At 64.7% G+C, this 111749-nt stretch carries 113 protein-coding genes, 3 tRNA genes, 1 pseudogene and 2 riboswitches (1 of these 119 running past the window's edge); of the genes and pseudogenes, 59 read left to right on the forward strand and 58 right to left on the reverse strand.

Annotated elements, in window-relative coordinates; translation table 11 throughout:
• Window positions 1–224: 224 nt before the first annotated feature.
• Window positions 225–710: a phasin gene (locus IVB46_RS02980; protein ID WP_247309542.1), complete on the reverse strand. Its 486-nt coding sequence runs from the start codon at window positions 708–710 to the stop codon at window positions 225–227.
• 536 nt (window positions 711–1246) lie between these two features.
• Window positions 1247–1633 carry a hypothetical protein gene (locus IVB46_RS02985; RefSeq protein WP_247309540.1) on the reverse strand — a complete coding sequence of 129 codons (387 nt, stop codon included), beginning with the start codon at window positions 1631–1633 and terminating at the stop codon, window positions 1247–1249.
• A gap of 147 nt (window positions 1634–1780) precedes the next feature.
• Between IVB46_RS02985 and IVB46_RS02990 the strand changes: the two genes are divergently transcribed.
• Complete coding sequence (locus tag IVB46_RS02990; protein ID WP_247309620.1) at window positions 1781–2287, forward strand: GNAT family N-acetyltransferase; 507 nt, start codon at window positions 1781–1783, stop codon at window positions 2285–2287.
• Window positions 2288–2404: 117 nt separating this feature from the next.
• Window positions 2405–2701 carry a hypothetical protein gene (locus IVB46_RS02995; protein WP_247341948.1) on the forward strand — a complete coding sequence of 99 codons (297 nt, stop codon included), beginning with the start codon at window positions 2405–2407 and terminating at the stop codon, window positions 2699–2701.
• 77 nt (window positions 2702–2778) lie between these two features.
• Here IVB46_RS02995 and IVB46_RS03000 read toward each other — a convergent pair whose 3' ends face one another.
• A complete protein-coding gene (locus IVB46_RS03000; RefSeq protein ID WP_247309538.1) occupies window positions 2779–4752 on the reverse strand; it encodes a DEAD/DEAH box helicase in 1974 nt (657 codons plus the stop codon).
• Between the two features lie 244 nt (window positions 4753–4996).
• Between IVB46_RS03000 and IVB46_RS03005 the strand changes: the two genes are divergently transcribed.
• From IVB46_RS03005 to IVB46_RS03015, 3 genes are all read left to right on the forward strand, one after another.
• A complete protein-coding gene (locus IVB46_RS03005) occupies window positions 4997–5326 on the forward strand; it encodes a hypothetical protein (RefSeq protein ID WP_247309537.1) in 330 nt (109 codons plus the stop codon).
• Window positions 5327–5380: 54 nt separating this feature from the next.
• Window positions 5381–6121: a metallophosphoesterase family protein gene (locus tag IVB46_RS03010; RefSeq protein WP_063982494.1), complete on the forward strand. Its 741-nt coding sequence runs from the start codon at window positions 5381–5383 to the stop codon at window positions 6119–6121.
• Window positions 6122–6186: 65 nt separating this feature from the next.
• Window positions 6187–6540, forward strand: coding sequence for a cupin domain-containing protein (locus IVB46_RS03015; protein ID WP_247309536.1), 354 nt, complete (start codon window positions 6187–6189; stop codon window positions 6538–6540).
• A 23-nt stretch (window positions 6541–6563) separates the two neighbouring features.
• Here the strand turns inward: IVB46_RS03015 and IVB46_RS03020 are convergent, their stop codons facing one another.
• From IVB46_RS03020 to IVB46_RS03035, 4 genes are all read right to left on the reverse strand, one after another.
• Window positions 6564–7076, reverse strand: coding sequence for a hypothetical protein (locus tag IVB46_RS03020; RefSeq protein WP_085398442.1), 513 nt, complete (start codon window positions 7074–7076; stop codon window positions 6564–6566).
• 95 nt (window positions 7077–7171) lie between these two features.
• Entirely contained in the window at window positions 7172–7594 is a 423-nt protein-coding gene (locus IVB46_RS03025) for a VOC family protein (RefSeq protein WP_247309535.1), read from the reverse strand.
• Between the two features lie 112 nt (window positions 7595–7706).
• On the reverse strand, window positions 7707–8099 hold the full coding sequence (locus IVB46_RS03030) for a DUF5680 domain-containing protein (protein ID WP_247309534.1): 393 nt from the start codon (window positions 8097–8099) through the stop codon (window positions 7707–7709).
• Window positions 8100–8186: 87 nt separating this feature from the next.
• The gene (locus IVB46_RS03035) at window positions 8187–9338 is read right to left on the reverse strand and encodes a zinc-binding dehydrogenase (protein WP_247309533.1); all 1152 of its coding nucleotides are present in this window, start codon (window positions 9336–9338) and stop codon (window positions 8187–8189) included.
• 177 nt (window positions 9339–9515) lie between these two features.
• Here IVB46_RS03035 and IVB46_RS03040 point away from each other — a divergent pair, with 177 nt between their 5' ends.
• From IVB46_RS03040 to IVB46_RS03065, 6 genes are all read left to right on the forward strand, one after another.
• A complete protein-coding gene (locus IVB46_RS03040) occupies window positions 9516–9995 on the forward strand; it encodes a GNAT family N-acetyltransferase (RefSeq protein ID WP_247309532.1) in 480 nt (159 codons plus the stop codon).
• Between the two features lie 37 nt (window positions 9996–10032).
• Window positions 10033–10830: an alpha/beta hydrolase gene (locus tag IVB46_RS03045; RefSeq protein ID WP_247341951.1), complete on the forward strand. Its 798-nt coding sequence runs from the start codon at window positions 10033–10035 to the stop codon at window positions 10828–10830.
• A 142-nt stretch (window positions 10831–10972) separates the two neighbouring features.
• The gene (locus IVB46_RS03050) at window positions 10973–12220 is read left to right on the forward strand and encodes an MFS transporter (protein WP_256468541.1); all 1248 of its coding nucleotides are present in this window, start codon (window positions 10973–10975) and stop codon (window positions 12218–12220) included.
• A gap of 52 nt (window positions 12221–12272) precedes the next feature.
• Window positions 12273–13439, forward strand: a complete 1167-nt coding sequence (locus IVB46_RS03055) for an MFS transporter (protein WP_071912618.1) — start codon at window positions 12273–12275, stop codon at window positions 13437–13439.
• Window positions 13440–13507: 68 nt separating this feature from the next.
• Window positions 13508–14119 carry a PilZ domain-containing protein gene (locus IVB46_RS03060; RefSeq protein WP_063982484.1) on the forward strand — a complete coding sequence of 204 codons (612 nt, stop codon included), beginning with the start codon at window positions 13508–13510 and terminating at the stop codon, window positions 14117–14119.
• 330 nt (window positions 14120–14449) lie between these two features.
• Window positions 14450–15073: a transglutaminase-like cysteine peptidase gene (locus IVB46_RS03065; protein WP_028154093.1), complete on the forward strand. Its 624-nt coding sequence runs from the start codon at window positions 14450–14452 to the stop codon at window positions 15071–15073.
• Window positions 15074–15190: 117 nt separating this feature from the next.
• On the opposite strand, the gene IVB46_RS03070 is transcribed toward IVB46_RS03065, so the two are convergent.
• Both IVB46_RS03070 and IVB46_RS03075 read right to left on the reverse strand, forming a co-directional pair.
• A complete protein-coding gene (locus tag IVB46_RS03070) occupies window positions 15191–16918 on the reverse strand; it encodes a CYTH and CHAD domain-containing protein (RefSeq protein ID WP_247341955.1) in 1728 nt (575 codons plus the stop codon).
• A gap of 487 nt (window positions 16919–17405) precedes the next feature.
• The gene (locus tag IVB46_RS03075; protein WP_247309525.1) at window positions 17406–18758 is read right to left on the reverse strand and encodes an amidohydrolase family protein; all 1353 of its coding nucleotides are present in this window, start codon (window positions 18756–18758) and stop codon (window positions 17406–17408) included.
• A 356-nt stretch (window positions 18759–19114) separates the two neighbouring features.
• Here IVB46_RS03075 and IVB46_RS03080 point away from each other — a divergent pair, with 356 nt between their 5' ends.
• Complete coding sequence (locus IVB46_RS03080) at window positions 19115–19321, forward strand: hypothetical protein (RefSeq protein WP_063982481.1); 207 nt, start codon at window positions 19115–19117, stop codon at window positions 19319–19321.
• A 14-nt stretch (window positions 19322–19335) separates the two neighbouring features.
• Here IVB46_RS03080 and IVB46_RS03085 read toward each other — a convergent pair whose 3' ends face one another.
• The gene (locus IVB46_RS03085; protein WP_208070827.1) at window positions 19336–20043 is read right to left on the reverse strand and encodes a GntR family transcriptional regulator; all 708 of its coding nucleotides are present in this window, start codon (window positions 20041–20043) and stop codon (window positions 19336–19338) included.
• A gap of 268 nt (window positions 20044–20311) precedes the next feature.
• Between IVB46_RS03085 and IVB46_RS03090 the strand changes: the two genes are divergently transcribed.
• The 6 genes from IVB46_RS03090 to IVB46_RS03115 all read left to right on the forward strand — a co-directional run bounded on the left by IVB46_RS03090 (window position 20312) and on the right by IVB46_RS03115 (window position 25897).
• Window positions 20312–21298: an ABC transporter ATP-binding protein gene (locus tag IVB46_RS03090; RefSeq protein WP_071912608.1), complete on the forward strand. Its 987-nt coding sequence runs from the start codon at window positions 20312–20314 to the stop codon at window positions 21296–21298.
• A 42-nt stretch (window positions 21299–21340) separates the two neighbouring features.
• Window positions 21341–22630: an extracellular solute-binding protein gene (locus IVB46_RS03095; protein WP_028150047.1), complete on the forward strand. Its 1290-nt coding sequence runs from the start codon at window positions 21341–21343 to the stop codon at window positions 22628–22630.
• Between the two features lie 4 nt (window positions 22631–22634).
• On the forward strand, window positions 22635–23594 hold the full coding sequence (locus IVB46_RS03100) for an ABC transporter permease (RefSeq protein WP_247309524.1): 960 nt from the start codon (window positions 22635–22637) through the stop codon (window positions 23592–23594).
• A gap of 3 nt (window positions 23595–23597) precedes the next feature.
• Window positions 23598–24476: an ABC transporter permease gene (locus IVB46_RS03105; RefSeq protein ID WP_014494293.1), complete on the forward strand. Its 879-nt coding sequence runs from the start codon at window positions 23598–23600 to the stop codon at window positions 24474–24476.
• Window positions 24477–24496: 20 nt separating this feature from the next.
• Entirely contained in the window at window positions 24497–25228 is a 732-nt protein-coding gene (locus tag IVB46_RS03110) for an aspartate/glutamate racemase family protein (RefSeq protein ID WP_247309616.1), read from the forward strand.
• A 177-nt stretch (window positions 25229–25405) separates the two neighbouring features.
• The gene (locus IVB46_RS03115; RefSeq protein ID WP_166091991.1) at window positions 25406–25897 is read left to right on the forward strand and encodes a hypothetical protein; all 492 of its coding nucleotides are present in this window, start codon (window positions 25406–25408) and stop codon (window positions 25895–25897) included.
• Window positions 25898–26131: 234 nt separating this feature from the next.
• Here IVB46_RS03115 and IVB46_RS03120 read toward each other — a convergent pair whose 3' ends face one another.
• The 3 genes from IVB46_RS03120 to IVB46_RS03130 form a co-directional block, all read right to left on the reverse strand.
• Window positions 26132–26512 (reverse strand): hypothetical protein, encoded by a 381-nt coding sequence (locus IVB46_RS03120; RefSeq protein WP_247309520.1) that lies wholly within the window; start codon window positions 26510–26512, stop codon window positions 26132–26134.
• Between the two features lie 206 nt (window positions 26513–26718).
• Window positions 26719–27249, reverse strand: coding sequence for a gamma carbonic anhydrase family protein (locus tag IVB46_RS03125; RefSeq protein ID WP_247309518.1), 531 nt, complete (start codon window positions 27247–27249; stop codon window positions 26719–26721).
• 126 nt (window positions 27250–27375) lie between these two features.
• Window positions 27376–27705, reverse strand: coding sequence for a hypothetical protein (locus tag IVB46_RS03130; protein ID WP_014494286.1), 330 nt, complete (start codon window positions 27703–27705; stop codon window positions 27376–27378).
• 223 nt (window positions 27706–27928) lie between these two features.
• Between IVB46_RS03130 and IVB46_RS03135 the strand changes: the two genes are divergently transcribed.
• Both IVB46_RS03135 and IVB46_RS03140 read left to right on the forward strand, forming a co-directional pair.
• Complete coding sequence (locus tag IVB46_RS03135) at window positions 27929–28636, forward strand: hypothetical protein (RefSeq protein ID WP_208087530.1); 708 nt, start codon at window positions 27929–27931, stop codon at window positions 28634–28636.
• A gap of 72 nt (window positions 28637–28708) precedes the next feature.
• Window positions 28709–29104, forward strand: a complete 396-nt coding sequence (locus tag IVB46_RS03140) for a PaaI family thioesterase (protein ID WP_247309516.1) — start codon at window positions 28709–28711, stop codon at window positions 29102–29104.
• 116 nt (window positions 29105–29220) lie between these two features.
• Here IVB46_RS03140 and IVB46_RS03145 read toward each other — a convergent pair whose 3' ends face one another.
• Both IVB46_RS03145 and cysE read right to left on the reverse strand, forming a co-directional pair.
• Window positions 29221–29439, reverse strand: coding sequence for a DUF3126 family protein (locus tag IVB46_RS03145; RefSeq protein WP_007602550.1), 219 nt, complete (start codon window positions 29437–29439; stop codon window positions 29221–29223).
• 124 nt (window positions 29440–29563) lie between these two features.
• A complete protein-coding gene (cysE, locus tag IVB46_RS03150; protein WP_014494283.1) occupies window positions 29564–30388 on the reverse strand; it encodes a serine O-acetyltransferase in 825 nt (274 codons plus the stop codon).
• A gap of 277 nt (window positions 30389–30665) precedes the next feature.
• Between cysE and IVB46_RS03155 the strand changes: the two genes are divergently transcribed.
• A complete protein-coding gene (locus IVB46_RS03155) occupies window positions 30666–32042 on the forward strand; it encodes a hypothetical protein (protein WP_247309515.1) in 1377 nt (458 codons plus the stop codon).
• Here the strand turns inward: IVB46_RS03155 and IVB46_RS03160 are convergent.
• Both IVB46_RS03160 and IVB46_RS03165 read right to left on the reverse strand, forming a co-directional pair.
• The gene (locus tag IVB46_RS03160; protein WP_071912591.1) at window positions 32028–32783 is read right to left on the reverse strand and encodes an alpha/beta hydrolase; all 756 of its coding nucleotides are present in this window, start codon (window positions 32781–32783) and stop codon (window positions 32028–32030) included. The two genes, IVB46_RS03155 and IVB46_RS03160, sit on opposite strands and share 15 nt — an antisense overlap.
• A 38-nt stretch (window positions 32784–32821) precedes the next feature.
• Window positions 32822–33952 (reverse strand): hypothetical protein, encoded by a 1131-nt coding sequence (locus IVB46_RS03165; protein WP_247309513.1) that lies wholly within the window; start codon window positions 33950–33952, stop codon window positions 32822–32824.
• A 330-nt stretch (window positions 33953–34282) separates the two neighbouring features.
• Here IVB46_RS03165 and IVB46_RS03170 point away from each other — a divergent pair, with 330 nt between their 5' ends.
• Both IVB46_RS03170 and IVB46_RS03175 read left to right on the forward strand, forming a co-directional pair.
• A complete protein-coding gene (locus IVB46_RS03170) occupies window positions 34283–34528 on the forward strand; it encodes a zinc-finger domain-containing protein (protein WP_008562814.1) in 246 nt (81 codons plus the stop codon).
• 19 nt (window positions 34529–34547) lie between these two features.
• Entirely contained in the window at window positions 34548–35750 is a 1203-nt protein-coding gene (locus tag IVB46_RS03175; protein ID WP_247309510.1) for an FAD-dependent monooxygenase, read from the forward strand.
• 21 nt (window positions 35751–35771) lie between these two features.
• Here IVB46_RS03175 and IVB46_RS03180 read toward each other — a convergent pair whose 3' ends face one another.
• The gene (locus tag IVB46_RS03180; RefSeq protein WP_166342429.1) at window positions 35772–36197 is read right to left on the reverse strand and encodes a twin-arginine translocation pathway signal; all 426 of its coding nucleotides are present in this window, start codon (window positions 36195–36197) and stop codon (window positions 35772–35774) included.
• A gap of 175 nt (window positions 36198–36372) precedes the next feature.
• Here IVB46_RS03180 and IVB46_RS03185 point away from each other — a divergent pair.
• A tRNA-Leu gene (locus IVB46_RS03185) sits at window positions 36373–36461 on the forward strand.
• Between the two features lie 120 nt (window positions 36462–36581).
• Here IVB46_RS03185 and IVB46_RS03190 read toward each other — a convergent pair.
• Together IVB46_RS03190 and IVB46_RS03195 are read right to left on the reverse strand one after the other, a co-directional pair.
• Entirely contained in the window at window positions 36582–37865 is a 1284-nt protein-coding gene (locus IVB46_RS03190) for a hypothetical protein (RefSeq protein ID WP_247341958.1), read from the reverse strand.
• A 249-nt stretch (window positions 37866–38114) separates the two neighbouring features.
• A complete protein-coding gene (locus tag IVB46_RS03195) occupies window positions 38115–38894 on the reverse strand; it encodes a crotonase/enoyl-CoA hydratase family protein (protein ID WP_247309507.1) in 780 nt (259 codons plus the stop codon).
• A 98-nt stretch (window positions 38895–38992) separates the two neighbouring features.
• On the opposite strand from IVB46_RS03195, the gene IVB46_RS03200 reads away from it, so the two are divergent.
• Window positions 38993–39574, forward strand: a complete 582-nt coding sequence (locus tag IVB46_RS03200) for a TetR/AcrR family transcriptional regulator (protein ID WP_247309505.1) — start codon at window positions 38993–38995, stop codon at window positions 39572–39574.
• A gap of 132 nt (window positions 39575–39706) precedes the next feature.
• Window positions 39707–40957, forward strand: coding sequence for a multidrug effflux MFS transporter (locus IVB46_RS03205; RefSeq protein ID WP_247341961.1), 1251 nt, complete (start codon window positions 39707–39709; stop codon window positions 40955–40957).
• A 203-nt stretch (window positions 40958–41160) separates the two neighbouring features.
• Here the strand turns inward: IVB46_RS03205 and IVB46_RS03210 are convergent, their stop codons facing one another.
• Together IVB46_RS03210 and IVB46_RS03215 are read right to left on the reverse strand one after the other, a co-directional pair.
• Entirely contained in the window at window positions 41161–42756 is a 1596-nt protein-coding gene (locus IVB46_RS03210) for a glycosyltransferase family 39 protein (protein WP_247341964.1), read from the reverse strand.
• Window positions 42757–42969: 213 nt separating this feature from the next.
• On the reverse strand, window positions 42970–44580 hold the full coding sequence (locus tag IVB46_RS03215) for an ABC transporter substrate-binding protein (RefSeq protein ID WP_063982465.1): 1611 nt from the start codon (window positions 44578–44580) through the stop codon (window positions 42970–42972).
• Window positions 44581–44847: 267 nt separating this feature from the next.
• On the opposite strand from IVB46_RS03215, the gene IVB46_RS03220 reads away from it, so the two are divergent.
• The 9 genes from IVB46_RS03220 (at window position 44848) to IVB46_RS03260 (ending at window position 56706) form a co-directional block, all read left to right on the forward strand.
• Window positions 44848–45978: a M20/M25/M40 family metallo-hydrolase gene (locus IVB46_RS03220; RefSeq protein ID WP_247341968.1), complete on the forward strand. Its 1131-nt coding sequence runs from the start codon at window positions 44848–44850 to the stop codon at window positions 45976–45978.
• A 94-nt stretch (window positions 45979–46072) separates the two neighbouring features.
• Window positions 46073–46176: riboswitch (glycine riboswitch) on the forward strand.
• A gap of 3 nt (window positions 46177–46179) precedes the next feature.
• Window positions 46180–46293, forward strand: a riboswitch (glycine riboswitch).
• A 67-nt stretch (window positions 46294–46360) separates the two neighbouring features.
• Window positions 46361–47662, forward strand: coding sequence for a D-amino acid dehydrogenase (locus IVB46_RS03225; protein WP_247309500.1), 1302 nt, complete (start codon window positions 46361–46363; stop codon window positions 47660–47662).
• 181 nt (window positions 47663–47843) lie between these two features.
• Window positions 47844–48785 carry an ABC transporter permease gene (locus tag IVB46_RS03230; protein ID WP_014494267.1) on the forward strand — a complete coding sequence of 314 codons (942 nt, stop codon included), beginning with the start codon at window positions 47844–47846 and terminating at the stop codon, window positions 48783–48785.
• Window positions 48786–48805: 20 nt separating this feature from the next.
• Window positions 48806–49693 carry an ABC transporter permease gene (locus IVB46_RS03235; protein ID WP_028150021.1) on the forward strand — a complete coding sequence of 296 codons (888 nt, stop codon included), beginning with the start codon at window positions 48806–48808 and terminating at the stop codon, window positions 49691–49693.
• Window positions 49694–49707: 14 nt separating this feature from the next.
• Window positions 49708–51357 carry an ABC transporter ATP-binding protein gene (locus IVB46_RS03240; RefSeq protein WP_063986265.1) on the forward strand — a complete coding sequence of 550 codons (1650 nt, stop codon included), beginning with the start codon at window positions 49708–49710 and terminating at the stop codon, window positions 51355–51357.
• Between the two features lie 213 nt (window positions 51358–51570).
• Window positions 51571–53076, forward strand: coding sequence for a M81 family metallopeptidase (locus IVB46_RS03245; RefSeq protein ID WP_247309498.1), 1506 nt, complete (start codon window positions 51571–51573; stop codon window positions 53074–53076).
• 13 nt (window positions 53077–53089) lie between these two features.
• Complete coding sequence (locus IVB46_RS03250) at window positions 53090–54253, forward strand: M20 aminoacylase family protein (RefSeq protein ID WP_247309496.1); 1164 nt, start codon at window positions 53090–53092, stop codon at window positions 54251–54253.
• A gap of 2 nt (window positions 54254–54255) precedes the next feature.
• Entirely contained in the window at window positions 54256–55677 is a 1422-nt protein-coding gene (locus IVB46_RS03255; RefSeq protein ID WP_247341972.1) for an amidase, read from the forward strand.
• A gap of 138 nt (window positions 55678–55815) precedes the next feature.
• Window positions 55816–56706: a crotonase/enoyl-CoA hydratase family protein gene (locus tag IVB46_RS03260; protein ID WP_028150016.1), complete on the forward strand. Its 891-nt coding sequence runs from the start codon at window positions 55816–55818 to the stop codon at window positions 56704–56706.
• Window positions 56707–56812: 106 nt separating this feature from the next.
• On the opposite strand, the gene IVB46_RS03265 is transcribed toward IVB46_RS03260, so the two are convergent.
• The 3 genes from IVB46_RS03265 to IVB46_RS03275 form a co-directional block, all read right to left on the reverse strand.
• Window positions 56813–57790, reverse strand: a complete 978-nt coding sequence (locus tag IVB46_RS03265; protein ID WP_247341975.1) for an NADPH:quinone oxidoreductase family protein — start codon at window positions 57788–57790, stop codon at window positions 56813–56815.
• On the reverse strand, window positions 57790–58398 hold the full coding sequence (locus IVB46_RS03270; protein WP_247309489.1) for a 2-hydroxychromene-2-carboxylate isomerase: 609 nt from the start codon (window positions 58396–58398) through the stop codon (window positions 57790–57792). The genes IVB46_RS03265 and IVB46_RS03270 overlap by 1 nt, the downstream gene beginning before the upstream one ends.
• 141 nt (window positions 58399–58539) lie before the next feature.
• Window positions 58540–59241 carry a glutathione S-transferase N-terminal domain-containing protein gene (locus IVB46_RS03275; protein WP_247309487.1) on the reverse strand — a complete coding sequence of 234 codons (702 nt, stop codon included), beginning with the start codon at window positions 59239–59241 and terminating at the stop codon, window positions 58540–58542.
• 110 nt (window positions 59242–59351) lie between these two features.
• On the opposite strand from IVB46_RS03275, the gene IVB46_RS03280 reads away from it, so the two are divergent.
• On the forward strand, window positions 59352–60374 hold the full coding sequence (locus IVB46_RS03280) for a methionine synthase (protein WP_028154698.1): 1023 nt from the start codon (window positions 59352–59354) through the stop codon (window positions 60372–60374).
• The gene (locus IVB46_RS03285) at window positions 60374–60604 is read left to right on the forward strand and encodes a hypothetical protein (protein ID WP_247309485.1); all 231 of its coding nucleotides are present in this window, start codon (window positions 60374–60376) and stop codon (window positions 60602–60604) included. Before IVB46_RS03280 ends, IVB46_RS03285 begins: the two co-directional genes overlap by 1 nt.
• Window positions 60605–60643: 39 nt before the next feature.
• Here the strand turns inward: IVB46_RS03285 and IVB46_RS03290 are convergent.
• The 3 genes and pseudogenes from IVB46_RS03290 to IVB46_RS03300 all read right to left on the reverse strand — a co-directional run bounded on the left by IVB46_RS03290 (window position 60644) and on the right by IVB46_RS03300 (window position 62653).
• Window positions 60644–61263, reverse strand: a pseudogene (locus tag IVB46_RS03290) (hypothetical protein).
• Window positions 61264–61349: 86 nt separating this feature from the next.
• Window positions 61350–61877, reverse strand: a complete 528-nt coding sequence (gene gpt, locus IVB46_RS03295) for a xanthine phosphoribosyltransferase (RefSeq protein ID WP_028150009.1) — start codon at window positions 61875–61877, stop codon at window positions 61350–61352.
• Window positions 61878–61915: 38 nt separating this feature from the next.
• The gene (locus IVB46_RS03300) at window positions 61916–62653 is read right to left on the reverse strand and encodes a molybdopterin-binding protein (RefSeq protein ID WP_166091725.1); all 738 of its coding nucleotides are present in this window, start codon (window positions 62651–62653) and stop codon (window positions 61916–61918) included.
• A gap of 277 nt (window positions 62654–62930) precedes the next feature.
• Between IVB46_RS03300 and IVB46_RS03305 the strand changes: the two genes are divergently transcribed.
• The 8 genes from IVB46_RS03305 (at window position 62931) to IVB46_RS03340 (ending at window position 70687) form a co-directional block, all read left to right on the forward strand.
• Window positions 62931–64349: a circularly permuted type 2 ATP-grasp protein gene (locus tag IVB46_RS03305; protein WP_247309481.1), complete on the forward strand. Its 1419-nt coding sequence runs from the start codon at window positions 62931–62933 to the stop codon at window positions 64347–64349.
• Window positions 64350–64353: 4 nt separating this feature from the next.
• Window positions 64354–65298: an alpha-E domain-containing protein gene (locus tag IVB46_RS03310; protein ID WP_028150006.1), complete on the forward strand. Its 945-nt coding sequence runs from the start codon at window positions 64354–64356 to the stop codon at window positions 65296–65298.
• A gap of 165 nt (window positions 65299–65463) precedes the next feature.
• Complete coding sequence (locus IVB46_RS03315; protein ID WP_247309480.1) at window positions 65464–66312, forward strand: transglutaminase family protein; 849 nt, start codon at window positions 65464–65466, stop codon at window positions 66310–66312.
• Between the two features lie 183 nt (window positions 66313–66495).
• Window positions 66496–67662 (forward strand): flavin-dependent monooxygenase, encoded by a 1167-nt coding sequence (locus IVB46_RS03320; protein WP_247341978.1) that lies wholly within the window; start codon window positions 66496–66498, stop codon window positions 67660–67662.
• Window positions 67663–67716: 54 nt separating this feature from the next.
• A complete protein-coding gene (locus IVB46_RS03325; protein ID WP_028154692.1) occupies window positions 67717–68124 on the forward strand; it encodes a carboxymuconolactone decarboxylase family protein in 408 nt (135 codons plus the stop codon).
• 114 nt (window positions 68125–68238) lie between these two features.
• Window positions 68239–68997: a proteasome-type protease gene (locus IVB46_RS03330; protein ID WP_247309476.1), complete on the forward strand. Its 759-nt coding sequence runs from the start codon at window positions 68239–68241 to the stop codon at window positions 68995–68997.
• Window positions 68998–69030: 33 nt separating this feature from the next.
• A complete protein-coding gene (locus IVB46_RS03335; RefSeq protein WP_028150002.1) occupies window positions 69031–69789 on the forward strand; it encodes an SDR family oxidoreductase in 759 nt (252 codons plus the stop codon).
• Window positions 69790–70075: 286 nt separating this feature from the next.
• On the forward strand, window positions 70076–70687 hold the full coding sequence (locus IVB46_RS03340) for a hypothetical protein (RefSeq protein ID WP_247309474.1): 612 nt from the start codon (window positions 70076–70078) through the stop codon (window positions 70685–70687).
• 71 nt (window positions 70688–70758) lie between these two features.
• Here the strand turns inward: IVB46_RS03340 and IVB46_RS03345 are convergent, their stop codons facing one another.
• A complete protein-coding gene (locus IVB46_RS03345; protein ID WP_247309472.1) occupies window positions 70759–71997 on the reverse strand; it encodes an MFS transporter in 1239 nt (412 codons plus the stop codon).
• A 159-nt stretch (window positions 71998–72156) separates the two neighbouring features.
• Here IVB46_RS03345 and IVB46_RS03350 point away from each other — a divergent pair, with 159 nt between their 5' ends.
• Window positions 72157–73407 (forward strand): nucleoside transporter C-terminal domain-containing protein, encoded by a 1251-nt coding sequence (locus tag IVB46_RS03350; protein WP_247309470.1) that lies wholly within the window; start codon window positions 72157–72159, stop codon window positions 73405–73407.
• A 116-nt stretch (window positions 73408–73523) separates the two neighbouring features.
• On the opposite strand, the gene IVB46_RS03355 is transcribed toward IVB46_RS03350, so the two are convergent.
• Window positions 73524–74063, reverse strand: coding sequence for a cupin domain-containing protein (locus IVB46_RS03355; protein ID WP_166091685.1), 540 nt, complete (start codon window positions 74061–74063; stop codon window positions 73524–73526).
• Window positions 74064–74223: 160 nt separating this feature from the next.
• Window positions 74224–74511, reverse strand: a complete 288-nt coding sequence (locus tag IVB46_RS03360; RefSeq protein ID WP_014494242.1) for an usg protein — start codon at window positions 74509–74511, stop codon at window positions 74224–74226.
• A gap of 378 nt (window positions 74512–74889) precedes the next feature.
• On the opposite strand from IVB46_RS03360, the gene IVB46_RS03365 reads away from it, so the two are divergent.
• Entirely contained in the window at window positions 74890–75204 is a 315-nt protein-coding gene (locus IVB46_RS03365) for a co-chaperone GroES (protein ID WP_008139213.1), read from the forward strand.
• A 44-nt stretch (window positions 75205–75248) separates the two neighbouring features.
• Window positions 75249–76889, forward strand: coding sequence for a chaperonin GroEL (groL, locus tag IVB46_RS03370; protein WP_071912538.1), 1641 nt, complete (start codon window positions 75249–75251; stop codon window positions 76887–76889).
• Between the two features lie 122 nt (window positions 76890–77011).
• On the opposite strand, the gene lepB is transcribed toward groL, so the two are convergent.
• From lepB to IVB46_RS03395, 5 genes are all read right to left on the reverse strand, one after another.
• Entirely contained in the window at window positions 77012–77758 is a 747-nt protein-coding gene (gene lepB, locus IVB46_RS03375; RefSeq protein ID WP_247309468.1) for a signal peptidase I, read from the reverse strand.
• Between the two features lie 163 nt (window positions 77759–77921).
• On the reverse strand, window positions 77922–79085 hold the full coding sequence (locus IVB46_RS03380) for a slipin family protein (RefSeq protein ID WP_247309466.1): 1164 nt from the start codon (window positions 79083–79085) through the stop codon (window positions 77922–77924).
• A gap of 335 nt (window positions 79086–79420) precedes the next feature.
• Window positions 79421–79486, reverse strand: a tRNA-Asn gene (locus IVB46_RS03385).
• A 4-nt stretch (window positions 79487–79490) separates the two neighbouring features.
• Window positions 79491–79560: transfer RNA gene (locus IVB46_RS03390), tRNA-Phe, on the reverse strand.
• Window positions 79561–79753: 193 nt separating this feature from the next.
• Window positions 79754–80587, reverse strand: coding sequence for a LysR family transcriptional regulator (locus IVB46_RS03395; protein ID WP_071912531.1), 834 nt, complete (start codon window positions 80585–80587; stop codon window positions 79754–79756).
• A gap of 127 nt (window positions 80588–80714) precedes the next feature.
• On the opposite strand from IVB46_RS03395, the gene IVB46_RS03400 reads away from it, so the two are divergent.
• The 3 genes from IVB46_RS03400 (at window position 80715) to IVB46_RS03410 (ending at window position 83422) form a co-directional block, all read left to right on the forward strand.
• Window positions 80715–81308: a cysteine hydrolase family protein gene (locus tag IVB46_RS03400; RefSeq protein WP_028158500.1), complete on the forward strand. Its 594-nt coding sequence runs from the start codon at window positions 80715–80717 to the stop codon at window positions 81306–81308.
• Window positions 81309–81320: 12 nt separating this feature from the next.
• Window positions 81321–81959 carry a glutathione binding-like protein gene (locus IVB46_RS03405; protein ID WP_247309464.1) on the forward strand — a complete coding sequence of 213 codons (639 nt, stop codon included), beginning with the start codon at window positions 81321–81323 and terminating at the stop codon, window positions 81957–81959.
• Between the two features lie 110 nt (window positions 81960–82069).
• A complete protein-coding gene (locus IVB46_RS03410; protein ID WP_247309462.1) occupies window positions 82070–83422 on the forward strand; it encodes a caspase family protein in 1353 nt (450 codons plus the stop codon).
• Between the two features lie 39 nt (window positions 83423–83461).
• Here IVB46_RS03410 and IVB46_RS03415 read toward each other — a convergent pair whose 3' ends face one another.
• The 7 genes from IVB46_RS03415 to IVB46_RS03445 all read right to left on the reverse strand — a co-directional run bounded on the left by IVB46_RS03415 (window position 83462) and on the right by IVB46_RS03445 (window position 90360).
• A complete protein-coding gene (locus IVB46_RS03415) occupies window positions 83462–84898 on the reverse strand; it encodes an NAD-dependent succinate-semialdehyde dehydrogenase (RefSeq protein ID WP_247309460.1) in 1437 nt (478 codons plus the stop codon).
• A gap of 12 nt (window positions 84899–84910) precedes the next feature.
• Window positions 84911–85558, reverse strand: coding sequence for an ATP-binding cassette domain-containing protein (locus IVB46_RS03420; RefSeq protein WP_247309458.1), 648 nt, complete (start codon window positions 85556–85558; stop codon window positions 84911–84913).
• Entirely contained in the window at window positions 85559–86260 is a 702-nt protein-coding gene (locus IVB46_RS03425) for an ABC transporter ATP-binding protein (protein ID WP_247309456.1), read from the reverse strand. It abuts the gene before it with no gap.
• Window positions 86257–87000 carry an ABC transporter ATP-binding protein gene (locus tag IVB46_RS03430; RefSeq protein WP_071912517.1) on the reverse strand — a complete coding sequence of 248 codons (744 nt, stop codon included), beginning with the start codon at window positions 86998–87000 and terminating at the stop codon, window positions 86257–86259. Before IVB46_RS03430 ends, IVB46_RS03425 begins: the two co-directional genes overlap by 4 nt.
• On the reverse strand, window positions 86997–88040 hold the full coding sequence (locus IVB46_RS03435) for a branched-chain amino acid ABC transporter permease (protein WP_247309454.1): 1044 nt from the start codon (window positions 88038–88040) through the stop codon (window positions 86997–86999). Before IVB46_RS03435 ends, IVB46_RS03430 begins: the two co-directional genes overlap by 4 nt.
• 3 nt (window positions 88041–88043) lie before the next feature.
• Window positions 88044–88964 (reverse strand): branched-chain amino acid ABC transporter permease, encoded by a 921-nt coding sequence (locus IVB46_RS03440; RefSeq protein WP_166091617.1) that lies wholly within the window; start codon window positions 88962–88964, stop codon window positions 88044–88046.
• A 103-nt stretch (window positions 88965–89067) separates the two neighbouring features.
• Entirely contained in the window at window positions 89068–90360 is a 1293-nt protein-coding gene (locus IVB46_RS03445) for an ABC transporter substrate-binding protein (RefSeq protein ID WP_247309452.1), read from the reverse strand.
• A gap of 136 nt (window positions 90361–90496) precedes the next feature.
• Here IVB46_RS03445 and IVB46_RS03450 point away from each other — a divergent pair, with 136 nt between their 5' ends.
• On the forward strand, window positions 90497–91330 hold the full coding sequence (locus IVB46_RS03450) for a MurR/RpiR family transcriptional regulator (protein ID WP_071912511.1): 834 nt from the start codon (window positions 90497–90499) through the stop codon (window positions 91328–91330).
• A 22-nt stretch (window positions 91331–91352) separates the two neighbouring features.
• Entirely contained in the window at window positions 91353–92174 is an 822-nt protein-coding gene (locus tag IVB46_RS03455; RefSeq protein ID WP_071912509.1) for an SDR family NAD(P)-dependent oxidoreductase, read from the forward strand.
• Between the two features lie 60 nt (window positions 92175–92234).
• Here the strand turns inward: IVB46_RS03455 and IVB46_RS03460 are convergent, their stop codons facing one another.
• Complete coding sequence (locus IVB46_RS03460; protein ID WP_247309450.1) at window positions 92235–93326, reverse strand: DUF2778 domain-containing protein; 1092 nt, start codon at window positions 93324–93326, stop codon at window positions 92235–92237.
• A gap of 656 nt (window positions 93327–93982) precedes the next feature.
• On the opposite strand from IVB46_RS03460, the gene IVB46_RS03465 reads away from it, so the two are divergent.
• Both IVB46_RS03465 and IVB46_RS03470 read left to right on the forward strand, forming a co-directional pair.
• A complete protein-coding gene (locus IVB46_RS03465) occupies window positions 93983–94507 on the forward strand; it encodes a FecR domain-containing protein (protein ID WP_247309448.1) in 525 nt (174 codons plus the stop codon).
• A 61-nt stretch (window positions 94508–94568) separates the two neighbouring features.
• A complete protein-coding gene (locus IVB46_RS03470) occupies window positions 94569–96455 on the forward strand; it encodes an adenylate/guanylate cyclase domain-containing protein (RefSeq protein WP_247309446.1) in 1887 nt (628 codons plus the stop codon).
• A gap of 13 nt (window positions 96456–96468) precedes the next feature.
• On the opposite strand, the gene IVB46_RS03475 is transcribed toward IVB46_RS03470, so the two are convergent.
• From IVB46_RS03475 to IVB46_RS03490, 4 genes are all read right to left on the reverse strand, one after another.
• A complete protein-coding gene (locus tag IVB46_RS03475; protein WP_247341984.1) occupies window positions 96469–97971 on the reverse strand; it encodes a glycosyltransferase family 39 protein in 1503 nt (500 codons plus the stop codon).
• 6 nt (window positions 97972–97977) lie between these two features.
• Entirely contained in the window at window positions 97978–99111 is a 1134-nt protein-coding gene (locus IVB46_RS03480) for a glycosyltransferase family 2 protein (protein WP_247341988.1), read from the reverse strand.
• Between the two features lie 271 nt (window positions 99112–99382).
• Complete coding sequence (locus IVB46_RS03485) at window positions 99383–99583, reverse strand: hypothetical protein (protein ID WP_071912499.1); 201 nt, start codon at window positions 99581–99583, stop codon at window positions 99383–99385.
• A gap of 154 nt (window positions 99584–99737) precedes the next feature.
• Window positions 99738–100121 carry a hypothetical protein gene (locus tag IVB46_RS03490; protein ID WP_247309439.1) on the reverse strand — a complete coding sequence of 128 codons (384 nt, stop codon included), beginning with the start codon at window positions 100119–100121 and terminating at the stop codon, window positions 99738–99740.
• A gap of 100 nt (window positions 100122–100221) precedes the next feature.
• Between IVB46_RS03490 and IVB46_RS03495 the strand changes: the two genes are divergently transcribed.
• Together IVB46_RS03495 and IVB46_RS03500 are read left to right on the forward strand one after the other, a co-directional pair.
• A complete protein-coding gene (locus IVB46_RS03495) occupies window positions 100222–101058 on the forward strand; it encodes a DUF72 domain-containing protein (RefSeq protein WP_247309438.1) in 837 nt (278 codons plus the stop codon).
• A gap of 9 nt (window positions 101059–101067) precedes the next feature.
• Window positions 101068–101529: a DUF488 domain-containing protein gene (locus IVB46_RS03500; RefSeq protein ID WP_247309434.1), complete on the forward strand. Its 462-nt coding sequence runs from the start codon at window positions 101068–101070 to the stop codon at window positions 101527–101529.
• A 190-nt stretch (window positions 101530–101719) separates the two neighbouring features.
• Here the strand turns inward: IVB46_RS03500 and IVB46_RS03505 are convergent, their stop codons facing one another.
• The 10 genes from IVB46_RS03505 to IVB46_RS03550 all read right to left on the reverse strand — a co-directional run bounded on the left by IVB46_RS03505 (window position 101720) and on the right by IVB46_RS03550 (window position 111188).
• Entirely contained in the window at window positions 101720–102634 is a 915-nt protein-coding gene (locus tag IVB46_RS03505; protein WP_247309432.1) for a PhzF family phenazine biosynthesis protein, read from the reverse strand.
• A 132-nt stretch (window positions 102635–102766) separates the two neighbouring features.
• The gene (locus tag IVB46_RS03510) at window positions 102767–103666 is read right to left on the reverse strand and encodes an amidohydrolase family protein (RefSeq protein WP_247309430.1); all 900 of its coding nucleotides are present in this window, start codon (window positions 103664–103666) and stop codon (window positions 102767–102769) included.
• Between the two features lie 22 nt (window positions 103667–103688).
• Window positions 103689–104930: an MFS transporter gene (locus IVB46_RS03515; RefSeq protein WP_247341991.1), complete on the reverse strand. Its 1242-nt coding sequence runs from the start codon at window positions 104928–104930 to the stop codon at window positions 103689–103691.
• A 54-nt stretch (window positions 104931–104984) separates the two neighbouring features.
• A complete protein-coding gene (locus IVB46_RS03520) occupies window positions 104985–105716 on the reverse strand; it encodes a GntR family transcriptional regulator (RefSeq protein ID WP_247309426.1) in 732 nt (243 codons plus the stop codon).
• 132 nt (window positions 105717–105848) lie between these two features.
• Window positions 105849–106046 (reverse strand): hypothetical protein, encoded by a 198-nt coding sequence (locus tag IVB46_RS03525; RefSeq protein ID WP_247309424.1) that lies wholly within the window; start codon window positions 106044–106046, stop codon window positions 105849–105851.
• A gap of 112 nt (window positions 106047–106158) precedes the next feature.
• Complete coding sequence (locus IVB46_RS03530) at window positions 106159–107466, reverse strand: adenylate/guanylate cyclase domain-containing protein (RefSeq protein WP_247309422.1); 1308 nt, start codon at window positions 107464–107466, stop codon at window positions 106159–106161.
• Window positions 107467–107495: 29 nt separating this feature from the next.
• A complete protein-coding gene (locus IVB46_RS03535) occupies window positions 107496–108659 on the reverse strand; it encodes an ABC transporter permease (protein WP_247309420.1) in 1164 nt (387 codons plus the stop codon).
• Entirely contained in the window at window positions 108656–109588 is a 933-nt protein-coding gene (locus tag IVB46_RS03540) for an ABC transporter ATP-binding protein (protein ID WP_247309417.1), read from the reverse strand. Before IVB46_RS03540 ends, IVB46_RS03535 begins: the two co-directional genes overlap by 4 nt.
• A complete protein-coding gene (locus IVB46_RS03545; protein WP_247309415.1) occupies window positions 109585–110502 on the reverse strand; it encodes an efflux RND transporter periplasmic adaptor subunit in 918 nt (305 codons plus the stop codon). The genes IVB46_RS03540 and IVB46_RS03545 overlap by 4 nt, the downstream gene beginning before the upstream one ends.
• A complete protein-coding gene (locus IVB46_RS03550; RefSeq protein WP_247309413.1) occupies window positions 110499–111188 on the reverse strand; it encodes a TetR/AcrR family transcriptional regulator in 690 nt (229 codons plus the stop codon). Before IVB46_RS03550 ends, IVB46_RS03545 begins: the two co-directional genes overlap by 4 nt.
• 109 nt (window positions 111189–111297) lie before the next feature.
• Between IVB46_RS03550 and IVB46_RS03555 the strand changes: the two genes are divergently transcribed.
• A complete protein-coding gene (locus IVB46_RS03555) occupies window positions 111298–111633 on the forward strand; it encodes a metalloregulator ArsR/SmtB family transcription factor (protein ID WP_247309410.1) in 336 nt (111 codons plus the stop codon).
• Window positions 111630–111749, forward strand: partial view of an SRPBCC domain-containing protein gene (locus IVB46_RS03560; protein WP_247309408.1) — the start only. It continues 354 nt past the right edge of the window; only the first 120 of its 474 coding nucleotides appear in the window; the start codon lies at window positions 111630–111632; the stop codon falls past the right edge of the window. The genes IVB46_RS03555 and IVB46_RS03560 overlap by 4 nt, the downstream gene beginning before the upstream one ends.

Raw genomic sequence — 111749 nt, forward strand, 5'->3', positions numbered from 1 at the left:
CACCGTACTGCACCGAAATCTTTCGCGATCTATCTCGATGCCCGTCGGAATGGCGTGGCCCGTTTCCGGGCATTTGATCATCACCATACCCATCCTGACTTCCTCCAGCTTGGCATCACCTCACGGCAAGGCTTCTCACGGCAAGGCTTCACCGCCTCGGCTGGACCGCGCCCCTTCTGGCGAAGACGCTCGTCCAGCCGATCCACGCGGCCAGTAGCCTCGATTCAAGCAGCCCTATGCAGAACTAGGTTGAAACTCTTCTTGATCGGCTCGGCCGTCTCGGTTGCGACCTTCTGGGCGAGGTCCCAAAGCTCCCGGTTTTGGCGAGAAGCCGCTTCAAAGGTCTTGCGGCTGTGGGTGGTGGAGAGGTTCACGACATCCGCAAACGACCTCGCATCCGCAAGCTGGGACATGAACTCCAGCGCGGAGCCGGTATTGATGTTTGATATTTCGATGACCTTGGTGCCGTAATCGGCGGCACGCGTGGCATTGGTCGAACAGGCTTCGCGGAGCGCTTCGGTGATCTCCTCGGAAGCCGCCCTCATCCGCTCTAAATTTGCCTTGGCCCGGGCGGCGCCCTGCTCGGCGAGATCGCCGAAGATCGCCTGGAAGTTGAAAAATGGCAGGTCGAACCTGGGCATTGCACCGCCATTCGCCGTCCCGTTCAGCGCAGTGGCGTTCGTCTCGGCTTTCAGATTGGCATCATTCATGGTCATTCATCCCCTCACGCGAAACCAGATAATGGATTGAAGACTCCCAGAAGCTCCCAGGTGCGGACCGCACCGGGAAACCAGTGCCCCTACTCTCAAATGGAGGGATGCTGCTGCCGATATGCCGCTCGCGCCCCCTGCCGGAACCAACTATGACCAACCAAAATCGGGCCTTCGGTTCGCTTTCGGACTCTCGACTTGAATAAATTCGATTCAAGCGACGACGCGCCACGGGCGGCTTTTTTACTTCTTCGAAGTTGTCGCGATTACTCCCGCCAACTTGAGATCAGTCCAGCGAGCGGTTCGGAGACGCCGGTGCCGGTGGCCTTCCGCTGAGGGCGCGGCGAGGATTCGGCCGCTTCCAGATGGCGCCCTGTCACTGATTGACAGCGAGTTGCTGGAGCCGCTCCGCAGCGCACCGCATTGAACGATACGTCGCATCGCCAATGCGGCGTTGCGCTGCGTCCGAGGCACGAGACCGGTGGCATCTCGTCAATGTCAGACACCACCTCGCATTGCCGCGGCGGATTGTCCGCTCACGGCATCGCCAGGTGCCAGGCGCCGTTCAGAAAGCCGTCGCCGGTGATGTCGCCGGGCTTCTGGTCCTTGGCGAAGGTGTAGAGCGGCTTGCCCTTGTAAGCCCACTGCCTGGAACCGTCGTCGCGCGTAATGACGGTGTAGCCGTCGGCCGCGGCATCGCTCGCCTCGGCCTTCAGCACCGGCCAGTTTGTCGCACACGGTCCGTTGCAGGCTGACTTGCCGTCCGCATCCTTGTCGAAGGTGTAGAGCGTCATGCCCTTGGCGTCGGTGAGCACGTTGCCCTTGTCGGTCTTGCCGGTCTTGGTCGGCGGCGCGGCGAAGGCAGCGGGGATGATGGCGAGCGATATGGCGAGCGTGAGCGCGAGGCGGATCGAGGACGTCATGGGTTCTCCTGTCATGCAATTGGCTTGCATGGGGTAGGACGCCGCGCAACGCTTCGTATTCCTGGGACTGCGGCAAAGATATTTTTCGCTGCGCGCGTCGTCGCGACGGAATAAACTGGAATGGATGAGACCGACCAACGGACCGACATGAGCAAGCCGCACTGGCGTCCCGCGCGCGCCTCCGACCTGGTCGCGATCAGCGCGATCGCAGCGCGGATCCATCCCGATCTCCCTGAGAGTCCCGACGTGTTCGCGGAGAAGATGCGACTCTATCCCGATGGCTGCCGACTGCTCATCGCCGACGAAGAGATCGCCGGCTACGGACTCGCGCATCCGTGGAAGCAGCACCGGATTCCGCCGCTCAACGGCTTCCTGCAACAATTGCCCGATGATGCGGATTGTCTCTACGTGCACGACGTCGCCGTGCTGCCCGATTTCCGCGGTGGCGTCGCGCGCGATTATATTGCCGATATCGAGAAGCTGGCGCGCGCATCACACATCACAACGCTCGCGCTGGTCTCGGTCTACGCCACACGGCCGTTGTGGGAGCATCTCGGCTTTCGAGCCGTCGCGGCGGATGCGGAGGCGCGCGCAAAGCTCGCCTCCTACGGCGAAGGCGCGACCTACATGCTTCGCGACCTCGCTGCGACATAACGTCCCCGCCCGGCTCACGCGGGCGTGAAGCCGTCCCTCGAACCGCCTTCGATCAGCCCCCGTCGAAGGTGTGCGCGGGCCGTTCCGGTCTCGCCGAATCGAGACTGGAGAATTTCCATGAAACTCACATTGTCGAAAGTTACTTTGATTGCATTCGCTGCGGCGGCCGCGTTCAGCGCGACCAGTGCCAACGCGGCGCAGGTCCGGACCTATGGCTGCGATTCCGCCTTCTTCGAGGGCTGCGGTATCCTGGTCGAGACGCCGACCCCTGGCGGCAGAAGCCGCGTCAACCTCACTCACGACACCTCGCCCATCTACATGAAGCAGACCGACCCCCGCTACAGCTCGTCGATGCGCGATGCCGGTGGTGGCGGCGGCGGAGGTGGTGGTGGTGGCGGCGGCGGTGGCCGCTGAGTTCGCAGCTGACTTTTCAGATGATGTCGCCGGCGCAATCCGGCGGCATCACTGCTGTCTGCACGGTCAGGCGCAGTTCAACCCCGATGTTTTTTCTTCGCCTTCTTTTTTCCAGGCGCGCCCTTCAACGGCCACGGCGTGACCGCCGGCTCGGCATGGCCGGGCTTGTTCTTGTGTTTCTTTTTCGTTCCGAACGAAGGAGCATCGTCGAATTTCGGCCTGCGCTCGCCGTGAGCCTTGTCGCGTGGCTTGAATCCAGCTGCATCGCGCGGGCGATCGTCACGACGTTCGCGATGATCGCTGTCACCGCTCTCGCGCCGCGGCGGCTTTGACCGCTCTTCCGAAGGCGCCTGCCGCTGCGGCGCATCCGTCATCGGTTCGAGGCGGATATTGTCTTCCTTGTCCGGACGCTTGATCTTGGCAGCGAAGGATTCCGCGACCCGCTCGGAAATTTCGAACTCGGTCGTCGTGTCCATGATCTTGATGGCGCCGATGTCGCCCTTGTCGATGCCGCCGCGGCGGCAGATCATCGGCAAGAGCCAGCGTGCTTCCGCATTCTTTCTTCGTCCGATGTTGGCCCGGAACCAGACGCTGCCGTCCGCCATGCCGTGTTTCGCCGACGATTTTCCTGATTTGGGTCGGGCTCTTTCGGGGCGATCATCGCCGCGCGAAGTGCGGGCATCGTCGCGCGGTGCGCGGACATTGTCGCGCCCGCGATCGTCGCGCGGCCGGCCGGCTCGCTCGCCGGGATCGATGATGTCTTCGGGCGACGGCAGCCGTGCGCGATAGAGCCGCGCGAGTGCGGCTGCGATATCCTCGGCCGACCGCTCGGCCAGCAGCGCCTGTGCCAGCACCAGATCGTCCGCGGTCGTCTCCTCGGTGAACAACACGTCCTTCATGCGGTCGTGATCGAGCTTGCGGATTTCCTCAGCTTGAGGCGCCGTTCCCCAGACCGCGTCGATCCCCGAGACATTCAGCAGCATTTCCGCACGTCGCCGCCGTACAGGCGGCACCAGCAGGACGCTCGTCCCCTTGCGGCCCGCCCGCCCGGTGCGGCCGGAGCGATGCTGCATCACCTCGGCGTCGTTAGGCAGATCGGCATGGATGACGAGATCGAGGCTCGGCAGGTCGATGCCGCGGGCGGCGACGTCGGTCGCCACGCAGACGCGGGCGCGTCCGTCCCGGAGCGACTGCAGCGCCGTGGTCCGCTCGTTCTGCGTCAATTCGCCTGACAGCGCGACCACGGAGAAGCCGCGCTCCAGCAGCGCCGCCTGCAGATGCCTGACGTGATCGCGCGTGCTGCAGAACACCAGCGCGCTCGGCGCCTCGTAGAAGCGCAGCACGTTGACGACGGCATGTTCGACATCACCGGGGGCGACCCGGATGGCACGGTACTCGATGTCGGCGTGACCGCCTTCATCGCCGGCGACCTCGATTCGAAACGCCTGCTGCTGATATTGCTTGGCCAGCGCCACGATGCCGCGCGGAAACGTCGCCGAGAACAGCAAAGTGCGGCGTGTCTCCGGCGTGGTCTTGAGGATGAATTCCATGTCCTCGCGAAAGCCGAGATTGAGCATCTCGTCGGCCTCATCGAGGACGACCACTTTCAATTCCGTGATGTCGAGACGGCCGCGACGCAAATGGTCGCACAACCGGCCGGGCGTGCCGACGACGATGTGAGCGCCCGCCGCAAGCTCGCGTTGCTCGCGCCGCGGATCCATGCCGCCGACGCAGGAGACGACCCGCCCGCCGGCATGCCCATACAGCCATGCCAGTTCGCGCTGCACCTGCAAGGCGAGCTCGCGGGTCGGCGCCACGATCAGGGCGAGCGGCGCACCCGCCTGCTCGAACCGCTCGGCATCGCCAAACAGATCCTTGGCCATGGCGAGGCCATAAGCGAGGGTCTTGCCGGAGCCGGTCTGGGCCGAAACCAGGAGGTCGCGGTCGGCGGCTTCGTCTGCGAGCACGGCGAGCTGGACGGGGGTGGGTGAATCATAGTTCCGCTCGGCCAAAGCGTGGGCGAGCGGCGGGGTCAGGGCCGGAAAAGACACGGGATGGAGAACCTTGGTTAATGTCAGGCGCGGAACGGTGAACCGGCGGACCTGAGTTGCGTGCGCGGCAAACAGCCCGGCCGCACGCTGGATGTGATCAGGGCGCTCTTTACGCCAAGTGCTCTGGAATCACCATGCCTATGATGCATGGCTTGACGGAAAGAACCGCGCCTGAAGGTTGCAGCGGACGTTCGCGGCCACCTCCGTTAACCTGAAGCCAACCGGCTTAGAGGGGGACGACCGCGTGACGCCTTCCGCCAAACGCGCCTGCGGCGATTGCACGCTTTGCTGCAAGGTCATGGCCATCCAGGCGCTGGCCAAACCGGCTGGAAGCTGGTGCCGGCACTGCAAACCCGGCCAGGGCTGCGCGATCTATGCCGAACGCCCGGCCATCATGGGCCAGCGCATGATCCTCGTCACGCCGGACCGCGAGTTCGATCGCGGCATCGTCGGGCCGGACGAGCGGATCGTGCGGGAGTTGGAGGGGACCAAGGTCGTCGGCGCGACGGTGGTGAAGGAACATCAGATCAGCCATGGCTGGTTGGTGAACGTCCCATCAGCCGATGCTAGATAGGTCCGGTGACCTGGCAGAGTTAAGTTCAGGCAAAGCAGCACGGGGAGCACGACGATGCGATTGGCAGTCATTTCCGATATCCACGGCAATCTCGCTGCGTTGGAAGCGGTGCTGGCCGACATCAAGGCGCGCGGCGTCGATCGTACGGTCAACCTCGGCGATTGCGTCACCAGCCCGCTGTGGCCAAAGGAAACTTTCGAGGCTCTCCAGTCGCTGTCGTTGCCGACGGTGCGCGGAAATCATGATCGCTGGATTGAGGAGTTTCCAGACGACAAGCTCTCGCCGGCAGGTCTGTTTGCGCGTAGCGCATTGACCGCGGAGCAGCGCCGCGCACTTCACAGCCTGCCCTCCCAAATACGGCTGGACGACGGGATCCTGGCCTGCCACGGCACACCCGACGACGATACGACGTGCCTGCTCGAAGAAGCGCTCGAGGACGGCCGCTTCGTGCCGGCGCGTCGCGACGTGCTGACCGCGCGCCTTTCGAGCGCGCCAACGGCGCGTGTCGTGCTGTGTGGTCACAGCCACCGCCAGGCGGCCGTTCAGGGCCCGGGCGACCGCCTGGTCCTCAATCCCGGCAGCGTTGGTTGCCCGGTGTTCGCGGACATTCCTTTTGCCGCAAACCTGGAGCATCGCTCGCCTCACGCCCGCTACGCGATCCTCACGAAACGAACAAGAGGCTGGCAAGTCGAACTGCTGGCCCTGGAATACGACTGGGAAGCCGCGTCCGCGCAGGCGCTCGCCAACGGCCGCCCGGAATGGGCGGAGGCCATGTTATCAGGACATGTCAAATAGCTGGCCTTGCCACGTCGGTCATTCGATCCCAAATCGTGCCTCACGAGAGAGCAACGGGGTGAAACATGGCCGACAAGATATCGCTTGCCGACAAACTCGCGACCTTTGGGGATTATTGGTCGCCGCGCACGGTCACGACCTTCAACGATTGCGACGTGATGGTGGTGAAGGTGAAGGGCGAGTTCACCTGGCACAAGCACGATGACACCGACGATTTCTTTCTCGTCCTGAAAGGCAGTCTGGACATTGAATTGCGGGATCGCACGGTGACGCTCGGCCCGGGCGAACTCTATGTCGTGCCCAAAGGTGTCGAGCATCGCCCGGTGGCACGCGAGGAGGCTCACCTCCTGCTCATCGAGCCCACCGGCACCCCGAACACGGGCGACAAGGCCACAGCCGCAGCACGCAAGCTCGCATAGAGGACAACGCGCTTGGCGCGCGTCTAATCTCTGGAGGTCGCCAGCTTGCTGAAGCGGCCGACCAGCCTCGCCCTTACCCGTGCAACTGTGTCCCTCGCCGCGCGGCTCAGGGCGCGGATGGCGCGCCAGGCGTCGGTTGCCTGCAGCCACGCCTTCACCTCGGAGAACTTGCCGTACGCCCAGGCGAACGCCGGAATTCGCATCAGCTTGTCGCGCGTAAGATGGAACAGGCGCTCGACCAGCACGAGCTTGAGCAATTCGCCGACGATGAAAGTCACGGCGGCGCTCACGATCTGACCTGTTGCAGCGAGGTAGGCCGCCACCGGCTTGATCGGCTCCAGAATGATCACGGGCACGGAAAACAGGGCGAGCGAGGGATAAGGGGACAGCGACCTGATCCAGGTGCGCAACCACTTGAATTCGAAATGCCGCCCAATCCAGCGCGCCATTGGCCGCGCGACGGCCATGAAGACGGCATCCACCAGGAAGTAGATGGCCGCCAGGATGTAAGTTACGGGTTTCAGGATTCGCTTCACGATACCTCTCCCGTGAAGTGAAAGTCGGAACCTGGGCCTAAGTTTCACCTTAACATGGATAGATCGGGGATTCCCGATGGAACTTTTTGGGCGCCTCAGATCTCGGCATAGACCTCCAGCAAATTGCCGTCGGGATCGCGAAAAAACAGCGTCCGATGTCCGAACGACTGGTTCGTCGGCGGTGACAGCAGCGCCACGCCCCGCCGCACCAGTTCATCGGCACATTGATCGACCTCGCTCGCGGACACCTTGAAGGCCAGTTGCAGCGAGGCGCTGCCCGCCGGCGTCGGCGCGTCGGCCGCGGTCCGGCTTGGTCTCGCCAGCGCCAGCGTATTGCTGCCCAGGCCGTACTCGATCCAGTTCGGCGAGAGCTCGCGCAGCAGCGGAAAGGCGAGAACGTCCTCGTAGAACCGGCGCATCGCCGCCATGTCGCGCACGAATATGACGGTGTAGTCGATCGCGCGAATGGCGCTGAAGGGGGAGCGCCGGTTTGGTTCAGGTGTCTGTTTGTCTGTCATATCGTCGTTCATTCCAAACTCTGACTTGTAGCCCGTATGAAGCGCAGCGGAATACGGGGAGCCACGGGCTCGAACCCGGATTGCGCTTCGCTCCATCCGGGCTACGGATCATCTATCGCAGCAGGCCACCGCTATAGTGCAGCTCATGAAGCGGCGCGCCATCATGCCGCGCGATCGTCTCGACGCCATGGAAACGATCGAGCGAACCCTCGACCTCGTTGCGGTAAGTCATGCCTGCCTGCTCGAACAGGCGCGGTCCCCGATAAGGCTCCTCGACGCTTACGCCCAACAGCGCCTGGCGCAGGAATTTGTAGAGCAGCGTGGACCGATCCGTGATGTCCGCGCGGACGCCGCCGCTGTAGCTCATCGACCAGATGACACGGTCATCCCGTGACACGGTCTCTTGGCCAACGAAAAATCCCATCCCGAAATAGATATCGCGATAGGCATAAGGTGGCGCGCGATGTTCGAGCTGCTTGGAGCCGGCGAGCAGCGGCGCGGCCACGGTCGCGTCGTCGTCCAGCCCCGCATAGGTGCGCCGCTTGGCTTCGACCAGAAACGCTGCGAGATCGGGTGGAATGGACGGCTTTGTCTAGTCCACCAATTCCGGCCACGGCACGATGGTCGACTTCACTGTCTTCATTGCCATCGCATCCCTCACCGCCTGTGCGACGCCCGCTTCCGTGAACGGATAGATCGTCTGCATCTTCAGCCAGGGATACTTGTCACGCGTCCGGTAGAGCATGTCGACGCCGAGCGGCAGATCGTTGCCGGTAAAACCCCAGGATCCCAGCACGTTGAGGTCCTTGGTGCAGATGCGGTGCCAGGAGGTCTCGATCGAGCCGGCATCGGTGAACTGACCCATCTCGACATAGGTGCCGCCGTCGCGGAGCATCTCGATGCCTTCGGGGCCGGCGGTCGGATGTCCCGAGCAATCCATCACGAGATCGGCGCCGAAGTGGCCTACGATCTCGCGCACACGGGCGATGCGCTCCTGCGGCGATTTGATCTCCTCGATGTTCACCGTCGCCTCCGCGCCGAACTCGCGCGCGAGCTTGAGCCGCGGCACTTCCGGCGCGCCGACGCAGATCACGCGCCCTGCTCCCATCTCCCTGGCGGCCGCGACCGCGAGAATGCCGATCGGACCCGAGCCCTGGATCACCACCGTGTCGCCCCAGGAAAACCCGCCGGCGCGACTGGCGCGGTTGAAGGCGCGGATGCAGGAGGTCAGCGGCTCCGACAGCGCGCCCAGCCGCAGCGACATGTCGTCGGGCAGCTTGTAGATCTTGGTGCCCGGCAGCATCTCGAGATCGACATAGACATATTCGGCCCAGCCGCCCCACATGTGCGGCGCCTTGTCGAAGCCGAGATAGCGGCCGTAATAGACCGGCGTCAGGCATTTGTTGGCGGTCTGCGGATAGTGGATGCAGTAATAGCAATGGCCGCAGGGCATCAGCGGCGGAATCATCACTTTTGATCCGACCTTGAGCGGCTTGCTCATGAAGTCCTCGGTGAATTCGTCGCCGCATTCGACGATGATTCCGCCGAGCTCGTGGCCGAGCGTGAACGGCCAGGGCAGCGGCTTCGGCCAATGCCCTTTGAGAATGTGCAGATCGGTGCCGCAGACGCCGCAGGCGCCGACCTTGATCAGCGCAGCCTTTTTGCCGACCTTCGGCCATGGCACGGTCTTGATGACGGGCTCCGAGCCCGGTCCTGCGTGAGTGCAGACGCGGATCTGGTCCATGGGTGTGTCCTCGCGGCCTGCTTGTTATGATTGATGGTGCGGGCGTGAGGCAAAGCGTATGTGAGATGCGCGGTCGTGCCAAGCGTGAGTCTCGTAGCCTGCATGGAGCGCCACGAAATGCGGGACCGGCGGCCCCGGATTACGCTTCGCTCCATCCGGGCTACAAGGACGACGTCGATGCTACGTGACTATCAGCCAGCGGATGCGGAAGCGATCGTGCGCGTCGCTCTCGCGGCATTCGCGCAATTCGAGCAGGATTATTCCGACTGGCCGTTGTTTACGACCCATGTCGCGAAAATGCCGGAGCTTGCCAAAACCGGCGAGATCATCGTCGCCGAGGATGGCGGCCAGATCGTCGGCGCCGTCGCCTATATCGGACCGCAAGCCCCGAAGCCGGCCTTCTTCGATCCGGCCTGGCCGATCATCCGCATGCTGGTGGTTGATCCGGCCGCGCGCAGCAAGGGCATCGGCCGACAATTGACCGAAGAATGCCTGCGCCGCGCCGAGCGCGACCGGTCGCCGGTCATCGCCCTGCACACGACGCCGATCATGACGGTCGCGCTGCCGATGTATCAGCGGATGGGATTTGCCAGGGTTCGCGAGGCGCCGGATATTTTGGGCGTGCCTTATGCGGTTTACGTCAAGGCGCTGGGGTAGGATGGCGTCGGCGTTGATTCTTTGACAGTCGTTGCGAATGACAAACTGGACGAGCCGAACCTGCGCGGCAAATGGCATCGACATCCATTATTTACGGACCGGGGACGACAAGCCTGCGCTGATTGCGCTGCATGGTCTGACCGGAAGCGGCGCCTGCTGGACACCGTTGGCGCGCGCTCTCGAGGACGGCTACGACGTCATCATGCCCTCTGCGAGAGGACATGGCGCGTCGAGCGCACCGTCCGGCGGGTATCTGTACCGCGATCTCGCAGGCGACGTCATCGGCCTCATCGACGCGCTCGGGCTGACTGCCCCGATCCTGCTCGGCCATTCCATGGGCGGCATGACCGCCGCCGTGGTTGCGAGCGAGATGGGTACGACCATTCGCAGCGTTATCCTCGCCGATCCGACTTTCTTGGCACCGGAGCGCCAGCGCCAGGTTTACCGGAGCGACGTCGCCGAGCAGCATCGCCGGCTTCTCGCTCGGGACAAGGACGAGGCGCTGGCCGAGGCCCGGCGGCGGCATCCGCACCGCTCATCCGAACTGCTTGACCTGATCGTTGATGCGCGGCTGCGGACCGAGATCAGCGCCTTCGAGATTCTCACGCCGCCGAACCCGGATTATCGCGAGCTTGTCAAAGCCATTGCCGTCCCGAGCCTGCTTGTCATCGGAGACAATGGCGTTGTCTCCGTCGAAACGGCGCGGGAGCTGCAGGGGCTCAATCGACACCTCCGCCATGAGGTGATCGCGAATGCGGGCCATGGGTTGCCATATGACAAGCCGGATGAGTTTGCTGCGGTGGTCAGGTCGTTTCTGGCGACGGAGATCGCGTGACGCGCTGCTTCGTAGCCCGCATTGAGCTTTGCGGAATGCGGGGCCGGCGGTCCCGGATTGCGGGCTACGGACACACACCCAAGTGTCTTGAGCGGCCGGCGGTGAACGTGTAAGGCCCGAACAGTCCCACCCAGGTGATCGCTTGAACCCCCTTCTCCAAAATCCTGTTGTCGCGTCCGGATCGTTCGCGGCGATGAAGTCGGTGCCGTACCGGCTCCAGTTCATCGCATACGTGCTGGCGATGATGGCGGACAATATCGAGCATGTGATCAGCTATTGGGTGGTGTTCCAGAGATTCCATTCGCCGACGCTGGGGGGCTTTGCCGTGCTGTCGCACTGGCTGCCGTTCCTGCTGTTCTCGGTCGCGGTCGGCGGGCTCGCCGACCGGTTCGATCCGCGGCGCATCATCCAATGCGGCATGCTGCTGTTCATCGTGGCCTCGGCCGGATGGGGCTTCTTCTTCATCACCGACACCATCCAGATGTGGCACGCGATGCTGCTGCTGGTGATTCATGGCTGCGCCGGCGTGCTGTGGCAGACGCCGAACCAGCTTCTGCTCTACGACCTCGTCGGTCCCGCGGATCTTCCGAGCGCGGTGCGCCTGAATGCGATGGCGCGCTATCTCGGCATCCTGGTCGGGCCCGCCGTCGGCGGCGTCATCATGCTCACGCTGGGCACCTCGCACGGCATCATCTTCAACACGCTGTTCTACCTGCCGATGCTGCTCTGGCTGTTCTGGGCGCCAGTGCGCGACAAGAGCGTCGCGGTGCGGCGCTTCGCCATGCGCGGCCTTGCCGACATCGTGCTGACGATGCGCGCCATCGGCACGCAGCCGGTGCTGACCGCAATGACGTGGCTCGCCGGCCTCACCTCGTTCATGATCGGCAACGCCTATCACGCCCAGATGCCGGGGTTTGCCGGCGATCTCGGCCACGGCGATCCCGGCGTCTCCTATAGCGTGCTGCTCGCGGCCGATGCGGCAGGTGCGCTGCTCGCCGGCATCGCGCTGGAATCCTGGGGACGGTTGAAGGGCACGCCGCGCACCGCGATCATGCTGGCCATGCTGTGGAGCGTGGCGCTGCTCGGCTTCGCCGCGGTGCGGATCTATCCGGTCGCGATCGTGCTGCTGTTCTTTGCGGGTTTCTTCGAGCTGTCCTTCAACACCATGGCGCAGGCGCTGGTGCAGTTGAACGCGCCGCACGACATCCGCGGCCGCGTCGTCGGGCTCTACAACATGGCCGGGCTCGGGATGCGGGCCTTCAGCGGCATCACCGTCGGCCTGTTCGGCGCGGCGATCGGCATTCACTGGTCGCTCGGGCTCTCGGCCTTGGTGCTGCTGGCGCTGCTGTGTCTTCTCTATGGGCGCGCGACGAGGAAGACAGCCGGTTGACTCCGGCGTCTCTCCACCGCACCTTCGATACAGGGCTTGGGGAGGTCGGGTGTTGCGCAATCGCTGGGGCATTCTTGCGATCCTGTTCGTCGTGCGCCTCACCATCGCGTTCCAGTTCCAGAGCGTGGCCGCGGTCGCGCCGTTGCTGCAACAGACCTTTGGCGTCGGGCTCGCCGATATCGGCATCCTGATCGGACTCTATTTCACCCCCGGCATCGTGCTGGCGCTGCCGGGCGGCGCGATCGGCCGGACTCTTGGCGACAAGCCGACGACGATCGCAGCGCTGCTGCTGATGACCGCGGGCAGCCTGGTCATGGCCACCACCGACATCTGGGGCTGGCAGATGGCGGGCCGGCTCGTCTCCGGCGCCGGCGGCGTGCTGCTGACGGTGCAGCTCACCAAGATGGGCACCGACTGGTTCGCCGGGAAGGAGATCGCCACCGCGATGGCGATCTTCGTCAACTCCTGGCCGGCCGGCGTCGCGATCTCGCTGCTGGTGCTGCCGGCGATCGGCACGGCCTATGGCGCGAGCGCGGTGTTCCTCGCGGCGGGCGCACTCACGGCCATCGGTATTGTGCTGATCACGCTCTATCAGTCACCGCCGGGAGCCACAGTCAGCGCGGCCGGCCCAGGCCGGCTCGATCCCCTCGCGCTGCTGGCGGTGATCGTCGCGGGCCTGATCTGGGGACTCTTTAATGTCGGCTTCGCCATGATCTTCTCGTTCGGCCCCTCCCTGCTCGCCGAGCGCGGCTGGAGCATTGCTGCGGCAGGCTCCGCGATCAGCCTCGTGATGTGGCTGTCGGTGATCTCGGTGCCAGCAGGCGGCTATCTCGCCGACCGCTTCAAGCGTCCGCTCACGCTCGCGACCGCAGCCAGCCTCATCGTGGCCGGGCTGCTGGCCTGGTTGCCGCGATCGGATGCGGTGATCACGGTCCTCGTCCTGATCGGCCTGATCGGCGGCCATCCGGCCGGCCCGATCATGAGCCTGGCCGCCCGCGTGCTCGCGCCGGAAACAAGGGCGATCGGCATGGGCGTGTTCTACACTCTCTTCTATGCCGCGATGATGCTGGGACCGGCGGTCGCCGGCCGGCTGGCCAAATCGGCCGGGACGGCCGCGGTGGCACTCGACCTCGGCGCGCTGACGGTGCTGGCCTGCCCGCCGCTGATGTGGCTTTTCGAGCGCATTGTGTCTGTCCGTAATCGACGCGCCCAATCCTAACGCGGCGTTAACCCTGTGCACCTTAGGGTCGTCCCGGACTCCGCCAGGCGGGGGGTCGGGTTGTGAAAATGGCGTTGGCGAACAAAAAATTTCTTCCGGCCGCCGAGGAACGACGGCGTTTCCAGCGGGTGAAGGTTCACCTGCTCGGCCGCTACATGCTGCCGGACCGCCGGGAATTCCCCTGCCAGGTGATCAACATGTCGCCGGGCGGACTGGCGCTTCTGGCCCCCGGCATCGGCAATGTCGGCGACCGCGTGGTCGCCTATCTCGACCATATTGGGCGGGTCGAGGGCAAGATCACCCGCATCATCGACAACGGTTTCGCCATGACGGTCGGGGCGACGCCCCGCAAGCGCGACAAGCTGGCGGCCCAGCTCACCTGGCTTGCCAACCGCGACATCCTCAATCTGCCGGAGGATCGCCGCCACGACCGTATCGTGCCGCGCAACCCGATCGCGGTGCTGACGCTCGAGGACGGCACCAAGATGACCTGCCGCATCATCGACCTCTCGCTGTCCGGTGCCGCCATTGCCGCGGAGAACCGCCCGCCGGTGAAATCGATCGTGCTGCTCGGCCGGGTCCAGGGCCGCGTGGTCCGAAACCTCGAGGACGGCTTCGCGCTGGAGTTCATGCACGAGCAGCCGATAGAGACTCTCGAAGAGAGCGTTACCGCGCGGTAAAGCGCAAGGACGCTAAAACGCCTGTATTTCCAGCCCTGAAGGCGGCCTCCGCGATGCGGACGCCGCCTTCGTCGTGTCCGGCGACCGCCTCGCGCGGGTTAACGCGAGGGCTGCGAGCGCGTGCAAACAACAGTTCCGCCAGCGTTTCCGCGTTAATAGATAAAATTTGAATCAATTGAAGTCATTTCAAATCTTAGTCGAATTCGATTCAAGTATAGATCGAATTAATCGCGCCTTTTACTTGTATTCGTCTCGACTTGACTTGGCCGACTTAGCGGCAACTCAAAAGCTCCATGCGAAATGTGGTCCCAACAAGAAACGGGGGCCGCAATGTTGGACTTCAGGGGACAGGGGAAAGGGCTGGCACTGGCTGCCATGCTCTTCGGGATCAGCGCGGCAGCGCAGGCCGGCGAAGGCCGTCTGCTCTACGCGAGCCTCGGCGACACCACGCGTGCGCCGATCGGCTGGGTCGAGTTCTGTGCGGATAATGCCGCTCAGTGCCAGGGCGCGCCGACGCAACCGCGCGACATCGTGATGTCGCAGGCCGCATGGCGCGACCTCGTCAAGGTCAATCGCTGGGTCAACGAGACCGTCAAGCCTTTGACCGACCAGGAGCACTGGGGCGTGATCGAGAAGTGGTCGCTGCCGACCGACGGTTACGGCGATTGTGAAGACTACGTGCTGCTGAAGCGCAAGATGCTGATCGATGCCGGATGGCCGCGCGAGGCCCTGCTCATCACCGTCGTGCGGGACAAGAAGGGCGAAGGACACGCGGTGCTGACGGTGAAGACCGACAAGGGCGAGTTCGTTCTCGACAATCAGAACGAGAACGTCGTTGCCTGGACGGAGACCGGCTACCGCTTCGTCAAGCGCCAGTCACAGAGCGACCCCAATGTCTGGGTCTCGCTCGGCGACACCAAGCCGGCGGTCTCCACCGCCAGCGCCAAGAACTAGCAGTCAGGAAAACGAGTTACGCGGCCCGGTCACATCCCCACCCCTCCCCGTCCCAGACCGGTTCGCGCGCGGCCAGCCATCCCCCAATGGCTGGCCGCAACTTTTTTGGGGAGAGCATCAGCCCTGTGACGACCACGGCACGCGCGCCGCAGTGAAATCGCGCCACGTGCGTTGCAAAGCGGGCTGCACGCCGATCGATGCACGTGCCTGCCAGCCGGCGATCGCCGCGGCCGCGATGGCGCTGTCGGGTTCAGTACCGAGCCCATCGAGCAGCGATGCCGTGACCGCCATATCGTTGAATGCGCCAAGCTCCTCCTGCAAGGCTGCGAGCCTACGCGAGAAACGTCGCGCCGACTTGCGATCCTCGTACAGCGGCAGCAGGAACTCGCTGAGATAGCGCAGCCGCTTGGTCGCGAGCCGCACCCGGTGCAGCTCTTCTGCAGGAAGCGACTTGAAGCGGCGGCCGCGCTTGAGCACCTTGGCGTATTGCTCCGACAAGATGCGTCGCGCGAAGTCGACGGCGGGTTCGGCGAGCTGGCCGAGATCTTCGGCGGCAACGTCGTTGCGCCAGCCTCGCGTCTCGATCCAGTTTCCGAGGCCGATCAGGAACACAGCGCAGCGGCGATCGTCGAGCGCATCATGCGCCTTGCGATAGGCGTCCGACTGGCGCTCGGCCGCAGCCCGGCCCAGCGCATCGAAGCCGGCGACCAACGGACAGGCCTGTGCGATCGTCGGCAAGGTATCGAGCTGGAACACGTCCCAATCACGGGCGGCGGACAGGTCTTGCGCCAGCCATTTGACCTCCGACCGCAGCGCGTCGAGATTGCTGAGCGCGCCGACCGATCGCATCAGGTCGAGCGCCGATCGCAGCCGGCGCAGCGAGACGCGGAGTTGATGCACGCCTTCCGGGTTGCGCCCGTCCTCGGCCGCCGGCAGCGACTGAAGCAGATGGAGGAAGCAGGAGCGCAGGATCGTCGCGAAGGCCTCGTCGAGCGTGACCGACGCATCGAGGCGAAGTTTTCGCGGGCGACGTGCCGGGGGCGGCTCATCGGCGGCAAGATCAAAGCCGCGCGCCGACTTGGTACGGATAGACGGCTTCACCGCACCCTGCTCCGCGAGCCGCAGCGCGACCTCGTAGATCGTGCTGGCGCTGCCGCTCTTCAGCTCAAGCTCGATCTCGCTCACCTGTAGCGTGCGATCGCCAGCCGTCAGCTCGCCTTGATCGAAGGCGATTTCGACCGCGCCGGACGGCAAGTCGATCATCCTCGCATGACGACGGATGTCGGCGGTGAAGACGGCTTCGAGCGGCTGCGTCACGAGGTTGCTACGAAGCTTCTCCGGAATGAAGGGCATCGCCAGAGCGAGATCGGGCGCAAGCGATGACACGCTCGCCTCCCACTCGCCACGGCGCAACGGATCGTCCGCGGCGTCCGTCTTCACGGTCTGCACGAAGCGCGCGCCGCTCTGGCGGACGCGCAGGCTCAGGCCATTGCGCCGAAGCAGGCGCTCGGCTGTGTCGTAATAGACCGACTTGAGATGCTTGCGCGTGCCCTTGTTGCGCGCATTGGCCGTGATGACCGGCGCGGCGTTGAAATGCGCCATGCGATCGGCATCGACGAGCAGCTTGAGCTCGATCTCACCGGCGGGACGCGCAGCAGTGCCGGACTGGGCTGGCTCCGGTGCAGGCGTCGTGTCTTGCGATGGCGTCTGATCAATCACAGCGCCCTCGACGATCGCATGTTCCGGGTCGGGCTCGGCTGCGTCACGTTGCCTGAGGAAGCCGGCGACGACTTGCGTTCTCTTGTTCCTGTCCTTGAGGACAGGATTCCCATCCGGCGCGCTCATGGTTTTGCGAGCCAGCGTAGCGTCTGATTTCAATATTTCCGGTGACATGACAGTTTGATGACAGAGCGCAGCATATAGCTCGTCAGGCCCGCAAGGAATAGCAACGTTACGTCGCAACGCATCATCGTCCACATGCGACATGCTCGACGCTAAAGATCGGGCAGGACTGTCATAATTCGTCTAGCGTGACGAATTAAATTGCCGCCGCGTACAGTAAGTGATCGAATTGATGGCGAATCTCGTCGTTCTCGAAACCGAGATGAACGCGTCAGCGAGCTTGACTCATGCTAGCAGAAAAATTCTTTCTGGTTTTGGAGACGCTCAGAAGTCACGCCTCCGATGGTGACAGGCCGGAGATTGTGACAAGCCCCGCGCGGCCTCCTGCGCTCCCGGAGATCGCAAAAGGCTCTCGACCAGGAAAGCCGGTTCCCGACGAGCGCGACTAGAAGCGATTGAATTTCGCGGGCTCACACCTGCCCAGCGCGCATCAATGCGCGAGCCTGTTCTTGTAGATCCTGCCGTCCTTCATGATCACCACAAAATTCTTCGCGGGATCTTCGACCAGCTTGATGTCGTCGAGCGGATTGCCGTCGACCAGCAGGAGATCGGCGAGCGCGCCCTCCTCGACCACGCCGAGCTTGCCGGGATAGGGATTACGCAGGCCCGACAGGCTCAAGAGTTCAGCGTTGGTCGACGTCGCCATCGTCAGCGCTTCGGCCGGCGTGTACCAGCGCGTCAGTGCGGCCAGCATCGAGCCCTGCTTGTCCGCCAATGCCTTCGAGAACAGGACGTCAGTGCCGAACGCGGTCTTGATCTTGTACTTCTTCGCCAGCGCATAGACGCGGTCGGTGCCGGCAACGACCTGCCGCATCTTGTCCTGCTCCGACGGTCCCAGCGCCGCGGCGCCGGAGATATCAAGGAACGGTTGCGTGCTCAGCCAGACGCCCTTCTCCGCGATCAGCTTCGCACTCGCCTCATCCATGAGATGTCCGTGCTCGATGCATCTCACGCCGGCTGCGATCGAGCGCTGGATCGCGACCGGCGTATAGGCGTGCGTGGCGACATAGGTGCCCCAATTGTCCGCGGCCTCGACAGCGGCGCGCAGCTCGGGCTCGGTGAAGGTGGAGACATCGAGCGGACTGAAGGGCGATGCGACGCCGCCGCCCGCCGTGAGCTTGACCTGCGACGCGCCTTGCATCAGTTGCTCGCGCGCGCGCACGCGCACCTCGTCCGGGCTGTCGGCGACCAGGCTGCCGCCGATCAGCTCCATGCGGCTGAGCATGCCGCCGATGGTTCGCGGCAGATCGGTGAGCTGGCGGAAATCGCCATGACCGCCGGTGATGGTGATGATGGCGCCGGACGGATAGATGCGCGGACCGGCGACGAGACCCTCGTCGATGGCCCGCTTGAGGCCGAAACTCGGCCCGCCCATGTCGCGTATGGTGGTGAAGCCGCGCATCAGCGTCGCTGTCGCCTCGCTGGCGGCGAGCAGATTGTTGTAGCCGACATCGCCGAGGGCCGCGGCCGGCGTCGGACGCACCAGCATCGCGTGCCAGTGTGCGTCGATCAGTCCCGGCATCAGCACGCGGCCGCCGCCGTCGATCACCTGACCGGTGGCCGCGATATCGGCGGTCGAAATCTTCTCGATCTTCCTGTTCCTGATCAGGACGTTGGACGCGACCGAGAGCGTGGCATTCTTTCCGTCGAAGATCCGAACGTTGCGGAACAGGACGGCGGAGTCCTGCTGGGCTTGTAAGGGCAACGGGCTGCCGAGGCTTCCAATCGACACAAGCAATGCGGCGGCTCTGAAGAGTCCGGCCGGCGCGGTCCAACCCCACATGTCCAATCTCCACGCAGATCCGGGCGAACGCCAGCCAGCTGACGCCGCGCGATGCAGCTATGGATTGATGCCTGCAAACCGCATCGAGTCAATTTGCAACCACAGGGAGGTTTTGCAAATCAGCCATACGGACGCGAAGAGAAGCGTCCCCATCAAGTTGGAGAGGCGAATGGGTAAGTGCACCTGTCGCACTCGCGTCGAACTCAAATTAAAACGCACTATCGATTTCGACCCGCCAGCAACGGTAGATTGCAACTTTCTCGCTCGGGAGTACGATCCTGCGCGGTCTACGCGACTTGAGCCGCTGGGCAGGAGGGCTTGCGGTCGTCTGTAGAATTCAAATGACGAGGCGTAACATGGTGGCGCAAACGAGTGACGGACGCATCCTGCTGGCCAAGAAGCTCGGCGGGCTCATCGCAATCATCTTGGGATGCCTGCTGACGGCCGTAGGCGTGACGTTCGAATACAGCGGCATGACTTTCGTCGGCGTGTTGTTGCTGGTCCTCGGAGCCGTCCTGCTGGTGCTCAAGATCATGAGGCGAAATCAGGAACGTCCGTTCTGACAGACGGCAGGCGGTCACACGCCCAGCACGTCGGCGAGCCGCAGCTCGTCGGCGGCGGGATCCTTCAAGAACAGCTCGGCCTCGATCTCGTCCAGATGCGACAACATCTGCACGCGCGCAGCCTGCTTGTCGCGCTTGCGGATCGCGGCGACGATGCCGGCGTGATGATCGGTGCCACAGGCCGGCGTGTCGTGGCGGCGGTAGAGCAGGATGATGAGCGAGGAGCGCGCGATCAGCTCTTTCAGGAAGCCGAGATAGATGCTGTGCCCGCTCATCTCGGCGACGAGACGGTGAAACTCGCCGGAGAGCCGGACCGAGGCGCGCGCGTCACCGCGCAGCTCCGCCTCGCGCTCCTCGGCGAGATGCTGCTGGAGGCGATCGATCCAGGCCGGTGACACCGCATCAATCGCGTGATCGACGATGGTCGGCTCGATCAGGCGGCGCGCCTCGAACACTTCACGGGCATCGCCGGGCGTCGGTCGCGCGACGAAGGCGCCGCGGTTCTTCTCGATGTTGACGATGCCTTCATGTGCAAGCTGCTGGAGCGCCGTGCGGACCAGCGTACGGCTCGCGCCGTAGATCTCGCCGATCTCGTCCTCGCCGAGCTTCGTACCGGGCAGCAGGCGATGCTCGAGGATCGCGGCGGTCACCCCTTCCCTGATACGGCTGACGCGATCGCTCGCATCTGGCGCGTCGGATTTCGTGCGAGTCTTGGCGGCCATCAGTTCGAAGGGTTGGGTGTGAGGGCTCGATCGGCGACGTTCGGCCTTGAATGTTAGTCGACGAGCTGTATCCAATCACAGGCGAAAGATTATACAATCCGCGCCCGTTTTGTGTGCAGCGAGACAGACGGGTGCTGGGACGGCCGAGGGCGGCGGATTCGATCTAACGACCTGACTCTGCTGCACAGTTCTGGAATTCAGCCGGCCAAGGGCGGTTGGCACGGACCTTGCGGAGAGACGGGAGCATCGCCCCTCCCTTGGACACGCCATGGCCACTCCCGCCGCTCTCGAACTGGTCGCCGTCACCAAGCGCTACGACACAACGCTGGCGGTCGACACCGTCAATTTGAAGATCCCGGCCGGGACCTATTGCTGCCTGCTCGGCCCCTCCGGCTGCGGCAAGACCTCGACCTTGCGGATGATCGCGGGCCATGAGGCGGTCAGCAAAGGCGACATCATTCTCGGTGCGCAGAACGTGACCGACCTTGAGCCCGCCAAGCGCGGCACGGCGATGATGTTCCAGTCCTACGCGCTGTTTCCGCATCTGACGGTGCTCGACAACGTCGCGTTTGCCCTCAAAATGCGCGGCGTCGACCGCGCGACCAGGCACAAGCGCGCCGGCGAATTGCTGGAGCTGGTGGCGATGACACCCTATGCGGGCCGGCTCCCGGCCCAACTCTCCGGCGGCCAGCAGCAGCGCGTGGCGCTGGCTCGCGCTCTGATCACCGAGCCGCAGATCCTGCTGCTCGACGAGCCGCTCTCCGCGCTCGATCCGTTCCTGCGGGTGAGGATGCGCGGCGAGTTGAAGCGCCTTCAGCGCGAGCTCGGCATCAGCTTCATCCAGGTCACCCACGGCCAGGAAGAGGCGATGGCGCTCGCCGACCACATCGTGGTGATGAACCAGGGCAGGATCGAACAGCAAGGCACCGCGCGCGAGATCTTCCACCGTCCCCGCACCGAATTCGTGGCCCGCTTCATCGGCGGCCACAACGTCCTCAGCGACGCCGGAAACCTCATCGCCGTGCGCGCCGATCAGCTCGGCATCGCGCCGTTCGCCGAGGGCGCGTTCGGCGCGCCGGCGCTGCTGACCCAGACCGAGTACCAGGGCTCCTACATCGCCGTCTCGCTCACGCTCGACGACGGCACCGCCCTATTCTCCCACCTCCCCGAGGCCGCCTTCGACGTCCACCCGTTCCGTCCGGGCGATCGCGTGCTGGCCACCTGGGATCCTGCCAAGGCGCAACGCCTGCAATAGCGCCGATCGATCACTGGAATGCGCAACAGAGGAGTGACTGATATGACCGAGACCACCAGGACGAAGGGCGTCAGCCGCCGCACGCTGCTCAAGGGCACCGCAGGTCTCGCGGGCCTCGCCGCCGGCTCCGGCGCCATCACCGGCTTCCCCTATGTGAAATCGGCCGATGCGAAGGTGCTGCGCTATCTCGGCACCGCCGTGAACGAGGGCGACGACATCTCCAAGCAGTGCCTCAAGGACACCGGCATCAAGATCGAATACATCACCGCGACCACCGACGACGTCACCAAGCGCGTGATGACCCAGCCCAACTCCTTCGACGTACTCGACACCGAATATTTCTCGCTGAAGAAGATCGTGCCGTCGGGCAACATCCTTGCCCTCGATGCCAAGAAGATCAAGGAATTCGACAACATCACGCCGGTGTTCACCAAGGGCGAGACGCCCGGCGGCAAGAAGATCGGCGGCCAGGGCACGGCGCCCTGGAAGGTGCTCTATCTCGAAGGCAAGGACTCCAAGAAGTTCGCGACGTCGGCGACCGAGTTCGTCACGCTGATCCCGACCGTCTACAACGCCGACACGCTCGGCATTCGTCCCGACCTGATCAAGCGCCCGATCAGCTCGTGGTCCGAGCTGCTCAATCCCGAATTCAAGGGCAAGGCCTCGATCCTCAACATCCCCTCGATCGGCATCATGGATGCCGCGATGGTCGTGGAAGCCACCGGCAAGTACAAATATGCCGACAAGGGCAACATGACCAAGGAAGAGATCGATCTCACTATGAAGGTGATGACCGAAGCCAAGAAGGCGGGACAATTCCGCGCCTTCTGGAAGGACTTCAACGAGAGCGTCAACCTGATGGCCTCCGGCGAGACCGTGATCCAGTCGATGTGGTCACCGGCCGTGACGAAGGTGCGCTCGATGGGCATCCCCTGCACCTTCCAGCCGCTGAAGGAAGGCTATCGCTCCTGGGCCTCGGGCTTCTGCGTCTCCAAGGGCGTCTCGGGTGCGAAGCTCGAATGGGCCTATGAGTTCGTGAACTGGTTCCTGTCCGGCTATGCCGGTGCCTATCTCAACCGCCAGGGCTACTACTCCGCCGTGCTCTCGACCGCGAAGGCGCACATGGAGCCGTACGAGTGGGCGTACTGGATGGAAGGCAAGCCGGCCGAGAAGGACATCAAGGCGCCCGACGGCTCGCTGCTCGAGAAGGCCGGCGCGGTGCGCGACGGCGGCTCCTACGAGGACCGCATGGGCGGCGTCGCCTGCTGGAACGCCGTGATGGACGAGAACGACTACATGGTCCGCAAGTGGAACGAGTTCATCGCGGCCTAACGTGATGGACACGTCAGAGGACATCCTGCAACAGGCGTCCCCGGGATTGATCCCGGGGTCAGGCACGGCGCGCGCCGCGAAAGCGACGCGCCTGTCGCCGTCCTTCATCTCCTGGCTCCAGGCCGGGCCGATGATGCTGGTGTTTCTCGCCTTCTTCCTGATCCCGCTGGTCTTCGTCGTCATCGTCTCGTTCTGGGACTACAACGAATACCAGCTGCTGCCGGCCTTCTCCGGCCGCGGCTACACCGACACGTTCGAGGGCTGCATCGCGCAGCTCCCCGATCTCTGCACCATCGCCAAGACCTATCTGAAGACGCTGAAGCTGTGCTTCCTGGTCTGGGTCATCACGCTCTTCATCGGCTTCTGGGTCGCCTACTTCCTCGCCTTCCACGTCAAGTCCAAGACCTGGCAGATGGGATTGTCGCTGCTCTGCACGATCCCGTTCTGGACCTCCAACGTCATTCGCATGATCGCCTGGATCCCGCTGCTCGGACGCAACGGCCTCGTGAACTCCGGCCTGATCAAGACGGGGCTGATCAATCACCCCGTGGAATGGCTGCTGTTCTCCGAATTCTCCGTGGTGCTGGCGCTGGTCCACCTCTTCACCTTCTTCATGGTGGTGCCGATCTTCAATTCGATGGTGCGCATCGACAAGTCGCTGATCGAGGCGGCCTATGATGCCGGCGCCACCGGCTTCCAGACGCTGGTCAACGTCATCATCCCGCTCTCCAAGCCCGGCATCGTGATCGGCTCGATCTTCGTCATCACCATCGTGATGGGCGACTTCATCACCATCGGCGTGATGGGCGGCCAGCAGATCGCCGCCGCCGGCAAGATCATCGAGACGCGGGTGAACGCGCTGCAATTCCCGGCTGCCGCCGCGAACGCCGTGATCCTGCTCATCATCACCTTCCTGATTATCACCATGATGTCGCGCATCGTCGACATCAAGAAGGAGCTCTAGAGCATGAAGGAGGGACGCCCGCGCTCGTTCTACGTGCTCGCGATCTTCTTCGCGGCCTATGTGCTGTTTCTCTACGGCCCGATGATCGCGATCTACGTCCTCTCGTTCCAGGGCCCGCAGGGCGGCCTCACCTTCCCGATGAATGGCGTGTCGACCTTCTGGATCGCAAAACTGTTCCAGGGCACCGGCATCGTCGATCTCGGCGCGGCCTTCCGCCGCTCGCTGCTGCTTGGCCTGATCGTGATGGTCGTGACCGTCGTGCTGTCGGTCGCCGCCGGCATGGCCTTCCGCCGCAAGTTCAAGGCGCAGGGCATTCTATTTTACTCGGCGATCGCGAGCCTGATCGTGCCCTCGATCATCACCTCGCTCGGCATCTCGCTCGAATTCCGCATCATCGACGACCTGATCAAGGCGCATTGGAACGAGAATTTCGAGACCTCGATGGGCCTGCTGACCTCGGGCTTAGGTGCGCACCTGACCTGGACGCTGCCGTTCGGCCTGCTTATCATGTTCGCGATCTTCAACCGCTTCGATCCCAGGCTCGAGGAAGCCGCGCGCGATCTCGGCGCGACGCCGTGGCAGGCCTTCCGTCATGTCGTGCTGCCGATCATCCTGCCCTCCGTGATCGGCATCGGCCTGTTCGGCTTCACGCTGTCCTGGGACGAGCTCGCCCGCTCCAGCCAGGCGATCGGGGCGGTGAACACGCTGCCGCTCGATCTCCAGGGCCTCACCACCACCGTGACGAACCCCGATATCTATGCGCTCGGCACCGTGATCTCGGCGGTGTCGTTCACCGTGATCGCCCTTGCACTCGGCACCATCCACATGCTCAACAAACGGCAGGCGGCCAAGGGCTCGGATGCCGGCCAAGGGCTTGTCTGACAAGGGGCTTGTCTGAACTGATGCGGCTGCACGTCGTCAATCCCAACACCACCGCGTCGATGACGGCGAAGATCGCCGCTGCAGCACGCAGCGTCGCCCTGCCCGACACATTGATCGATGCGCGCCAGCCCGCGATGGGCCCGGTCTCGATCGAGGGCTTTTACGACGAAGCCTTCGCCGTGCCCGGCATGCTCGGCTGCATCCGCGACGCAGACCGCGACGGCGCCGACGCCCACATCATCGCCTGCTTCGACGACACCGGCCTCGACGCCGCGCGTGCCGCCGCGAAAGCGCCGGTGATCGGCATCGGAGAAGCCGGCTTCCACATGGCGAGCCTGATCGCGGCGCGTTTTGCCGTGGTGACGACGCTCGGTGTCTCGATCGTGCCGATCGAGCATAATTTGCGGAAATACGGCCTCGCCGAGCGCTGCGCGCGTGTCCGCGCCGCCGAGGTCCCGGTGCTCGCGCTCGAGGAGCGCAATACCGATGCCCTCGGCAAGATCTCCGCCGAGATCACCGCCGCGGTCCGCGACGATCGGGCGGAAGCCGTCGTGCTCGGCTGCGCCGGCATGGCCGACCTCGCCACCGAGCTCGCCGCCACACATGGCCTGCCCGTGGTCGACGGCGTCGCCGCGGCGGTCACGCTGGCAGAATCACTGGTGCGGCTGGGACTGAAAACCTCCCGGCTCGGGCCCTATGCGGCGCCGCGCTCGAAGACCTATTCCGGACCGTTTTCGCCGTTCCAGCCTTGATCCCGGCTCTTTTCGAGGACCTTCAGGGGTCCCAAGACCAGCTGATTGCTGGTTTTTTGCCGTTAGCCTCTTTTTGGTCCCATTTGTTGCCGAATGGTAACACTTTCGGGACGTCCCGGCGACCTCTGGTTGCCGCACTTCGCCACTCACCAAGTTTCAATTTGGGTTTTGTCAGCGATGATCGATCTCGCCCAGGACAGGCCGTCCAACCCCCTCCTTCGCCTTGGCGCCCAGCCGATTGCGCTGACCGCCGCAGCCCTCCTGCTCCTCATCGCCGGCGTGACCTCGATCGCGATCTGGCGCGCTTCTACCGGTGCAACTCCTGAGACCGACCGCGTGGTGGCGTCGCGGCAGCTCCAGGCCCGCACGGCCCAGGCATCCGAGCAACTCGTCGAGAAGACCAAGGGTCTCGAGGCGACCCAGCAGGAATCGATCGACCAGCTCCAGGTCGTGCAGGACCAACTCCAGACCATGAAGCGCCTGATGGCGGCGCAGCAGGCCGACACCAAGCGCCTGTCCGAACAGGTCACGACGCTGAACGAGTCCATCGACGGCCTTCGGCAGTCCTTTGCCAGCGTCCGGGCCACGGAAGCGGAGACACCCTCGGTTACCCGCAGGAAACCGTCGCGCCGTGTCCACGCCAGCGCCCGCAAGCGTTCGCGCGGCTAGCCGGGTCAGGGCCTGCGACTTAAATTTTTCCACATGTGAACTGGATCACATTCCCCCGTATGATTCCGCGCCATGCTCCCGGTTACCGGATGGCGTGAGCCGATTTCAATGTCCGGGGCTGGCAAGGTCGTTGACGGTATACTGCGTCAACGGCCTTGTTCTTTAATGGGCTAGCTGGAGCCCCGCTCCGATGGAATCGGAGCGGGGCTCCAGCTTTTTGCAGCTGTCAGAACGCTATTCGCAGACATCCACGCGGCGGACACGCCAGCCTGCCGGCGTCATGACCCGCTTCCGCACCACGTAACAGCCGCCGTAACCGCCGTCGTCATAGCCGGTACCATAGTAATAGGGATCGCCGTAACCGTGGCCGTAGCCGTAATAGCCGCCGTAGTAGCCGGCGCCGGCGATACCTGCCCCGATCGCCACTCCGGGCCAGAAGCCGCCGCCACGCCAGTGGCCGCCATGGCCCCAGCCGCCACCATGGCCCCAGCCGCCGCCGCCGTGGCCCCAGCCACCGCCACCATGACCGAAACCGCCCCGCGCCTCAGCCGCCTGCGGCGCCGACAAGCCGACTGCCGCGACGGCCAGCGCCGCCATCATCATCTTGCGTAACATCACTCGATCCTCCGCGTGGAGACGTTCCACGCTCAAAGCGGGACCAAGCTAACGTCACCCGCGCCTTCCTGACAGCCTTACTGCCTCACTTCCGCGCGAGCATCAGCAGCCGCGATCGAAGCATGTGAATCCGAAGGAAGCTGACGCGCGGCGCGCGCGGACCGCTATGCGGCGGCCGCCATCTTCTCGGCGGCCCACGGCTATTCTCAGCCGATCCGCTTCAGGCCTTTCTGGAAGCGCGGGCCGTTGGCCACGTAGAACCTCGCCGCACTCCCCATCTTCTGCACCTGGGCATCGTCGAGCGTGCGGATCACACGCGCGGGCGAGCCGATGATCAGGGAGCGTTCGGGAAATTCCTTGCCCTCGGTGATGACCGAGCCCGCGCCGACGATGCTGTTGCGGCCGATCTTCGCGCCGTTCATCACGATCGAGCCCATCCCGACGAGCGCGCCCTCCTCGATCGTGCAGCCGTGCAGGATGACGTTGTGGCCGACGGTGCAGTTCTTGCCGATGACCAGGGGAAAGCCGAGGTCGGTGTGGCAGGTCGAGCCATCCTGCACATTGGCGCCCTCGCCGATCTCGATCCATTCATTGTCGCCGCGCAGCACGGCGCCGAACCAGACGCTCGCACCCGGCTTCAGGCGCACGCGGCCGATCACGGTCGCGGTCTCGGCGATGAAGTAATTCCCGTCGACGGGAAGATCGGGTGCCTGTCCGTCGAGCTCGTAGATCGCCATGGGGTTCTCCTGTCGCGTCAACCCCAGCCATAGCGAAACGGCGACGCTGAGGCAAAGGGCCGCCGCGCCACGCAGGGGACGCCGAGCGTCCCTGGGGAACGCAGAGCGTCCCGGGCAACGGAAGCGTCAGACCAGAACGCCGGCGGCGCGTAGCGTCATCAGGAAGAAGGTGCCGCTCATCATGCTCCAGAAGCCGGCGATGACGGTCGCCATCATCACGAATTCGACGCGGCGGCTTTCCACCCGCATGCCGCGCAACGTGTTGCGCATGATGATGAAGGGCGCCGCGAAGACCAGGAACGGAACCGCGGCAAACGTCTTCGGCGCCACGCCGTCCTGCAACAGGCCGAAACCGGCGGGCCGCTGGGCAAACGCCTGGTATCCGTTCACGAGCGCTCCCGCGAGCGCGAAACCGATGCAGATCGAGAACAGAGAATTGAAGGCTTCAGGTGTCATCGGAACGGTCCGCCCTTACGCAACGCCGGAGCCTTCCTGTGACAAAGAGTGCCGGTTAACGCTACATTATCCTTAAGGGAAGGTTAACGTCGGCGGCCGATCCACGCAGGGCCCTCCCCCGTCCCGGCGGCCGGGAACGCTCCGCGAATTCGCCGCCGCATGGCATATTCGCCGCTGATTCGTCGGCCACCGGCCGACTTCCCGGTTCGACTTGCGCAAGCTCATGACGATGTTTTCGGCAGCTCCCCTTAGGTCCTCCAGGACGCACCCTCGGGCGCATGTCGTCCCGATCGTGCTCGGCGGCACTGCGGCGCTGGGCGCGGTGGCGCTCGTCGCCTACTTGCTATGGCCGACCTGGGGCTCGGGCGGCGCGAATGCTCCGGACCGGCTGCCGGTGAGTGTCGGCGGCACGCTGTTCAACGTTCCCACGACCGCGATCAGGATGAAGATTCAGCGGCACTCCGGGCCGCAGGAGCGCATCGATCTCGACTTCCTCTACCCTTCGCTTGAGCCGCCGGGCGCGCCGAAACATGTCACGGCCGACACCGTGGAAGAGGCGATGCAACCGATCGACCGTGTCTTCCTGTCGATATCGGCGCATCACGATGCGCTGGCGCCGGAGCAGCGAACAGCCACGATCTATCCGCGCTATCTCGACCAGGCCGCGACCAGTGCGGCGGACGGCCTGACGATGCGGATGTTCCGCGCCGACACGCCCTATGGCAGCGAGGACTTCTATTCCGCCGCAAGCCCCGCGCTGACCGCACGCTGCACGCGCGATGCCGCCACGCCCGGCATGTGCCTTTCCGAACGCCGTGTCGGCGGCGCCGATCTCACCTTCCGTTTTCCGCGGAGCTGGCTGTCGCAATGGCGCGATGTCGCGGAAGCGCTGGACCGGCTGTCAGCGCAATTGCGCGGACCGAAGGGCTGACCCCCGATCGCTTTGCGCCGCATTGACCGGCTGATAGGCTCGTCGCCAACAACATCAAGCGCGGTGATCGACGTGACCGATGCAGCAGCAAACCTGCCTCCGGGCGCCCAATTGTTGGGGCGCGAATGGCTCGGCTTTGACGAGGGCGGGCGGGCCTTGATCCGCTTCCAGGCTCAGCCCGCGTTCACCAACAGGCATGGCACGATCCAGGGCGGCTTCCTCGCGGCGATGCTGGACTCTGCCACCGGGATTGGCGCGCTGGCAGCGCTGTCTCCCGACCTGACAGTGGTCACCAGAAGTCTGGATACGCGCTTCCTGAAGCCTGCCGCGGTCGGAGCCATCACGGCACGCGCGCGCGTTGTCGAACGGACGGATCGCGATATGGTCATGCAGGCCGAGCTTGTCGATGCGAACGGCATCACTGTCGCTGATGCCACGGCGCGGCTGCGCATTATCGCGAAGAAATAGAACTACGGAACCGCGGAGTTAACGTTCGTCATTGCGAGCAGAGCGAAGCAATCCAGAATCCCTCCGCGGAAAGATCCTGGATTGCTTCGCTTCGCTCGCAATGACGGAGAGAGAAACTATTCCTGATCGACGAGATCGTCCTCGAGGATCGCCATCTGGAATTGGAACGAGCGATCATCATCCTCGTCATCGACGAAGAGCACGCCGATGAACTCCTCGCCGATATAAACCTCGGCGGAATCATCCTTCTTCGGCCGCGGCACGACGCGGATCTTGGGATTGCCGAATACGCGCTTCAGATACGCGTCGAGCTTCCTTACTTCCTTGACGTCCACGGCAAGTCTCCAATCGAAATCTGGGTTGGCGGGGTTTTAGGACGAGACGCGACGAACCGCCAGCATGAATTGCCAAAGAATTTGGGGACGAGCAGGGCCGGAGAATCCGGCCCTTTTCTCTCGCTCAAAGTCCCATCGCGTTGATCATCTGATCCATGGTGCGCGACGGCTCGGCGCAGCCGGCCTCACCGACGATCTTGGCGGGCACACCGGCAACCGTGACGTTGTGCGGCACCGGCTTGACCACGACCGAGCCGGCGGCAATGCGCGCGCAATGACCGATCTCGATGTTGCCGAGGATCTTCGCGCCGGCGCCGATCAGGACGCCGTGACGGATCTTCGGATGGCGGTCCTCGTTCTCCTTGCCGGTGCCGCCGAGCGTGACGCCATGCAGGATCGAGACGTCATCCTCGATCACCGCGGTCTCACCGCAGACGAAGCCGGTGGCGTGGTCAAGGAAGATGCCGCGGCCGATGCGCGCGGCGGGATTGATGTCGGTCTGGAACACCGCAGACGCGCGGCTCTGGAGATAATACGCAAAGTCCTTGCGGCCCTTCAGATAGAGCCAGTGCGCGAGGCGATGGGTCTGAATGGCGTGAAAGCCCTTGAAGTAGAGCAAGGGGTCGATGAAGCGCGACGTCGCGGGATCGCGGTCGTAGACGGCGACGAGATCGGCGCGGAAGGCGTTGCCGAGATCGGGAGCCTCGCGCAGCGCCTCGTCATAGGTCTGGCGAACGAGATCACCCGACAGCGCGGAATGATCGAGCCGGTCGGCGAGACGATGGATCACCGAATCTTCCAGGCGACTGTGATGCAGCACCGTCGAGTAGATGAAGGTCGCAAGCTCCGGCTCGCGATGGACGATGTCCTCCGCCTCGCCGCGGATCCGATCCCAGATCGGATCGAGCGTTGCGAGCTTTCCTCCCGGACTGACCTGATGCACTGCCATAGGATCTGCTCTTTCGAATTGGCTCATTTTGCTGGCTCTATACCACAGTCTAGCCGACGAAGTCCCGACGGGCTTGCCTGAGAGTGAACAGTGAGTTGCTCCGCGAAAGCACGCCAACGCCTTGAAACACAACAGTTTCTTCTGACGCCCCCAGGCGGCGAGGTCGGCTCAAAATGGTCAGGGTTTTGCCAAATTCAAGCCGGGCAGCGTCAAACTATTGGTGAATTCCGCCTCGACGGCTGTTGCGGGCATGGTCGGGGAACACGACGGAGCGGATTTGAGCATCACCACCGATCAATTGCGCGCGGGCGCCGCTGATACGTTTTGGCTGCGGCTGGCGGCGGTGGGACTGCCCCTCCTCTTGATCGCGCCGGCGTTCTGGAACGGCTATCCGCTGTTGCAATGGGATACCGGCGGCTATCTGGCGCGCTGGTACGAAGGCTATCTGGTCCCGAGCCGCTCCACCGTGTTCGGCCTCTATCTGCACTACGGCGAGAATTTCGGCTTCTGGATCAATCTCGCGGTCCAGTCGCTGGCGACGCTGTGGCTGTTGCAACTGACGCTGCGCGTACTCGGGTTGATGCAGACGTCTCGCTTCGTCGCGATCAGCCTCTGCCTGATCCTGTCGACCGCGCTGCCCTGGCTCGCGAGCATGCTGCTCACGGACATCTTTGCAGGGCTGTCGATCCTGTCCCTGTTCTTGCTGGTCGTCGGCGCGAGCCGGACGTCGGGCCTCGAAAAGATCTCGCTGTTCGTCTTCACCGCCTTTGCCGCCGCAACCCACAGCGCCACACTCGGCGTGCTGCTCGGGCTCTGCGCCGCCGGCTGGATGGTGCGGCCGTTCCTCGGCGCGCGCCTGCCGCTCGCCGGATTGGCGCAGGCGAGCCTCACCATCGTCGCGGGCGGCCTGATGCTGGTGTCGGCAAACCACGCGCTGTCGGGCAAATGGGCCTGGACGCCCGGCGGCTATGGCGTCGCTTTCGGACGCATGATGCAGGACGGTATCGTCGCGCGCTTCCTGAGCGATCATTGCCCGTGCGAGCGCTACAAGCTCTGTCCCTATCGCGACCAATTGCCGGCGACCGCCGACGAGTTCCTGTGGGGCAAGAGCATGTTCAACACGCTCGGCCGCTTCGAAGGCATGAACGACGAGATGGGCTATATCGTCGTGCATTCGCTCGCCGACTATCCGGCGTGGCAGGCCGGCGCGGCGTTGCGGGCGATGGGCCAGCAATTGCTGCATGTGGCCACCGGCGAAGGCACCAGTGTCTGGATCGGGCACACCTACGGCATCATCGAGCGCTACATCCCGGCGCAAGTCGCGCCGATGCGCGCGGCGCGGCAGCAGAATCACGGCCTCGATTTCGATCACGTCAACTGGCTGCACGTTCCCGTCGCGCTGGCCTCGATGCTGGCGCTGGTCGGGTTGCTCGCGCATGCGCTGGCAAGCCGCCGGCTCGACGATCTGACGCTGCTGGCGGCAACCGTCACGCTGGCGCTGCTCGGCAACGCCTTCATCTGCGGCGTGATCTCGGGTCCGCACGACCGCTACGGCGCACGGATGGTGTGGGTCGCGACCTTCGTGGTGCTGATGGCGCTGGCGCGTCGTTTCGGTGACGACCAACCTGACGACGAGACCTCAGCCGCGGCGTGACAGGAAATCGAGCACGCCGGTCTTGTAGACCTTGTCGCCGACCGCGCGCATGTGGTCGCGGTTGGGGATATCGAGCACTTCCGATCCCGGGATGATGGCGCCGAGCGCGCTGGCTGATCCTGCGACGTCGTCGGCGCTGCCGACCGCGATCAGCACGGGCACGTCGATGCGCGCGGCCTCTTCCTTCGTCATGAGGTCGCGGGTGCCGCGCAGGCAGGCGGCGAGCGCACGACGGTCGGAACGGGTCTGATCGGCGAAGGCGCGAAACGTGCGGCCGACCGGATCGGTGACGTCGTCGAGCGAGGGCGCCTCCAGCGCCTTTGCGACATTCTCGCCGGGCCCGGTGCCCTCGATCAGGCCGCCAATTCCGATGCCGCCCAGGATCGCCGAGCGCAGGCGCTGCGACTCGTTGAGGGAGAGCCACGCCGTCATCCGTCCGCCCATCGAATAGCCCATCATGTCGGCCTGCGGAATCGCGAGGTGATCCATCAGCGCGAGCACGTCGCCGGCCATGGTCGGGATCGAGTACTGTGCGGGCTCGTAGAGCTTTGCGCTTTCGCCATGGCCGCGATTGTCCAGAGCGATGACACGGCGGCCGTTCTTGCGCAGTTCCGAGACCCAGGTCGGATAGACCCAGTTCACGTTCTTGCTCGAGGCAAAGCCGTGCACAAGGATGATCGGATCGCCCTCGCCTTCGTCGAGATAGGCAATTTCAACGGCGCCGTTGTGAAAGCTCGGCATCAGCAGTTCCGCAGATCGTTGTGGGGGAGAGATTGATCTTAGGCGGTAAGCGCCGCGTCCGCCAGAGCGGATTCGGCTGCCGCCCGGCGGAGCCGGCGCGCCCGTCTGCGATCGCACCAGGCCTGGGTCAGGCGCTCCGTCGCCGCCTTGATCGAGGACAGCAGGCCGAACAGCGTCAGTGCCGCGCCGAACAGCCAGAGCGCCAGATCGAACATGCCGCCGACGAGCAGCAGCGCGCCGCGGCCGAGCAGCTTCATGATCGCGCGGGTCTTGCCGCCCTGCGCCTCCGCAAGCCGGGCCGCGCGCGCGACGTCCTTCGGGCCTTCGGCGATGCGCAGCGTATCCATGGCGCCGCGCGTGCCGGTCTTTTTGGCAACGCGGGTGACGTCCTTGCCGAGCCGGACCAGCGCACCGGCCTTCTCGACACGGAACGCGGCCTTGATCGCGCTCGCGGTCTCGCCGGGGCGGAACACCGAACCCTTGACGACGGCGTTCTGGAGCATCGGCGTATCGACCACCTCACGCGCCGACCGGCCGGCCCATGCGGCAAGTCCCTCGCCGAGCCGTCCGACCTTGCGGGCATCCTTCACCAGCGTCAGTCCAGCGCGCACGGGCGCGGCGCCGCCGACCGACACGTAGGTCACCGCCGTCACCGCAAGGCCGGCGGTCGCAAGGCCGAGCACCAGATGGTCGGTGTCCTCGCCCATGGCGAGACGCTTGCCCTCGCGCACGACGTCCCTGATGTCGCCGATCACGAAGAGATCGCCGGCGACGGTTCCGGACAGGCTCGCGACATCGTCGGCGTTGCCGGTGACGAGACCGGTCGCGAACTGTTTGGCGAAATGCCGCGTGGAATTTTCTTCCTTGACCGCATCGCTCACGCGGTTGAGGAGGTCGTCGGGCAGCGCGATGTTACGGTCACGCGCCAGCGCGACAAAACTGTCGGCGAGATCAGCGTCGCCGACGGCGAGCGCGGCCTCGATATTGTCCTGAACCAGGCGGTCGTTCTGCCGCAGCAGCGCATCGAGCTTGAGCTCGGAGAGCGCCGCCGGATCGTCCTGGGCGGAGAGGAGCGCGCCGGCCTCGCGGGCATGCGGCGCTACCTGCGCGAGCATGAAGCTGCATGCTGCAATACCGGTCAACGCCGTGCTGATTCGCAGCCACTTCATGCCAAGAGTCATACCAAGAGTTGTGCCAAGAGCCTGGACGATCCCGAGATCATTGCGCCTGATGGTTCGTCTTTCGTCGCAATTCCGCTTGTCCAAAGACATAGTATGCCAAAATTGCGACACAACGTCCCCGACGAAAGAAGGGCTTCTCTCAGGCCGCAAGATTGTGTCGAATTTGCATGAGCAAATGAGCATGGGGCAATTGCGAACCTTTCGGTTCCGCTGGACTAGCAATCATCTGCACCCAACAGTATGGTCCGCGGCGCCTCAAAGATGCCGCGTCAGTGTTTGATTGTGTCTGCCGCCATTGCCACTCCAGGATGAACTACGATGTCCGACCATGTCGTCCCGCACTTCCATAACGATGCCGGTGTCCCCGTCATCGAGATCGGCTCGCAAGAGTTCATGTGCGTCGGCGCCAATCCTCCGTTCGATCATCCGCACGTCTTCCTGGACCTCGGCAACGACAACGAGATCATCTGCCCCTATTGCTCGACGCTGTACCGTTTCGCCGCCGACCTGAAGCCGGGCGAAGCCCGTCCGCCGGAATGCGTGCTGAAGGACAAGGTGGCCTGACCGCCTCTCACGGTCAGGGGTGGCGCTCTCCCGAACGATTGTCATCGCCGGTGCCGGCATAGGTGGACTGACGGCCGCGCTTGCGCTCGCAGCCCGTGGCTTCCGCATCGTCGTGCTGGAAAAGGCCGAGCGGCTCGAGGAAGTCGGTGCCGGCCTGCAACTCTCCCCCAACGCCAGCCGCGTGCTGGTCGAGCTCGGCCTCACCGAACGGCTCAAGCGAAGCGCCGTCACGCCTGAGGCGCTCTGCGTCATGAGCGCGCGGGCCGGCGGCGAACTGCTGCGCATGCCGCTCGGCGAAGCCGCTTCCGCGCGGGCCGGCGCGCCCTATTGGGTGGTGCACCGCGCCGACCTGCAATCCGCGTTGGCCGGTGCGGTCTCCGACCATCCCGATATCGATCTGAAGTTAGGTGCGACCTTCGAGGACGTGGCGCCCCACGCCAAGGGGCTGACGGTCGTCCATCGTAGCGGCACGATCCGCCGCAGCGATCTCGCCAGCGCACTGATCGGCGCCGACGGTATCTGGTCGACGGTACGCCAGCATCTGTTTCCCGAGGTGCAGCCGCGCTTCTCCGGCCTGATCGCCTGGCGCGGCACGCTCGATGCCACGCAACTGCCGAAGGATTTTACCGCGCGGCGGGTGCAGCTCTGGATGGGTCCGAACGCCCATCTCGTCGCTTATCCGATCGCCGGCGGACGCCAGATCAACGTGGTCGCGGTGCTGCCGGGGACCTGGAACAGGCCCGGCTGGAGCACGCCGGGCGACCCGTTCGAGGTGATGGACGCCTTCGCGGCACCGCGCTGGCCATCGGCGGCCAGGATGATGCTCACTGCCGTCGACAATTGGCGCAAATGGGCGCTGTTCGGCGTGCCCGACGGCTGCCCCTGGAGCCAAGGACCGGTCGGCCTGCTCGGTGACGCCGTGCATGCGATGCTGCCATTCGCCGCCCAGGGCGCCGGCATGGCGATCGAGGATGCCGCCGTGCTCGCCCGGCATCTGAGCCTCGAGGCTGCCGAGAGCGCGGCCGGCATCACGGCGGCGCTGAAGGAATATGGCCGCGCGCGGCAGGCGCGGGTGCGGCGGGTGCAGCAGACGGCGCGGCAGCAGGGCCGCATCTATCATCTCGGTGGGCCGCTCGCGATCGCGCGCGATGTTGCGATCCGCGCGCTCGGCCCGGAGCGCATGCTGGCGCGGCAGGACTGGATCTACGGCTGGCGCCCCTGAGGCGGGCGCAATCGTGTCAACTCAGCGAACGGCGCTGCCGGATTTCGGGGCGGGCTTGATGTCCGGCCGCTGCGGAGCAGAGGCCGCCGGCGTCGCACCGGGCGGCGTTTCCCGGCACTTGTTGCGGCGCCATGCCTCCTCGGCAAGTTGCGACTGCCCGCGCACCGCGATGTAGTCGTTGCGATAGGCGAGCTCGGACACGACCGCGCCTCCCGCCCCGGTCTCAGCCTTCTCCATCAGCTTCTGCAACTGCTCGGTGCGGCTGGCGAGCGCCTTACGCTCAGCCTCGAGTTGCTTGCAGTCGTACAATTCGTACTTGCCGGGATCGGCAAAGGCCGGTGCGACCGTCTCGGTCATGCTGGCGCAACCGGACAGCGCCGCGCCCGCCGCGAGTAGCGCCAGAAATGCGCCCGAGTCGCGCAGGCGAGAGGAAAACGAAGCAGCCATGCCGGATGAATAGTCCCCGTGGATTGAGAATGCCTAAAGCAACAACAGATGTCCGGATTGAGGCTTTGCCTTGCGCAGCCGGCTCGCTTAAGGAAGAACCGCCCATCCGGCCCGCGAAACGCGCCAATTCCAGACGGCCGGAGGTGGACTTAACTAGTTGATCTCGTTGGATCAAGCGGGCATGGCGGAATTGGTAGACGCAAGGGACTTAAAATCCCTCGGCGCGCAAGCGCTGTGCCGGTTCGACCCCGGCTGCCCGCACCATCGGAGCTGACGGGGCGAGCCTCCGCCCAAAGGCGGACGAAAGACCGATGCAGTCACGAACCGGCTGGAGTCCGCGCGGGGCAAGGCGCCGTCCTTTTCCGGCGGACACCGCGGTATGCGTTATGACTGCGCGCCTTCCGTCTCCAGTCGCTTCGGCTCGGCGCGAAAGTCGAGCAGCAGGATCCAGAAACTTGTCAGCGCAATGATGAGGAGGATGAAGCTGCCCTCGAATGCCGTCCCCAGAATCGAGATCAGTGCCGGAAAGGCGAGACCGACGGCGAGGAACGCTGCAAGTGACAGGGCCGGAAGATCGACGACGAGGATCGCGGCATAAAGCGCGAGCTCGAAGTAGGCATATTCCTTGAGGCGCGGCGAGCTGAGATAGAGCGCAAACATCGCGAATACCGTGATGCGCATGGCGACGCGCGGATGATCGATCAGCCAGCGATCCAGTCGCGCAAGAAGTGATCCGCCTTCCCGCACTGGCTCGCTCGCGACCACGCGCAGGATGGACAAGGCGGACGGCACCAGCACGAGCGCGAGTGCTGCGAATGCATAGGTCGCGAACGTCGCCGCCTTGCTGTCACCGAGGCCGGCATGATCCATGAGGTCGCGCGCCGCCAGCAGCAGCGACGGATTGATCTCGAAGAGATCGACGAGATGCTGGTCGGGGATCTTTCCGCCCATCGCTAGCTGCCAGCTCGCGAACAGCTCGGGGTACATCAGCCGCGATATCTGGATCGGCAATGCGAAGCTGAACGCCGCAACCGCGATCAGCATGAGCTTGCGGCCGCGTGGCAGCGGCAGGAAATAGAGCGCGGCCAGCACGGGAAAGAACACCAGCTTGAACGATGTCACGAGGCCGAGCAGCGCGGCGCCGGCGAGCCGCAACGGAAAGCTGCGGCCCTCAGGCGCGTCGGACGCCGACCGAGAAAGCAGAAACCTCAGCGCAATCGCGGTCAGCACGCCGCTCAGGATCGCGAAATTGCCGGACGCCTGCACCCATTCGAAACCGACGAACGCGCCGAGCGTGCAGAGCACCCTCAGCGCAACATCGCGCGCGCCCGGGCGCGTTCGGCCAAGACCGGGCAAGAGGAGCCCGCAAAGCACGGCGAGAACAGGAAAGATGCCTTTGTAGTGATCGACCAGAAATCCACCCGCGCACAAGGGGCGGAAGACATCCAGAGTCACCGGCAGATAGGGATAAGAGAGCTTGGTGCCCTTCAGGTTCTTGACGAAATAGGGATCGAGCCCGCCGGCATACGCATCGACCGCCGCGCAATTGACGCGGGTGTCCCAGCCATATTTCATATCGAGCACGGCGTCGTTGGCGAGATTGCCGAGCACCAGCAGTGCGGTCAGTGCGATCAGGCAGGCAAGCCAGAAGTTCCGCCGCGAAGCCATGTCGGCCGAGGGTTCCAACCATCGTGCTGCACCGGTGACATCGGACACAATCGGATACCTTGTTTGGCTAGGCTTCTCCCGGCGCCAACGCGGCGCCAGCCCGTGCCACCATGGACAGGATGGGTTGCGGATTCATCTCCCCTGTGCGTTGCGCTCGCGCTTATGGTGAATCCTTGGTTGCCAGCCGTCCGCCTGGACAGCAGGGGAACCGGTTCCGCGGCCGCGACCGCCAGATCCGTCGTCCCGCCCCTACGGCGACGAACGGGCGGCAAGCCAGGCATCGACTGCTTCGCGCGTGTCCCGGGTCGCCGCCATGCGTGCGAACTGCTCGCTCTCGATGGCGAGGCCTTCCGAGATCGAGACGTTGAGGCCCCGCGTGGTGGCGGTGATGACGCGGGCGACCGCCAGGCGCGAATGCCGCGTGATGCGATCTGCCAGCGCGAAGGCTGCGTCCAGGAGCTGCTCGTGCGGCACGACGTGGTTGACCAAACCGATCTCATGAGCCCGCTGTGGTGAAAAGGAATCTCCTGTCAGGAGATATTCGAGCGCCCGCTTCCGGCCTGCGAGCCGTGGCAGGCGCTGCGTGCCGCCGAAGGTCGGCGTGATGCCGATCGCGATCTCGGGCTTGGCGAAGCTCGCCCGCTCGCTCGCGACGGCGAGATGCACGGCTTCCGTGATCTCGCAGCCGCCGCCGAAGGCGATGCCGTTCACGGCGGCGATGATCGGCTTCGGAAACGCCTCCATGCGCGCCGTCATCGCCTGCCCGCGCCGCACGAAGGCCTTCACCGCCGCATCCGGCCCGGATTTCACGCTCTCCGAGAACTCGGCGATGTCGGCGCCGGCCGAGAAGGCGCGGTCGCCCGCCCCGGTCAGGATCACGGCGCGGATATCGGCATCGTCCTCGATACGATCGAGGATCGCCATCAGGCGGTCGACGAGGGCGTAGCTCAGCGCATTGAGCTTGTTCGGGCGGTTGAACGTCAGCAGCGCGACAGCGCCTCGCGTTTCGGAGAGTACGAGATCGGACAAGTGCAGGCTCCTTCCAGGTCGAATTCCAGGTCGAACAGGCGCGGAAGTCAGCCACAGCGATCTTGTCGTGTATACTCACTAGGCAGTATATATTGGCGATGTCAGGCAAAGGCGACACCACGCGCGAGCAGATCGTCATCGCGGCGACGCGCCTGTTCTATGGCGAAGGCATCAGGGCGGTGAGCATGGACGCAGTCGCCGAGAAGGCCGGCGTCACCAAGAAGACGCTCTATTATCACTTCACCAGCAAGGACGAGCTCGTCGCCGAGACCATCGCGGCCAGGGACCAGCCGACGCTGGAGCTCTATATGCGCTGGTTCGCCGAGACCGAGGGCACGGTGGCCGACAAGGTCCGCGGTCTCTTCACAAGGCTCGGACGCTCCGTGGATACGCCGCGATGGCGCGGCTGCGGATTCCTGCGCACCATCGCCGAGCTCGCAAACACGCCGGCACATCCCGCGGTCAAGGCCGGCGCGGCGCACAAGAAGCGTTTTGAAGCGTGGCTCGACACCGAATTGCGCGAGCACGGCGTTGCCGGTGCAGCGGCGCTCGCGCGCCAGCTCGTGATCCTGCTCGACGGCGCCACGACCGTGATGCTGATCCATCGCGATCTCGACTATGTCGACACCGCGGGACGATTGGCACTCGGCCTGGTCGAGCAGGCCCTTAGCGCACGATGATGGACGAGGCAGCCCTTCCCGAGCCCGGCGACATCACCAATTCTTGTGCACCCGCCTGTCAGCCATCCCGAAACATGGGTTGTGCGACGCAGCATAACCGATCAAAAAGCCTCTGATTTTCAGAGGTGAGCTTTGTCCGACGTCAATGCCGACGATTGGGTGTCCTCGGGACACCGGCCCATGGGTTTTCCAGAATTCGTCATCGTGATCGCGTCCATCATGGCGCTGAATCCGCTTGCGATGGACATGATGCTGCCGGCGCTGCCCAACATCGGGGCAGCCTTCGCCATTCCCAACGCCAACCATCTTCAGCTGGTGCTCTCGACCTTCCTGATCGGCTTCGGCGCCGGTCAGTTCGTCATGGGCCCGTTGTCGGACCGCTTCGGCCGCCGCCCGGTGCTGCTCGGCGGCATGGCCGTCTATGCGGTGGCGAGCGTGCTGGCGGTCGCCGCGCCCTCGTTCGAGACGCTGCTGCTGGCGCGCGCGCTGCAAGGGCTCGGCACGTCGGCAACGCGCGTGATCGCCACCTCAATCGTGCGCGACTGTTATGTCGGCCGCCGGATGGCGAGCGTGATGTCGCTCGCCATGATGGTGTTCATCGCGGTGCCGGTGATTGCGCCCTCGTTCGGGCAGGCGGTGCTGCTGGTCACGCAATGGCGCGGCATCTTCGTCGTCCTGATGCTCTACGGGCTGCTCGCGCTCGCATGGAGCGTGCTGCGGCTGCCTGAAACCCTTCCCGAGTCCGAACGCAGGTCGCTGGCGCCCGCAGACGTACTCTCGGCGTTCCGGCAGACCGTGACCAACCGCCAGACCATCGGCTATGCGACGGCCGCCGGCAGCGTGATAGGCGCGCTCTTTGCCTATGTCTTCTCGGCGCAGCAGGTCTTTACCGGCGTCTATCATCTCGGCCACTATTTCCCGATTGCCTTCGCCGCGATCGCGGCCGGCACCGCGATCGCCGGTTTCCTCAATGCGAAGCTGGTCGGACGGCTCGGCATGCGCGTGATCTCGCACGGCGCGCTGACGCTCTACACCGCGGTTGCGGGCGTGATGCTGCTGACGGAAAGCCTCGGCATGCTGCCGCTCTCCTTGTTCATGGTGCTGTCCGCCCTGATGATGTTCTCGTTCGGCATGATGGTCGCGAACTTCACCGCACTGGCCATGGAGCCGCAGGGCCATATCGCCGGCACCGCCTCCTCGCTCTACGGCTCGATCACGACGCTGATCGGCATCGTCGTCGGCATGGCGATCGGGCAGAGTTTCGACGGCACGCTGCTGCCGTTCTCGGTCGGCTTCTTCCTGTCGACGCTGGCGGCGCTTGCGATCGTGCTGGTGGTGGAAAAGGGACGGCTGTTCAAGCCGCATCATCGTCCCTTCGCATGAGGAACTTCCCGGCCGCGTCGATGTTGTACTGCAGCAATTCGAAAGGCCGCCTCATGGAACCGGAACATCGCGAAGACAACACCACCCCGGATCGGGCGGAAACGGAGCGCCCGACGCCGGGCGCCGACCGAACTGCGTTCACTCCCCCCTTCGCGAGCGAAGGCCTCGAGCGAATCCGCGACAGCCACTGCTGAGCGCAAAGCCTAGTTCGTCGGGCGCCTGCTGGCGCTGAAGTCCTGCGCGGCGCTCTCGGGCGTCGCGCTGCTCGTTCGCGGCGGCACGATCAGCACGACCACGTCCCGCGTCAGGCCGGGCTTGCCCCATAGCGTCGCCTGCACGGTGAACTGGCGCCTGACGAAATGCTCGGCGCGCGCGGACACCGACTCCATCCACCTGCCGCAATAGTCCTGGCCGCTGAAACAGAGCGCGGCCCAACCGCGATCCAATGTCGTCTTTCGCGGCATGCCCCACGTGTACTGAAATTCGAACGGCCGCGCGTAATACGGATGGTCCGGACTGTAGAACGCGGTCGCAAAGGCCAGCGAATCGTCGCCACTGACGGCGCTGAGCGGCTCCCCGGTCAGCTCGTGCCATTCCCGGGTGAGCTCGTTGGCTACCTGCGCGTAGAAATACCGGCCCTCTTCGTAGCCGTGATTGTTGCGATAGACGGCGTGAATCGGGGCGGCGACGAAGACAGCGGCGAGCCCAACGATTGCGGTGATGACCGTGACATTGACGGTGTAGAATCTTTCGATCGGGTAGCGCGTGCCGCAAACGATCAGCACGACGAACAGGAACAGCCCTTGCAGCGCCCATAGCGACGGCAGATCGGTGCCCATCGCCAGCGACGTCAGGACCGGCAGTACGATCGTGCCGATCGCAACGTAAAAAAGAAGCCGCAGGCCGGAACTCATCGCGGCGAAGTCGGCCGCAAATTGTTTCAGCCGTGTGCCGGCGATGATCACCCAGAAGACGGCCGATACGCTGATGGCCGCCACGAGTCCGAGCAGGAAGTTCCGCACCTCGCCGAGCGAGCTCACGAAGTTGCCGTTGGCGTGCGCCATCGCGTAGGTGAAGGCCGACGCGCCCGTCGTCGCGAGCCAGTAGATATGCGGCGACAACACCGCGACCCCGACCACGACCGATATCCACGGCGAAGCGGACGCGAAATAGGCGCGGCGCGCGGGATGCGCCAGCGCGGCAAATGCAAAGCTCGCCACGAGGAAGACCGAATAATATTTGCCGACCATCGCCAGCGCCGTGGTGCATCCTACGGCGACCGCCCAGGCCGCGCTGCGGGTCTCGAACGCGCGCAGAAAACACCAGGTCGCGAGCGGCCAGAGCGCAAGCAGCACCGTATTGGCATTGAAGCGCTGGGCGTGGAATTGATAGGCCGGCGTCAGCATCAGGAGCAGCAGCACCAGGATGCGCTTGTGCCCGGTCACGAACTGCCGTGCGATCCGGTCGACGAAAAACAGGGCGAGCCCGGCATTGGCCATCGCCATCAATTGCAGCGACCAGTCACTGAGCGGGAAGACGGCGGTCCACACCGCCGTAACCCAGCCCATCAGCGGCGGATGCTTGTGGTAGCTCCACGCGAAACGGCGCCCGAGCGTCCAGGCCTCGAGGGTATCAGGGTGCAGGCCGCTGCCGGCATAGGCGACGGCCAGATAGATCGTCCAGAGCGCGACAAAGCACACAATGAGAAGCGGAACGGCCCAACCCGTCTCGACGCCGTCGAGCCAGCGCAGGAAAGGCCGCCGCCATCGCGCCGGCGCGCGATCGGACCGCTCGGCCATCGCCCGAAATGAAAAATCAATCGACACGGGACTCAAATGCAGGAAGGAAGTGATGTGCGAACTGCGCACATCTATTTCAAGTCAGAAACAAATAGCAATGATTGGACACTGGAAGAGTTAAAAGCTGACGCGAGGCTGACAAACGAAAACGGCGCCGCTGATGACAGCGACGCCGCGTAACGCTCGGGGAAGGCGCGCTGGCGCGCCCTCGCTTTACTCGGTCTTGTCGATGTTCCAGAACACCGGCGTCGCCGGGCCGTCGAGCACGCCGGTGAGCGACTTCCGCCACGCGCTCGGCGCCAGATACTGGCCGAGCGGCACGTAGATCACCTGGTCATAGGCTTCCTTCTGGATCTCGGTCGCGATCTTCTTCTGATCGTCGAGCGAGGCGGCGCGGACGAAATCGTCCTTGAGCTTCTCGATCTTGGCGTTTTCCGCCCAGCCGAACCAGCCCTTCTTGCCCTGGCCCCCGATCGACAGATTGGCGATCGGGTTGGACACGTCGGCGCTGACCCAGTTGGTGAAGAACATGTTCCAGCCGCCCTCCTTCGGAGGCTTCTGGCTGGCGCGCCGGCTGACCACCGTCTGCCAGTCGGTCGCTTGCGCGTCGACCTTGAAGCCGGCCTCGCGGAGCAACTGCACCGCGACCGTCGGCTGCGCCTTCAGCGTCACGACGTCGCCGGGCACCATGACCACGACGGGCGTACCGTCATAGCCGGACTCGGCGAGCGCCTTCTTGGCTTCCGCCATGCCGTTGCCCTTGACCAGCGATTCCGAGCCGACGTCGGTCGCGAACGGCGTATCGCAGATGAAGAACGCACCGCAGATCTTGTAGTATTTGGGATTGCCGACGAGCGCGTCGAGCACGTCCTTCTGGTTCATCGCCAGAAGTGCGGCACGGCGGATCTTCGGATTGTCGAAGGGCGGATAGAGGAAGTTCATGCGCCCAAGGGTCTGGTAGCCGAACTTGTTCAGCGTCTCGGTCTTGAGGTCGGCATTGCCTTCAAGCACGGGCAGCAGATCCCACGGCGGCACTTCCATGAAGTCGATGTCGCCCGATTGCAGCGCGTTCACTGCGGTCTGCGCATCCGGCATGGTGATCCATTCGACGCGATCAACCTTGACCACCTTGCCTCCGGCAGTCCAGCTCGACGCCTCCTTGCGCGGCACATAGTCGGTGTTCTTGACGTACACCGCCTTCACGCCGGGCTGGAATTCACCCTGCACGAACTTGAACGGACCCGAGCCGATCTGCTCGGGGATCTGCTTGTCCGGCGGCGTTTCGGCGAGACGCTTCGGCATCATGAAGGCGACGCGCGAGGACGGCTTGCCGATGGATTCGAGCACGAGGCCGTAGGGCTCCTTCAGCTTCAGCGTGATCGTCTTGGGGTCGGTCGCCTCGATGCTCGCAGTAAACTGCATCATCTGCTGGCCCATGCCGTCGACCGCGGCCCAGCGCTTCAGCGAAGCGGCGCAGTCTTCCGCCGTCACCGGCGTACCGTCGTGCCACTTCAGGCCGTCGCGCAGCGTGAAGGTGTAGGTGAGCTTGTCGTCGGAGATCTTCCAGTCCGCCATCTGCGGCTGGATCTTGAAATTCGAGTCCGTCGCGATCAGCGTGTCGTAGACCATGTAGCCATGGTCACGCGTGATGTAGGCGGTGGTGAAAATCGGATCGATGATGCGCAGATCCGAATGCATCACCGCGGTGATGGTCTTGCTGGCGGCGGCAAGTACCGGCGAGGCCATCGCCGTCGAAAGCGCAACGACCGATAGCGCAAGTGTGGAGGCGAACGCGCGACGCCCCCGGCGCATCAAGCTCAACATAAAAGTTTCTCCTGACGTGAAACTGTTCAAAGGCACGTTATTGGTTGAGCATTCGGTTCGTTCTTTAGGCGAACTAACCTCATGCGATGCCTTTGTCTTTCGAGACTTGCAGACAGTGTTGAGCGCGTCAATCCGGTTTCGCTGCAGCCCCAAGCGGCGCGCCCACGGGCTCCACAAAGATCGGTTTGGCTCTACAACGCTTTCCGCCAGTCCCGTCCGCGCCAATGCAATGCGCGTTCCATCTTTCGAATCTTGAGAGACATTAAGATGAATCCAGCCAATCTTCCCTTCGATTCCGAGGCGATGCTCGAGGGCCTGCGCACCTGGGTGGAATGCGAGAGCCCGACCTGGGACGCAGGTGCCGTCAACCGCATGCTCGATATCGCAGCGCGGGATATGGCGATCATGGGTGCGACGATCAAACGCATCGGCGGTCGACAGGGCTTCGGCGGCGTGATCCGCGCGCGCTTCCCGCATCCGAAACAGGGCGAGCCGGGCATCCTGATCGCCGGCCACATGGATACCGTCCACCCGCTCGGCACCATCGAGAAGCTGAAATGGCGGCGCGAGGGCAACAAGTGCTACGGCCCCGGCATCTACGACATGAAGGGCGGCAACTATCTCTCGCTGGAAGCGATCCGGCAGCTGGCACGCGCTTCCTTCACCACGCCGCTGCCGATCACCGTGCTGTTGACGCCCGACGAGGAAGTCGGCACGCCCTCGACGCGAGACATCATCGAGGCGGAGGCTGCGCGCAACAAATATGTGCTGGTGCCCGAACCGGGCCGCGCCGACAACGGTGTCACCACCGGACGTTACGCCATCGCGCGTTTCAATCTGGAGGCGACGGGCCGGCCGAGCCATGCCGGCGCGACATTGGCGGCCGGACGCTCGGCGATCCGCGAGATGGCGCGGCAGATCCTCGCCATCGACGCGATGACGACAGAGGACTGCACCTTCTCTGTCGGCGTCGTGCACGGCGGACAATGGGTCAATTGCGTTGCCACGACCGCCACCGGCGAGGCGCTGTCGATGGCCAAGCGCCAGGCCGATCTCGACCGCGGCGTCGAGCGGATGCTGGCGCTGTCGGGCACGTCCAATGATGTCACGTTCAAGGTGACGCGCGGCGTCACGCGCCCCGTATGGGAGCCCGATGCCGGCACCATGGCGCTTTACGAGAAGGCGCGCGGCATCGCCAAATCGCTCGGCACTGAGCTGCCGCATGCGAGCTCCGGCGGCGGCTCCGACGGCAACTTTACCGGCGCGATGGGCATCCCGACGCTCGACGGCCTCGGCGTGCGCGGCGGCAACGGCCACACGCTGGAAGAATTCATCGAGGTCGAGAGCCTAGTTGAACGCGGGCGCCTGATGGCCGGCTTGCTGGCGACGCTCGACTGACGACGCAGCCTTCGCACTGCACAATGCGTTGGCAGTCGCGGTTTAAATTTAGCCTTGTCTAAAAATGAGGCGCATCGTACTGCTCGATTGTCCACGCGACGATGCGGGAGAGATCGCAACGAGAGTTCAGGCTTTCGTTGCGGCGCCGACGGAGCAACCGCCCCGGAAACTCTCAGGCAAAAGGACCGTATCGTCAGGACGATCTGGAGAGAGGCGGCGCGATCTTAGGATCGTGACGTCCACCGAAGGGGATAGTCCGGAGCTGACCTCGCCGAGGTCCGCAACGGATCAAGCTCTCAGGTAACCGTGACAGATGGGGCGCCGCCAACGGCCTTTGGCCGGCGGTTAGCCGACTCTAACTCACGGGAGCCCCGAACCTGCCATGACCCATATCGCCATCATCGGCGCCGGCATCACCGGCGTAACGACCGCCTATGCCCTGCTCGAACGCGGATACAAGGTGACGGTGCTCGACAAGCACCGCTACGCCGCGATGGAGACCTCCTTCGCCAATGGCGGACAGCTCTCCGCCAGCAATGCCGAGGTGTGGAACAGCACCGCAACGATCCTGAAAGGCCTGCGCTGGATGTTCCGGCGCGATGCGCCGCTGCTGATGAACCCGCGGCCGAACTGGCACAAATATTCGTGGATGAGCGAGTTCGTCGCCAATATCGGCAACTATCGCGCCAACACGGTTCAGACCACGCGGCTCGCGATCGAAGCTCGCAAGCATCTGTTCGAGATCGCAGAGCGCGAAGGCATCGACTTCGATCTCGAACGTCGCGGCATCCTGCACATCTATCACGACAAGAAGGGTTTTGAATCCGGCCTGCAGGTCAATGCGCTATTGAAGGAAGGCGGGCTCGATCGCCGCCCGGTGACGCCGGAGGAGATCCGCGCCATCGAGCCGACGCTGCGCAAGGACTATTTTGGCGGTTTCTACACGCCGTCGGATGCGACCGGCGATATCCACAAGTTCACGCGCGGACTTGCGGAAGCCTGCAAGCGGCGCGGCGCGACCTTTATCCACGAAGCCAACATCGATTCCATTGCCCAAGCAGGTGGCGGCTTTGTCATCGGCTGGGCTGATCTTTCGGCCAGTGATGCTGTCGCATCCGCGCGCGGCATGCTGAAGGCTGATGGCGTCGTGGTCTGCGCCGGTGTGGCCAGCCGCCACTTCGCCGCCCTCCTCGACGAGCGCGTCAACGTCTATCCGGTGAAGGGCTATTCGATCACCGTTCAGCTCGACACTGCCGCAAGCCGCAATGCGACGCCGACCGTGAGCCTGCTCGACGAAGCCGCCAAGATCGTCACCAGCCGGCTCGGCGCCGATCGTTTCCGCGTCGCAGGCACCGCCGAATTCAACGACTTCAACCGCGACATCCGCGCCGACCGCGTGCAGCCGCTGGTCGACTGGGTGCGCAGCAACTTCCCCGGCGTCGAAACGTCCAAGGTCGTGCCCTGGGCCGGGCTGCGGCCGATGATGCCGAACATGATGCCCGTGGTGCGCGCAGGACGGATGCCGGGCGTGTTCTTCAACACCGGCCACGGCCATCTCGGCTGGACCTTGTCGGCGGCGACCGCGCAGATGATTGCCGGGACCATCGACGGCTGGCGCGGGCTCAACGCACCGCCGACCGCACCCTCACTCAGGGTTGAGCGCGAGTTCCGCCATGCATCCTGAGTGGCCGATATCGGAGGCTCGGCGGCCTCTTGCGACCGCCCTGCCCTTGGCACACAATTTGCTCCGAAAGGTCGGCTTCTCCGGCCGGCTTTCCAGCCCGAGTGACAGGCGTGCATGATAGACAGAACCGATTCCACGGGGGCCTCCCGGCCCCACAAGTTCCGCAGCCGGAGATAGGTGCATGCTAGGTTATCTCATTCGCCGCGTTCTGGCCGCGGTGCCCGTGATGGGCGTCGTCGCGCTGTTCGTCTTCCTGCTGCTGCGGCTGACGCCGGGCGATCCCGCCGCAATTCTCGCCGGCGACAACGCGACGCCGGAGCGGCTGGAACGCATCCGCGACTCGCTCGGCCTCAACGAGCCGCTGATCGTGCAATTCATCACCTGGGTGAACAAGCTGCTGCACGGCGATCTCGGGACGTCGCTGATCTCCAACCTGCCAGTCATGAAGATGATCAGCCAGCGCGTTGAGCCGTCGATCTCGATCGCGCTCTCGACAATCATTCTCGCCGTGATCGTCGCCGTGCCCCTGGGCGTCATCGCGGCGTGGAAGCACGGCACCTGGATCGACCGTTTCGTGATGGGCCTCTCCGTGCTCGGCTTCTCCGTGCCGGTGTTCGTGGTCGGCTATCTCCTGATCGAGGTCTTCGCGATCGACCTTCGCTGGGTGCCGGTGCAGGGCTTCCGCAGCATCTTCAACGGCTTTGGACCGTTCTTCGAGCGCATCATCCTGCCGACCTGCGCGCTCTCCTTCATCTACATCGCGCTGATCGCGCGCATGACGCGCGCGGCGATGCTCGACGTGCTCGGTGAGGACTACGTCCGCACCGCCCGCGCCAAGGGCATCAACGAGGTCGCCGTGATGATGCGCCATGCGCTGCGCAACGCCGCGGTGCCCGTCATCACCGTGATCGGCACCGGCTTTGCGCTGCTGATCTCCGGCGTCGTCGTCACCGAGAGCGTGTTCAACATCCCCGGCATCGGCCGCCTCACGGTGGACGCGGTGTTGGCGCGCGACTACCCAGTCATCCAGGCGATGATCCTGCTGACGTCGCTGATCTATGTCGTCGTCAATCTCCTGATCGACGTCGCCTACACGCTGCTCGATCCCCGGATCCGGTACTAGGGCTAAGGATAGCAACAAAAATGTCCGTCGATAGCCTTCCCCAGTCGTCCATTCCGATCACGTCGCCATTGCGGCCGCGTTTCGGGTTCCTCACCTCGACGCCGATCATCGCGGCGGCCACGATCTTGCTCGCGCTGATCGTGCTGGTCTCGATCCTGGCGCCGCTGATCGCGCCGCACGATCCGGTCCAGCTTGCACCCTCGCAGCGGCTGAAGCCGGCCTCGGCGCAGTTCCTGCTCGGCACCGACGCCTATGGCCGTGACCTCTTGTCGCGCGTCATCTATGGCGGCCGCATCTCGCTCCTGATCGGCATCGGCTCGGCGATCCTGTCGATCGTCATCGGCCTTGCGATCGGCCTGGTCTCCGGCTTCTTCAAGCTGGTCGATGCCGTCCTGATGCGCGTCATGGACGGCCTCATGGCGATGCCGAGCATCCTGCTCGCGATCGCCGTGGTGTCGCTGTCCGGCGCCAGCATCTGGACCGTGCTGGTCGCAATCACCATCCCCGAAATACCGCGCGTGGCACGCCTGGTGCGCTCGGTCGTGCTGTCCGCGCGCGAGGAGCCTTACGTCGAGGCTGCGATCTCGGTCGGCTCCAGCCTGCCGAAGATCATGTGGCGCCATCTGATGCCGAACACGATCGCACCGCTGATCGTCCAGGGCACCTATGTCTGCGCCTCCGCGATCCTGACCGAGGCCATCCTCTCCTTCCTCGGCGCCGGCATCTCGCCGGAGACGCCGACCTGGGGCAACATCATGGCCGAGGGCCGCCAGTATTTTCAGCTCAAGCCGACGCTGATCTTCTGGCCGGGCCTGCTGCTCTCGATCGCCATCCTCAGCATCAATCTGATCGGCGACGCCGCCCGCGACGCCCTCGATCCCCGCATGAAGCAGCGGGAGGGCAAGTGATGACGGATCAAGTGATGACCAACCCAGTTCTCGACATCAACAACCTCGTCGTCTCCATCGGCAAGAAGCCGAAGGGCGCCAACATCATCGACGGCATCTCGATCCAGGTGCACAAGGGCGAGACACTGTGTCTCGTCGGCGAAAGCGGCTCGGGCAAGTCGGTGACCTCGCTCACCACGATGGGCCTGCTGCCGAAGGGCACGCTGGTTCCGACCGGCGGCAGCGTCAAGCTGGTCGGCGAAGAGATTCTCACCGCGACCGATCGCCGACTGCGCCAGCTCCGCGCGACGCAGATGGCGATGATCTTCCAGGAGCCGATGACCGCGCTCAATCCGGTGGTGCCGGTCGGCCGCCAGATCGACGAGGTCCTGCGCGCCCACACCGATCTTGACGCCAAGGCGCGGAAGAAGCGCATTCTCGACATGATGGAGCAGGTCCGCCTGCCCCAGGTCGAGCGCATCTTCGCCTCCTATCCGCATCGCCTGTCCGGCGGCCAGCGCCAGCGCATCATGATCGCGATGGCGCTGGTGCTGGAACCGAAGCTCCTGATCGCCGACGAGCCGACCACCGCGCTCGACGTCACCACGCAGAAGCAGATCCTGACGCTGATCCGCGACCTCCAGCGCGATCACGGCACGGCCGTCCTGTTCATCACCCACGACATGGGCGTGGTTGCCGAGATCGCCGACCGCGTCGCTGTGATGCGGCAGGGCCGGCTGGTCGAGACCGGTCCGCTCGAGACCGTGCTGCGCAACCCGACCATGGAGTACACCCGCAATCTGCTTTCCGCGGTGCCGAGCCTGGTGCCGCGCGCGGCACGGCCCGAGACCAAGGAGCCGGTGGTGCTGGAGGCCAACGAGCTCGGCAAGGTCTATAAGGAACGCGCCTTCTTCGGCAAAGGCCGCGAAGTCGTCGCCGCCGACAAGGTCACGCTGACGCTGCGCAAGGGCCGCACGCTCGGCATCGTCGGCGAGAGCGGCTCGGGCAAGTCGACGGTGGCACGGTGCATCGTGCGCCTGATCGATCCGACCTCCGGCGGCGTGCGCCTTGCCGGCCGCGAGATCGCCGACATCTCGCGCCGCCTGCTCCAGCCGCACCGGCAGAAGATCCAGATCGTGTTCCAGGATCCCTATCGCTCGCTCAACCCGCGCATTACCGTCGGCGAGAGCATCGCGGAAGGCCCGATCAATTACGGCACCTCGCATGCCGATGCGATGAAGCGAGCGCGCGAACTGCTCGAGCTCGTCGGCCTGCCCGCGGACGCAGTGACGCGCTATCCGCACCAGTTCTCCGGCGGCCAGCGCCAGCGCATCGCCATTGCGCGTGCGCTCGCGCTCGACCCCGACGTGCTGGTCGCGGACGAAGCGGTCTCGGCGCTCGACGTCTCGGTGCAGGCGCAGGTGCTGGAACTGCTCGACGAGATCCAGAACCGGCTCGGCATCGCCATCCTGTTCATCACCCACGATCTGCGCGTCGCAGCCCAGATCTGCGACGAGGTCGTGGTGATGCAGCACGGCCGTGTCGTGGAACAGGGCCTGGCCGCCGAGGTGCTGACGCATCCGAAGGAAGCCTACACCAGGGCGCTGCTGGAGGCCGCACCGGGCCGCGGCTGGGATTTTGCGAACTTCAGGCCGGTGTCGGAAGGCGTCGCGGCGACGGCTTAGGTTTGTCCACTCGTCATTGCGAGCGGAGCGAAGCAATCCAGAGTCCCTCTGCGGAGACGGTCTGGATTGCTTCGCTTCACTCGCAATGACGGGTAGCGACCATCATCATTCGAAAATGACTTAAAGCCATGCGCGGCGGCATGGGCTCCTCGCTTGCCCCCGCCTCGAAGCCAAGGCTAACGTCGCGCACTTTCAAACGCTGGACCAGAATTAATGACACGTATCGCCGTCGGCGGCTTCCTGCACGAGACCAACACGTTCGCCCCGACGAAGGCGACTTTCGCGGACTTCCAGCATGGCGGCGGCTGGCCGGCCATGACGGAAGGCGCCGACGTATTGAAGGTGATGCGCCGCATCAATGTCGGCCTCGCCGGCTTCGTCGACAGCGCCGAAGCGAATGGCTGGAAACTCATTCCGACGATCGCCTGCGGCGCAAGTCCATCGGCACATGTCACCAGGGACGCCTTCGAACGTATCGTGAAGGTGATGGTCGACGGTATCGCCGCCGCCGGCCCGCTCGATGCGGTCTATCTCGATCTGCATGGCGCGATGGTGACCGAGCATCTCGACGACGGCGAAGGCGAGATTTTGGCGCGCGTGCGCCGCGTCATCGGCAAGGACGTTCCGCTGGTTGCCAGCCTCGACCTGCACGCCAACGTCACGCCCGAGATGATGGAACACGCGGATGCGCTGATCGCCTACCGCACCTATCCGCATGTCGACATGGCCGAGACCGGCCGCGCCTCCGCAAGGCACCTCGCCCTGCTGCTGCAGACCAGGCAGCGCTTTGCAAAGTCGTTTCGCCAATTGCCGTTCCTGATCGCGATCAGCTGGCAATGCACCAATGACTTCCCCACCAAGGGCATCTACGAGAAACTTGCCGCGCTGGAGAGCGACGCCGTTCCGACGCTGTCCTTCGCGCCCGGCTTCCCCGCCGCCGACTTCCGCGACTGCGGCCCGAGCGTGTTCGCCTATGGCAAGACGCAGGCCGATGCGGACCGCGCGGCCGATGCGATCGTCAAACTGATCGAAAGCCACGAGAACGATTTCGACGGCAAGATCTGGTCGCCCGACGACGGCGTGCGCCATGCGATGGAACTCGCCAAGAGCGCGAGCAAGCCGATCATCATCGCCGACACCCAGGACAATCCGGGCGCCGGCGGCGATTCCGACACCACCGGCATGCTGCGCGCACTGGTGCGCAACAAGGCGAGCGCCGCGACCGGCGCGATCTACGATCCGGTCTCGGCCAAGGCCGCGCATGCGGCCGGCGTCGGCGCCACAGTGACGCTGTCGCTCGGCGGCAAATCCGGCATTCCCGGCGACGAGCCCTATCGCGAGACCTTCATCGTCGAAAAGCTCTCCGACGGCCGCTTCGTCGCGCCCGGCCCCTACTACGGTGGCCGCGAGATGGAGATGGGTCCCTCCGCGTGCCTGCGCATCGGGGACGTCCGCGTCGTCGTCTCCTCGCACAAGGCGCAGCTCGCCGATCAGGCGATGTACCGCTATGTCGGCATCGAGCCGACTGCGCAGAAGATTCTGGTCAACAAGAGCTCGGTGCACTTCCGCGCCGATTTCGAGCCGATCGCGGAAAAGCTGATGATCTGCGCCGCGCCCGGCGCGATGCCGGCCGACACTGCCACCCTGCCCTGGACGCGCCTGCGGCCGGGCATCCGCATCAAGCCGAACGGCCCCGTTTTCACGCCCCCATCACGCTAACCGGACAGGACACATGCCCACGATCGACCGCATCGACGGCTATGCCGACGAACTCACTGCTATCAGGCGCGACCTCCACGCCCATCCCGAGATCGGCTTCGAGGAAGTGCGCACCTCCGGCATCGTCGCCGACAAGCTGAAGAGCTGGGGCATCGAGGTGCACCGCGGTCTCGGCGGCACCGGCGTGATCGGCGTGATCAAGGGCAAGGGTTCGGGCAGTAAGCGCATCGGGCTTCGTGCCGACATGGACGCCCTGCCGATGGAAGAGAACACCAATCTGAAATGGAGTTCGAAAATCCCCGGCCGCTTCCACGGCTGTGGCCACGACGGCCACACCACAATGCTGCTCGGCACCGCGCGCTACCTCGCCGAGACCAAAAATTTCGACGGCACCGTGCACCTGATCTTCCAGCCGGCCGAGGAAGGCCTTGGTGGCGCTCGCGCGATGATCAAGGACGGCCTGTTCGAGAAGTTTCCCTGCGACGAGCTTTACGGCCTGCACAACGCGCCCGACCTCAACCTCGGCGAGATCGCGATCCTGCCCGGCCCCGCGATGGCCAGCGCCGACTTCTTCGACCTGCGCATCACCGGCTACGGCGCGCATGGCGCGATGCCAGAGCGCTCCAAGGACGCGGTGATCATCGCGACCACGCTGGCGCAGGCGATCCAGACCATCGTCAGCCGCAACGTCGAGCCGCTGCAGGCCGCCGTCATCTCGATCACGCAGATTCACGCCGGTTCCGCCTACAACGTCATCCCTGGCGAGGCCCATCTCTGTGGCACCATCCGCACCTTCTCGGATGAAGTCCGCGCCCTGATCGCCGAACGCATCCGTACGATCTGCGCCGGCATCGCGAGCGCCTATCAGTGCGTGATCGAAGCCGACATCCGCGACACCTTCGGCGTGCTGGTTAACCAGGTCGAGCAGTCCAAGGTGGTCGAGGAGGTCGCGCGCACCGTCGTCAACCCCGCCAACGTGATCACCCGCGCCCAGCCGAAGATGGGCAGCGAGGATTTCGCCGACATGCTGCAAACCATTCCCGGCGCCTATTTCTGGATCGGCCACGACGGCTCGGTGCCCGTGCACAATCCCGGCTTCGTGCTCGACGACAAGATCCTGCCGATCGGCGCCAGCATGTTCGCCCGGATCATCGAAACGCGCATGCCGGTAGGTTAGCAATGCACAAGGAGAGCGTCGAAGAGGCCGTCACCTCGCTGCACGATCTCTCCGCGGTCGATCTGATCGCGGGCTATCGCGCCAAGCAGTTCTCGCCGAGCGAGGTGCTGGAGGACGTGCTTGCGCACGTCGCTGCGTGGGAACCGCATCTCAAGGCGCTCTACGCGTTCGACCCCGACAGCGCGCGCGAGGCCGCGAAGGCCTCGACCGCGCGCTGGAGCGGGGGCGAACCTTCCGGCGCGCTCGACGGCGTGCCTGTGACGGTGAAGGACAACATCGCGACCAAGGGCGTGCCCGTGCCGCTCGGCGCTGCGAGCGTGAAGCTCGTGCCGGCCGAGAAGGACGCCCCGCCCGCTGCGCGACTGCGCGAGGCCGGTGCGATCATCTTCGCGAAGACCACCATGCCCGATTACGGCATGCTGTCCTCGGGACTTTCCAGCTTCCATGCGCTGGCGCGCAATCCCTGGGACCTCTCCAAGAATCCCGGCGGCTCCAGCGCGGGCGCAGGCGCCGCGGCTGCGGCCGGCTATGGCCCCTTGCATCTCGGCACCGATATCGGCGGCTCGGTCCGCCTGCCTGCGGGCTGGTGCGGTCTGGTCGGCCTGAAACCCAGCTTCGGCCGCGTGCCGATCGACCCGACCTATGTCGGCCGTGTCGCCGGTCCAATGACCCGCACGGTCGACGATTGCGCGCTGATGATGAGCGTGATTGCAAAGCCCGACCGGCGCGACGGCATGAGCCTGCCCGCCGAGCCTCTCAACTGGAAGGGACTGGAGAAATCCCCGCGCAAACTGCGCATCGGCCTGATGCTCGATGCCGGCGTCGGCCTGCCGGCAGAAAGGCCGGTCCGCGATGTCGCGGTGAAAGCCGCAAAGGCGTTCGAATCCGCAGGTAGCGTCGTCACCGAGGTCGACGGCATTTTGACCCGCGAGATGCTCGACGGCCTCGACAACTTTTGGCGCGCACGGATGTGGGACGATCTGGCCAAGCTGACGCCGTCCGAACAGGCAAAGGTGCTGCCCTACATCTTCAAATGGGGCGCATCCGGCGCAAAGCTCTCGGGTGTGGATGTCATCCGCGGATTCAACCAGACCATGGCGATCCGCGCGGCCGCTTCAAAACTGTTCTGCGAGCTCGACTATGTGATCTCGCCGACCGCGCCGAACGTGAATTATGCGGCGGAATGGGCCTCGCCCACCAACGATCCGATGCGGCCGTTCGAGCACATCTGCTATACCGTGCCGTGGAATATGTCGGAGAACCCCGCGGTTTCCATCAACGGCGGCTTCGACGCCAACGGCTTTCCGATCGGCGTGCAGATCGTCGGCCGTCGCTTCGACGATATCGGCGTGCTCGGCATGGCCAAGGCGTTTGAAGGCCTGCGCGGCGCGCAGAAGCCCTGGCCAAGCCCGCCGGCAAAGTAAGCATTCCGCCATGGCCGGGCTTGTCCCGGCCATCCACGTTCTTGTACTGCTCGCATGCCCAGTCCGCGCAAGACGGACAACGGCGACCATGCGTCTCGTCTCATTGAGATCGCACTTAAGATGAGGAAGGAAACCACCATGGCGTATGAGACCATCAAGTACGAGGTCGCCGAGCAGATCCTCACCATCACGCTGAACCGGCCCGACAAGCTCAACGCCTTCAACGCGCAGATGCAGGCCGAGCTGATCGACGCGTTCGACGCCGCCGACAAGGACGACGACGTCCGCGCCATCATCGTCACCGGCGCCGGCCGCGGCTTTTGTGCGGGCGCCGATCTTTCCTCGGGTGCGGATACCTTCGATCGCGATGCGCGGCGCGGGCCGGTCAAGCGCTTCGCGGACGGCAAGGTCGATTACAGCGATCCGCAGGTCCGGGACGGCGGCGGCCAGGTGACGCTGCGCATCTTCAAGTGCCTGAAGCCCGTCATCGCCGCCGTGAACGGCCCTGCCGTCGGCATCGGCGTCACCATGCAACTGGCGATGGACATCCGCATCGCCTCGGATGCCGCGCGCTTCGGTTTCGTGTTCTCCCAGCGTGGCATCGTGCCGGAGGCCGCCTCGAGTTGGTTCCTGCCGCGCATCGTCGGCATCTCGCAGGCGCTGGAATGGTGCTATTCCGGCCGCGTCTTCCCGGCCCAGGAAGCGCTCGCCGGCCGCCTCGTCAGCAAGGTCGTAGCTCCCGATGATCTCTTGCCGACCGCCCGCGCGCTGGCCAAGGAATTCGCCGCCAAAACCGCGCCGGTGTCGGTCGCGCTGATCCGCCAGATGATGTGGCGCATGATGGGTGCCGACGATCCCATGGAAGCCCACAAGGTCGACAGCCGTGGCATCTATACGCGCGGCCGCTCGGACGACGTTAGGGAAGGCGTGGTGTCATTCCTGGAGAAGCGTCCGGCGCAGTTCAAGAACAAGGTGTCGAGCGATATGCCGGATTATTTTCCGTGGTGGAGCGAGCGGGAGTACAAGTAGAGGGATCGTAGGGTGGGCAAAGGCGCTCTTGCGCCGTGCCCACCATCTATCAGCAATCGAAACCAGAATGGTGGGCACGCTTCGCTTTGCCCACCCTACGGCACCGTCAATCCATCACGAGCGCCACCCGCCCGATCGCCTTGCGGTCGATCAACAGCCGCATCGCCTTCGCGTAGTCGTTCAGCGGCAAACGGTGCGAGACGTTGGGGCGCAGCTTCCCCTCTTCCGCCCATTGCAGCAGCGCCTTCAGGCGCACCTCGCCGAGCGCGGGGTTTTTCCGCACCGCCTCACCCGCACGCACGCCGAGCACGCTGGCGCCCTTGATCAGCAGCAGGTTGGTCTTCGCCGAGCCGATACCACCGGTAAAGCCGATCACCAGCAGCCGCGCGCCCCAGGCGATGCAGCGCATCGAGTTCTCGAACACCTCGCCGCCGACGGGATCGAACACGACGTCGGCGCCACGACCGTCTGTGATGCGCTTGACGGCATCGCGAAACGGCTCGCGATCGTAGCGCACGAGATGATCGGCGCCGCGCGATTTCGCAATCGCGAGCTTCTCGTCGCTGGAGGCGGTCGCGATCACGGTCGCGCCCAGCATCTTGCCGATCTCGACCGCGGCAAGGCCCACGCCGCCGCCGGCGCCATGCACCAGCAACACCTCGCCCGGCATGACACGGCCGCGATCGATCAGCGCGTGATAGGCGGTGCCGTGGCCGGCCAGATAGGTCGCGGCTTCCGCATAGTCGAACGTCGACGGCATCGGCGTTAGCTGCGTCGGCGTCACCACCGCTTCGTCGGTGAAGGCGCCATGGCGCATCTTGATGATGACCTTGTCGCCGACGGACACGCCGCTTGCCTCTGCGCCCACCTCGGTGACGTCGCCGGCGGCCTCCATGCCGGGCGTGAACGGCAGCTCCGGCTTGAGCTGATATTCGCCGGCCGCCATCAGCACGTCCGGAAAGTTCAATCCGGCGGCGCGGATCGCAACGCGCACCTCACCCGGTTTGACGGCGCGCGACGGAAATTCCTCGAGCCGCAACGTCTCGGGCGCGCCGAGTTCGCGGCAGACGACAGCCCGCACCATCAGGCCGCACTCGCCTTGCTGCGTTCGAGCGCCTCGCGGATCAGCGGCAGGCGGTCGTTGCCGAAGTACATGTCGGTCTTGCCCACGAAGATCGTCGGTGAGCCGAAGCCGCCGCGTGCGACGACCTCTTCCGTGTTGGCCTTGAGCTGGTCCTTGATTGCCTGCTCGGAGATGCCGGCAAAGAACTTCTGCTCGTCGACACCGACCTTCCTGCAGATCTCGGCGAGCACCGCGTCCTGCGAGATGTCCTTGTCGCCGCCCCAATAGGTCTCGAACACGGCAGTGGCGAACGGCACCATGTCTTTCCCCACCCAGATGCAGCCGCGCATGGCCTTCACGCTGTTTACCGGAAACACCGTCGGCGGCATCTTGATCGCGAGCCCGGCCGAGCGCGACCAGTCGGCGAGGTCTTTTTTCATGTAGCGCGCCTTCAGCGGCACCGGCGTCTCGCGCTGCGCGTAGACGCTCGGATTGACCGTGTTGAAGATGCCGCCGACCAGGATCGGCCGCCAGATGATCTCGGCCCCCAGCTCCTTTGCCAGCGGCTGGATGTTGTGGAAGGCGAGGTAGGTCCAGGGGCTGGAACAGTCGAAGAAGAATTCGATCATGGCGTTTCCTTTGCGTCTTGTTTGTCGTGCTCTATCCCCGTCATTGCGAGCGACTTGTCCGCCATAGCTCGAAGAGCGACGGCGGAAGCGAAGCAATCCAGAATCTTTCCGCGGAACCAGTCTGACGATGGGGCGAGCAGCCTACTTCTTTCCCAGCACTTCCCTGGCACGCTGGCCGAACATGATCTTGCGTGATTCCTCGTCGAACGGCTCCTTCACGAACTTGCCGATCGCAAGCCCCGCCTGCACCTGCGGCCGTGCGCGCACCTCGGCGTACCAGCGTTTCACGCTCGGATAGTCGTCGAGCGTAAAGCCCTGCGCCTTGTGGGTCATGGCCCAGGGGAAGCAGGCGATGTCCGCGATGGAATAGTCGCCGGCGACGTAGGCGCCGGTCTTGGCCAACTGCCGGTCGAGCACGCCATAGAGCCGCGCGGCCTCGTCGCGGTAACGCTCAATCGCATAAGGGACCTTTTCCGCAGCATAGAGCGCGAAATGGCCGTGCTGGCCGAGCATCGGCCCGAGGCCCGCCATCTGCCACATCACCCACTGGATGGTCGTCGAGCGACCGCGCAGATCGCTGGCCAGGAAGCGGCCGGTCTTCTCGGCGAGGTAAATCAGGATCGCACCGGTCTCGAACGCCGAGAACGGCGCACCGCCGTCGGCGGGTGCGTGGTCGACGATCGCGGGAATGCGATTGTTGGGGGAGACCGCCAGAAATTCGGGGCTGAACTGCTCGCCGGCGCGGATATTGACGGGCTTCACGTTATAGGGGAGCCCGAGTTCCTCCAGCATGATCGAGATTTTCCAGCCGTTCGGCGTCGGCGCATAGTAGAGGTCGATCATCGCCCTTCCCTGTCGTCGCCAATGGAATAGAGAGCGACTTTTGTTGTTCTGTACCTTGACGTTAAGACATGGCAGGAAGGGGCGCAACACAACCTGCCGGGAGAGCCGCCATGCTGTTTCCAACCACGATCGCCGGCTCCTTGCCGAAGCCGGAATGGCTCGCCGAGCCGAACATGCTCTGGGCACCCTGGAAGTCGCAAGGCGACGAGCTACTCCGCGCCAAGCGCGATGCGACGATGCTCGCCGTCAAGGTCCAGGAGGATGCCGGCATCGACATCGTCACCGAGGGCGAGCAGGCCCGCCAGCATTTCGTGCACGGCTTCCTCGAGAAGATCGACGGCATCGACTTCGCCCACAAGGTCGAGATGGGCATCCGCAAGGACCGCTACAAGGCGATGGTGCCGCAGGTGGTCGCGCCGCTTCAGCTCAAGGGCCGTGTTCATGCCGACGAGGCGCGCGTGGCGCGTACGCACACGAAGAAGAAGCTGAAGTTCACCCTGCCCGGCCCGATGACCATCATCGACACGATTGCGGACCGCTACTACGGTGATCGCGTCAAGATGGCCTTTGCCTTCGCCGATCTCCTCAACGAGGAAGCCAAGGCATTGCAGGCCGACGGCGTCGATCTCGTACAGTTCGACGAGCCCGCCTTCAACGTCTACATGGACGAGGTCAACGACTGGGGCATCAAGGCGCTGGAGCGTGCCGCGCAGGGGCTGACCTGCGCCACCGCCGTGCACATCTGCTACGGCTACGGCATCAAGGCCAACACCGACTGGAAGGAGACGCTCGGCAGCCAGTGGCGGCAGTACGAGCAGATCTTTCCGGCGATCGACGCGAGCCCGATCCAGCAGGTCGCGATCGAGTGCCGCAATTCGAAGGTGCCGCTCGACCTGCTCGCGCTGCTCAAGACCAAGATCGTGCAGGCCGGCGTGATCGACGTCGCCAGCGACACGGTGGAGACGGCCGAGGACGTCGTGCAGGTGATCGACGCGGTGTCGAAGTTCGTGCCCAAGAGCAATATCATCGCCACCACCAATTGCGGCATGGCGCCGATGCGGCGGGAGATCGCCGAGGCCAAGCTGATGGCGCTCGGCGCCGGTGCCGCGCTGGCGCGCGAGAAGCTGGGGTGATGGTGCTCCGAACGGCACTCGTCGTCGCGGCTCTTGCGGGGATCACATTCGCTGCGCGCGCGGAGGATCGCTCCGTGCTGCTGAATTGCAAGGCCATGGTCGAGCGTGCGTCGAAGGATACGGGTACGGCAACCGAGGCCGAGCTCACCCGCTGCCGCCAGATCATGCGCGAATGGGCGCTGCGCGATGCGCGGACGACGGTGGATGAGCAAGGGCGGCCGCTGAAATAGCCACACGCTCGCTGCGTTCCCTCCCCCTTGCGGGGACCGTCAGGCGCGGTGCGCGCTGGGGTGCAATGTGACCTCATAGCCGGCGCTCATCGCGCGCAGCGTCGATGGCGGGGTCAGCAACTGCGCATCGTCAAGCTCTCGCGCGCCTTCAACATAACCCGCCGTCGACCACAGCAGCGTCCCGCCCCGCATCAGCAGAAAGCTTTCCTCGCCCTGCTGCAGCATCGCGCCGTCTGGAAGCTGCTCGAGCGGCACCAGCAGCGCGTGAAGCCGCTTCTTACCGTGATCGAGCCGCTCGTGGTGCAGCACCGTGTCGATATCGTGCATGCGAACGTCACGGACGCGGTTGCCCTTCTCCCACGCGGCCCGGAAGCGATTGGCGTCGTCACGGCGGCAGTAGAAGCAGGGCGATGGCCGGCGGCGAGCGCGGTGGCCTCGTCGAGGAAGAACAGCTCGGTCCAGCTATGCGTCGTCATCACCTCGCGACGGCGGCCGCGGAATTCGCAAACACAGGTGAGCCAGGCCGGCGACGACCACCGCTTCTTGAGCAGCGTCCTGGTCGCGGGATCATGGATGATGCCGCGATTGCCGGTGAACAGGCCACGGTGCGGCGTGGCGATGATGTCGCCGGTCGGCGTGACACGGTTTTGCAGGGGCATGGCCACCTCCACCTGTCATTGCGAGCGAAGCGAGGCAATCCAGAAATGCGTCTGCGGAAATCGTCTGGCTTGCTTCGTCGCTTCCCTCACGCCGCGCCGTCGCGCAGCGGCGGGTGGTAGGACAGCGCGGTGTCCCAGGGGAAGAAGATCCAGGTGTCCTGCGAGACCTCCGTAATGAAGGTGTCGACCAGCGGGCGTCCCTTCGGCTTGGCGTAGACGGTGGCGAAATGCGCATCGGGCAGCATGTCGCGCACCAGCCTGCCGGTCTTGCCGGTGTCGACGAGGTCGTCGACGATCAGAAGCCCCTTGCCGGTGCCGCCGCCGAGCTTCATCGCCGCCTCGGACATGCCCTTGAGGACCTGGAGCTCGCCCTGCTTGTCGTGGTCGTAGCTGGCGATGCAGACCGTATCGATGATGCGGACACCGAGCTCGCGCGCCACGATCGCGGCCGGCACCAGCCCGCCGCGGGTGATCGCGATGACGGCGTGGAACGGGCCGACCTCGTTGAGCCGCCAGGTCAGCGCCCGGCAGTCGCGGTGGAACTGGTCCCACGAAACGGGAAAGGCCTTGCCGGCCCGCTCCTGCGCGCTCAGTTCCGGTGCTTCGCCAGCCATTGTTGTCTCCTGCCAATCTTCATCCGGCAGCCATTCTGCTACCGGGTGATGTTCAATCCCGCCAGCATTTCCTTCACCGCTGCCATCGCCGCTGCCAGCTTGTCCGCGTCGCGCGAGCGCACCACCAGATTGGTGTTCGGCTTCTGATCTTCGTCCATGAACGGATAGCTGCCGATGATGGTGTCGGGATGGGCGGCGGCGATCGCGCGCAGCGGGCTGCCGATGTCACCTTCGCGCGCATTGGCGCGGACCGATTCGGAGAGCATGCGCACGCCCGACTTCAGCTTGGGCGAGACGATGTCCATCATCGCCTGCATGATCGAGGGCACGCCGGCCATCACGATGACGTTGCCGATCTTGAAGCCGGGGGCGAGGATGGTCGCGCTCTGGATCAGCTCGGCGCCATCGGGGATGCGGGCCATGCGCAGGCGGGCCTCGTTGAGGTCCTGCTCGCTCCAGCGCTCGCGGAAGCGGGCGACGACCTCCGGATGGTGGTCGATGCCGACGCCGAACGCCTTGGCGACGCTGTCGGCGGTGATGTCGTCATGGGTTGGCCCGATGCCGCCGGTGGTGAAGACATAGGCGTAGCGATGCCGCAGTGCATCCAACGCCGCGATGATGTCGTCCTCGTCGTCGGAGACGACCCGGACTTCCTTCAGGTCGATGCCGATATTGGTCAGGTATTCGGCGATGAAGCCGATATTCTTGTCCTTGGTGCGGCCGGACAGGATTTCATCCCCAATGACCAGAATGCCCGCCGTGACGATGTCGCTCATACCTTAAGTCCCTCACCTGTCGGCCCGACTTTGCCGAGGTAACGCGTTGAAGTCACGCGGTTTTGCTGCCGAAATAAGCAGTCCTCAGCCATTTTTTGAGGCACCCTCCCGGCTGTCCCCGGCAAATGCCACAACTCCATGCTTATCGCGCTGGCCCAGCCCTTGCTACCTCCTCAGAGTCATGCACTCTTGCCGCATGGCCAGGACGTTGCGGTCTTCACCAAGGCCTGACGACCTGTCGAATGGCGCAATGCCTTGCGGAGACAAGTCGGGATCTATGGCAGTCGCGTTTGATGAAATGAACATTCCCGGCGGGGACCTTCGCCCCGCCTATCAGGAGCTGGCGCGCTGGCTCAAGGAGACGCCTCCCGAGGCGCTCGAATATCGCCGCCAGGAGGCCGAGCTTCTGTTCCGCCGCATCGGCATCACCTTTGCCGTCTATGGCGATTCCGAATCCACCGAGCGACTGATCCCCTTCGACGTGATCCCGCGAATCATGTCCGGCAAGGAATGGGCGCTGCTGGAGAAGGGCCTGAAGCAGCGCGTGCGCGCACTCAACATGTTCCTGCGCGACATCTATCATGGCCGCGACATCCTGCGCGCCGAGGTGGTGCCCGACGACCTGATCTTCCAGAACCCGGTGTTCCGCCCCGAGATGAACGGCCAGCAGGTGCCGCACGACGTCTACGTGCACATCGCCGGCATCGACATCGTCCGGGTCGATGCCGAGGACTTCATCGTGCTGGAAGACAATGCCCGTACCCCGTCGGGTGTGTCCTACATGCTGGAAAACCGCGAGATCATGATGCGGTTGTTTCCGGACCTGTTCGCCCGCCACAGGGTGGCGCCGGTCGAACGCTATCCGGACGAGCTGCTCTTCGCCCTGCGATCGGTGGCGCCGCAAGGCGCCTCCGGCGAGCCGACCGTCGCCCTGCTCACGCCCGGCGTCTACAACTCTGCCTACTACGAGCACTCCTTCCTTGCCGACAAGCTCGGCATCGAACTGGTCGAAGGCCGTGACCTCATCGTCAAGAACAACGAAGTGTTCATGCGGACGACCGAGGGGGTGAAGCGGATCGACGTGATCTACCGCCGCGTCGACGACGATTTCATCGACCCCCTCACCTTCCGTCCCGACTCCGTGCTCGGCGTGCCCGGGCTGATGTCGGCCTATGCGGCCGGCAACATCACGCTCGCCAACGCGGTCGGCACCGGCATCGCGGACGACAAGGCGATCTACTCCTACATGCCGGACATCGTGAAATTCTATCTCGGCGAGGAGCCGATCCTGAAGAACGTGCCGACGTGGCGTTGCCGCGAGCCGAAGGACCTTGCCTATGTGCTCGACAATCTCGGCGAACTCGTCGTCAAGGAAGTCCACGGCTCCGGCGGCTACGGCATGCTGATCGGCCCCGCCGCGACGAAAGCGACGATCGAAGCCTTCCGCGAAAAGCTCAAGCGCGAGCCGGAAGGTTTTATCGCGCAGCCGACGCTGGCGCTCTCGACCTGCCCGACCTGTACGGCAAGCGGCCTCGCGCCACGCCACGTTGACCTGCGGCCCTTCGTGCTCACCGGCAGCAAGAGCACCACGATCGTGCCCGGCGGGCTGACACGGGTCGCGCTCAAGGAAGGCTCCCTGGTGGTGAATTCGAGCCAGGGCGGCGGCACCAAAGACACCTGGATCCTGGACGAGTAGTCAGATGCTGTCGCGTACCGCCGAAAACCTCTACTGGCTCGCCCGCTATGTCGAACGGGCCGAGTATCTCGCGCGCACCATCGATGCGACGCTGCGCGTCACCGCGCTTCCCGCCGCCTATATCGGCAAGACCAATGAATGGGACTCGGCGCTTCTCACCGCCGGCGTCGCCGCGAGCTTCTATCAGCAATACGAAGTCGCCAACGAGCACAACGTCGTCGACTACCTCTCGTTCTCGGCAAGCAATCCATCATCGATCAGGAACTGCATCGAGGCGGCGCGGCTGAACTCGCGCTCGGTGCGCACCGCGCTCACCAGCGAGATGTGGGACACCATCAACTCGGCCTGGATCGAACTCCAGGAGGTCTGGAGCAAGGGCACCTCCACGCGCGAGGATCTCGCCAAATTCCTGCGCTTCGTGCAGGAGACTTCGCTGCGCTTCGACGGCTCGGCCTACCGGACCATGCTGCGCAACGACGCCTACTGGTTCTCGCGGATGGGCGTGCATCTGGAGCGCGCCGACAACACCGCGCGCATCCTCGACGTGAAGTACCACGTGCTGCTGCCCGAGGAGGAGCATGTCGGCGGCCCGCTCGACTTCTATCAGTGGAGCTCGATCCTGCGCTCGGTCTCGGCGCTGACAGCCTATCACTGGGTCTATCGCGAGACGCTGAAGCCGTGGCTGATTGCGGACCTGCTCATCCTCAACGACACGCTGCCGCGCTCACTGGCAAGCTGCTACGGCAATCTCGTGCGCAACCTCGACCAGATCGGCGTCGCCTACGGCCGCCAGGGCCCCGCCCAGCGCCATGCCCGCGGCATCCGCAACCGGCTGGAACACAGCAATATGAACGACATTTTCCAGCACGGCGTGCATGAATTCATTCAGGAATTCATCACGGACAATTCCAGGCTGGGCGAAATCATCACGAAGCAGTATTTGATCTGATGTCCCCCGGCTGACGAAAACGGGATATCGTCATGGCCGGGCTTGTCCCGGCCATCCACGTTCTTGCTTTTGCGAGGGAAGATCGTGGATGGCCGGGACAAGCCCGGGCATGACGAGCTTCTTCGCAATAGGCAGCGGGTCTAACCACTAACTTCACGGTCCACCATGCGCCTGCGAATCCTGCACACCACGACCTATCGCTACGAGCCGCCGGCCACGAGCGTGATCCAGATCCTGCGCATGACGCCCGGCAGCCATGACGGGCAATATGTGGCGGAGTGGCAGATCGACGTCTCGACCGACACCAAGCTCGACACCCATGAGGACGCCTTCGGCAACGTCACCCATGTGCTGTCCTGCGGACCCGTCGGCGACATCAAGATCACCGCCGAGGGCCTGATCGAGACCCACGACACCGGCGGCGTGCTGCGCGGCGCCGACGAGCGCTTTCCGGCCGGCATGTTCTTGCGGGCCACCGACCTCACCACCGTCAATCCGGCGATGAGGGCGGTCGCGCGGCAGTTGCGCAGCGAGGCCGAGAGCGACACGCTCGGCTTCCTGCACACGCTGATGACGCAAATCAGCGATCACATGACCTTCGACGAGGATCCGACCAACAGCGGCACCTCGGCGGCCGAAGCGTTCACGCTCAAGCGCGGCGTCTGCCAGGACTACGCGCACATCTTCATCGCCTGCGCCCGCAGCGGCGGCGTGCCGGCGCGCTTCGTCTCCGGCCATTTCCTGCGCTCGGACGGCACGGTGCATCAGGATGCCGGCCATGCCTGGGCGGAAGCTTACGTCGACGGTCTCGGCTGGGTCGGCTTCGATCCCGCCAACTGCATCTGCACCACCGACGCCCATGTCCGCGTTGCGATCGGGCTCGACTATCTCGGCGCAGCCCCCGTGCGCGGCACCCGCTATGGCGGCGGCGCGGAGACGCTGACGGTGGCCGTGAAGGTCGAGCAGGCCGGCCGCGGCGGGCAATCGCAATCCCAGTCACAGCGGCAGAGCTAGGCGCGGCGGTATCTCGTCACGAGGCATCTGCGGCGCAATCACGTCGCAGCGTTACAGCTGTAATCGACGACGGCCCGCGCTGAAACCGTCCCGTAGCGCCATCTCTTCAACCTCCGTTGTGATCCGTTTCCGCAACAGAGGTTGAGACAGATGCGGCTTCACGACAAGAACAAGAAGCATTCCGTGCCCCTGCGCGATCCCCACCAAGACATGCTTGCGGGGATCCGGGAGTTGGCTCCCGAGATCAAGGCCCGCGCCGCGGAGATCGAAGCCGCACGCCGCGTCCCGCCCGACCTCGTGGAACGGCTGCGGTCGATCGGACTCTTCCGGATGTTCGTTGCGCGGAGCCATGGCGGGCTGGAGCTGGATTTTCCGGCCGGACTGGAGGTCATCAAGGCACTGGCCCGTCTCGACGGCTCGATCGGCTGGATCGCGACTGTCGCCGGAGCCAGCAGCCTCTTCGTCGCAGCGTCACCCCCGGAATTGTACCAGCGCATCTATCAGGACGGATCCGATACGGCGATCTGCGGCTCATCCCAACCGGGTGGAACGGCAGAGCGCGTGGCCGACGGTTATCGCGTCAAAGGTCGTTGGCCGTTCGCCAGCGGTTGCACGCACGCCGACTGGATCGGCGGGTTCTGCATTGTCACCGAAAACGGCAAGCCGGTCCCCGGCCCGCAGGGCAAGCCGCTGCTTCGCGTCGTTGTGTTGCCGGCGCGCGACTGGGAGATCGAGGACACCTGGCACGCGGCGGGGCTCAAGGGCACCGGCAGCCATCACGTCACGCTGCGGGAGACGCTGGTTCCCGAGGCCAATTTCTTCGATCTCGATGCCGCCCCGCGCCAGTCGGGTCCGCTCTATCGGGCGCTGCGCCAATGGCTGCCATTGGTGCACGGCGCATTCACGGTAGGCATGGCCGAGGGCACCGTCGATGACCTGCTCGCGCTGGCGGGCACCGGAAGGCAGCAATTGTACGCGGCCGTGCCGATGCGGGAGTCCGAGATCTTCCAGTACGATCTCGGCCGGATCTCCGCCGACCTCGGGGCCGCGCAAGCGTTTCATGAGGTCCAGGCCGCCAGCCACTGGCGTCACGCGCTGGCGGGAACGCTGAACGACGAAGACCTCATGATCGAGGGGGCCCGGTCCGCGACCTGGCTCGCCACGACCTGCGTCGGCATCGCGGATGCCTGCTTTGCGCTGGCCGGCGCCAGCGTGGTCTATGACAGCTCGCCGCTGCAGCGGCGCCTGCGCGACCTTCACGTCGCAGCTCAGCACGCTCACGCGCAGCAGCGGCAATATGTCGATGTCGGCAAGCTGGCCTTGCGTCGTTCGGCCGGGCATGCCGGCTGAGTGCTCGAGCCGTGCTACACTCGCGGGATCAGACCTGACCCCGCGAGGTACCCCATGGCGACCGTAAAGCTGCTTTCGGACGATGAACTCTCCGCCGAGGCGCGCGCCGTTTTCGACGATATCCGCAAGGTGCGGAAGTCGGACTTCGTCAACAATTTCTGGCGCGCGCTGGCGCATGATCCGAAGACGCTGCGGCGGACCTGGGAGAGCATCAAGGAGGTGATGGCACCCGGCGCGCTCGATCCCAAGATCAAGGAAATGCTCTATGTCGCAGTCTCGATCGCGCATGGCTGCAGCTACTGCATCCATTCGCACACCGCGGGCGCACGGGCCAAGGGCATGACCGAGGCCGAATATGGCGAGATGCTCGCCATCGTCGGCATGGCCGCGGAGACCAACCGGCTGGTCACGGCGCTCGGCGTCCCCGTCGACGAGGCGTTTCTCGTCGATGCCGCTGACTGAGCGGCAGAGATAGCTGTTTCGCCGGAGAATGACGACCTCCCCCGGGGAATCGGGGGTTTCATGCCTCCCCGAAATTGGCTAGTAATTCCGCGCAAACGCGTTCGGGGACGGGAAATGACCTATTGTTGCGGAATCCTGGTTCGGGACGGTCTGGTGATGATCGCCGACACCCGAACCAATGCCGGGCTCGACAATGTCTCGACCTTCCGCAAGCTCCACATCTTCTCCAAACCCGGCGACCGCATCATGGCGATCGCCAGCGCCGGTAACCTCGCCATCAGCCAGTCGGTGCTGTCGACGCTGACCGAAGGCCTGGAGGACCCCACCACGGGCGAGATCGAGACGCTGATGAACGCGCCGACCATGTTCCAGGCCGCCCAGCGCATCGGCCGGGCGATCCGGGCGGTGCACGCGACCGAAGGACCGGCGCTGAGATCCGAAGACGTCTCCTTCGACGTCTCCTTCCTGTTCGGAGGCCAGATCAAGGGCGCGCGCATGCGCCTGTTCATGGTCTACACCGCCGGCAATTTCATCGAGTGCACCACGGACACGCCCTACCTGCAGATCGGCGAGCACAAATACGGCAAGCCGGTGCTCGACCGCGCCATGCATTACGACGTCGAGCTGTACGAGGCGCTGAAGACCGGCCTGATCTCGATGGACTCGACCATGCGCTCCAATCTCGGCGTCGGCCTGCCGATCGACGTGCTGGTGGTGCGTAGCGATGCCTGCGATGCCGATCTCAACCACCGCATCGAGGCGGGCGAGCCCTATTTCCACGACCTCCGTTCGCGCTGGTCGGCGGCCTTGCGCGCGGCGCATCAGAACATTCCGCGGCCGCCCTACAAGAACGAAAAAGAACCAAAAACCTGACAGCCAACTTGAAGAGAGAAAAGGCAGGAAACGATGAGTGAAGCAAACAAGATCGCAGTGGTGACGGGCGCGGGCACCGGTGTCGGGCGCGCGGCGTCGCTGGCGTTGATGAACATCGGCTTCACCGTGGTGCTGGTCGGGCGCCGGCTCGACATGCTCGAGGAGACCGCAAAGCTCGGCCCCGCAGGCAAGAGCCTGTGCGTCACCGCGGACATGACCAAGCCGGACTCCATTGCCGCGCTGTTCGACAAGGTGAAGGCGACCTATGGCCGGCTCGACGTGCTGTTCAACAATGCCGGCATGGGCGCGCCGGCGGTGAACTTCGAGGATCTCAGCCTCGAGCAGTGGCAGGCGGTGGTGAACACCAACCTCACCGGCCCGTTCCTGTGCACCCAGCACGCCTTCCGCATCATGAAGGACCAGAGCCCGCGCGGCGGCCGCATCATCAACAACGGCTCGATCTCGGCGCACGCGCCGCGTCCGTTCTCGGCGGCCTATACCTCAACCAAGCACGCCATCACGGGCCTCACCAAGGCCTCCAACCTCGACGGCCGCATGTACGACATCGCGGTCGGCCAGGTTGACATCGGCAATGCCGCGACGCCCATGACCGATCGCATGGTCAACGGCCCCGGCGTGCTGCAGCCCGACGGCACCACCAAGCACGAGCCGCGCATGGACGCCAAGGCGGTCGGCGACGCCGTCGCCTACATGGCCGGCCTGCCGCTCGATGCCAACGTGCTGACCATGACCGTCATGGCCACCAAGATGCCGTTCGTCGGACGGGGCTGAAGACCTCTCTTCCCTCTCCTCGCTTGCGGGGAGAGGGGCCTGACTCAAAAAACTGAAAAACAACCCCATGCACAGTAGGCGTCAAGGCGCCGCGAAGTCTCCCCGCAAGCGGGGTGAGACGAAATAAGTCCTGGTCCCGCCTCGACAATCGTCCTTACACGCGCGAAGAGGCGGGCAACGGCGAGAAAGCATGTCACAATCCCGAACCAAGGTATGATCCACCTAGGGTAGAGCCATAATCCCGGCCATTGCCCGGCGGCTCCGCAAATCGTTCGGAACGGTACAAATGGGTTTGGACATATATCATCTTCACATCGACGATGACGTCACTGATTTTCCCGTCATCATCGACGTCGAGCAGGCTCAACTTCAGAAGATCGTTCAATTCAGCCGCAAGAAAACAAATCAGTATATCGACTTTGAGCGGCTTCTTTCCGATCACGGATTCTCCGCGCAAGACTACTACCAAGCGCTTCATCAACGGGAGCTGTCAGGGATCGGAAAATTCTCCGACAGCTTTTATTTCTGCCCCACAGGTGAATCGGATCCGATGAACCCGAGCCAGACAGGTCTATACTTTACCGACAAGAGAAGCTTTTTCGCGCCGAAGCCGCAACTGCCGCCAAATGCCTTGAAGAGATTGAAGACCTTCAAGATCAAGCAGTATCCGATGATCGATAGATTGGAGGATGTCGTCTACACCAAGCAGATCGGGTATCAAAGAAACGCTGTCGCCGACGCCTTTTTCAATGAATTCCTCCCGGACGGGATGTTCGTTGAAAAATCGTACGCGCAGAGAATATTCGAACTAACGATCGCTGAGGCACAGCAAGATTTCCGAACCAGCTTTCTCGACAACTGGGACGACCAACGCAGTCTCGTCGTGGTCTCCTGGTGAGAGATCACGACTCCACGTCAGCAGTCTGGATTGCTTCATCGCACCTGCAATGACGGGGAGAGAGCGGAGCCCTACTCCAAGCTCTCCACCTGCCGCAGGCTCGGAAACAGCTTCATCCACAGCAGCGCCACCGCGACGGTGCAGACGCCGCCGAGCACGGCCGCAGGCATCGCGCCGAGCAGCGCGGCCGCGACGCCGCTCTCGAACTGGCCGAGCTGGTTGGAGGCGTTGATGAAGAGGAAGTTCACCGCGCCGACCCGGCCGCGCATCTCGTCGGGGGTTGAGAGCTGCACCAGCGAGAAGCGGATCACGACGCTGATCGTGTCGGCCGCGCCGAGAACCGCGAGCGACAACACCGACAGCCACATCCACGACGACAGAGCGAACACGACCGTGGCGACGCCGAACACGATCACAGCCTGGAACATGCGCAGGCCCACATGCCGCGAGATGGCGTGACGCGCCAGCACCATGGTCATCAGCAGCGCACCGACCGCGGGCGCGGCGCGCAAGATCCCGAGCCCCATCGGGCCGGTCTGGAGGATGTCGCGGGCATAGATCGGCAACAGCGCGGTGACGCCGCCGAACAGCACGGCAAACAGATCGAGCGAGATGGTGCCGAGGATCGCCGGGTTGCTGCGGATGAAGCGGACGCCGGCGAAGATGTTGTCGGCGTCCGTCCCCTCCTTGGAGACCGCCTGCGGACGCGGCCGGATGAAGCCGGTCAAAATCATCCCGAGAATCCAGAACAGCAGCATCACGGCATAGGCAAGATGCGGCGCGACCGCGTAGGCAAAGCCGCCGAGCGCCGGCCCGGTGATGGTTGCGACCTGCCCCGCGCCGCTCGCGACTGCGGTTGCGCGCTGGAGCGATCCCTGCGGCGCGATCAGCGGCAGCAGCGCAGCGGTGGTCGGGCTCTCGAAGGCGCCGGCAATGCCGAGCACGAAGGTCGCGATGAAGATCTGCACCTCGCTGACCAGGCCGAGATAGGTGATGATCACGAGATAGAGCGCGGTCGCGGCTTCCACGAGCTGGCAGAGCTGGACCACGCGCTTGCGCTCGAAACGGTCGGCGGCGTGGCCGGCGACGAACACCAGAAGCGCGGTGGGCAGGAATTGCACGAGGCCGACCATGCCGAGATCGAAGGCGGAGCCGGTGAGATCGTAGATCTGCCAGCCAATCGCGACCGCCGCGATCTGGCTGGAGAAGCGCGACAGGCTGCGCGAGAGCAGGAAGAACAGGAAGGCGCGGTGGGAGAGAAGTGCGCGGGCGGTGACCGGCGGATTCGAGGATATCGGCTGCTCTGTCATCGCCTCTTGGGTCACGCTTGGACCGTCCGCCCCCTGATTTCGACCTGCCCCGCGTGGCTGACGCAGGCCTGCTTGTCAACAGCGGGCGGCTTCGACGGCCTTCCGGCATTGCGTTTGCAACGCACGCGCGGCCATAATCATTGAGGGTTTGGGGACATCATGCTTCGGCTGCAATCGGCACTCGGCGTTTTCGCATTGCTATTGATCGCTTGGGTGCTGAGCGAGAATCGCCGCGCGGCCTCGGCTCGCCAAGCAGCGATCGGGCTTGTCGCAACCTTCGTCACCGCGGTCGTGCTCCTAAAGGTGCCCGTCGTCGCGCGCGCCTTCGGCGCCATCAACGACGCGGTCGGCGCGATCTCCGCGGCCTCGCGCGCCGGCTCCTCCTTCGTGTTCGGCTATGTCGGGGGCGGTCCCCTGCCCTTCGATCTGAAGGTGCCGGGCGCCGATTTCATCCTGGCGTTCCAGGCGCTGCCGATCGTGCTGGTCATGAGCGTGCTGACGACGCTCTTGTTCTATTGGCGCGTGCTGCCGCCGGTCGTGCGTGGCATGGCCTGGCTGCTGGAGCGGACGCTGGGCGTCGGCGGCGCGGTCGGGCTCTCGACCGCGGCCAACATCTTCCTCGGCATGGTCGAGGCGCCGCTGTTCGTGCGGCCGTATCTGGCGCAGATGACGCGCAGCGAATTGTTCCTGGTGATGACCGGCGGCATGGCCGGCATCGCCGGCACGGTGCTGGTGCTCTACGCGACGCTGCTGGCGCCGCTCATTCCCGATGCCGCCGCCCATTTCGTCATCGCCTCGGTGCTGGGTGCGCCGGCCGCGATCCTCGTCAGCCTGATCATGGTGCCGGAGACGTCAGACAAGCGCACCGGCGGCGCGCTGGAGGATCCCGAGATGGATGTCTCCGGCCCGATGGATGCGATCGTGAAGGGGACGAGCGCGGGGATCGAACTGCTGATCAACATCGTCGCCATGCTGCTGGTGCTGGTGGCGCTGGTCTATCTCGTCAATGCCATCCTCGGCCTGCTGCCAAACATCGGGGGCGCCGCGATCTCGTTGCAGCGCCTGCTGGGCCTCGTGATGGCGCCGGTGTGCTGGCTGATGGGATTGCCCTGGGACCAGGCGGTGACCGCCGGCAGCCTGATGGGCACCAAGACCGTGCTCAACGAGCTGATCGCCTATGTCGACTTCTCAAAACTGCCGCCCGATACGCTCGATCCGCGCTCGCGCCTGATCATGCTCTACGCAATGTGCGGCTTCGCCAATTTCGCCAGCCTCGGCATCATGATCGGCGGCTTAGGGGTGATGGCGCCGGAGCGGCGCGAGGAGATCAACGCGCTCGGGCTGAAGTCGATCGTGTCGGGGACGCTGACGACGTGTTTGATGGGCGCGGTGGTGGGGGTGTTGAGTTAGGCTCTCTCCACCGTCATTCCGGGGCGCCGCGAAGCGGCGAGCCCGGAATCCATCGGGCGTCAGCACATGCCGAGAAATGGATTCCGGGCTCGCGCTGCGCGCGCCCCGGAATGACATCAGGCCTTCAACTCCACCGTCCTGAACTCCGCCGGCAGGATCACCTCCAGCAGCTCCACGTCATCCGAATAATCCAGGATCATGTGCTTGATCTTCGGCGGCTGGGTCCAGGCGCTGCCTTCCTTCATCAAGGTCTCGCCCTGACCGTCCATGTAGGTCTTCACCCAGCCCTTGAGCACGTAGACCATCTGGAATTCGACGTCGTGGAAGTGCAGCTTCGACACCTCGTTCGGATCGCAGGGGCCTTGCAGGCGGATCACGTGGGCTTGCGCGAGGCCGTGGCTGGCTTCGGCGATGCCGAGGTCGCGATACTTGGCGTAGACGCGCAGGCCATCGGCCTTGAAGTCTTCCTCGCGGTGATGGCTGATGGCGATGCGCTGCTTGGGACGCGCGGGCTTTTTCGGAGCGGCCTTCGCCGGTGTCGTGCGCGCCTTCGCCTTCACCGCCTTGCGCGCCGAGGATCGTGCCACGGCCTTGGCTCCGCTCCGCTTCTTCACCGCGGCCTGGGCTGCACTGCGCGATTTTGTTTTCTTGGCCATGGGCCGCCTCCCTGTTGTTATAGGCGGAGGCTAGCACAGAACGAGATATCGTAGGGTGGGCAAAGCGAAAGCGTGCCCACCATTGCCAGATGCAATCGTGGAGAGATGGTAGGCACGGCGCGAGCGCGCCTTTGCCCACTCTACGATGCCGGCGCGCTGTTCAATGCAGCCGGAACACGCCATCCACGGCGCGCAGCTCGGCCGGCTTGATCAGCTTGGAATGCGCGACGGTCACCGAATGGAGCGGACCGTCGAGCTTCTCCTGCCAGAACGCCAGGAAATCCTTCAGCGCCGGAAATTTCGGAAACATGTCGTAGTTCTGCCAGACGTAGGTCTGGAGAAGCGAGGGATGATCGGGCATCCGATAGAGAATTTGCGCCGTCGTCAGCCCGTAACCCAAAAGCTGTTTCCGGAAATCTTCGGAAACGCCCCCACTCCGCAAGCCCATGCCAACCTCCTTTGCAGGAGCGCATTCAAGGGGCGGCTTGGTCGGTGTGCGCCTTACGAGCCACCCGGTACTGATGCGCTCACATGAGAGAAATGTGACGCAAACTGACAATCCATCTCAAGCCTAAAAGTTTAACAAGCTGTTGAAATTCAATGCTTTAGCAGCAGAGGCGGCTCCGTGCTAATACGGTCACCGGGCGGGTTAACGATGGTAAAGAGATTCTGGCACCCGGGCCTTCAGAGTGCCGATTTTTCTGCTAGAAGCCCTTGCCCCCGCAAAATTCCTGTCCTATTTCAGCCTCGCCTGTGCTAGCACTCGCTGGCACAGACTGCTAACGCCAAAAAATTCCCATACCGTGCAACTACTTAGGAGGACTGCATGAAATTCCGTCCGCTTCACGACCGCGTCGTGGTCAAGCGTATCGACGCAGAAGAGAAGACCGCCGGCGGCATCATCATCCCCGACACTGCCAAGGAAAAGCCCTCGCAGGGCGAAGTCGTCGCCGTCGGCCCCGGTGGCCGCGACGAAGCTGGCAAGCTGATCCCGATCGACCTGAAGGTCGGCGACCGCGTGCTGTTCGGCAAGTGGTCCGGCACTGAAGTCAAGATCGACAACGTCGACCTGCTGATCATGAAGGAAAGCGACATCATGGGCGTCCTCGACGTCCCCGCTTCCAAGAAGAAGGCGGCCTAAGAGCCCCCTCTCCCCACCAGCTAAACACCTAAGGAAAAATCCAGATGTCAGCTAAAGAAGTCAAATTCGGCGTCGATGCACGCGACAAGATGCTGCGTGGCGTCGACATCCTCGCCAACGCCGTCAAGGTGACGCTCGGCCCCAAGGGCCGCAACGTCGTCCTCGACAAGTCGTTCGGCGCTCCCCGCATCACCAAGGACGGCGTCACCGTCGCCAAGGAGATCGAGCTCGACGACAAGTTCGAGAACATGGGCGCGCAGATGGTGCGCGAAGTCGCCTCCAAGTCGGCTGACGCGGCCGGCGACGGCACCACCACCGCAACCGTGCTCGCGGCTGCGATCGTTCGTGAAGGCGCAAAGTCGGTTGCCGCCGGCATGAACCCGATGGACCTGAAGCGTGGTATCGACCTGGCCGTGGAAGCCGTGGTCGCCGACCTCGTCAAGAACTCCAAGAAGGTCACCTCGAACGACGAGATCGCCCAGGTCGGCACCATCTCGGCCAACGGCGATGCGGAGATCGGCAAGTTCCTCTCCGACGCCATGAAGAAGGTCGGCAACGAGGGTGTCATCACCGTCGAGGAAGCCAAGTCGCTCGAGACCGAGCTCGACGTCGTCGAGGGCATGCAGTTCGACCGCGGCTACATCTCGCCCTACTTCGTCACCAACGCCGACAAGATGCGCGTTGAGATGGACGACGCCTACATCCTCATCAACGAGAAGAAGCTCTCCTCGCTGAACGAGCTGCTGCCGCTGCTCGAGGCCGTGGTGCAGACCGGCAAGCCGCTGGTCATCGTCGCCGAGGACGTCGAAGGCGAAGCGCTTGCGACCCTCGTCGTGAACCGTCTGCGCGGTGGTCTGAAGGTCGCGGCCGTCAAGGCTCCGGGCTTCGGCGATCGCCGCAAGGCCATGCTGCAGGACATCGCGATCCTGACCGGCGGCCAGGCGATCTCGGAAGATCTCGGCATCAAGCTCGAGAACGTCACGCTCAACATGCTCGGTCGCGCCAAGAAGGTGATGATCGACAAGGAGAACACCACGATCGTCAACGGCGCCGGCAAGAAGGCCGACATCGAGGCGCGCGTGGCCCAGATCAAGGCGCAGATCGAGGAGACCACCTCGGACTACGACCGTGAGAAACTCCAGGAGCGTCTCGCCAAGCTCGCAGGCGGCGTCGCGGTGATCCGCGTCGGCGGCGCGACCGAGGTCGAGGTGAAGGAGCGCAAGGATCGCGTTGATGACGCGATGCATGCGACCCGCGCGGCGGTCGAGGAAGGCATCGTCCCGGGCGGCGGCGTCGCCCTGCTCCGTGCCTCCGAGCAGCTCAAGGGTCTGCGCACCAAGAACGACGACCAGAAGACCGGCGTCGAGATCGTGCGCAAGGCGCTGTCGGCTCCCGCTCGCCAGATCGCGATCAACGCCGGTGAAGACGGTTCGGTGATCGTCGGCAAGATCCTGGAGAACAAGACCTACGCTTACGGCTTCGACTCCCAGACCGGCGAGTACGTCAACCTGGTCACCAAGGGCATCATCGACCCGACCAAGGTGGTCCGTACCGCGATCCAGAACGCAGCCTCGGTTGCCGCGCTCCTGATCACCACGGAAGCCATGGTCGCCGAACTGCCCAAGAAGGGCGGCGCCGGTCCGGCGATGCCCCCGGGCGGCGGCATGGGCGGCATGGACTTCTAAGGTCCAACCACCTCAAGAACTACGAAACCCCGGCAGCGATGCCGGGGTTTTTGTTTTGGGCAAACTCTCTACCCCCGTCATTCCGGGGCGCGCGGAGCGCGAGCCCGGAATGACGGGGCCCCTCACCAGACCTTCCCCAGCCGCTCCATGTGCGGCTCGCCGTCTTCATCGAGCGACCAGAAGATCCGGGTCACCCGCCCGACGAGGTTGTCCATCGGAATGAAACCCATCGTTGCCATCACGCGGCTGTCGCTCGAGTTGTCGCGGTTGTCGCCCAGCACGAAGAAATGGCCGGGCGGCACGGTGTAGACATTGGTGTTGTCGTAGTAGCCGTTCTCGACGCAGTCGTAGGTGATGTAGGAATTGCCATTGGGCAGCGTCTCGCGCCAGCGCTTAACCTTGACGCTGCCATCCAGACCGCAGGCGGTGCCGGCGAGCCCGTTTGCGAGCGCGACGCGCGTCACCGGCCTGTCATTGAGGACAAGCTGTCCCTGCCGCATCTGGATGCGGTCGCCGGGCAGCCCGACCACGCGCTTGACGTAGTCGACCGAGGTGTCCTTTGGCGCGCGAAACACGACGACGTCACCGTGCTCGGGCTCGGCAGCAAAGACACGGCCCGAGATCCAGGACGGCGCGAAAGGGAAGGAATAGCGACCGTAGCCATAAGCATATTTGGCGGCAAAGACGTAGTCGCCGACCATCAGCGTCGGTGCCATCGAACCCGACGGGATGTTGAACGGCTGATACAGGAAGAAGCGAAACAGGAACGGCGGCGACCACAGCACCGGGATCAACAGGATCAGGACGACGATCGCTTTCCATTCCCGCGGCCGGGCCGTAGGGCGGATCGTTTGCTGAAGAGTGGTCATTCGCTTGCCATGATCGAGATTGTGGTCGTCACCGTGAGATTACGCAACCTTCGCGCGCGTGCAATACCCACGCATGGTTTTGGTCGCACGGGCGCGCGCACGCGTTCATCGCAAGCGTCGACAATGGAAATGTGAAGGGCCGCCCGTGGGCGGCCCTTCTGCTTCATGCGCTCTCGGGCGCCTTCAGGCGCACGAGCCGGGTCAGGAGGGCATCGAGGCCCTCGCCGTTGCCGGCATGGAGGTCGATGCGGCCGACCTTCTCGACCAGCCGCTCCAGCGACTCCAGCTCCTTGAGCCGCAGCAGCAGGGGGTTCTCCTCCATCAGGCGGGCGGTGTTCAGGAGCGAACGCGTCGCCGCGGTCTCCTCCTGCCGGCGGATCAGGTTCGCCTTCGCGACCCGCTCCGCCTCCACCACCTTGTTCACCAGCTCTCGGATCTCGCCGGGCAGGATCACGTCCTTGACGCCGAGCTCGGTCACCTCCACGCCGGACTCCGCGACGCGTGCCCGCACATAGTCGCGCAGCTCCGCATCCAGCGCCGCCTTCGCAGACAGCACCTCGTCCAGCGTCCGGCCCGCCACCGCCTCGCGGATCGCGAACTGCACCAGGCGGTACAGCCACGCATCCACGTCGGGCACGGTCGCAACCGTGCGCTCGGGATCGACGATCCTGCGGAACGCCGTCAGCGTCACCCGCAGCGCGATGCGATCCTTGGTCAGCATCTCCTGCGCGGTGATCTCGACCGCCTGGGGCCGCAGGTCGAGGCGCTTCACCTCGATCTTGCGGCCGACGGTCCAGAAGGCGTGCCGGCCGGGCGCAAGCCGCTCCACGAGCCGGCCCTCGACATAGAGCAGGCCCGCCTCGTGGTTCTCGACCACCGCTTCCATCACGACGGTCGAGCGGTTGCGCTCGATCATGGTCAGGTGCCGCGCGCCAACCCGGGGATCGGCGGACACATCGATGCGCTCGACATCGATGCGGGTCGCGACCTTCCAGTAGACGCGCACCTGCCAGGGCGTCATCAGATGCACGGGCCGACCGTCGAGGCTGACGATGGCGATCTCGTCCGCCTTGGTCTCGATCGCCTCGAACAGCTCAGCGGCGAGATCAGGCCGCGCGGCCTTCAGCACCGCGTAGCGATCCGCGGAGAATTCGCTGCGCACCACGTCGAGCACCTCGGCCTTCAGCTCGTGCAGGGGATCGAACAGGCGATGCTTGCCGGGCGCGAGCACACGCACGAGCTGTCCGTTGCGCGTGAGCAACGCGCGCTCGCCATCCTTCACCGTCACGTTCAGCATCAGCAAATGCCAGGTCTCTTTAGATGTCATGGCACGCCTCCTTCGTTTGTGCCCGGCCGGATGCCGGACAACAGGTTTCGTTCGCAAAGGACGTGAGGACGCGGACGACGCTTCCCGGGAAATCGGCGGGCCGGGGCTTGAGCTTGCGCGATGACGGGCGCACGCGCGCGATCGCTCGACGCGTGTCGAGCGGTCATGCGGAGCCACCCGGCATCAGCGCAAGCGGTATCGACCCGCGGCGCAAAGCCGGTCTCACAGTGTCTAGGTTCGGACGGAATGCCTTTCGGCAAAACGGCCGGACTGCGACTGAAGCGCGCGTCCGGTCCTCGTCAGAGGTATCAGCTTTTCAGGCTGAAACGGAGCGCTGGAGCGGGATTCGAACCCGCGACAGGATGAGTAACAGTCATCTGCTCTACCAAACTGAGCTATCCTTTGTGCAAGAGACCGGAATCGAACCGATGCCTTCGGGTGTTCAGCCCGACGCTCTCCATGAGCTACGTCCTGCGTTTGCCCTTCATTCGGCGGAACACGAAACCGCAGAGCGGCCCGCGCCAGTCGGGATATCAGAGAGCCCGAACCCATGGCCTAGCGAAGGAGGGCGCTAATAGACGAAGCACGTTCGGGTTGCAAGGGGGAAAGCCAAGATTTTTCGTCACGCACTCCGCACTGTGACGCGATGATCACAATGCTATGTGACGTCAACCGCGCGACGTTTCCTGAAAACACGCCCTCACCCAGTCGATCGTGACACGCGTCGCGGGATCGCGCTTGAGATGGTTCTGCACCAGCAGCCAGGCGTCGCGCCGCTTCGGCAGCAGCGTGGCGCGCAGGCGGCGATCGCCGAGCAAGTCCGCGCAAACATACTCCGGCAACACGCCGGCGGCCCGATGCGCGCGGATCAGGTTACGGATGACGCGAACGTTGTCGGTGACGCAGCGCGCACGGGCTTGCTTCATGCGCAGGAATTGCATCTCGGGAATGGCACCGAGTTCGTCCGGATAGGCGCACAGCACCGGCTCGCCCTCGGTCGCAACAGGCTCGAAATAGTAAATGCGGATCTCGCCGAGCCTGGAGATCGCGAAGTCACCCTTGTCGGGTTTGCGCAGCCGGATGGCGAGATCGGCTTCCCAACGCGAGAACTTGACGTTCTCGCTCGAGGTGAGGAATTGCAGCGTCAGGCCGGGATTGGCGCGCAGGAAGTCGCTCGCGCGCGGCGACAGCACCTCCTCGGCGAACGTGTTGGTGGAGGCGATGCGCAGGCGTCCCACCGGACCGGCCAGGCTCGCGCCGACGCGACCGATCTCGGCGGCATGTGCGGCCATCGCCTCGACATGCGCCAGCACCGCCTCGCAACTCCGCGTCGGCCTGCGGACGCCGTCGGCGGCCTCGAACAGACGCAAACCGAGCGCACGCTCGATGCGCGACAGCCTGCGCCCGACCGTCGTCTCGTCAATGCGCAGCCGCGCGCTGGCGCCCGCATAGGTGCCCTCGTCCCTGACGGCAGCGATGATGCGCAGATCGTCCCAGTTCATTGCGCAAGGTTATACCGGCCGGGAGCAGCCTGCAATATCGCAGCCACCCGCTGCAATATCCCTGCATATCGGCAGGCATTCCCGGGGCTATGTTTGTGCAGCCTTTTGCCCCGGAGATTTACAGACCATGACGACCGCAAAGACCCTGCTGCAGCTCGCCGGTGCCGATCTAAACCCGCCGCGTCTTGGCGACGCCGCGCTGGTGCTGATCGATATCCAGAACGAATATCTCGCAGGTCCCCTCGCTTTGCCCGACGCCCGGCCTGCGATCGCGCGGGCGGCTGCGCTCCTGGCACGGGCACGCGAGAGCGGAGCCGCGATCATCCATATCGCCCATCGCGGCAAGGCCGGCAGCCTGTTCGATCGCGGCGCCGACCGCGGCGCCATCGTCGCCGAGCTGAGCCCCCGTGCCGGCGAGCTGGTGATCGAGAAGGAGTTGCCGAATGCGTTTGCCGGCACTGATCTGCAGGCGCGCCTTGCCGCAACCGACAGGAAGAACATCGTACTGGCCGGCTTCATGACGCATATGTGCGTCAGCTCCACCGCCCGTGCCGCGCTCGACCTCGGCTTTCGCACGACTGTTGACGCCGATGCCTGCGCCACGCGCGACCTGCCCGACGGCCGCGGCGGCACGCTGGACGCCCGGACCATCCACGAGGTTGCACTCGCCGAGCTATCCGACCGCTTCGCGATCATCGCGCGCGGCGATGCGCTGAAATAACGGAGCAACGCGATGCTGCAGCTCTATTTCTCGCCGATGGCCTGCTCGCTTGCGAGCCGCGTCGCGCTGATGGAAGCCGGCCTCGATGCGCGCTATCATCTGGTGCATCTCCGGACCAAGACGGTCGCGGACGACGACGGCGATTTCCGCGGCGTGTCGCCAAAGGGCGCGGTGCCGGTCCTGGTGCTGGAGAACGGCGACCGGCTGACCGAAAGCGCGGCGGTGCTGCAATACATCGCCGATGTGAAGCCGGAGGCGGGCCTCGCGCCCCGGTTCGGCGATCCCGACCGCTACCGCCTGCAGGAATGGCTGAGCTTCATCGGCGCCGAGATCCACAAGGCATTCCTGTTTCCGACCTTCTGGTACAAGGACGACGGCTCGCTCGCCAAGCCGCGTGCGAGGATCACGCAGACCCTGTCGGTGCCATCAGCACATCTCGCGGACCGCGAATTCCTCGTCGGTGACCGTTTCACCGTGGCGGATGCCCACCTCGCCTGGGCCTTGCTGCTGCTCCGTCCCGCGGGCGTCGACATCGCGCAATGGCCAAGCCTGTCGGCCTATCTTGCGCGCATGCAGGCGCGGCCCACCGTGCGGGAGGCGATTGCGACCGAGATGGAGCTACGCAAGACGGTGGCGGCAAACCCGGCGTGACAGGATGTCACGGTCGCCAGATCTGACGGGTCCACAGCGAGGGCATTGATACCAACGCGGCATGCGCTAATCTGGTGGGATATTTTTCGATATTTCCCTGGAAGGCATTCATGCGTGCTCCTTCTGGAATTTTGCGTCATTTGTTCCTGCCCCTCCTCGCCCTCTGGCTGAGCCTTGCCCCCGCATCGGCGGACACGCGGGTCGCGCTGGTGATCGGCAACGGCGCTTATGTCTCTACGGCGCAGCTACCCAACCCGTCGCACGATGCCGAAGACGTCGCAGCCTCGCTCAAGCGCAGCGGTTTCGAGGTGTTCCAGGGTATCGACCTGCGCCAGGCCGACATGCAGGACCTGACCATCCGCTTCGCGCGCGCCGCCAGCCGCGCTGACGTCGCGATGTTCTATTACAGCGGCCATGCGATGCAGTACAACGGCGTGAACTATCTAATGCCTGTCGACGCCGTGCTGACGGATGAAGCAGACCTCAAGCGCTTCGTGCGGGTCGACGACATCGTGAACGATCTGCAGCAGGCCAAGAATTTGCGCATCCTCGTGCTCGATTCCTGCCGCGACAATCCGCTGGCCGAAACCTTGAAGCGCTCTGCCGGCTCGACCCGCGCCGCCTCGATCGGACGTGGCCTGTCGAAAGTCGAGGCACCGCGCGGCACGATCGTGTCGTTCTCGACGCAATCAGGGCAGGTCGCCGCCGACGGCACCGGCCGCAACAGCCCCTACACGACCGCGTTCCTCAAGCACATCGAGGAGCCGCAGGAAATCGGCGACGTCTTTCGCGACATCAGCAGCGACGTCTATGATTCCAGCGGCAAGACCCAGCTGCCGGAGCTCTCGCTGTCGATCATCGGCAAGTTCTATCTGAACGGGCCTGTGTCGGTCACGGTCGCGCCGGCGGCCCCCCAGGCTGCACCGAAGGCCGATCCCTGCGCGGCCGCCGAGGCGCACTGGAAGGCTGCAGAGGGCATCGGCACGCTGGGTGCCTTTGAGGATCATCTCGCGAGATTCCCGAACTGCATCTTCGCCACCCTCGCCAAGGCACGCATCGAGGGCCTGAAGCAGAAAGTGGCGGTCGCGCCGAGCGGTAACGCGAGAACCACCGGCAGCAAGGATTTCGACGGCAGTTGGGACGTGACGTTGAACTGCCCGGCTTCCGGCAAGGCGCAGGGCTTCACCAGGCCCCTGGTCGCCACCGTGACCAATGGCGTGTTTCACGCCGAGGTGCAGGGTCCGGGCGGTGTCAATCGGCTGGAGATCGACGGCCAGATCCCGCAGGACGGCAAGACGACCTTGAGCGCACGTGGCACGACCGGGGCGAGCACCTACACACTCAACAACCTCGCACCCGGCTCGCCTTACGCCTTCACGGTCGACGCGCAGTTCGATCGCACCCGAGGCAGCGGCAAGCGCAACGAGGCGCGGGCCTGCAACCTGGTTTTCGTCAAGCGCTAAGCCGCGCGATGATCGCGCGGCATAGCATGCAACGCCCGCTCACACGCCCGTCTGGCTGATGAACTTGGTGTTGAAGTAGCCTTCCATCGCCTCTGTGCCGCCTTCCGAGCCATAGCCGGAATCCTTGATTCCGCCGAACGGCACTTCGGGCAGCGCCAGACCAAAGCTGTTGATCGACATCATGCCGGCCTCGACCGCCGAGCCGATCGCAGCCGCCGTCTTGGCCGAGCTGGTGAAGGCGTAGGAGGCAAGACCAAAGGGCAGCCGGTTCGCCTCCTCGACCACGTCGTCGAATGTCGAGAAGCGGGAGATCAGCGCGAGCGGGCCGAACGGCTCCTCGTTCATCGCGCGCGCATCCTTCGGCACATCGCTCACCACGGTCGGCTCGAAGAAATGGCCCTTGTTGCCGACGCGCTTGCCGCCGGTCTCGAGCCTGGCGCCCTTGCCGACGGCATCCTGCACCATGCCTTCGATGGCGGTGACGCGGCGCGGATTGGCGAGCGAACCCATTTTGGACTCGGGATCGAGGCCATCGCCGACCTTGAACGCCTTGGCGCTGTCGACGAATGTGTCGACGAATTCGCGGAACACATCGTCCTGCACCAGCATCCGCGTCGGCGAGATGCAGACCTGGCCGGCGTTGCGATATTTCGCGGCCGCCAGAATCTTCGCGGCCGAGGTGACGTCGGCGTCGTTGAACACGATCGCCGGCGCATGGCCGCCGAGCTCCATGGTGGCGCGCTTCATGTGCAGGCCCGCAAGCGCATTGAGCTGCTTGCCGACATGGGTCGAGCCGGTGAAGGAGATTTTCCGGATCACCGGATGCGGGATCAGATATTCGGAGATATCCGACGGCACGCCGTAGACGAGGTTGATGACGCCATCGGGCACGCCCGCATCCGCAAACGCACGGATGAGCTGCGCGGGCGAAGCTGGCGTCTCCTCCGGCGCCTTGACGATGATCGAGCAGCCGGCAGCGAGTGCTGCGGAAAGCTTGCGCACGACCTGGTTGATCGGGAAATTCCACGGCGTGAACGCGGCGACCGGGCCGACCGGCTCCTTCATCGCGATCTGGTAGATGCCGGGGCCGCGCGCGGGGATCAGACGGCCATAGGCGCGCTTGGCCTCTTCCGCGAACCACTCGATCACGTCAGCGGCGGCCATTGCCTCCATCCTGGCCTCGCCCAGCGTCTTGCCCTGCTCCATCGTCAGCAGCGGCGCGATCTCGTCATTGCGCTCGCGCATGAGCGCGGCGGCCTTGCGCATGATCCGGCAGCGCTCGAAGGGGGCAACGTTACGCCAGACCTTGAAGCCGGCGGAAGCGGCGGCGAGCGCCTCGTCGAGATCGGATTGGCCGGCATGCGCGACGGTGCCGATCACCTCCTCGGTCGCGGGATTGCGCACCTCGATCACTTTGCCCGAATGGGCCGGGCGCCATTTGCCGGCAATGAAAAGCTGCGTGTTCGAATAGGTCAAGGGAGTCTCCTTTTAAGTCGATCTTTGACAAATCGCGTCCGCCGCCTTTGTCATGTCCGGCCCGAGATAAGAGCGGCAGCGGGGATCGGCGACGAGAGCGCGGAAATCCGCCATGGGCGTGACGCCGCCACCTGCCACGAACAGGAAGCGTCCTGCGATCTCGGCGAGGATGTCGAGGTGCCAGCTGGCTGTCGGATGCATGCAGAGGATGACCAGCCTGCCCTCGTCGCGCAGCTTGCGGAAGAAATCGAGCATGAAGCCGATATAGCCGTCCTGCAGGTTGAACTGCGGTTCGTCGAACAGATGAACCAGCGGCGTTTTTGTCGGCGACGGCGCCAGCAAGGCGGACGGAATGCGCTTGCGGAACCGCCTGACCTGATAGGACTGGTGATAGTGGATCGCGAGCCGGTCGCGCTCGCGGTATTTGACGCCATGGATATCGGTGCCCGCGACCAGCACGCGGCCCGAGGTCGGCGCGTTGGAACCGGTCATCATCTCGAACAATGTCGTCTTGCCGGCGCCGTTCGGCCCGACCACGCCGACGATACCCGGCTCCTCCAGCGACAGGTTTGCCTGAAGCGTGAACGTCGGACGGCGGATGACGCGGCCCCGTGTATAGACCTTGCGGATATCATCGAGAACGAGCAGCGGTGCGGCCACTTATTGTACTCCCAGCAAGCGCTGACGAAGCGCGCGATCATCGCGCAAGGCGGCGGCCTCGCCGGTCCAGACGATCCGGCCACGGTCGATCACCGCGGCGTGGTCTGCGACCGACAGCGCGATCTCCGCATTCTGTTCCACGACCAGCGAGGCGATCCCCTCCTCTTTCATGCGCAAAATGGTCGCGAGCACGTCGCCGACGATCTTTGGCGCAAGACCCTGGCTCGGCTCGTCGAACAGGACCAGTCCCGGCGAGCCGACCAGCGCGCGCGCAATAGCGACCATCTGCATCTCGCCGCCCGACAGGTTCTCGCAGTCACGCTCCATGAGATATTCGAGTGGCGAGAAGATCGCGGCCGCCTCCTTGACGCTCCAATTGCGGAAGCGCGTGCGCTTCTGCGCGATCGTGAGGTTGCGCGCCACCGACAAGGTCGGGCACAGCCGCCGGTCGTCGGGCACCCAGCCGATGCCGGCGCGCGCGATCTCGTGGGTCGGATCGCGCGTCACGTCATGCCCGTCGAAACGAACGGCGCCGCGGCGCGGTCGGGTCAGCCCGAGAATCGAACGGAGCATGGTGGTCTTGCCGGCGCCGTTGGGCCCGAGCAGTGCAAACACCTTGGCGTGCTCGATAGCGAGCGAGGCGCCGAACAGCGCCTGGGTCTCGCCGTAGAAGGTATCGACCCCATCCACTTCGAGGATCATGCGAACTTCCCGAGATTGGAACGACGCACCCATTCGTTCTGCTGCAGCTCGTGCGGCGTGCCGCGCGCTACCACCTGGCCCCAATGGATGACCGAGATGCGATCGGCGAGCGAGAACAGGAACTCCATGTCGTGCTCGATGGCGACGATGGTCAGCCGGCCCTTCAGGCGCGCCACCAGAGCGGCCAGCCGCTGCACGCCGTCGGAGCCGAGGCCGGAGGTCGGCTCGTCCAGGCACAGCACGCGCGGGGCCTGCGCCAGCGCGACCGCGATCTCCAGCGCGCGGCGGTCCCCATAGGACAGGTCCTTGGCGCGGATATCGCCCTTGTCGGCAAGCCCCACCGCAGCAAGCGCTTCGGACGCCTGCTCGGCAAACCTGCGGTCTCCAGCCGCCGCCCGCGCGATATCGAGGCCGCGGGCGCGAAACGCGGGCAAGCCCATCATGACGTTGTCGCGGGCGGAGAATTCGTCGAACAGGGTCATGATCTGAAACGACCGGGCGATGCCCTTGGCGGCGATGCGGTGCGGGCTCAATCCCGTGACATCCTCGCCGCCGAGCAGGACTCGGCCGCGGCTCGGTTTCACCCGGCCGGTGAGGACGTTGAAGAAGGTGGTCTTGCCCGCGCCGTTCGGGCCCATCACTCCGTGAAACTCGCCCTCGGCAACCGCGAGATCGACGCTTTCCAGCACGACGCGATCGCCGAAGCGAACGTGCACACCCGCGGCCTCGATCATGCTCATCGCCCGCCCCCGACCAGCAGTCGCATCGCGGACGTGCCGCGCCGCCGCAACGCGTTGAGTGAATGCTGCTGCACGGCGGCCGAGAGCGCGCCCGCGATGCCTTCCGGGCGGAACAGCACGATCGCAATGAACAGCAGACCGAAATAGAGCATCCAGGCATTGGTCAGGGCGCCGATCACGTCGCGCGCGGTGAGGAAGAGAAACACGCCGATCACCGGCCCCCAGAAGCTGACGAGCCCGCCACCGACCAGCGTCATCATCACGACGTAGCCGGATTGATGCAGGCTCATGACGTCAGGGAATGCGGCGAGCTGCGCCATCGCGAACAGTCCGCCGGCAAAGCCGGACACGGCCGCCGACAGCGCAAAGACCGACGCCTTGTAGAGCCACACGTTATAGCCGAGATGGGCGGCGCGAACCTCGCTCTGCCTGATCGCAGCGACCACGCGGCCATAGGGCGAATGCACCAGCCGCCACAAGACGGCAGTACCGACCGCGAACACGGCGAGCACGAAATAGTAGAACGCGACATTGTCGGTGAGATCGAACGACACCAGCCCGAAATCGGCCGGCAGCCGCTTGATCTTGAGAAGCCCATCCTCACCGCCGGTGATGCGGTGCGACTTGATCGCCAGCGTCCAGAAGATCTGGCCGAACGCGATGGTCATGAAGGCATAATAGATGCCGCGCCGGTGCGAGATGAACAGCGCCACCAGCACGCCGGCAAGCCCCGCGACCACGGCCGCGGCAGCGAGACAGATCCAGAGATTGGCGACAATGTCGAGCTGGCACAGCCCGAACGCATAGGCGCCAATGCCGAAATAGGCGCCATGTCCGAACGAGGGAAGTCCGGCCGTGCCCAGCACCAGGTTGAACGCAAGCGCATAGAGCGACCAGATCAGGATCTCGATCCCGAGATAAGGATAGAGCCCGATCCGCGTGATCCACAGCGGCACCGTTGCAAGCACGAGCCAGAGCACCAGCATCGTCGGCGTGACGAGGCGCGCAGCGTCGGATGACGATTTTGATCCCACAATCATTCCCTAGGCCTCGAGCACGCTCTTCTTGCCCCACAGGCCGCGCGCACGGAACGTCACGACGGCAACGAGCAGGATGTACATCGACAACAGCGACCATTCGGACGCGTAAGCGCCGGCAAGGCCAACACAGAGTCCGACCAGCAACCCCGCCACGACCGCGCCCCAAAAGCTGCCGACGCCGCCGAGCACGATCACCAGGAAGGCGGGGATGACGGCATCGACGCCCATATGCGGACGAATGCCCCAGATCGGCGCGACGATGATGCCCGCGATCGCGGCCAGCATCGTGCCGAACACGAACACCAGCAGCCGCAATCGCGACAGGTTGATGCCGAGCGCGCGGACGATCTCGCTGTCATGGGCACCGGCCTTGACGGTTGCGCCGAATGAAGTCTTTTCGATCAACAGCCAGACCAGGCCGATGATTCCGGCCGCGATGCCCGCCGCGTAGAAGCGATAAGTCGACCAGATCAGATCGCCGAACAGGAAGCCGCCGTTGATGGCGGACGGAACCTGCAGCACATAGTCCCGCGTCCCCCAGACAAGGCGGATCAGCTCCTCGATCACCATCGCCGCGCCGAAGGTCAGGAGCAGTCCGTATAGCGGATCCTTGCCGTAGGTCCGCCGCATGCAGAGCTCGATCAGCATGCCGACGAGGCTCACGATCACGGGCGCGATCACGAGCGTCGCGGCATAGCGCCAGCCCAGCGGCAGCGCGAGCCACACTTTCGCAAGATCGGCCGGCAATGGCGGGCGCGGTCCGGTGAGCTGCATGGCGACATACGCGCCGAGCGCGAACAGGGACCCATGCGCAAGGTTGATCTGCTCCATCAGCCCGACAATGAGCATGAAGCCGAGCGCGATCAGCGCGAACAACAGGCCAAGCGTCAGGCCATTCAGGAGATGCGGAAGAAGGTCGAACAAGGTTTTGACTCTCGCAACTGGCATTGCTCCCCCAAGCCCTCGAAGGCCCGGGCTGCGGCGCGCGACATACGCGCCGCTCGTTCCACGACGCGAAGCACCGTCTCTAGGAATCGACGGTCGGCACCTGCTCGTAGGGCGTGAGCTTGCACTTGCCGGGTGCTGCGTCATCGGCGGCCGATTTGGGCTCCGTCCAACTGATGATCTCGAAGAGATCGGTGTTGTCTGCCGGCTTGGCGTTGCGCCGCGCCAGATAGATCGTCTGCTGCATCTGATGCGTCATGGGATCCATGTACGCGTCGAAATGCTGCATGCGGTCGGTCGCCGAGACCTTGAGGTTCTCGATCTCCTTGATGATCTTGACGTTGTTGGTCGACCCTGCCCGCTCGATCGCACGGAGCAATTCGCGCGTCGACATGTAGCCGTTGTAGGAGACGTTGCCGGGCACCGGGATCGGGCCGTCCTTGTTGGCGGCCTGCCATTTCCTAACGAACTCGGCAACGCCAGGCAGCTGCAGCTTGTGATACCAGGTGGTGCCGAACACGCCGAACAGGCTGTCGGGCGCGCCCCAGACATCGGGCCAGTCCTGCTGGTTGTTGATCCAGGCCGGCTTGCCGTCGAGCTTGAGCTGCGCGACCTGCTCGCGCAGTGCCTTGATGTCGTCGCCGCCGATCGCAGTCGCCACCACGTCGGGTTTTGCCTGCTGGATCTTGAGGAGGTAGGCGGTGAAGTCGCGGGTGTTCTGCGGCACCAGCAGATTGTCGATGATCTTGCCGCCGGCAGCCTCGACCTGCGTCTTGGTTGCGGCAGACGTCGTGTGGCCCCAGACGTAGTCATTGGTCAGCAGCATCCAGTTCTTGCCGATGGAATCGACCGCGTTCTTGACCGATGCCTTGGAAAAATTGGTGCCGTTGCCGTCCCAGACGAATTTCACGCGCGAGCAGTTCTCTCCGGCTTCGCTCGGCGCGGAGGAATTGGTGTTCATGTAGATCACGCCGTATTTGCTGGCGACCTGGGTGATGGCGTTGGCAACGCCGGAATGCAGCGCGCCGATCAGGATGGTGCAGTCCTCGCGGGTGATGAAGCGTTCGGCGACGCGGCTGCCGGTGGCCGGCGTCGTCTCGGTATCCGCGGTGATGAACGAGACCTGGCGGCCGAGCACGCCGCCTTTGGCGTTGAACTCGTCGATCGCCATCTTGATGCCGCGGAAATCATCCTGGCCGCTGTTGCCGTATTGGCCGCTGGCGTCGCAGGTCAGGCCGAGCTTGATCGGCTTGGCGCCTTGCGCCCACGCGTGATTCTCTTTCCACGGCCCAAAGAAGCTGCCGGTGCCGCCGATGACGCTGGCCATCAAGCTGCCCTTCAGAACGCTTCGCCGTGAGATCTGACGCCCTCTCATCGTTTCCTCCCGTTTTCGAAGTCTTTTGCTTTTTTCTGCCATTAGAATATTCATTCCATTTGTTATGTAAAGTAGAATATTTGATCCAAACGGTGAAATGCCGTTAAACAGGCGACCGATCCGGAGACCCGAGACGATGAACAAGGCACAAGGCGCGATGAGCTACGACGAGCTGCGCGGCGCCATTGCGCAGCGGCACCGGGCGCTATCCGGCCGGCTGCAGCAGATCGCGGAGTTCGTGCTCGATCACCCGACCGATGTCGCGCTCGGCACCGTGGCCGAGGTGGCGCAGCGCTCGGGCGTACCGCCCTCGGCGATCGTTCGCTTCGCCCATGCGCTCGGCTTTGGTGGCTTCACCGAGATGCAGCAGGTGTTCCGCTCCCGCCTCGTCGCCGGCGTCGCGCCGAGCTACAAGGCGCGGCTCGCGCGCATGAAGAGCGAGGAGAAATCGGTGCTCGGCCGCCAGCCGGCCGCGGTGCTGTCGCGCTTCGTCTCGGAAGCGCAATCGTCGCTGGTGACGCTGAGCCAGTCCGTGCATGCGCGCGAGCTCGACGCCGCCACCGCGATCCTCGCCAAGGCGCGCGACATCTATCTGCTCGGCCTCGGCGGCTCGTTTCCGGTTGCGACCCACCTCGCCTACGTGCTGCGCAAGCTCGGACGTCGCGTCGTCCTGCTCGACGGCACGGGCGGCAGCATCCACGAGCAGTCGCATGCCGCAACCACGGAGGACGCGCTGGTCGCGATCAGCTTCCGGAACTACTATCCGGATACGGCGCGGCTGTTTCCCGAACTCGTTGCGCGCGGCGTGCCCACGATTTCCATCACCGACAGCCTCCTGAGCCCGATCGTCGAAGGCGCGAGCGTCGTGTTCGAGATCCAGGACATGCCCGAGCCGGCGCTGCGTACGCTGGTCGCACCGATGTGCCTCGTGCAGGCGATGGCGATCGGGCTCGATCTCGCGGCGGACTGACATTTCATAACAGGAGAAGATCATGGCTGCACATGACGGGAAAGTATTGTCAGGACAGGTGGCGCTGGTGACCGGCGCGGGACGCGGGCTCGGACGCGCCTTTGCAGAGAAGCTCGCCGCGCTCGGCGCCGATGTCGCCATCCACGGCATGCGCGAGAACGGGCCGGCGGAATATGGCGAGGGCACCACCCTCACCGCGGTCGCCGCAGAGATCGGCCAGCAATTCGGCGTCCGCAGCCAGCGCGTGCTCGGCGATCTCACCAGGGGCGAGGACATCGCGCGCGTGATTGCAGAGACCGAGGCCGCCCTCGGCCCGATCGACATTCTCGTGCACAATGCCGGCGGCGACATCGCAGCTGCCGGTGGCAAGCCCGACCCGAACGACGCGGTGAACATCAAGGAGGCCGATGTGCGCGCGGTGCTGGAGCGCAATCTGCTCTCGACCATCCTGACCTGCCAGGCGGTCGCGAAGGGAATGATGGAGCGACGGCGCGGCCGCATCGTCACGCTCGGTTCGGTCGCCGCGTTCAAGGGCCGCACCCAGGGGTCGATCTATGCGGTGTCGAAGGCCGGCGTGACCCACTACACGCGATGCCTGGCCGACCAGCTCCGCGCATACGACATCGCCGTCAACTGCATCGCGCCCGGCGATACCCGCACCGGCCGTTTCCTCGGCACGCGCGCGGTGGACCCCGACAGGATGGTCGAGACCGGCACGCTCGACCGCATCGCGACCGTCGATGAGGTCGCGCGCGTCGTCGAGTTCTTTGCAGGTCCCATGGGCGCCTTCGTCTCGGGCCAGGTGCTCAGGATCGACGGCGGCGGACAATGCTGGCCAGGCTAAAGCAGAAAAGAAAAGGGCCGCTGCAAGCGGCCCTTTGAGATCATCGCGAATTGACTGAGCTCACTCGACCCGCGACAGCACCGCGAGCTTGCGGATGCCCTTGTTACGGTAGGCGTCGAGGAACGCGTAATAGTCCTTGAACGACACACAGCCGTTGGAATCGCCGTTCGGCCCGAGCATGAAAGTGTGGGCGAGCAGGCCGTCGCGGCCGTAGATCGCGCTCTCGCCGCCGATCGGGGTCAGGCGCAGCGCGGGCACACCATGGAACAGCGCTTCGCGCGGCTTCAGCATGTAGATGTGCGGCGGCGTCACGCCGCGCATGCGGACACGCGAGGAGCGCGGATCGTCGAGATTGGAGCCGAGGCCGGAATGCGCCTCGAGCTTGGTACCGTCGGGCAGGTAAACCATCTTGGCGGTGATGTCGTAGACCGCCGTGTCCCGCTCATAGGGCGCCGAACCGCCGAGCATGGGGTTCTGCTCCCTCGGCGCGATGGACGCGGTCACGCTGGCATCGGCCGAGGCATAGGCCAGCAGCCCGCCGGACGGCTCGCGCTTGCCCCAGAGCTTCTCGACCATCGACTGGCGCGGCCCGGTGATCGACATCACCGCGGCCTTGGCGCGATCGGCAAACGATTTCGGCTTCGCCTCGGGCGCCGGCACGATCTCGGCCGGATCGGCCGAAGCCAGCTGCATCTGCGCATCCGGCGCACGCTTGGCCTTGTCCGCAGACTTGTCAGCAATCTTGGCCGGCGCCGCCGGCTTCAGCGCGTCCGCGACCTTCGCGATCACGCTCTGCTTGGGGGCGTCCTTCGACGCTTCCTTGGCGACGGCGACCTGGGTTGCGGGCGCGGCGCTCGCGTTCGACGCAACGCCCTGGGTCGCAGCCGCGGCAAAGCGCTCGTTGAACATCTCGCGCGAGATCGGGGCTGCGACCTGGAGCCGGTCGGGCAGCAGCGCAAAGGTGTCCCTGATGGCCTCGCCGGCCTCACGCAGCGCCACCCTGGGCGCGCGCTTGATCACGGGCTCGTCGTAGCCAATGCTGCCGACGGTCGGATAGACGCTGGCGCCGAGGACGTTGCTGTAGATGGTCCAGCCGGCGCCCATCACGACGCAGCCGATCGCCGTGGCGCCCAGCCAATTGGTGGTGGTCATTTTCCGGGAAGGCTTCCGAAGAGAATTCTTGGACTTCCGTGCCGCGTTACTCTGCGCAGCGATACTCGTACTCATTCGCCTTGCGTCCAGGACGGTGTCACTCAGTCCCCCTTCGAAGTGCCGCTGGTCACGATCCGGGAACAGCATCTCGCAGGAGGTCGGAGCGTCATTAAGGCGACTTTTAGTTAAATGCAGATTAAGTTCGGGCAGATGTGAGGCACCGCGTTAACGCTGTCCCATTTCGAGAAAAAAGTCCGCAGAACTACGGACTTAGCAGCATCTGTTAACTATAATTCTCGGCCGGTTCGGCGCGTCCGACGGACGTCACAGGCCGCCCCTCTAAGGCCATCCAACCAAGTCGTTTTCGTGGTCTTCAATACCCGGACAATAGCGGGGAAGCGTTGCGCGAGGCTGGTGCGCGCTGCCCTCTCCAGCCGGTGTCAGCAGGGTGGCGGCAGAGCCCGTCCCACACACACATCGCGCACAGAGTGCTCACGCGGCACGGCGCCCTGACTGAAAGTTGATCGCGTCGGACTGGAAAAGACCGCACCGAGGAAATAGCTGCGAAAGCGGCACTTTTCAGCAGCCTCTGCGTGTGATACGGTACCGTATCAACATCGCTTTGAACTGTGCCAAGCACGCAAACGGAGGCTGGCATGAGAGGGATCGCGGGCGCCGGTATTTTCGCTCTGGCGTGGTTGTTTCAGTTGATCGGGTCTGCGAATGCACAGCCGGCTGTCAATGTCGGCTGCACGGCATCGGCATCGGCTGCGGGCACGCAAGTGTGGCGCTGCGACAACGGCATCACCATCGTTGCGGAAAACGGCGCCAGATTTGAACTTAAGGACGCCAACCGCGACGGACATATTGACTCCGTGGAGTTGAGCAGCAAGGCGCTGCTGATCGAGGTGCCCAAGAAGCCCGGCGGCAATCCCTTCAAGGTGCTGACGCCGCAGGCGATCGCCGCAGTGCGCGGGACCAAATGGGCCGTCGATGTCGCTGAGGCCAAGACCGCGGTCTTCGTTGCCGACGGCCGTGTCGGTGTGAGCCGCAGGGCTCGTGGACGCGGCGTCGTGCTCGGACCGGGCCAAGGCGTCGATGTCGAGGCAACGGGCCCGTTGACCGTCAAGACCTGGGGCCAGCCGCGCGTCGACGCGCTGATGGCAAGACTGGGTCAATAAGGCCTGGACAATTAAGGCCCGCGCAGCAACGCCCGGGCGACAAAGAAGATTGCAGTACGTAATGACTAGACGCGTTCAGATCCTGGTGGCACTCGTCCTCACCGCGCTGTGGGGTGCCGGCATCTATGCCGGCCACGCCAACGGTCATCTGCGCTTTCTCGATCGGCTCGAGGCGACGCTGACGGATTGGCGGACCCAGGTCCGCGGCGTGCAGGCTCCGCCCGATCTCGTCACCATCGTCGCAATCGACGACACCGTCGTGAAACGCGGCGGCAGCTATCCGCTGCCGCGCGCCGATCTCGCGCGCGTCGTCGACACCATCGTGCAGTTCAAGCCGAAGGTCGTCGCGATCGACCTGCTGCTGGTCGACCGCAGCGCTGCGATCGGCGACGCGACGCTGGCCAACACGCTCGCCACTGGTCCCATGGTGCTCGCCGCCGCGGCGATCTTCCCGACCGCCAGCGAGACCGTGGAGCCGGGCACCCAAGGTCCCCTCGCCGCGCTGCCACAGGCCGAGCGCTTCCTGCTGCCGCTGCCCGCCTTCGCCGATCACGCCGAGGTCGGAGTCGTCAACGTCGCGACGGGGCAGTCGGGCTCGCCACTTTCGGTGCCGATGCTGTTCCGTACCCGTGACAAGGTCGAGCTGTCGTTTCCCTTGCGGGTCGCGGCGCGCGCGCTCGACAAACCGCTGACGATCGCGCCGGATCATCTCATGCTCGGCGATCGCGCGGTGTTAACCGACAGCGATTTCGCGCTGCCGATCACCTATTACGGCCCGCGCCGCACCATCCGCACCGTCAGCGCGCAGAGCATCTTCGACGGCACGCTCAATCGCGCGGCGATCGAGAACCGCATCGTCGTGATCGGCGCCGCGGTCGCCGGCGGCGGCGACTTCTATCCGACACCGTTCGATTCCCTGATGCCCGGCGTCGAGGTGATCTCGACCGCGATCACCCATCTCGTCGCCGGTGACGGCATCGTGCGCGACCGCAAGGTCCACATCGCCGACGCGCTTTTCGCGATCCTTTTGCCGATGCTGCTGGTCGGCCTGCTCGCCTGGCGGCGCAGCGCGCCTGGCATTGTCGCGGCCGCCGCGGTGATGATCGCCTGGGCCGGGCTCAATCTGTTCGCCTTCACGCACGGCGTTTGGCTGAACGCCGCGACGACACTTGCCGCCGCGGTGCCGCCGGTCGCGGTCTTTGCCGGCGTGCAGCTGTGGGCCGGCAGCCGCCGCACGCAATATTTTGCCGCCAAGAGCAGGTCGCTGGCGCAATTCCAGGCGCCCGCCGTGCAGGAATGGCTGACGCGCGATCCGAATTTCCTGTCCAGGCCGGTCCGGCAGGACGCAGCGGTCGTCTTCATCGATCTCTCCGGTTTCACGACGCTCAGCGAACGGATCGATCCGGACGAGCTGCAGCATCTGCTGAGGGGATTTCACGCGCTGATCGACAAGGCCTCGGTCGATTGCGGCGGTCTGATCACCGGCTTTCTCGGCGACGGCGCCATGATCCTGTTCGGACTGCCACACGCGATGCCCGACGACGCGGCGCGCGCGCTGCAATGTTCGATTGACCTGTATCGCAGCGTCGATCGCTGGATCGTTTCGCTGCCGCCTGCCCTCCGCGGCCAGCTCGGTTTCAAGATCGGCGTGCATTTCGGTCCGATCGTCGCCTCCCGCCTCGGCGAAAGCCACCAGCACATCACGGCGACCGGCGACACGGTCAACGTCGCGAACCGCTTGATGGAGGTTGCCGCCCAGAACTGTGCGCGGCTCGCGCTCAGCGATACGCTGCTGGATGCGGCCGACTTCCACGGCGCTCCCGACGGAATTCTGTCAGGTCCCCTGCTCACGCAGGTCCGCGGCCGCTCCGGCGTCGTGACCGTCTGGTTCTGGCGCGACCAGAACGGGCCGAGCCAGGCCACCGCCAGGGCCGAGATGATCGACTGATTTTTGGGGCCGCCTACCGCGCTTCCGGCGGCGCCGAGCGGTCGAGCACGTCGCCCTTGGCGCCTTCGAGCAGATCAATGCCGTAGGTCTCGATCACGAGCGGCCCGCGCTTGCGCTGCAATTGCGCAATTTGCGTCACCTTCGCGAAGAGCTCGTCGAGGGCGGGATGGCCGTCCGGGCGCAGCTCGTCGACAGCGATCAGCTTGCCGGCAAGCAGCTTTGGATCGGGCTCGGGCATGTTGACCCAGCGGATGCGCTGGTTCTGCTGCAGCACGCAGGTGCCGCGCGGCAGATAGAAGGCGAGCCAGCCCGTGGTGCCGTAGTCCTGCGCGAGCACGCAGGTCGCGCCACTGCGCGCGCGCACCGCCTCGATCTCGGCGGCGAGCTCGCGCCAGCCGACGCCGACGCTGCGCACCGTCGCGTCGCGGCGATAGCCCGACAGCCAGCCGGTGTTGGCCTGCACGATCAGCGCCGCAAACATCACGATGCCCACGGGCGCGGCCCAGCGCAGGCAGAAATCCACCAAGCGGCGCGCGCGTGGTTGCCACGGCACGAGATTGGCGGCGGCGGCCGCGGCAACGATGAAGGGCGGATAGACCGGCGCGAACCAGTTGGCCTCGACGCGGGCATGCAGCGAATGCCAGACGAAATAGACGACGATGGTCCAGAACAGCGTCTCGATCAGCAAACGCGAGGCCAGCGCGCCGGCCCGGCGCCAGGTCAGCGCGTGCAGGCCCATCGCGCCGAGGATGAAGACCAGCGGCGTTGCGAAGGCGATCTGGGTCGGGATCAACTCGGCGATGAAGATGGGACGGAAGTCCTCGATCTTCGCGCGGCCGAGCTGCTTTACGAACGAGACCCATTGATGATCCGCATTCCACAGGATCACCGGTGAGAACAGCGCGAACGCAACGAGACCGCCGAGATAGGGCCAGGGCGAGAGGAACCAGCGCCGCAGTTTCGGCACGGCCGCAAGCCAGATCAGGATCGCAGCGCCAAAGAACATCGTGGTGTATTTCGACAGCAGCGCCGCGCCGACCGCCGCGCCGACGGCGAGCCACCAGACGCCGCGGCCGGTCTCCAGCACCTTCGCGAGGAAGAACAGCACGAAGCTGGAGGCAACCAGTAGCGGCGCATCCGGCGTCACGATCAGCGTGCCGACCGAGGCCATCATGGTCACGTTGAGCAGGATGGCGCTGGTCGCAGCCACCCGCGCGCCGCCGAACAGGATCGCGGCGGAGCGGTAGATCGCGTAGCTCATCGGCAGTGCGAGCAGGATCGAGAACACGCGGACGCCGAGCTCGGTGTCGCCGGCGATCATGGTGCCGGCGCGGATCACATAGGCGACCATCGGCGGGTGGTCGTAATACCCCCCGGCGAGGTTCTTCGACCACATCCAGTAATAGGCTTCGTCGAAGGTGATCGGCGTGAACGCGGCCGCGACCAGCCGCAAGCCGACCAGCGCGACGATCACCAGCGCGGTATTGCGGACAATCCGCGCGTCAGCCCCGCCCATGTCGAGCTATTTCTTGCGCCAGACGAACAGCCCGGACATCGCGTAGTTCCACACCACGCCCATCAGCGCGCCGGCCATGCCGGCCAGCCACCAGATCGGCTCCTGGTCGTAGACCGAGAAGGCGACGCCGACATTGGCGAGCAGGCCGACACTGCACACGATGTAGAAGGCGATCAGGCCGCGCAGCAGCGCAAAGCCCTTCAGCCGCTGGTCGCGATAGGTGAGGAAGTTGTTGAGGGCGAAGTTGCTGGTCATGGCGACGACGGCGCCCGCGGCCTGCGCCTCTGCGAACGGCGCCTTGAACAGCTGAAGGGCGATGAACAGCGTGGTCAGATGCACCACGAGGCCGATGCCGCCGACCATCGCGAACAGGATGAAGCGCAGCGAGACGGCATCGTTGGTGAACTTGGCCAGCACCAGGCCGAGAAAATCCAGCGCGACCATGGAATCGAGCTTGCTCTCGCCGTGCTGGCGCTCGCCGAACGTGTAGGGAATTTCAACGGCTCGCAAGCTACCGTTCGCGCTCGCGACGAGGTCGAGCAGGATCTTGAAGCCGTGCACCGACAGTTTCGGAGCCAAGTCCTCGAAACGGTCGCGGCGAACCATGAAGAAGCCGCTCATGGGATCGGCGATCTCGACCCGCAGCGCCTTCCTGGCGAGTTCGGTCGCCAGCGCGCTGGCGCCGGCGCGCTGCTTGTTGAAGCCTTCGCTCTTGTAGCCCTCGATGTAGCTGCTGCCGACGACGAGATCGGCCTGGTCGCTTGCGAGCAGCAACAGCATCTTCGGCAGTTGCGTTTCATCGTGCTGGAGGTCGGCATCGATCACGGCCACATAGGGCGCGCTGGAGGCCAGGATGCCCTCGATGCAAGCGCCCGACAGGCCACGGCGGCCGATGCGGCGGACGCAGCGCACGCGGTTGTCGCGCTGCGCCAGCGCGCGCACGACGTCCCAAGTGCCGTCGGGCGAATTATCGTCGACGAACACGACTTCCCAGGCGACGTTGGCGAGCGTCGCCTCCAGCCGCCGGTACAGCACCGTGACGTTGTCGCGCTCGTTGAACGTCGGGACGATGACCGACAGTTCCGGCGCCTCTTGAGCCTGCGGGGGAGTGCCGGAGCCCGGTCTGATCGCTTCATTCATGACGGCAGCGTATATCCGCCGCGTCCTGCGCTGCCAAGACGTTGCGCTGCCAAGATCTACCGAGCTGGGGGTCTGTGGGGAAAGGCCCAAAAAGGGCCCAAAAATGCCAACGACCCCGGAACGGCGGACCGCGCGTACATCCGGCGCAAGCCCAAGCTATTCCAAGGTCGTTCCAGCGCCGGAGGTTTCACTCAACGTCGCCGTTAGAAGCTAAATAGGTACGGCAAAACCGCTTCGCAAGGGGGCATAGCGGCTCTTTTTCAGACCCTTGCTAGTTCGGGACTTCCTTGATCACCGGCCCACGCGGCACGGGGGCGGCCGGGACAGCGGGCGCTGCGGCCGGAGCCGGCTCGGCCTTTGCCGGCCTGGGCGGCTTGCCGTACTGGCCGATCGGCCCCAATACGACGGCGACCGCAAGCACGACCGCCGCGACGATCGCGCCCAGAATGCCACCCACCGACTCAGACGACATGGAAGCCCATCCCTGTTCCAGATCCCTCCAGTGATACCATGGATGCGCGCGGAGCTGGAAGAGCCCCCGCGAAGGGGCGAGTAGCGAATGGCTCGCCGCTAATGAGGAGCGCCGGCTTACGTGCCCTCTTCGCGATTGGCCATTCGCCACTGCCCTACTTTGCGGGCGGCCTGTGCTTGACGAAGGCCGTCACGATGTCCTTCTGCGCCGACTCGACCGCCCTGTTCGCGGTGGCGAGATGGGCGCCGGCATCGATGTTCGGATATTGCGTGGTGAGATAGTCGAGCAACGCCACCCGGTAATATTGCCGCTCCGACGGACAGGCGCCCGCGACCGAGCGGCCGAAATCCTGTTCCGACATTCCCTGATTGGAGTCGCGCGAATATTCCCGCGCCAGGCAATGCCAGTAATCGTCGCGGCCCTGCAGGGCGAGCTTCTGCGCACCCTTGGCATCGTCATCATCGTCGGCCATGGCACCAAACGTCATGGCAGCAGATGTCATCATGACGAGCGCCGCTCCCACCATCAGCATCCGCATTCTTGTTCTCCTTTTGCGCGGGTCCCGTTGCGACCTTAGACGGGACGGCGCAACTGGCCAATCACATCTGGTTTGATTAGGATGAGGTCCCTCCCCGTCGATGCGAGACCCTCCCGTGGCCAAAGCAAAAACCGCGTCCAAAAAATCCGGCAACATTTTCATCGGCGTGGGCGGCTGGACCTTCGAGCCCTGGCGCGGCGTGTTCTACCCGGAGAAGCTCACGCAGGCCAAGGAGCTGTCCTACGCCGCCTCGAAGCTGACCTCGATCGAGATCAACGGCACCTATTACGGCTCGCAGAAGCCGGAAAGCTTTCGCAAATGGGCCGGCGAAGTGCCCGATGGTTTCGTGTTCTCGGTGAAGGGACCCCGCTTCGCCACCAACCGCCGCGTGCTCGCCGAGGCCGGCGATTCCATCAAGCGGTTCTATGATTCCGGCGTGCTGGAACTCGGCGACCATCTCGGACCGGTGCTGTGGCAGTTCGCGCCGACGAAAAAGTTCGACGGCGCCGATTTCGGCAAATTCCTCGAGCTGTTGCCGCGCAAGCTCGAGGGGCACGCGCTGCGCCATGTCGTCGAGGTCCGCCACGACAGCTTTTGCGCGCCGGACTTCGTCGCGCTGATCCGCGAGTTCGAGACGCCCGTCGTGTTCGCCGAGCACGGCAAATATCCGGCTATCGCCGACGTCGCCGGCGATTTCGTCTATGCACGGCTCCAGAAGGGCAATGACGAGATCAAGACCTGCTATCCGCCGAAGCAGCTCGATGCCTGGGCCAAGCGCCTTCAGGACTGGGCCGAGGGGAGTGAACCCGACGATTTGCCGAAGGTCGACAAGGCCAAGCCGAAGAAGGAGCCGCGCGACGTGTTCGCCTATGTCATCCACGAGGGCAAGGTGCGCGCACCGGCCGGCGCCATGGAACTGATCGCGCGGGTGAGCTGAGGATGGTTCATGGCAAAGGCGAAAAAGCTCTTCACCATCGGTTATGAACAAACGCCGCCCAAGGCGGTGCTCGACGAGCTGGAAGAGGCCGGCGTCAAGCTCGTGGTCGACGTGCGCGCCGTGACCTCTTCACGCCGGCCCGGCTTTTCGAAGAAGCAGCTTGCCGCGGGCCTCGATGAGCGCGGCATCGCCTATGTCCATCTCGCCGCGCTCGGCACGCCGAAGGAAGGCCGCCTCGCCGCGCGCAGCGGCCAATACGATGTGCTGGAGAAGATCTATTCAAAGCACCTGAAGACGCCGCAGGCCCGGGAAGAGATGGACGAGCTCTCGGCGCTGGTGATGAAGGCCGGCCCGGTCTGCCTGCTCTGCTACGAGCGCGATCACACCCATTGCCACCGCCAGATGATCGCGGAGATCATCGAGGAGCGTGATGGCGTGGCGGTGAGGAATCTGGCGGGGCGACAGGTGTAACGGCCTACGGGCGGGGAGCACGACTTTAACCGTAGCCGTCATCCTGAGGTGGCCGCTTCTTCAGCGGCCCTCGAAGGACGACGGCGTGCCCCGATGTAGCATCTCGGCCGTGCATCCTTCGAGGCTCGCAAGGGCTCGCACCTCAGGATGACGGATCTGGCGCGAGCTCGTCTTGGCGCGTGGAGAGAGTTCACCCCTCACCCGCCAACTCGAACGTCCCCTCCATCATGTGCACGCAATGGCCGCCGACATAGGCATTGAGAAGGGCGCCGCCCTCCTTTTCCACTGTCGTCCGCAGGATGCTCGGCCGGCCCATGTCAAAACCCTGGCCGATGGTGAGCTTCAGCTCGCCGTCGCGGAGTGGATCGAGCGTGGCGAGCAGCGCGGCGGCGGCGACCGTTGCGCTGCCGGTGGCCGGATCCTCGGCGAAACCGCTGGCACCGCGCATGAACATCCGTGCCTGGAGGTCGCAAGGCGCCTGCGCCGCCGCGATATCGCGCGTGTAGAAATAGATCGAGAACGCGCCGTCGCGCGGCAGTGTCCGGCCGAACGCCGCAGCATCGGGCGCCGCCCGCCGCAGCGCGTCGCGCGAATGCAATTCCGCGACGACGAACGGCGTGCCGACGCCGACGACCTCCGGCACATGACGATCGGTCCTGATGTCGTCCGCGGTCAAAGACAGGCACGCGGCGACCTCGGCGGCGGACAGCTTTGCAAGTCGCGCCAGCGGCTGCGGCGCGGTCAGCTCGGCGCCGACGACCTTGCCCTGCTCCCGCCAGATCTCGACCGGCACGATCCCGGCTTTCTCTTCGAACAACATCCGCGGCCAGGGCTCATTGCTGCGCCGGGCCAGCACGAAAGCGGTGCCGACATTGGGATGACCCGCGAAGGGAAGCTCCCTCACCGGCGTGAAGATGCGGACCTCCGCGTCGTGGCCGGGGTTGCGCGGCGGCAGCACGAAGGTCGTCTCGGAATAGTTGAACTCAGTCGCGATCGCCTGCATCTGCTGCGTCGTGAGCCCGCCGGCATCCAGCACCACGGCGAGCTGGTTGCCGCCGAAGGCGCGGTCGGTGAACACGTCGACGGTGATGTAGCGGCGCTGCATCTTCACTTCCTCATGAAACTCGCGGCCTCAACCGGCCGCATCGCCGGCAGTCTACAAGCCGGCGACATCGCTCGTCATGCCCCAAAATTCGGAGCATTCGGAGCAATCGCGCGAGGAGATCAGAAGGGAGAATCAGAAGCGGAACAGCTGATGCGGCGATGCGAGCACCTGGGCGCGCTCGCTGTCATCGACGATCAGCGCATCGAGAAACTGCCGGTTTTTCGCGTAAGCCTGCGACGCCTCGAACTGCGTGTGCGGCCAGTCGCTGCCCCACAGCAGGCGGTCGAGGCCGTAAGCCTTGCGCAGCAGCGGATAGGCCTCCTTCGCAAAACTCTCGCCGCTCGCGCCGTTGCGGTACGGCGCCGAGATCTTGACCCAGACATTTCGCGTCGCGCCAAGCTTCAGCACCGGCTCGAAGCCGGGATCGGCGACGCCGAGTTTCGGATCCGGCAACGCATAGTGATCGAGCACGACGGTGACGCCATGATCGAGCAGCTGCGGCGCCAGCAGTGCGAGGTCGGACGCGTTGCGCTGGAGCTCGACTTGCCAGCCCATCGATTTCACGTTTCCGAGCAGCGCCTTCCATTCGCCGGCAGCGAGATCGGGCAAGGGCTGACCGACCAGATTGAGGCGCATGCCGACGACGCCGGCGCGATCGAGCGCGCGCAGTTCATCCGCGGTCACGGAAGGATCGACCACCGCGATGCCACGCAGGCGTCCGCCGGAAGTCTTCAGGCTCTCGACCAGATAGGAATTGTCGGTGCCGAGAAAGCTCGGCTGCACCAGCACGCCATTGCTCATGCCATTGCGGTCGAGCTGCTCCAGATAGAGCGCCAGCGGCGCATCGTAATCTGGGGCATAGCGCCGGCCGGGCGCGAGCTTGAGGCCGCGGTGGAAGACATGGGCATGGGTATCGATTGTCGGCAAGCTCGTCTCACTCTTCGCTCGGCTCGCGACGGCCGTGGCCGACACGAGGGATACAAGGCCTGTGCCGAATTGGCGGCGCGTCAGGCCACGCTCGCGGGATATCATGGTGACTGCTCCCCATCCGGCGTCAGGCGCGCGTCGCCGCGGCTTGTTCGAAAACCTTGCCGCGGGTTTCGGGCAGCAGCACCACCGCGATCAGCACCAGCGAATAGGCGAAGGCCGCATCGATGCCGATCGCCGGTCCGAGCCCGATATGGTCGCTGAGATAGCCCACGAGGAAGGGGAACGCGGCGGAGACGATGCGGCCGAAATTGTAGCAGAAGCCGACACCGGTGCCGCGCACGCCGGCCGGATAGAGCTCGCTGAACAGCGCCGCCATGCTGGCGGGAATGCCGGCCGAGAAGAAGCCGAGCGGAAAGCCGAGCACCAGCATCTCGCCGTTGGTCAGCGGCGCGAAGATGTAGATCAGCACGGTGACGATGCAGGCGCTGGCGAAGAAGGTGACATTGGCCCTGCGGCCGATGCGGTCGCTGATGATGCCGCTCGCGATGCAGCCGCAGAAGAAGGCAACGATGATGACTGCGAGATAGCCGCTGGAGCTCAGCACCGACAGATGCCGCACTTCGCGCAAGTATGTCGGCAGGAACGTGGTCAGGGCCGCGTAACCGCCGTGGGCGCCGATGCCAAACAGGCCTCCGATCAGCGTCGAGCGCAGCACGTCGCGATGGAAGATGCCCGAGAGCGTGGCGAAGAATGGCGTCTTGTCGGCTGCGACCGCGCGCGGCGGCTCCTTCAAGCCGCGGCGGATGAAGATGATGAGGAGCGCGGGCAACAGCCCCAGCGCAAACAGCAGCCGCCAGGCGATGTCGGCGGGTGCATAAGTGAACACGATGGCCGAGAGCAGCACAGCTGCGCCCCACCCCACGGCCCAGGCGCTCTGCACCGAGCCCAGCGCCTTGCCGCGATGCTCGGGGCGAATGATCTCGGCCATCAGCACCGCGCCGCAAGCCCATTCGGCGCCGAAGCCGAGGCCCTGGATCGCCTTCAGGATCAGAAGCTGGGTGAAGGTCATCGCGAACGCGCAGGCGAAGGTCGCGAGCGCAAAGGTCGCAACGGTAATCTGAAGTGCCTTGACGCGACCAAAACGGTCGCCGAGTGCGCCGCCGAGCCAGCCGCCGAACGCGCCGAAGAACAGCGTGACCGAGCCAAGCAGGCCAGCGTCGGCCTTGCTGATGCCGAACGCCGCGATCAGCGCGGGGATGGCGAGGCCGAACATCTGCACGTCGAGCGCATCCAGCGCCCAGCCGCCAAAGCTTGCCCAAAACGTCCGCTTCTCAAGCGGCGAGCATTCGCTGTACCAGTTCGACATTGTTTCCCCCTGAATTCTTTGTTGTTTGATGTTTGGTGCTGGAAGCCGCCGCTCTCAGCGGATCTCGGCGTGGTAGCGGAACCGGTCGGCTGGCCCCCGCGACCTGCGCCATTCAATCGGCTGCCGCTCCAGATCGAGCGCGAGGCGCTCGATCACGATCAATGGTGCGTGCGCTTCGAGGCGCAGCAGGCGCGCCTGCATCTCGTTGGCGGTTTCGACCGTCAGAATTTCCTCGGCCGACACCACCACCTCCCCGCAGCGCTCCTCGTAGAGCGGATAAAGCAGGTCGCCGAATTCGGCGGTGTCGATCTCCAGGATCGGCGCGAAGCGCGATTGCTGGAGCCAGATTTCTTCGGCGAGCAGCGGTACATCGTCGATCAGGCGCAGACGCGACAGGCTGATCACGGGCTCGCCGACAGGGATGCGCAGCGCCGACGCAACGGCCGAATTCGCCGGAACGCTCTTGCGCCGGATGATGCGGCTCTTCGGCACGCGCCGCTCGCCGCTCTCGGACTGGAAGCGGAAGAAGCGGAATAGCGAGGAGTTGAAGCGCGCCCGCCGCACGAAGGTGCCGCGGCCCTGCTGGCGCTCCAGCACGGCATCCGCAACGAGCTGATCGATCGCTTTGCGCACGGTGCCGATGGCGACGCCGTAATGCGCCGCAAGCTCGGCCTCCGACGGGATCGGCTCGCCCGGCCGCCATTCATTGCGGTTGATCCGCACGGCGAGGTCGTCGCGCAGGCGCTGGTAGCGTGGCAGGCGGTCGTCGTGCGGGGCCGCATTCATATAGTCATATAGATGACTAGATGAGATAGGAGTCAAGAACTACCATAGTACCGCAATCGAGAAACCGGCGATGCCCGCGGGGGACGCGAGGTCGGGCCGGTGGACGTTGCCAACCCGACCTTGCCTTGCGCGTTAATTCGCTGCCCTCGGCGTGCAGGGCGGCTGCTTGTAGGGCGCTGAGGCAAACGCGCCCTGTGCCGGAGCCCTCACGCAATCCGCAGCCGCCAGAGGCGAGGCGCGCCGCGGGGCGACGTCGCGAGCGGCTGCGGCCTGGGTTTGATAGACGGCGGCGGCGATCAGGGCGGCCGAGACAAGGGTCAATCGGGTCATGGGTTCTCTCCGCGTGGCAAACGGAAGCCGAGAGGTTTCGGCGTCCTGACAACATGAGCGGAAATCGCCGTGAGATATTTCATCACGCGCCTTCAACGAAACGCGAGCACCCTCACCCCAGTTGAAACACCGCCACCTTGTGCTCGTAGCCGCGAACCGCGACCTCGCCGAGCGCGACGGCGTCCTCACCGTCGTCGCCGAGCGCCTCGCGGACGGACGCGGAGATCAGGAGGTGCGAGCCGAACTCCTTGTTGAGTGCCTCCAGCCGCGAGGCGAAATTCACGGTGTCGCCGATCACCGTGTACTCCTTGCGCCGGGGCGAGCCGATATTGCCGGCAACGACCTCGCCGAAATGGATGCCGATGCCGATCCGCAGCGGCCAGCTCGTTTGCGCGTTGATGCGGTCCATCGCGGCCAGCATCTCGCGGCCTGCGGCAACCGCGCGGTGCGCGGCGTCGGAGGCCTCCAGCGGCGCGCCGAACAGGGCGAGGAAGCCATCGCCCAAAAACTTGTTCACGATGCCGCCCTGACGATCGAGGATGTCGACCAGCACGGCGAACGCACCGTCGAGCCGGTCAACCACCTCCTGCGGAGTGCGCAACCGCGCGCTGGCGGTGAAGCCGCGGAAATCGACGAACATCACCGCGACGCGGCGAAGGTCGCCGCCCGCGCTGGGCCCCGCCGCCATCAGCCGTTCCACCACCTGCGGCGAGACGTGCTGGCCGAACAGGTTGGTGACGCGATCACGCGCGGTGGCGGCCGCGATGCTCGCGGCAAATTGCCGCCGCAGCCGCGCGCCGACGGAGCCGGCGAGCACGCCGCAGATCAGGATGATGGTGCTGCGCACAGCGTGAAAGTAGATCAGCGGTTCGCCAGCGTCGCTGGCCGAATTGTAGTACAGCGCGACGGCCAGGAGTTCGGCCGCGGCCACAAATCCCGTGAAGGTGGACAGCCAGAAATCGAGCCGCAGCGTCGAAAGAATGATGAAGATGAAATAGGCCAGTGGCAGCACGAAACCGAGCGCGGGCCCGGCGCCCATGCTGCGAATCTGCAGAATCAGGATGATCGTCGGCAGCGACGTTTCGATGAGAGCGCCGATATAGCGCCTGATCACCGGCAGGTCGCGATCGAGCTTGAGGTTTCGCCTGATCTGGCTGTGGACCCAGACCTCGAAGAGGATGAAGCCCCCCAAGAGCATGTATTCGCGGACCAAGCCCTCCGTCCCGCGCCAGACCCGGTTCACGATGGCAGGGTCGATCAGGTAGGTTGCGGTGAGGAACAGGATCATGACGCAGCCCGTCGTGATCAGCGCCCTCACCCGCAACAGCTCGGTCCGCAGCACTTCTCGCGTCAGCTCGCGCTCGAACTCCTCCGACATCACGGCATGTTGCCGGGTCTTCCTGCTGGCAAACCTGACCATTTCTCCCCTCGATTCCGGGGCATTGTGCCTCAATCCAGCGTACGGCGGAAGCGCGTCACCGCGATGGTCATGGCGACCAGCATCAGGATCGCCAGCGCCAGCGCGTCGAAGTGCAAATTCTGCATGGTCGCGCCCTTCAGCATGATGGCGCGGACGATCCGCAAGTAGTGGGTCAGCGGCAGGCATTCACCGAGATATTGCGCCCAGACCGGCATGCCGGCGAACGGGAACATGAATCCGGAGAGCAGAATGCTCGGCAGGAAGAACATCATGGCCATCTGCATGGCCTGGAGCTGGTTCTGCACCACCGTCGAGATGGTGTAGCCAATCGACAGATTGGTAGCGATGAACAAGGTCGACAGCAGCGCGAGCAGGAACAGATTGCCGAGCAAGGGTACGCCGAACAAGCCGACACCGATGCCGATGATGAGGAAGGCCTGAAGGAAGCCAACCAGCACATAAGGAACGATCTTGCCGAACATCACCTCGACCGGCTTGATCGGCATCGACAGCAGGCTCTCCATGGTACCGCGCTCGACCTCGCGGGTGACCGAGAGCGCGGTGAAGATCAGCATGGTCATGGTGAGGATGGTGCCGACGAGGCCCGGCACGATATTGAGGCTGGACGACGCGGCCGGATTGTAGCGTGCATGCGCGCGGATCTCGAACGGCATCTCGGGCGGATTGCCGATATAGAGATCGTGCGCAAGCGCGGTCTGCACGACCATGCCGAGCGAGCCGAGCGCAGCGGCGGCCGCCACCGGATCGGTGGCGTCGGCCGCAACCAGCAGCGCCGGCCTGTCGCCGCGCCGCACCGCCCGCTCGAAGCCGCGCGGGATCTCGACGCCGAACAGCACCTTGCCTGATTTCAGGAGGTTGTCGAAATCGTCGACGTCGTGCACCTCGTAGATGAAGCGGAAATAGGCGGTGTTCTCCAGCGCCTTCAACACCGAGCGGGCAAGATCCGAGTCCTCCTGGAGCAGCACCGCGCTCGGCAGATTGTGCGGCGTGGTGTTGATGGCATAGCCGAACAGCAGAAGCTGCATCACCGGCAGCATCACGATCATCGCGAACGACACACGGTCGCGCTTGAGTTGGATGAACTCCTTGACCAGCATCGCATAGGAGCGCTTCCAGAAGCCGAAGCGCTCGCGGATCTCGTGCGCGGGTGCGGGATGATCGGCGGCGCTCATTGGAAATTGTCCCTGGAACGGCTCATCAATTCGATGAACACATCTTCGAGCGAGGGCGATGATTTGTGCCAGTGCAGGCCGCTCTTCTCGCGCCACGGCGCGATGCTGGCCTCGAGCGCGGCGACGTCGCGCCCGGAAACGTGCAGCGAAGTGCCGAACGGTGCCACCATGTCCACGCCGGGCTTGCCGGTGAGCGCGGCCGTGAGCCCGTTGAGCTCCTCGCCCGTCACGGTGTAGGTCGTCAGGGCGGACTTCGCGATCACCTCCTCCACCGTGCCGTGCGCCAGCAGATGGCCGTAGGCGATGTAGGCGATCTCGTGGCAGCGCTCGGCCTCGTCCATGTAGTGGGTCGAGACCAGGACGGTGAGGCCGTCGGCCGCGAGCGCATGGATCTCGTTCCAGAAATCGCGCCGCGCCTTGGGATCGACGCCGGCGGTGGGCTCGTCCAGCAGCAGCAGTTTCGGACTGGGCAGCGTGCAGGCCCCGAGCGCGAGCCGCTGCTTCCAGCCGCCGGAGAGCTCGCCCGCGAGTTGCTCCTCGCGCCCCAACAGCCCGAGCCGCTTGATCATGTCGCGCGCAGCGCCGCGTGGATCGGCGAGGCCATAGAGCCGCGCGACGAATTCGAGATTCTCGCGCACCGAGAGGTCCTGGTACAGGCTGAAACGCTGGGTCATGTAGCCGACCTGGCGCTTGATCTTTTCGGCATCGCGCCGGATGTCGTAGCCGAGGCAGGTGCCCTCGCCGCTGTCGGGCGTGAGCAGGCCGCAGAGGATGCGGATGGTGGTGGTCTTGCCCGAGCCGTTCGGCCCGAGGAAGCCGTAGATCGAGCCGCGCTTCACCTGCATCGACAGATCGTGCACGACCTCGCGGCCGCCAAACGATTTGGTCAGGCCCTTGACGTCGATCGCGATGCCGTTACCGCCGTTCATCGCTTGTCCGCCACCGGCGTTTTTGGATGGAGATAGACGTCGATCGGCTGTCCGACCCGCAGGGCATCGGGCCGCGAGGGCCGCGCCTGGATCAAATAGACCAGCTTGTTGCGCTCATCGAGGCTGTAGATGACAGGCGGAGTGTATTCGGCCGAGGTCGCGATGAAATAGATCTTTGCGGTGAGATCCGCCGCGCAATTGTCGCAAGAGATGCGCACCGTGTCGCCGATCGCAAGTTTCGGCAACTCGGTCTCGGGCACGAAGAAGCGCAGCTTCATATTGCCGGGCGGCATGATCGAGAGCACCGGCCGCTGCGCCGCCACCATTTCGCCCTCGCGGAAGTAGATCTGCTGGATGGTGCCGGCAACGGGCGCAAAGCCCCTGCGCCGCGCCATTCGCGTCTCCGACGTCGCGACCCGCGCTTCGGCGACACGCAAGGACGACACCGCGGAATCGAGATTGGCCTGCGTACCGGAGCCGGTCTTGTTCAGCGAGGCCGCGCGATCATAGGTCTGCTGCGCATTGGCCAGTGTCGCCTTGTTCTGGTTGAGGTCGGCAAGCTGGAGATCGTCGTCGACGGAATAGAGGGCATCGCCGACCTTCACCTCGTCGCCCTCGCGGACATTGAGCTTCGTCACCCGGCCCGCTTCGTCCGGGCTGACGAAGATCATGTCGGCCTCGACCCAACCCTGAAATCCGGGATCGCGCTTGTCCTTGCAACCGGCAAGCGTGGTTGCGAGCACCAGAACCGCAATCGAACAGAGGCGCGGCAGATATCCCTGTCGACCCCTCACCCTGAGGAGCCGCGAAGCGGCGTCTCGAAGGGCGAGGAGCCACAGCCGGGCCTGCATCCTTCGAGACGCGCGTTCCGCGCTCCTCAGGATGAGGTGAGAGATGGTTTGCGACGACCTCATGTCGTCCTCCGTTCGCCAAAAATCAGATCGAGATGGACGCGCAGCATGTCCTGGGCGTCGAGCGGCGCGTGCCGCGCAAACAGGCTCTGCCAGATCACCGCGATCATCGCGGGTGCGACCAGGATCTGCGGATAGCGCGCGAGGTTCTTCTCGCGGATCTCGCCGCGGGCAATGCCGAGCTCGATCAGCGCGCGCATGCCGGCGATCCCGCGCGAGACGACCTCGCGATAGTAGAAATCGGCGACGGACGGAAAGCGCGGCCCTTCCGCCACGATCAATCGCACGAGATCGCCGCGCCTTGTGCCGATGACCTCCTTGAGGAAGTTACCGGCAAAGGCCTCGACGAGATCGCGCACCGAGCCCGTCGGCGGCGGCAGCGCATTCAGCTTGGCCACGACCGGCACGATCACCGTGCGCACCAGCTCCTCGAACATCGATTCCTTGTCCTTGAAGTGCAGGTAGATCGTGCCCTTGGCCACGCCCGCCCGCTTGGCGATGTCGTCGAGCCGCGTCGCGGCAAAGCCGCGCGCAATGAACTCCTCCATCGCCGCTTCCACGATGGCCGACCGACGCTCGGCCGCACGCGTGGCACGGTTCGAAGCGGGCGCAGCGTCGGCGGGCGCACGGCCCTTCGCATCGGCGCGAGCTGCGGTTGGCGTGGCTGCTTTGCTTGGCTTCTTGGTCATTCTCCATTTATGACTGACCGGTCAGTCATAGTCAAGACAGCGATCCAGCCCTACGCAAACCAACAAATTAGCATTGACTAATGCATTAGCGTTTGCTAATTGAATGCTCATGATCGAAGCCGCTCCAAATCCCGTCACATCCGTGATGCGCGCCCTCGCCGATCCGACCCGTCGTGCCGTGTTCGAGCGCGTGTTCGAGAGCAAGGAGATCAGCGTCGCCGAGCTCACCCGCGGCAGCGGCGTGACGCAGGGCGCGATCTCGCAGCATTTGAAGTCGCTGAAGCAGGCCGGCCTCGTCGCCGAGCGCGCCGAGGGCCGCAACGTCTATTACCGCGCCGCGCCGCAAGGACTCGAGCCGCTGGTCACCTGGATGGACCATTACGGCGTGTTCTGGCGCGAGCGCTTCCAGAATCTGCGTGACCTCTTGAAGGAGATCGATCCGTGAGTGCAGCCGAGTTCAGAGCCGAAACAAAAGACATCGTCCAAGACATTGTTTTGGAGGAGGTCTTCCCTCACGCGCCCGAGACGATCTGGAAGACGTTGACCAGCGCCCAGTTGATC

This window comes from Bradyrhizobium sp. 61, from assembly GCF_023073075.1.
Classification (GTDB): domain Bacteria; phylum Pseudomonadota; class Alphaproteobacteria; order Rhizobiales; family Xanthobacteraceae; genus Bradyrhizobium; species Bradyrhizobium barranii.

Bases quoted from the DNA above. Each gene is read 5' to 3' on its own strand.
- IVB46_RS02980 (WP_247309542.1), bottom strand. From the start codon at position 710: ATGAATGATGCCAATCTGAAAGCCGAGACGAACGCCACTGCGCTGAAC.
- IVB46_RS02985 (WP_247309540.1), bottom strand. From the start codon at position 1,633: ATGACGTCCTCGATCCGCCTCGCGCTCACGCTCGCCATATCGCTCGCC.
- IVB46_RS02990 (WP_247309620.1), top strand. From the start codon at position 1,781: ATGAGCAAGCCGCACTGGCGTCCCGCGCGCGCCTCCGACCTGGTCGCG.
- IVB46_RS02995 (WP_247341948.1), top strand. From the start codon at position 2,405: ATGAAACTCACATTGTCGAAAGTTACTTTGATTGCATTCGCTGCGGCG.
- IVB46_RS03010 (WP_063982494.1), top strand. From the start codon at position 5,381: ATGCGATTGGCAGTCATTTCCGATATCCACGGCAATCTCGCTGCGTTG.
- IVB46_RS03015 (WP_247309536.1), top strand. From the start codon at position 6,187: ATGGCCGACAAGATATCGCTTGCCGACAAACTCGCGACCTTTGGGGAT.
- IVB46_RS03025 (WP_247309535.1), bottom strand. From the start codon at position 7,594: ATGACAGACAAACAGACACCTGAACCAAACCGGCGCTCCCCCTTCAGC.
- IVB46_RS03035 (WP_247309533.1), bottom strand. From the start codon at position 9,338: ATGGACCAGATCCGCGTCTGCACTCACGCAGGACCGGGCTCGGAGCCC.
- IVB46_RS03040 (WP_247309532.1), top strand. From the start codon at position 9,516: ATGCTACGTGACTATCAGCCAGCGGATGCGGAAGCGATCGTGCGCGTC.
- IVB46_RS03045 (WP_247341951.1), top strand. From the start codon at position 10,033: ATGACAAACTGGACGAGCCGAACCTGCGCGGCAAATGGCATCGACATC.
- IVB46_RS03060 (WP_063982484.1), top strand. From the start codon at position 13,508: ATGGCGTTGGCGAACAAAAAATTTCTTCCGGCCGCCGAGGAACGACGG.
- IVB46_RS03065 (WP_028154093.1), top strand. From the start codon at position 14,450: ATGTTGGACTTCAGGGGACAGGGGAAAGGGCTGGCACTGGCTGCCATG.
- IVB46_RS03070 (WP_247341955.1), bottom strand. From the start codon at position 16,918: ATGAGCGCGCCGGATGGGAATCCTGTCCTCAAGGACAGGAACAAGAGA.
- IVB46_RS03075 (WP_247309525.1), bottom strand. From the start codon at position 18,758: ATGTGGGGTTGGACCGCGCCGGCCGGACTCTTCAGAGCCGCCGCATTG.
- IVB46_RS03080 (WP_063982481.1), top strand. From the start codon at position 19,115: ATGGTGGCGCAAACGAGTGACGGACGCATCCTGCTGGCCAAGAAGCTC.
- IVB46_RS03085 (WP_208070827.1), bottom strand. From the start codon at position 20,043: ATGGCCGCCAAGACTCGCACGAAATCCGACGCGCCAGATGCGAGCGAT.
- IVB46_RS03090 (WP_071912608.1), top strand. From the start codon at position 20,312: ATGGCCACTCCCGCCGCTCTCGAACTGGTCGCCGTCACCAAGCGCTAC.
- IVB46_RS03095 (WP_028150047.1), top strand. From the start codon at position 21,341: ATGACCGAGACCACCAGGACGAAGGGCGTCAGCCGCCGCACGCTGCTC.
- IVB46_RS03100 (WP_247309524.1), top strand. From the start codon at position 22,635: ATGGACACGTCAGAGGACATCCTGCAACAGGCGTCCCCGGGATTGATC.
- IVB46_RS03105 (WP_014494293.1), top strand. From the start codon at position 23,598: ATGAAGGAGGGACGCCCGCGCTCGTTCTACGTGCTCGCGATCTTCTTC.
- IVB46_RS03110 (WP_247309616.1), top strand. From the start codon at position 24,497: ATGCGGCTGCACGTCGTCAATCCCAACACCACCGCGTCGATGACGGCG.
- IVB46_RS03115 (WP_166091991.1), top strand. From the start codon at position 25,406: ATGATCGATCTCGCCCAGGACAGGCCGTCCAACCCCCTCCTTCGCCTT.
- IVB46_RS03120 (WP_247309520.1), bottom strand. From the start codon at position 26,512: ATGTTACGCAAGATGATGATGGCGGCGCTGGCCGTCGCGGCAGTCGGC.
- IVB46_RS03125 (WP_247309518.1), bottom strand. From the start codon at position 27,249: ATGGCGATCTACGAGCTCGACGGACAGGCACCCGATCTTCCCGTCGAC.
- IVB46_RS03130 (WP_014494286.1), bottom strand. From the start codon at position 27,705: ATGACACCTGAAGCCTTCAATTCTCTGTTCTCGATCTGCATCGGTTTC.
- IVB46_RS03135 (WP_208087530.1), top strand. From the start codon at position 27,929: ATGACGATGTTTTCGGCAGCTCCCCTTAGGTCCTCCAGGACGCACCCT.
- cysE (WP_014494283.1), bottom strand. From the start codon at position 30,388: ATGGCAGTGCATCAGGTCAGTCCGGGAGGAAAGCTCGCAACGCTCGAT.
- IVB46_RS03160 (WP_071912591.1), bottom strand. From the start codon at position 32,783: ATGCCGAGCTTTCACAACGGCGCCGTTGAAATTGCCTATCTCGACGAA.
- IVB46_RS03165 (WP_247309513.1), bottom strand. From the start codon at position 33,952: ATGAAGTGGCTGCGAATCAGCACGGCGTTGACCGGTATTGCAGCATGC.
- IVB46_RS03170 (WP_008562814.1), top strand. From the start codon at position 34,283: ATGTCCGACCATGTCGTCCCGCACTTCCATAACGATGCCGGTGTCCCC.
- IVB46_RS03180 (WP_166342429.1), bottom strand. From the start codon at position 36,197: ATGGCTGCTTCGTTTTCCTCTCGCCTGCGCGACTCGGGCGCATTTCTG.
- IVB46_RS03190 (WP_247341958.1), bottom strand. From the start codon at position 37,865: ATGGCTTCGCGGCGGAACTTCTGGCTTGCCTGCCTGATCGCACTGACC.
- IVB46_RS03200 (WP_247309505.1), top strand. From the start codon at position 38,993: ATGTCAGGCAAAGGCGACACCACGCGCGAGCAGATCGTCATCGCGGCG.
- IVB46_RS03210 (WP_247341964.1), bottom strand. From the start codon at position 42,756: ATGGCCGAGCGGTCCGATCGCGCGCCGGCGCGATGGCGGCGGCCTTTC.
- IVB46_RS03215 (WP_063982465.1), bottom strand. From the start codon at position 44,580: ATGTTGAGCTTGATGCGCCGGGGGCGTCGCGCGTTCGCCTCCACACTT.
- IVB46_RS03220 (WP_247341968.1), top strand. From the start codon at position 44,848: ATGAATCCAGCCAATCTTCCCTTCGATTCCGAGGCGATGCTCGAGGGC.
- IVB46_RS03225 (WP_247309500.1), top strand. From the start codon at position 46,361: ATGACCCATATCGCCATCATCGGCGCCGGCATCACCGGCGTAACGACC.
- IVB46_RS03230 (WP_014494267.1), top strand. From the start codon at position 47,844: ATGCTAGGTTATCTCATTCGCCGCGTTCTGGCCGCGGTGCCCGTGATG.
- IVB46_RS03235 (WP_028150021.1), top strand. From the start codon at position 48,806: ATGTCCGTCGATAGCCTTCCCCAGTCGTCCATTCCGATCACGTCGCCA.
- IVB46_RS03240 (WP_063986265.1), top strand. From the start codon at position 49,708: ATGACCAACCCAGTTCTCGACATCAACAACCTCGTCGTCTCCATCGGC.
- IVB46_RS03245 (WP_247309498.1), top strand. From the start codon at position 51,571: ATGACACGTATCGCCGTCGGCGGCTTCCTGCACGAGACCAACACGTTC.
- IVB46_RS03250 (WP_247309496.1), top strand. From the start codon at position 53,090: ATGCCCACGATCGACCGCATCGACGGCTATGCCGACGAACTCACTGCT.
- IVB46_RS03255 (WP_247341972.1), top strand. From the start codon at position 54,256: ATGCACAAGGAGAGCGTCGAAGAGGCCGTCACCTCGCTGCACGATCTC.
- IVB46_RS03260 (WP_028150016.1), top strand. From the start codon at position 55,816: ATGGCGTATGAGACCATCAAGTACGAGGTCGCCGAGCAGATCCTCACC.
- IVB46_RS03265 (WP_247341975.1), bottom strand. From the start codon at position 57,790: ATGGTGCGGGCTGTCGTCTGCCGCGAACTCGGCGCGCCCGAGACGTTG.
- IVB46_RS03270 (WP_247309489.1), bottom strand. From the start codon at position 58,398: ATGATCGAATTCTTCTTCGACTGTTCCAGCCCCTGGACCTACCTCGCC.
- IVB46_RS03275 (WP_247309487.1), bottom strand. From the start codon at position 59,241: ATGATCGACCTCTACTATGCGCCGACGCCGAACGGCTGGAAAATCTCG.
- IVB46_RS03280 (WP_028154698.1), top strand. From the start codon at position 59,352: ATGCTGTTTCCAACCACGATCGCCGGCTCCTTGCCGAAGCCGGAATGG.
- IVB46_RS03285 (WP_247309485.1), top strand. From the start codon at position 60,374: ATGGTGCTCCGAACGGCACTCGTCGTCGCGGCTCTTGCGGGGATCACA.
- gpt (WP_028150009.1), bottom strand. From the start codon at position 61,877: ATGGCTGGCGAAGCACCGGAACTGAGCGCGCAGGAGCGGGCCGGCAAG.
- IVB46_RS03300 (WP_166091725.1), bottom strand. From the start codon at position 62,653: ATGAGCGACATCGTCACGGCGGGCATTCTGGTCATTGGGGATGAAATC.
- IVB46_RS03305 (WP_247309481.1), top strand. From the start codon at position 62,931: ATGGCAGTCGCGTTTGATGAAATGAACATTCCCGGCGGGGACCTTCGC.
- IVB46_RS03310 (WP_028150006.1), top strand. From the start codon at position 64,354: ATGCTGTCGCGTACCGCCGAAAACCTCTACTGGCTCGCCCGCTATGTC.
- IVB46_RS03315 (WP_247309480.1), top strand. From the start codon at position 65,464: ATGCGCCTGCGAATCCTGCACACCACGACCTATCGCTACGAGCCGCCG.
- IVB46_RS03325 (WP_028154692.1), top strand. From the start codon at position 67,717: ATGGCGACCGTAAAGCTGCTTTCGGACGATGAACTCTCCGCCGAGGCG.
- IVB46_RS03330 (WP_247309476.1), top strand. From the start codon at position 68,239: ATGACCTATTGTTGCGGAATCCTGGTTCGGGACGGTCTGGTGATGATC.
- IVB46_RS03335 (WP_028150002.1), top strand. From the start codon at position 69,031: ATGAGTGAAGCAAACAAGATCGCAGTGGTGACGGGCGCGGGCACCGGT.
- IVB46_RS03340 (WP_247309474.1), top strand. From the start codon at position 70,076: ATGGGTTTGGACATATATCATCTTCACATCGACGATGACGTCACTGAT.
- IVB46_RS03345 (WP_247309472.1), bottom strand. From the start codon at position 71,997: ATGACAGAGCAGCCGATATCCTCGAATCCGCCGGTCACCGCCCGCGCA.
- IVB46_RS03350 (WP_247309470.1), top strand. From the start codon at position 72,157: ATGCTTCGGCTGCAATCGGCACTCGGCGTTTTCGCATTGCTATTGATC.
- IVB46_RS03355 (WP_166091685.1), bottom strand. From the start codon at position 74,063: ATGGCCAAGAAAACAAAATCGCGCAGTGCAGCCCAGGCCGCGGTGAAG.
- IVB46_RS03360 (WP_014494242.1), bottom strand. From the start codon at position 74,511: ATGGGCTTGCGGAGTGGGGGCGTTTCCGAAGATTTCCGGAAACAGCTT.
- IVB46_RS03365 (WP_008139213.1), top strand. From the start codon at position 74,890: ATGAAATTCCGTCCGCTTCACGACCGCGTCGTGGTCAAGCGTATCGAC.
- groL (WP_071912538.1), top strand. From the start codon at position 75,249: ATGTCAGCTAAAGAAGTCAAATTCGGCGTCGATGCACGCGACAAGATG.
- lepB (WP_247309468.1), bottom strand. From the start codon at position 77,758: ATGACCACTCTTCAGCAAACGATCCGCCCTACGGCCCGGCCGCGGGAA.
- IVB46_RS03380 (WP_247309466.1), bottom strand. From the start codon at position 79,085: ATGACATCTAAAGAGACCTGGCATTTGCTGATGCTGAACGTGACGGTG.
- IVB46_RS03395 (WP_071912531.1), bottom strand. From the start codon at position 80,587: ATGAACTGGGACGATCTGCGCATCATCGCTGCCGTCAGGGACGAGGGC.
- IVB46_RS03400 (WP_028158500.1), top strand. From the start codon at position 80,715: ATGACGACCGCAAAGACCCTGCTGCAGCTCGCCGGTGCCGATCTAAAC.
- IVB46_RS03405 (WP_247309464.1), top strand. From the start codon at position 81,321: ATGCTGCAGCTCTATTTCTCGCCGATGGCCTGCTCGCTTGCGAGCCGC.
- IVB46_RS03410 (WP_247309462.1), top strand. From the start codon at position 82,070: ATGCGTGCTCCTTCTGGAATTTTGCGTCATTTGTTCCTGCCCCTCCTC.
- IVB46_RS03425 (WP_247309456.1), bottom strand. From the start codon at position 86,260: ATGATCCTCGAAGTGGATGGGGTCGATACCTTCTACGGCGAGACCCAG.
- IVB46_RS03430 (WP_071912517.1), bottom strand. From the start codon at position 87,000: ATGAGCATGATCGAGGCCGCGGGTGTGCACGTTCGCTTCGGCGATCGC.
- IVB46_RS03435 (WP_247309454.1), bottom strand. From the start codon at position 88,040: ATGATTGTGGGATCAAAATCGTCATCCGACGCTGCGCGCCTCGTCACG.
- IVB46_RS03445 (WP_247309452.1), bottom strand. From the start codon at position 90,360: ATGAGAGGGCGTCAGATCTCACGGCGAAGCGTTCTGAAGGGCAGCTTG.
- IVB46_RS03450 (WP_071912511.1), top strand. From the start codon at position 90,497: ATGAACAAGGCACAAGGCGCGATGAGCTACGACGAGCTGCGCGGCGCC.
- IVB46_RS03455 (WP_071912509.1), top strand. From the start codon at position 91,353: ATGGCTGCACATGACGGGAAAGTATTGTCAGGACAGGTGGCGCTGGTG.
- IVB46_RS03460 (WP_247309450.1), bottom strand. From the start codon at position 93,326: ATGACCACCACCAATTGGCTGGGCGCCACGGCGATCGGCTGCGTCGTG.
- IVB46_RS03465 (WP_247309448.1), top strand. From the start codon at position 93,983: ATGAGAGGGATCGCGGGCGCCGGTATTTTCGCTCTGGCGTGGTTGTTT.
- IVB46_RS03470 (WP_247309446.1), top strand. From the start codon at position 94,569: ATGACTAGACGCGTTCAGATCCTGGTGGCACTCGTCCTCACCGCGCTG.
- IVB46_RS03475 (WP_247341984.1), bottom strand. From the start codon at position 97,971: ATGGGCGGGGCTGACGCGCGGATTGTCCGCAATACCGCGCTGGTGATC.
- IVB46_RS03480 (WP_247341988.1), bottom strand. From the start codon at position 99,111: ATGAATGAAGCGATCAGACCGGGCTCCGGCACTCCCCCGCAGGCTCAA.
- IVB46_RS03485 (WP_071912499.1), bottom strand. From the start codon at position 99,583: ATGTCGTCTGAGTCGGTGGGTGGCATTCTGGGCGCGATCGTCGCGGCG.
- IVB46_RS03490 (WP_247309439.1), bottom strand. From the start codon at position 100,121: ATGCGGATGCTGATGGTGGGAGCGGCGCTCGTCATGATGACATCTGCT.
- IVB46_RS03495 (WP_247309438.1), top strand. From the start codon at position 100,222: ATGCGAGACCCTCCCGTGGCCAAAGCAAAAACCGCGTCCAAAAAATCC.
- IVB46_RS03500 (WP_247309434.1), top strand. From the start codon at position 101,068: ATGGCAAAGGCGAAAAAGCTCTTCACCATCGGTTATGAACAAACGCCG.
- IVB46_RS03505 (WP_247309432.1), bottom strand. From the start codon at position 102,634: ATGCAGCGCCGCTACATCACCGTCGACGTGTTCACCGACCGCGCCTTC.
- IVB46_RS03510 (WP_247309430.1), bottom strand. From the start codon at position 103,666: ATGATATCCCGCGAGCGTGGCCTGACGCGCCGCCAATTCGGCACAGGC.
- IVB46_RS03515 (WP_247341991.1), bottom strand. From the start codon at position 104,930: ATGTCGAACTGGTACAGCGAATGCTCGCCGCTTGAGAAGCGGACGTTT.
- IVB46_RS03520 (WP_247309426.1), bottom strand. From the start codon at position 105,716: ATGAATGCGGCCCCGCACGACGACCGCCTGCCACGCTACCAGCGCCTG.
- IVB46_RS03525 (WP_247309424.1), bottom strand. From the start codon at position 106,046: ATGACCCGATTGACCCTTGTCTCGGCCGCCCTGATCGCCGCCGCCGTC.
- IVB46_RS03530 (WP_247309422.1), bottom strand. From the start codon at position 107,466: ATGGTCAGGTTTGCCAGCAGGAAGACCCGGCAACATGCCGTGATGTCG.
- IVB46_RS03535 (WP_247309420.1), bottom strand. From the start codon at position 108,659: ATGAGCGCCGCCGATCATCCCGCACCCGCGCACGAGATCCGCGAGCGC.
- IVB46_RS03540 (WP_247309417.1), bottom strand. From the start codon at position 109,588: ATGAACGGCGGTAACGGCATCGCGATCGACGTCAAGGGCCTGACCAAA.
- IVB46_RS03545 (WP_247309415.1), bottom strand. From the start codon at position 110,502: ATGAGGTCGTCGCAAACCATCTCTCACCTCATCCTGAGGAGCGCGGAA.
- IVB46_RS03550 (WP_247309413.1), bottom strand. From the start codon at position 111,188: ATGACCAAGAAGCCAAGCAAAGCAGCCACGCCAACCGCAGCTCGCGCC.
- IVB46_RS03555 (WP_247309410.1), top strand. From the start codon at position 111,298: ATGATCGAAGCCGCTCCAAATCCCGTCACATCCGTGATGCGCGCCCTC.